Origin of the sequence: Parabacteroides caecihominis (assembly GCF_023656785.1) — a bacterium.
Taxonomy (GTDB): domain Bacteria; phylum Bacteroidota; class Bacteroidia; order Bacteroidales; family Tannerellaceae; genus Parabacteroides; species Parabacteroides segnis.
The window spans coordinates 1-89,022 of record NZ_JAMOKS010000028.1; the positions used below are offsets into that span (position 1 = coordinate 1).

At 42.0% G+C, this 89,022-nt stretch carries 85 protein-coding genes and 2 pseudogenes; 54 read left to right on the plus strand and 33 right to left on the minus strand.

Going from position 1 to position 89,022, the window contains the following annotated elements:
- The coding region (locus tag NBH14_RS20240) for a flavodoxin (protein WP_284705603.1) at positions 1 to 288 on the minus strand (288 nt) is incomplete at its 3' end.
- Between the two features lie 158 nt (positions 289 to 446).
- Complete coding sequence (locus NBH14_RS28855) at positions 447 to 695, minus strand: HU family DNA-binding protein (RefSeq protein WP_436277985.1); 249 nt, start codon at positions 693 to 695, stop codon at positions 447 to 449.
- Between the two features lie 233 nt (positions 696 to 928).
- Here NBH14_RS28855 and NBH14_RS20250 point away from each other — a divergent pair, with 233 nt between their 5' ends.
- From NBH14_RS20250 to NBH14_RS20270, 5 genes are all read left to right on the plus strand, one after another.
- Complete coding sequence (locus NBH14_RS20250) at positions 929 to 1,570, plus strand: hypothetical protein (RefSeq protein WP_128134254.1); 642 nt, start codon at positions 929 to 931, stop codon at positions 1,568 to 1,570.
- A gap of 5 nt (positions 1,571 to 1,575) precedes the next feature.
- Complete coding sequence (locus NBH14_RS20255; protein ID WP_186961009.1) at positions 1,576 to 2,310, plus strand: DUF3307 domain-containing protein; 735 nt, start codon at positions 1,576 to 1,578, stop codon at positions 2,308 to 2,310.
- A gap of 66 nt (positions 2,311 to 2,376) precedes the next feature.
- Positions 2,377 to 3,828, plus strand: coding sequence for a sensor histidine kinase (locus NBH14_RS20260; protein ID WP_186961008.1), 1,452 nt, complete (start codon positions 2,377 to 2,379; stop codon positions 3,826 to 3,828).
- 17 nt (positions 3,829 to 3,845) lie between these two features.
- The gene (locus tag NBH14_RS20265; RefSeq protein WP_186961007.1) at positions 3,846 to 4,529 is read left to right on the plus strand and encodes a response regulator transcription factor; all 684 of its coding nucleotides are present in this window, start codon (positions 3,846 to 3,848) and stop codon (positions 4,527 to 4,529) included.
- 131 nt (positions 4,530 to 4,660) lie between these two features.
- On the plus strand, positions 4,661 to 6,403 hold the full coding sequence (locus NBH14_RS20270; protein ID WP_186961006.1) for an SUMF1/EgtB/PvdO family nonheme iron enzyme: 1,743 nt from the start codon (positions 4,661 to 4,663) through the stop codon (positions 6,401 to 6,403).
- 30 nt (positions 6,404 to 6,433) lie between these two features.
- Here the strand turns inward: NBH14_RS20270 and NBH14_RS20275 are convergent, their stop codons facing one another.
- The gene (locus NBH14_RS20275; RefSeq protein ID WP_128134250.1) at positions 6,434 to 6,688 is read right to left on the minus strand and encodes a TIGR03905 family TSCPD domain-containing protein; all 255 of its coding nucleotides are present in this window, start codon (positions 6,686 to 6,688) and stop codon (positions 6,434 to 6,436) included.
- Positions 6,689 to 6,768: 80 nt separating this feature from the next.
- On the opposite strand from NBH14_RS20275, the gene NBH14_RS20280 reads away from it, so the two are divergent.
- The 6 genes from NBH14_RS20280 (at position 6,769) to NBH14_RS20305 (ending at position 14,599) form a co-directional block, all read left to right on the plus strand.
- Positions 6,769 to 8,076: a bifunctional folylpolyglutamate synthase/dihydrofolate synthase gene (locus tag NBH14_RS20280; protein ID WP_186961005.1), complete on the plus strand. Its 1,308-nt coding sequence runs from the start codon at positions 6,769 to 6,771 to the stop codon at positions 8,074 to 8,076.
- Between the two features lie 24 nt (positions 8,077 to 8,100).
- Complete coding sequence (locus tag NBH14_RS20285; protein ID WP_186961004.1) at positions 8,101 to 9,537, plus strand: MFS transporter; 1,437 nt, start codon at positions 8,101 to 8,103, stop codon at positions 9,535 to 9,537.
- A gap of 418 nt (positions 9,538 to 9,955) precedes the next feature.
- Positions 9,956 to 10,465, plus strand: a complete 510-nt coding sequence (locus tag NBH14_RS20290) for an RNA polymerase sigma factor (protein ID WP_007656255.1) — start codon at positions 9,956 to 9,958, stop codon at positions 10,463 to 10,465.
- A gap of 244 nt (positions 10,466 to 10,709) precedes the next feature.
- Positions 10,710 to 11,519, plus strand: a complete 810-nt coding sequence (ispE, locus tag NBH14_RS20295) for a 4-(cytidine 5'-diphospho)-2-C-methyl-D-erythritol kinase (protein WP_128134248.1) — start codon at positions 10,710 to 10,712, stop codon at positions 11,517 to 11,519.
- Positions 11,516 to 12,091 (plus strand): class I SAM-dependent methyltransferase, encoded by a 576-nt coding sequence (locus NBH14_RS20300; protein ID WP_186961011.1) that lies wholly within the window; start codon positions 11,516 to 11,518, stop codon positions 12,089 to 12,091. Before ispE ends, NBH14_RS20300 begins: the two co-directional genes overlap by 4 nt.
- 15 nt (positions 12,092 to 12,106) lie before the next feature.
- Entirely contained in the window at positions 12,107 to 14,599 is a 2,493-nt protein-coding gene (locus NBH14_RS20305) for a S9 family peptidase (RefSeq protein WP_186961003.1), read from the plus strand.
- 76 nt (positions 14,600 to 14,675) lie between these two features.
- Here the strand turns inward: NBH14_RS20305 and NBH14_RS20310 are convergent, their stop codons facing one another.
- Entirely contained in the window at positions 14,676 to 15,677 is a 1,002-nt protein-coding gene (locus NBH14_RS20310) for a malate dehydrogenase (RefSeq protein WP_128134246.1), read from the minus strand.
- A 182-nt stretch (positions 15,678 to 15,859) separates the two neighbouring features.
- On the opposite strand from NBH14_RS20310, the gene NBH14_RS20315 reads away from it, so the two are divergent.
- Positions 15,860 to 17,674 (plus strand): YgiQ family radical SAM protein, encoded by a 1,815-nt coding sequence (locus NBH14_RS20315; protein ID WP_186961002.1) that lies wholly within the window; start codon positions 15,860 to 15,862, stop codon positions 17,672 to 17,674.
- A gap of 75 nt (positions 17,675 to 17,749) precedes the next feature.
- Complete coding sequence (locus NBH14_RS20320; RefSeq protein WP_186961001.1) at positions 17,750 to 19,312, plus strand: redoxin domain-containing protein; 1,563 nt, start codon at positions 17,750 to 17,752, stop codon at positions 19,310 to 19,312.
- A 116-nt stretch (positions 19,313 to 19,428) separates the two neighbouring features.
- Here NBH14_RS20320 and NBH14_RS20325 read toward each other — a convergent pair whose 3' ends face one another.
- From NBH14_RS20325 to rpmB, 15 genes are all read right to left on the minus strand, one after another.
- The gene (locus NBH14_RS20325) at positions 19,429 to 19,809 is read right to left on the minus strand and encodes a RidA family protein (protein WP_122327662.1); all 381 of its coding nucleotides are present in this window, start codon (positions 19,807 to 19,809) and stop codon (positions 19,429 to 19,431) included.
- Positions 19,810 to 19,822: 13 nt separating this feature from the next.
- The gene (rlmB, locus tag NBH14_RS20330; protein WP_007656237.1) at positions 19,823 to 20,575 is read right to left on the minus strand and encodes a 23S rRNA (guanosine(2251)-2'-O)-methyltransferase RlmB; all 753 of its coding nucleotides are present in this window, start codon (positions 20,573 to 20,575) and stop codon (positions 19,823 to 19,825) included.
- Between the two features lie 142 nt (positions 20,576 to 20,717).
- On the minus strand, positions 20,718 to 22,658 hold the full coding sequence (locus tag NBH14_RS20335) for a hypothetical protein (protein ID WP_186961000.1): 1,941 nt from the start codon (positions 22,656 to 22,658) through the stop codon (positions 20,718 to 20,720).
- A 123-nt stretch (positions 22,659 to 22,781) separates the two neighbouring features.
- Positions 22,782 to 23,195, minus strand: a complete 414-nt coding sequence (locus NBH14_RS20340) for a hypothetical protein (RefSeq protein WP_186960999.1) — start codon at positions 23,193 to 23,195, stop codon at positions 22,782 to 22,784.
- A 62-nt stretch (positions 23,196 to 23,257) separates the two neighbouring features.
- Entirely contained in the window at positions 23,258 to 23,605 is a 348-nt protein-coding gene (locus tag NBH14_RS20345) for a DUF1622 domain-containing protein (protein ID WP_007657176.1), read from the minus strand.
- Positions 23,606 to 23,663: 58 nt separating this feature from the next.
- A complete protein-coding gene (locus NBH14_RS20350) occupies positions 23,664 to 24,425 on the minus strand; it encodes a hypothetical protein (protein WP_250817727.1) in 762 nt (253 codons plus the stop codon).
- Positions 24,426 to 24,493: 68 nt separating this feature from the next.
- The gene (gene recN, locus NBH14_RS20355; protein ID WP_186960997.1) at positions 24,494 to 26,158 is read right to left on the minus strand and encodes a DNA repair protein RecN; all 1,665 of its coding nucleotides are present in this window, start codon (positions 26,156 to 26,158) and stop codon (positions 24,494 to 24,496) included.
- Positions 26,159 to 26,167: 9 nt separating this feature from the next.
- Positions 26,168 to 27,082, minus strand: coding sequence for a type IX secretion system protein PorD (porD, locus tag NBH14_RS20360; protein ID WP_046147001.1), 915 nt, complete (start codon positions 27,080 to 27,082; stop codon positions 26,168 to 26,170).
- Positions 27,079 to 28,281, minus strand: a complete 1,203-nt coding sequence (gene coaBC / locus NBH14_RS20365; RefSeq protein ID WP_186961010.1) for a bifunctional phosphopantothenoylcysteine decarboxylase/phosphopantothenate--cysteine ligase CoaBC — start codon at positions 28,279 to 28,281, stop codon at positions 27,079 to 27,081. Before coaBC ends, porD begins: the two co-directional genes overlap by 4 nt.
- 113 nt (positions 28,282 to 28,394) lie before the next feature.
- Complete coding sequence (locus NBH14_RS20370) at positions 28,395 to 29,546, minus strand: iron-containing alcohol dehydrogenase (protein WP_186960996.1); 1,152 nt, start codon at positions 29,544 to 29,546, stop codon at positions 28,395 to 28,397.
- Between the two features lie 4 nt (positions 29,547 to 29,550).
- On the minus strand, positions 29,551 to 30,324 hold the full coding sequence (locus NBH14_RS20375) for a 3'-5' exonuclease (RefSeq protein WP_007657182.1): 774 nt from the start codon (positions 30,322 to 30,324) through the stop codon (positions 29,551 to 29,553).
- Positions 30,325 to 30,334: 10 nt separating this feature from the next.
- Positions 30,335 to 31,459 (minus strand): DNA polymerase III subunit beta, encoded by a 1,125-nt coding sequence (dnaN, locus tag NBH14_RS20380; RefSeq protein ID WP_007657184.1) that lies wholly within the window; start codon positions 31,457 to 31,459, stop codon positions 30,335 to 30,337.
- Positions 31,460 to 31,655: 196 nt separating this feature from the next.
- Positions 31,656 to 31,808: a DUF4295 domain-containing protein gene (locus NBH14_RS20385; RefSeq protein ID WP_005638125.1), complete on the minus strand. Its 153-nt coding sequence runs from the start codon at positions 31,806 to 31,808 to the stop codon at positions 31,656 to 31,658.
- 16 nt (positions 31,809 to 31,824) lie between these two features.
- A complete protein-coding gene (gene rpmG / locus NBH14_RS20390; protein ID WP_007657199.1) occupies positions 31,825 to 32,013 on the minus strand; it encodes a 50S ribosomal protein L33 in 189 nt (62 codons plus the stop codon).
- 18 nt (positions 32,014 to 32,031) lie between these two features.
- Positions 32,032 to 32,271 (minus strand): 50S ribosomal protein L28, encoded by a 240-nt coding sequence (rpmB, locus tag NBH14_RS20395; RefSeq protein ID WP_005638129.1) that lies wholly within the window; start codon positions 32,269 to 32,271, stop codon positions 32,032 to 32,034.
- A gap of 265 nt (positions 32,272 to 32,536) precedes the next feature.
- Here rpmB and NBH14_RS20400 point away from each other — a divergent pair, with 265 nt between their 5' ends.
- The 6 genes from NBH14_RS20400 to NBH14_RS20425 all read left to right on the plus strand — a co-directional run bounded on the left by NBH14_RS20400 (position 32,537) and on the right by NBH14_RS20425 (position 39,339).
- The gene (locus NBH14_RS20400) at positions 32,537 to 33,139 is read left to right on the plus strand and encodes a nitroreductase family protein (RefSeq protein ID WP_186960995.1); all 603 of its coding nucleotides are present in this window, start codon (positions 32,537 to 32,539) and stop codon (positions 33,137 to 33,139) included.
- Positions 33,140 to 33,154: 15 nt separating this feature from the next.
- Entirely contained in the window at positions 33,155 to 34,504 is a 1,350-nt protein-coding gene (gene lpdA, locus NBH14_RS20405; RefSeq protein WP_186960994.1) for a dihydrolipoyl dehydrogenase, read from the plus strand.
- Positions 34,504 to 35,244, plus strand: a complete 741-nt coding sequence (locus NBH14_RS20410) for a lipoate--protein ligase family protein (protein WP_186960993.1) — start codon at positions 34,504 to 34,506, stop codon at positions 35,242 to 35,244. Before lpdA ends, NBH14_RS20410 begins: the two co-directional genes overlap by 1 nt.
- A gap of 114 nt (positions 35,245 to 35,358) precedes the next feature.
- Positions 35,359 to 36,729: a dihydrolipoamide acetyltransferase family protein gene (locus NBH14_RS20415; RefSeq protein WP_186960992.1), complete on the plus strand. Its 1,371-nt coding sequence runs from the start codon at positions 35,359 to 35,361 to the stop codon at positions 36,727 to 36,729.
- Between the two features lie 18 nt (positions 36,730 to 36,747).
- Positions 36,748 to 38,781: an alpha-ketoacid dehydrogenase subunit alpha/beta gene (locus NBH14_RS20420; RefSeq protein WP_186960991.1), complete on the plus strand. Its 2,034-nt coding sequence runs from the start codon at positions 36,748 to 36,750 to the stop codon at positions 38,779 to 38,781.
- 15 nt (positions 38,782 to 38,796) lie between these two features.
- Entirely contained in the window at positions 38,797 to 39,339 is a 543-nt protein-coding gene (locus tag NBH14_RS20425) for a flavodoxin (RefSeq protein WP_186960990.1), read from the plus strand.
- Between the two features lie 10 nt (positions 39,340 to 39,349).
- Here the strand turns inward: NBH14_RS20425 and NBH14_RS20430 are convergent, their stop codons facing one another.
- From NBH14_RS20430 to NBH14_RS20450, 5 genes are all read right to left on the minus strand, one after another.
- Entirely contained in the window at positions 39,350 to 39,790 is a 441-nt protein-coding gene (locus tag NBH14_RS20430; RefSeq protein WP_186960989.1) for a helix-turn-helix domain-containing protein, read from the minus strand.
- A gap of 234 nt (positions 39,791 to 40,024) precedes the next feature.
- Positions 40,025 to 41,581 carry an alpha-L-fucosidase gene (locus NBH14_RS20435; RefSeq protein ID WP_186960988.1) on the minus strand — a complete coding sequence of 519 codons (1,557 nt, stop codon included), beginning with the start codon at positions 41,579 to 41,581 and terminating at the stop codon, positions 40,025 to 40,027.
- Positions 41,582 to 41,757: 176 nt separating this feature from the next.
- Positions 41,758 to 43,119, minus strand: coding sequence for a TolC family protein (locus NBH14_RS20440; RefSeq protein ID WP_186960987.1), 1,362 nt, complete (start codon positions 43,117 to 43,119; stop codon positions 41,758 to 41,760).
- A gap of 18 nt (positions 43,120 to 43,137) precedes the next feature.
- A complete protein-coding gene (locus NBH14_RS20445; RefSeq protein WP_186960986.1) occupies positions 43,138 to 46,320 on the minus strand; it encodes an efflux RND transporter permease subunit in 3,183 nt (1,060 codons plus the stop codon).
- Positions 46,321 to 46,338: 18 nt separating this feature from the next.
- Entirely contained in the window at positions 46,339 to 47,442 is a 1,104-nt protein-coding gene (locus NBH14_RS20450; protein ID WP_186960985.1) for an efflux RND transporter periplasmic adaptor subunit, read from the minus strand.
- Positions 47,443 to 47,653: 211 nt separating this feature from the next.
- Between NBH14_RS20450 and NBH14_RS20455 the strand changes: the two genes are divergently transcribed.
- The 4 genes from NBH14_RS20455 (at position 47,654) to NBH14_RS20470 (ending at position 49,743) form a co-directional block, all read left to right on the plus strand.
- Positions 47,654 to 48,562 carry a helix-turn-helix domain-containing protein gene (locus NBH14_RS20455; protein ID WP_186960984.1) on the plus strand — a complete coding sequence of 303 codons (909 nt, stop codon included), beginning with the start codon at positions 47,654 to 47,656 and terminating at the stop codon, positions 48,560 to 48,562.
- An 88-nt stretch (positions 48,563 to 48,650) separates the two neighbouring features.
- Entirely contained in the window at positions 48,651 to 48,857 is a 207-nt protein-coding gene (locus NBH14_RS20460) for a hypothetical protein (RefSeq protein WP_186960983.1), read from the plus strand.
- On the plus strand, positions 48,847 to 49,143 hold the full coding sequence (locus NBH14_RS20465) for a type II toxin-antitoxin system RelE/ParE family toxin (protein WP_186960982.1): 297 nt from the start codon (positions 48,847 to 48,849) through the stop codon (positions 49,141 to 49,143). Before NBH14_RS20460 ends, NBH14_RS20465 begins: the two co-directional genes overlap by 11 nt.
- 93 nt (positions 49,144 to 49,236) lie before the next feature.
- Entirely contained in the window at positions 49,237 to 49,743 is a 507-nt protein-coding gene (locus tag NBH14_RS20470; RefSeq protein WP_186960981.1) for a hypothetical protein, read from the plus strand.
- A gap of 84 nt (positions 49,744 to 49,827) precedes the next feature.
- On the opposite strand, the gene NBH14_RS20475 is transcribed toward NBH14_RS20470, so the two are convergent.
- Both NBH14_RS20475 and NBH14_RS20480 read right to left on the minus strand, forming a co-directional pair.
- Complete coding sequence (locus NBH14_RS20475) at positions 49,828 to 50,724, minus strand: helix-turn-helix domain-containing protein (protein WP_128134235.1); 897 nt, start codon at positions 50,722 to 50,724, stop codon at positions 49,828 to 49,830.
- A gap of 65 nt (positions 50,725 to 50,789) precedes the next feature.
- On the minus strand, positions 50,790 to 51,302 hold the full coding sequence (locus NBH14_RS20480; protein WP_186960980.1) for a cupin domain-containing protein: 513 nt from the start codon (positions 51,300 to 51,302) through the stop codon (positions 50,790 to 50,792).
- 299 nt (positions 51,303 to 51,601) lie between these two features.
- Here NBH14_RS20480 and NBH14_RS20485 point away from each other — a divergent pair, with 299 nt between their 5' ends.
- The 3 genes and pseudogenes from NBH14_RS20485 (at position 51,602) to NBH14_RS20495 (ending at position 53,834) form a co-directional block, all read left to right on the plus strand.
- Positions 51,602 to 52,024: a hypothetical protein gene (locus NBH14_RS20485; protein ID WP_186960979.1), complete on the plus strand. Its 423-nt coding sequence runs from the start codon at positions 51,602 to 51,604 to the stop codon at positions 52,022 to 52,024.
- A pseudogene (locus NBH14_RS20490) lies at positions 52,002 to 52,217 on the plus strand (flavodoxin family protein); the annotation flags it as partial. The gene NBH14_RS20485 and the pseudogene NBH14_RS20490, both read left to right, overlap by 23 nt.
- Before the next feature lie 420 nt (positions 52,218 to 52,637).
- Positions 52,638 to 53,834, plus strand: coding sequence for an aminotransferase-like domain-containing protein (locus NBH14_RS20495; RefSeq protein ID WP_186960977.1), 1,197 nt, complete (start codon positions 52,638 to 52,640; stop codon positions 53,832 to 53,834).
- Here the strand turns inward: NBH14_RS20495 and NBH14_RS28865 are convergent.
- From NBH14_RS28865 to NBH14_RS20520, 4 genes and pseudogenes are all read right to left on the minus strand, one after another.
- A pseudogene (locus tag NBH14_RS28865) lies at positions 53,826 to 55,026 on the minus strand (aminotransferase-like domain-containing protein). The gene NBH14_RS20495 and the pseudogene NBH14_RS28865 overlap by 9 nt on opposite strands.
- Positions 55,027 to 55,058: 32 nt before the next feature.
- On the minus strand, positions 55,059 to 59,306 hold the full coding sequence (locus NBH14_RS20510; RefSeq protein ID WP_186960976.1) for an acyl-CoA dehydratase activase-related protein: 4,248 nt from the start codon (positions 59,304 to 59,306) through the stop codon (positions 55,059 to 55,061).
- A 90-nt stretch (positions 59,307 to 59,396) separates the two neighbouring features.
- On the minus strand, positions 59,397 to 60,014 hold the full coding sequence (locus tag NBH14_RS20515; RefSeq protein WP_186960975.1) for a TetR/AcrR family transcriptional regulator: 618 nt from the start codon (positions 60,012 to 60,014) through the stop codon (positions 59,397 to 59,399).
- Positions 60,015 to 60,096: 82 nt separating this feature from the next.
- Complete coding sequence (locus NBH14_RS20520; protein WP_128134233.1) at positions 60,097 to 61,014, minus strand: cation diffusion facilitator family transporter; 918 nt, start codon at positions 61,012 to 61,014, stop codon at positions 60,097 to 60,099.
- 557 nt (positions 61,015 to 61,571) lie between these two features.
- Between NBH14_RS20520 and NBH14_RS20525 the strand changes: the two genes are divergently transcribed.
- From NBH14_RS20525 to NBH14_RS20620, 21 genes are all read left to right on the plus strand, one after another.
- Positions 61,572 to 62,663: an MraY family glycosyltransferase gene (locus NBH14_RS20525; RefSeq protein ID WP_186960974.1), complete on the plus strand. Its 1,092-nt coding sequence runs from the start codon at positions 61,572 to 61,574 to the stop codon at positions 62,661 to 62,663.
- Positions 62,664 to 62,677: 14 nt separating this feature from the next.
- Positions 62,678 to 63,964 (plus strand): DUF5690 family protein, encoded by a 1,287-nt coding sequence (locus NBH14_RS20530; protein WP_250817730.1) that lies wholly within the window; start codon positions 62,678 to 62,680, stop codon positions 63,962 to 63,964.
- A complete protein-coding gene (locus NBH14_RS20535) occupies positions 63,957 to 64,679 on the plus strand; it encodes a phosphocholine cytidylyltransferase family protein (protein ID WP_186960972.1) in 723 nt (240 codons plus the stop codon). The genes NBH14_RS20530 and NBH14_RS20535 overlap by 8 nt, the downstream gene beginning before the upstream one ends.
- A gap of 16 nt (positions 64,680 to 64,695) precedes the next feature.
- Entirely contained in the window at positions 64,696 to 65,997 is a 1,302-nt protein-coding gene (gene aepX, locus NBH14_RS20540) for a phosphoenolpyruvate mutase (protein ID WP_186960971.1), read from the plus strand.
- An 8-nt stretch (positions 65,998 to 66,005) separates the two neighbouring features.
- Positions 66,006 to 67,136, plus strand: a complete 1,131-nt coding sequence (gene aepY, locus NBH14_RS20545; protein ID WP_186960970.1) for a phosphonopyruvate decarboxylase — start codon at positions 66,006 to 66,008, stop codon at positions 67,134 to 67,136.
- A gap of 2 nt (positions 67,137 to 67,138) precedes the next feature.
- Complete coding sequence (locus NBH14_RS20550) at positions 67,139 to 68,263, plus strand: 2-aminoethylphosphonate aminotransferase (RefSeq protein WP_186960969.1); 1,125 nt, start codon at positions 67,139 to 67,141, stop codon at positions 68,261 to 68,263.
- Between the two features lie 254 nt (positions 68,264 to 68,517).
- Positions 68,518 to 69,969 (plus strand): lipopolysaccharide biosynthesis protein, encoded by a 1,452-nt coding sequence (locus NBH14_RS20555; RefSeq protein WP_186960968.1) that lies wholly within the window; start codon positions 68,518 to 68,520, stop codon positions 69,967 to 69,969.
- A gap of 511 nt (positions 69,970 to 70,480) precedes the next feature.
- Complete coding sequence (locus NBH14_RS20560; RefSeq protein ID WP_186960967.1) at positions 70,481 to 71,203, plus strand: LicD family protein; 723 nt, start codon at positions 70,481 to 70,483, stop codon at positions 71,201 to 71,203.
- A 13-nt stretch (positions 71,204 to 71,216) separates the two neighbouring features.
- Entirely contained in the window at positions 71,217 to 72,011 is a 795-nt protein-coding gene (locus tag NBH14_RS20565; protein WP_186960966.1) for a LicD family protein, read from the plus strand.
- Between the two features lie 6 nt (positions 72,012 to 72,017).
- Positions 72,018 to 72,761: a glycosyltransferase family 25 protein gene (locus NBH14_RS20570; RefSeq protein WP_186960965.1), complete on the plus strand. Its 744-nt coding sequence runs from the start codon at positions 72,018 to 72,020 to the stop codon at positions 72,759 to 72,761.
- A 45-nt stretch (positions 72,762 to 72,806) separates the two neighbouring features.
- Positions 72,807 to 73,889 carry an EpsG family protein gene (locus tag NBH14_RS20575; protein WP_186960964.1) on the plus strand — a complete coding sequence of 361 codons (1,083 nt, stop codon included), beginning with the start codon at positions 72,807 to 72,809 and terminating at the stop codon, positions 73,887 to 73,889.
- Positions 73,890 to 73,966: 77 nt separating this feature from the next.
- Positions 73,967 to 74,938, plus strand: coding sequence for a glycosyltransferase family 2 protein (locus tag NBH14_RS20580; RefSeq protein WP_186960963.1), 972 nt, complete (start codon positions 73,967 to 73,969; stop codon positions 74,936 to 74,938).
- Positions 74,939 to 74,942: 4 nt separating this feature from the next.
- Positions 74,943 to 75,767: a LicD family protein gene (locus NBH14_RS20585; RefSeq protein ID WP_186960962.1), complete on the plus strand. Its 825-nt coding sequence runs from the start codon at positions 74,943 to 74,945 to the stop codon at positions 75,765 to 75,767.
- Positions 75,768 to 75,770: 3 nt separating this feature from the next.
- Positions 75,771 to 76,247 carry an acyltransferase gene (locus NBH14_RS28705; RefSeq protein WP_186960961.1) on the plus strand — a complete coding sequence of 159 codons (477 nt, stop codon included), beginning with the start codon at positions 75,771 to 75,773 and terminating at the stop codon, positions 76,245 to 76,247.
- Positions 76,248 to 76,367: 120 nt separating this feature from the next.
- A complete protein-coding gene (locus tag NBH14_RS20595; protein ID WP_186960960.1) occupies positions 76,368 to 77,174 on the plus strand; it encodes a glycosyltransferase family 2 protein in 807 nt (268 codons plus the stop codon).
- Positions 77,175 to 77,176: 2 nt separating this feature from the next.
- Positions 77,177 to 77,446: an NAD-dependent epimerase/dehydratase family protein gene (locus tag NBH14_RS28710; RefSeq protein WP_284705601.1), complete on the plus strand. Its 270-nt coding sequence runs from the start codon at positions 77,177 to 77,179 to the stop codon at positions 77,444 to 77,446.
- Complete coding sequence (locus NBH14_RS20600; protein ID WP_284705602.1) at positions 77,394 to 77,891, plus strand: Rossmann-fold NAD(P)-binding domain-containing protein; 498 nt, start codon at positions 77,394 to 77,396, stop codon at positions 77,889 to 77,891. The genes NBH14_RS28710 and NBH14_RS20600 overlap by 53 nt, the downstream gene beginning before the upstream one ends.
- A gap of 107 nt (positions 77,892 to 77,998) precedes the next feature.
- A complete protein-coding gene (locus tag NBH14_RS20605; RefSeq protein ID WP_186960959.1) occupies positions 77,999 to 78,292 on the plus strand; it encodes a nucleotidyltransferase family protein in 294 nt (97 codons plus the stop codon).
- Entirely contained in the window at positions 78,285 to 78,473 is a 189-nt protein-coding gene (locus NBH14_RS20610; protein WP_250817731.1) for a hypothetical protein, read from the plus strand. The genes NBH14_RS20605 and NBH14_RS20610 overlap by 8 nt, the downstream gene beginning before the upstream one ends.
- A gap of 55 nt (positions 78,474 to 78,528) precedes the next feature.
- Positions 78,529 to 78,657: a HepT-like ribonuclease domain-containing protein gene (locus tag NBH14_RS20615; protein WP_350464052.1), complete on the plus strand. Its 129-nt coding sequence runs from the start codon at positions 78,529 to 78,531 to the stop codon at positions 78,655 to 78,657.
- 283 nt (positions 78,658 to 78,940) lie between these two features.
- Positions 78,941 to 80,692, plus strand: a complete 1,752-nt coding sequence (locus NBH14_RS20620) for a PD-(D/E)XK nuclease domain-containing ATP-binding protein (RefSeq protein WP_186960958.1) — start codon at positions 78,941 to 78,943, stop codon at positions 80,690 to 80,692.
- 101 nt (positions 80,693 to 80,793) lie between these two features.
- Here the strand turns inward: NBH14_RS20620 and NBH14_RS20625 are convergent, their stop codons facing one another.
- From NBH14_RS20625 to NBH14_RS20635, 3 genes are all read right to left on the minus strand, one after another.
- Entirely contained in the window at positions 80,794 to 81,108 is a 315-nt protein-coding gene (locus NBH14_RS20625) for a hypothetical protein (RefSeq protein WP_186960957.1), read from the minus strand.
- 280 nt (positions 81,109 to 81,388) lie between these two features.
- Entirely contained in the window at positions 81,389 to 81,850 is a 462-nt protein-coding gene (locus NBH14_RS20630; RefSeq protein WP_186960956.1) for a glucosaminidase domain-containing protein, read from the minus strand.
- A 20-nt stretch (positions 81,851 to 81,870) separates the two neighbouring features.
- Positions 81,871 to 82,314: an HU family DNA-binding protein gene (locus NBH14_RS20635; protein WP_129698129.1), complete on the minus strand. Its 444-nt coding sequence runs from the start codon at positions 82,312 to 82,314 to the stop codon at positions 81,871 to 81,873.
- 259 nt (positions 82,315 to 82,573) lie between these two features.
- Here NBH14_RS20635 and NBH14_RS20640 point away from each other — a divergent pair, with 259 nt between their 5' ends.
- The 7 genes from NBH14_RS20640 (at position 82,574) to NBH14_RS20670 (ending at position 88,850) form a co-directional block, all read left to right on the plus strand.
- On the plus strand, positions 82,574 to 82,798 hold the full coding sequence (locus NBH14_RS20640; RefSeq protein ID WP_128135353.1) for a DUF4248 domain-containing protein: 225 nt from the start codon (positions 82,574 to 82,576) through the stop codon (positions 82,796 to 82,798).
- A 223-nt stretch (positions 82,799 to 83,021) separates the two neighbouring features.
- Positions 83,022 to 83,243, plus strand: a complete 222-nt coding sequence (locus NBH14_RS20645) for a hypothetical protein (protein WP_129698127.1) — start codon at positions 83,022 to 83,024, stop codon at positions 83,241 to 83,243.
- Between the two features lie 316 nt (positions 83,244 to 83,559).
- Positions 83,560 to 84,084 (plus strand): hypothetical protein, encoded by a 525-nt coding sequence (locus NBH14_RS20650; RefSeq protein WP_186960955.1) that lies wholly within the window; start codon positions 83,560 to 83,562, stop codon positions 84,082 to 84,084.
- Between the two features lie 8 nt (positions 84,085 to 84,092).
- Entirely contained in the window at positions 84,093 to 85,448 is a 1,356-nt protein-coding gene (locus NBH14_RS20655) for a replicative DNA helicase (RefSeq protein WP_186960954.1), read from the plus strand.
- Positions 85,445 to 86,947, plus strand: coding sequence for a DNA primase (locus NBH14_RS20660; RefSeq protein WP_186960953.1), 1,503 nt, complete (start codon positions 85,445 to 85,447; stop codon positions 86,945 to 86,947). The genes NBH14_RS20655 and NBH14_RS20660 overlap by 4 nt, the downstream gene beginning before the upstream one ends.
- Before the next feature lie 35 nt (positions 86,948 to 86,982).
- Complete coding sequence (locus NBH14_RS20665) at positions 86,983 to 88,446, plus strand: capsule assembly Wzi family protein (protein WP_186960952.1); 1,464 nt, start codon at positions 86,983 to 86,985, stop codon at positions 88,444 to 88,446.
- Positions 88,443 to 88,850, plus strand: coding sequence for a lipocalin-like domain-containing protein (locus NBH14_RS20670; protein WP_186960951.1), 408 nt, complete (start codon positions 88,443 to 88,445; stop codon positions 88,848 to 88,850). The genes NBH14_RS20665 and NBH14_RS20670 overlap by 4 nt, the downstream gene beginning before the upstream one ends.
- Positions 88,851 to 89,022 lie beyond the last annotated feature (172 nt).

Here is an 89,022-nt window from a genome sequence, read left to right on the forward strand (position 1 = left end):
AAGATTTTCCGGTTTAGATTTTAATGCAGGACGTGATTTAGCATCTGACATCTCTACACTGCTACGTGAAGACTTATCATGCCAATCCAAATCAGCAGTGACGTATTCTTTTTCTGGTTGTATTTCGTAGAGCGTTCCACCTGTAACTTCTACAATCAACTTCGCTGCTTTCTCCGTCGTTCCTGTTGCCGAAAAATAAGCAACCAATGTCTTATCACTTTGCGTCTGTGCATTTATGGGGATACATAACATCATGATCACTACCATAATCATACCTTTAACCTTCATTGCTGTCATATGTAATTCTTATTTTTATTGTTATGACACAAAATTACAGAATAGTATTCAATATAAAAGTATATAAATCACTGATTATCTAACCCAAATTACTGATCGTAAACCGCCAGCATATACGATTGTATTATTATTTATTTTTCAATAGCTCTTCACCCTCCGCAAAACTCCACCACCGTCATCTTCCCTGCCAACACCAGCACCTCTTCATAGGCAATCTCCCCTTTGCCGATATGCCCGGCCAACGTACCGATCTTTCCGCAAATCTGAAAACAAAACTTTCCGGGTTTGAACTTGACACTTGTACGTGCCGGTATTGCACAAGCGATACCGGTACGGGGATTACGGCCGATACGCTCTTTTTGCAACCACGGAATAAAAGTACCGAAAACTTGAAGCAAACAGGATTATTCTGTTTCATTGCAATCCGCAAAGGATCAGTTAGAAAGTAATTGAAAAGAGTATTTCCGCCTGGAACTTTCCATAATCGATCGTTTCAACAAGAATCAACCTATTCCGGTTGTTTTTCCCAAATCAACCCAAACAGGTTGTTTTTATTAAATCAACCCAAATAGGTTGTTCTTTTAATAAATATCAGTATATTTGCTTCCGGATAAAACCTTTCCATAAATATATGAAAATAAAAGGAGTAATTACAGGAGATATCATTCAGTCTACTCACATAAATCCAGCAGACAGAAATCTATTGCTGGACACTATTCAGGGTATTATACAATGCACCCGAAAATGGGGAGAGAACCGACTGGATATCTATCGCGGCGACAGCTTTCAAATACTAGTGGACAACCCCATACAAGCATTAAGGATTACTCTGTTGATACGAGCTGGATTGCAGGCTAAGTCACCCACCGCTTTCCGATGGGACGCACGGGTTGCATTAGGTCTGGGAACAATTGATTTTGAAAGAGAACAAAGTGTAATCGAATCCGATGGAGAAGCTTTCCGTAACTCCGGTTGGGAGTTTGATAAATTAGGCCGTTCAAAAAAGCTGGCAATCAGAACTCCCTGGGAAAACTTCAATGAAGAATTTATAGTCAGCACCGCTTTGGTTGACGATATTGTTTCGAATTGGACGATCACACAGGCTCAGGCAATATTTTTGTTTCTATCAACCGGTAAAACACAAAAAGAGATTGCCGATGATTTACAAAAATCATCACAAGCAATCAGTAAACTATTAATTGGGGGAAAAGTAAACTTAATAGAACTTTACCTGAATCGCTATGAACAATTGACAACAACCTTAATACAATAATAATTATGGAATTAACAGACCTGAATCTTTTACTAAAACTATTATTCTCCCATTTGATTGTAGATTTCATTTTACAAACAAATAAAATTGTAAGAAAAAAACGGGAAGGTAAATACCAATATCATATCATCCACAGCCTGACACAAGCCTTGGTTACTTATATTGTTGCAGGACTATGGAATTGTTGGTTCATCATTCCTGTTATTTTCATAACACATTTCGCCATCGACTTATGGAAAATCACTCAGAAAGAGAAACTATATTCATTTATCATAGATCAGGTCTTACACATCCTGGTACTTTGTACGTTATGGGTGGTAATAACCAAACAATATGCAGCTGTCGGAGATATACTTCAAAACATTATGAAATGTGACAAATGTTGGATATATCTGATCGGTTATCTGCTTATACTAAAACCTGCATCTATATTCCTCGGACTGTTCACCAAAAGATGGAGAGATAAAGGTAACGTATCTGAAAGTCTTCAAAATGCAGGTCAATGGATTGGCTATCTCGAACGAATATTGATTATAACTTTTATATTGATTGGAAAAATTGAAGCAATAGGATTTCTTCTAGCGGCCAAATCTATTTTTCGATTTGGAGAATTGAGTAAAAGTAAAGAAATCAAAACTACTGAGTATGTTCTGATCGGGACACTTGCCAGTTTCACCATTGCCATAATTATAGGGCTTATTATGAATTGGCTTTCTACTCATCCGGGAAGTGTTATTTAGTCTTATCATACCCCCGAAACTCCCGAACTTATCCATTACTTTTGTCTGAAAGAAGAGGTTTTAGACATGAAAACAAAATTAAGCTTCAAGATTATAGCCGCATTGATCAGTATATCACTGGCGGCACTGTTGTTCTCGCAGGGATACTGGCTGAAAGGATTGTATGACTCGACCTGGATACAAATCAATGGTAACATAGAGGAAGCTATGCGTATGGCTGATTATAAGGAAATATTTATCCGCATCGACGAATTGACCCAAGGAGAAACCCATGGAGAGATAAGTCAAAGTTTTACCTTTTCAAAAGAAGAGAATGAAGAAACTGAAAAAGCAGGAATGATGGATACTTTTGCCGTCCATACGGATAAGAATCCATTCAAAAATAAGGATATATCTAAATCGCTGAATGAATATCTTAGTTTGCTTACCGACCTGGAAGGGCAAATACAACAAGCCCTCCACATGAAAATAGATTCACTCATGCCAGTCAACTATAATAAATACGACAGCCTCCTTTCCATAGAACTCAAACAGCTTGATATTTTTGTACCTCACAAGCTGGAAGTCGTACAATTGGTCGACAGCTTGCCGAAGGTAGTAATGAGCATCCAGTCCACCGACTCTGTTATTGCGACAGAGAACTGGGATAAAGCCTCCCAATTCAACTATCCGATCTCTACACAATCGGAGCAATATTACCGATTAACATTAAAAACTCCTTTTCAACTGGTATTCAAACAAATGGCAGGAATACTCATCTCCTCCCTCCTGCTCGTGATCCTGATCCTGATAGCATTTATCTATCTGATCCATACTATTCTCCGGCAAAAAACCGTAGAAGAATTGAAAACGGACTTCACCAACAATATGACACACGAACTGAAAACACCGATCTCCGTTGCTTATGCGGCCAACGACGTATTACTCAATTACGACAACAACGCCAACGAGAAACAAAAGAAATACCTCGGAATTATCCGTGAACAACTGACCCAGCTAAGCGGCCTGGTCGAACAGATCCTTACGCTTTCGGTAGAGAATCGCAATACATTCCGTCTGAAACAGGAATCGATTCCTATCACGGATATCATTCCCCCGCTCATTGAACAACATAAGTTAAAGGCCGGTAAGCCTGTCAACTTCACCGTAAATATCCCGAACAACATTGCAGTATTTGCAGACCGCACGCATTTCTATAATATGTTGGGAAACCTGATCGATAATGCCGTGAAATATTCGGGAGACAAACCTTATTGTAATATCTCCATACAGGCAGAGACACAGACAAACGGGATCCGTATCTCCGTTACCGACAACGGAATCGGTATCAGTGAAGCCAGCCTGCCACATATATTCGATAAGTTCTACCGGGTACCCAGTGGTAACCTGCATAATGTAAAAGGATTCGGCCTGGGACTTTATTACGTAAAGGACATGATGAGCAAACACGGAGGATCGGTATCTGTAAAAAGCCAACCGGGCAAAGGAACCACATTTACCCTCCATTTTAAAAACTGAAAAAGAAAAGAAAGACTATGGCAAAGATAAAAGTATTACTGGTTGAAGACGAACCGACCCTTGCAATGATCATCAAAGATACATTGGATGGCGAAGAGTTCGACATCGTGTTGGCAGCCGACGGCGAAGAAGGCCTGGCTCTTTACAAAGAAGTAAAACCGGATATCATTGTAACAGATATCATGATGCCGAAGATAGACGGCTTCACCCTGATACGCCATATCCGCAAGACCGACAGCCAGATCCCTGTCCTTTTCCTTTCGGCCCGTTCAGCAGCGAATGATGTGGTCGAAGGCTTCGAACTGGGCGGTAACGATTACCTCAAAAAGCCCTTCGGCATGGCCGAGTTGATCATCCGTATCAAAGCCCTGCTGAATAAGATCACCGTCCGTAAAGAAGAAAAGTCGACCTTCAACCTCGGACAATATACATTCGATTCCATCACGCAAACCCTGCAATACTGTGGAAAAAAGCAACTGTTAAGCAACCGCGAGTCGGAAATACTCAAACGTCTTTGCGAAAACAAGGATCATGTATTACCGATGAAAGATGTCTTACTCGACCTTTGGGGCGACGACTCTTTCTTTAATGCCCGCAGCCTTCATGTTTTCATTACAAAGCTGCGTCATAAACTATCGGACGATCCCAGTATAAAGATACTGAATGTACGGGGAATCGGTTACAAACTTATTATTGACTAAAAGTGCATTACCTATGGCACAAAAGTGCTACTACATGCGCACAATTGTGCCACAGGCAATGCACAACTATGCCAAGGCAGTGGCATAAGTAAGGAATAACTATAAATGAACCATAGAATATACTGATAAATATGAAAATACTGATAAGCTTGTTACTTCTCTGCTGTACCTCATGGCTAACAGCAAACGACCGGTACGTAATACAAGCGCATATAACAGGCATAAAAGACGGTACTGTCTTCTTTCTGAAACAATTCGATAACCAGCGGATCATCAACTCCATGCGGATCGAAAAAGATGCTTTCCAAATGAGAGGGACCTTATCGGATATTCCCCAGCATTTATGGTTATGTACAACTATTGAAGATGAATTTTATTACTGTGACCTCCTAATCGATAAAGACACTCTATACATCGAAGGTAACCTCTCCGACTTCCCGCACAATCTCAAATACAGGGGAGCTGAAACACATATGGGATATACAAATTATTTAAATAAGACCAGCCAGGTTAACCAAAGAATAGATAGCCTCAACATTATTTCCATGTATTTACATGATTTGAGAGCAAAAAAAGACAAACGTCTTGGTAATAAGAAAATGGCAAAAGCTGCCTTGGAATCTATCAAGAAAGAAATGGCTGCCAAAACTTTCGAACCCCAGACTGACTTGAAGTTACGTATAGCCCAGCAAGAACGGGATTCCATCCGTATTTCATTTATTGAGCATAATATGGACAAATATGCCGGCCAGTTTCTCCTTACCCGTATCATGAAAAAATTATCGCCGGACTCATTACGTCAGTTCTATCGCCTGATCCCGGTAGAGATGAAAAAGACGAAATTCGCCCGCCTCATCAGTAACCAGATCAATCCCTATGCAGATGACTGCATCCGGCAGGCAGACAACCTGCTGTCATTAAGCGGCAGTGCTATTCAAATCAATAAATACACGGAAGAAGCATATAAACTATATGAACAGGGAGTGCGCCTGGACCCGGAACGAACCGACGGATATATTGCCCTGTCAACGATGTACGAACGCCTGCTTCCGCTAAAAGGGGATGAAGCATACGACATATCCATCTCTTACCTCAACAAATTCATCGAAAGTGATGTCAGGGAGGAAGATCGCGAAGAAGCCCGGAAACGGATAAAAGATATAGAATTTCGCAAATGGCTGTCGACCAATATCAATCCGGAAATGATTGAAGTGAAAGGCAGTACATTTACAATGGGATCAACCTATAAAGAAGACAATAATCCACCCCATAAAGTAACGGTTAAAAGTTTTTCCATCAGTAAATACGAAATAACCAATTTCCAGTTTGCCGCTTTTTTAAAAGCTTACGGAAGTCAGGTGGTAAAAGAAGGGCCGGATGCAGGACAACCCTTATATTATGAATGTAACTGGGGAATCGGACAAGGGAAACCGATCCCCGGGTATGAAGCACATCCGGCCATTTATATTACCTGGTACGGAGCACAGGCTTATTGCCAATGGGCGGGCGGACGTCTGCCGACAGAAGAAGAATGGGAATATGCTGCCCGCGGCGGATTATACGGTAAACGCGATCATCTGTACAGCGGAGGGATGGAACTCGACAGCCTGGGATGGTATGCCGGAAACTCGGAAGGCAAACCGCATCCGGTCGGCATGAAGAAACCGAATGAACTGGGCATCCATGATATGAGCGGAAATGTATGGGAATGGTGTTCCGACAGTTTTGAAAAGGATGGCAAACTATATGCTGTCGTACGTGGAGGTACCTGGTTCAACGAACGGGCGAGCTGCCGTCCTACCTGTCATTATTATATTTACCCGGGAAGTAAACATTTCAACAACGGATTCAGGATCGTGAAAGATATCCCTTAATCCGTCGGAAATAAAACCTGGCAACAGGGTTCAACTCAATTTCTTTAGAGCCTGTGCCAGTTGGTCCGGGCAAGAGGTACCCCGTTCACGGCAATCGATGCCCTCCAATCGTTGTATGGCGTCCTGTACTTCCATGCCGACCAGTAATTTTGATAAACCTTGTGTGTTTCCCTGGCATCCGCCTACAATCTGAACTCCGGTAATCACATTGTCTTCAGCGTCAACAATCATCATTTTAGAACATACCCCTCCTGTAGGAGTGTAAGCTATACGTTGTTTACTCATCTCTTTGTACTTTTATATTCACGGGGTGCAAAGGTATAAATAAAATTAAGTACTTTTGCCAATTATAAAAAACTAACAGCATGACTTACGAAGAAACGCTTCACTATCTATATACAAGCATTCCGGTATTTCAGCACAGCGGAGCATCCGCTTACAAGCCGGGACTGGACACCAGTATTGCACTGGACAATTATCTGGAGAATCCCCATAAAGCCTATAAGACAATCCACGTAGCAGGGACAAACGGAAAAGGTTCCGTCAGCCATTTACTGGCAGCGATCCTTCATCAGGCGGGATATAAAGTCGGACTTTTCACATCTCCCCACCTGATCGATTTCCGCGAACGCATCCGTGTCAACGGTAAAATGATACCCAAAGAATATGTAATAGATTTTGTAGAGCGCCATCGTACCACTTTCGAACCACTCAATCCCTCCTTCTTCGAACTGACTTCTACCATGGCTTTCGATTATTTCCGTGCTGAAGAAGTTGATTTTGCCATTATCGAAGTAGGCATGGGCGGACGGTTGGACAGTACCAACATTATCACTCCTATCCTGAGTATTATCACGAATATCAGTCTCGACCATACCCAGTTCCTGGGCGATACGGTAGAAAAGATCGCCTTTGAAAAAGCAGGGATCATCAAACCCAAAGTTCCGGCACTGGTAGGTGAAATATATACCCAAAGCGTTGCACAGGTATTTGCCGATGCAGCTCACAGGAATGAGACACTGGTTTATTTTGCTTCACAGGAAGACCTGCTAAACGAATCATATCTGATGGATACCGGCGAATGGTATTTTGATTCCGTCGAGTACGGACAACTATTCGGTGAATTGGGCGGAGTGGCGCAAGTAAGAAATGCCAAAACTGTACTGGCTGCTCTCAATCTGCTTTACACTCAGGGAATCGATATACCTCAGGAAGCTGTACGCGAAGGATTCGAGCATGTAGTTGAATTCACCGGACTAATGGGACGCTGGCAGGTTTTGCAGGAAAAACCAAAAGTGATATGCGATACAGGCCACAACACCGGCGGATGGCAATATCTGAACATGCAGCTGAAAGAAGTAATGAAGCGTTCCCGTCATACTTATATGATCGTCGGCATGGTAAACGACAAAGATATTAACGGTGTGCTGGACCTGATGCCCCAGGATGCTTTCTACTTTTTTACACAGGCATCCGTTCCACGGGCAATGCCGGCAGCCGAAATTGCCGCCATGGGTATGATGCACGGTCTTAGCGGCGTCACATGCGACTCTGTCGCCATTGCTGTTGAACGGGCGTTAGCCAGAGCCGGCGAAGAAGATACGATCTTTATCGGAGGAAGCACGTTCATCGTAGCCGATGCCCTCCCCCTTTTCATGAAAGAAGACAAATAATACAACTTAATAAAAACAAATATCATGGTAAAACAAATTCAAATGAAATTGAGCGAATCCAAAACGGCACGATGGTCGGTTTTGGCACTCGTTGCATTTACAATGCTTTGCGGTTACTTCATTACAGATATGATGGCTCCGCTTCAGGATTTATTACAAACCCCCGTCATGAGCGGTGGCCTTGGGTGGAGTGGCGATGACTACGGTAAATTTACAAGTGCATACGGCTGGTTCAATGTTTTCCTGTTAATGCTTATTTTCGGCGGTATGATCCTTGATAAGATGGGAGTACGTTTCACCGGTTTAATGGCCACCGGTATCATGCTGGTCGGTGTTTTCATTAAATGGTTCGGTATCTCTCATGATTTCGGTGGTGAAACAGTTTCAGTTTTCGGAACCGAATGGGGTTATCCTCTACTCATTGCCTCTTTAGGCTATGCACTCTTTGGCGTAGGCATCGAGATTGCCGGTATAACCGTATCGAAAATCATTGTCAAATGGTTTAAAGGTAAGGAAATGGCATTAGCAATGGGACTTGAAATGGCGTGTGCCCGTATCGGAACAGGTTTGGCTATCGGTATAACGCCTATTCTGAGCCGGGCTTTCAATAATTCTATCAGTATACCTATCTTTATCGGACTAATCTTATTATGCATCGGATTCCTGTCATTCATCGTATTCGTTGTAATGGATAAAAAACGGGATCAGGAAATTCTCGACGAAGGTGAAGAAGAGGAAGAAGCTCCTTTCCGTGCCAAAGATATCCTGGATATTATTACCCTTAAAGGTTTTTGGTATGTCGCCCTTTTATGCGTATTGTTCTATTCCGCCGTATTCCCGTTTCTGAAATACGCCCCCAGCCTGATGATTAACAAATTCGGTATTGAACCTACTCTTTCCGGAATCATCCCCTCGATCCTGCCGTTTGGTACTATCCTGCTGACTCCGTTCTTCGGCAACCTGTACGATCGGAAAGGGAAAGGTGCCACCATCATGATGATCGGTGCAATCATGCTTGTATGCATCCATTTCACATTCTCTTTACCATTCCTGGATAATTGGTTGGTAGCACTTGTACTGGTTATCCTGTTAGGAATTGCTTTCTCGCTTGTACCTTCAGCCATGTGGCCTTCTGTTCCAAAAATTATTCCGGAAAATAAGTTAGGAACAGCATATGCCCTTATTTTTTGGGTACAAAACTGGGGATTAATGGGTGTGCCTTACCTCATAGGTAAAGTACTCGATAAATACTGTATAACCGGTTATGTCAATGAAAAACCGACTTACGATTATACCATTCCAATGATTATCTTTACCTGTTTTGGTATACTTGCACTTCTCATTTCATATCTCCTAAAAAGAGAAGACCGTATAAAAGGTTACGGTTTGGAATTACCTAATATCCAAAAAGATGCAGATAAATATCTGGCTGAAGAGATGATCGGTGAAGGTCAGAGATAAATTCATTATATAAAAAAGACAATCATAAAGAGAGCGATGTCGGTAAATTACATAAATTACTGACATCGCTCTCTTTATTTATAAAAACCCGCATTCGATTTACTCTTGTTTCTTTTAATGATAATTACTATTCTTATCCGATAATTTTCTATATTTGTATTGATTGCTCAAGATTCATTTTATGCCTTGTTGAATAAATCAACACCGAACTTGTAAATGTTAGACATATACAAGCTGCAAACTTGTAAATCCTACTCAGTATCAGACGTTTTTAGCCTATAAATATTAAGATTGAGCGTTAAGTATTAATATTATGCAAAGAATTAGTTTCATTGATTTAAATTACATATTTTTGTATTGTGCTTCAGTATTGAAACACAGCACATAACCGACAATAAACATTCAAAAAGTTAGTAATATGAATGGGATACAATTTCAACAAAAATTATTGAGCTTGCAAGAAAACATGATGAATTTTGCACTTATGCTCACTGCGAACCGGGACGATGCTCAGGATTTGCTACAGGATACTACATTAAAGGTACTAGATAATCAGGATAAATTCGTTGACAATGTTAATTTCAAAGGATGGGTTTTAACTGTCATGCGTAATATTTTCATAAACAATTACCATAAGATTGTGCGTGTACAGACAGTTGTTGACTCAAGTGCAGATTTATATAATCTGGATGTTGTCAATGATTCCGGATTTGATTCACCGGATAAAGCGTATCAAATCAAGGAGATCACCAAAGCGATCAACGGATTGAACGATGATCTGAAGGTTCCCTTCTCCATGTTTTTAAGTGGCTATAAGTATAACGAAATAGCAGAAAAACTTAATGTGCCCTTAGGAACAGTGAAGAGTCGTATCTTCTTTGCTCGTCAAGAATTACAGAAAAGGTTAAAGGACTTCCAAAATATGTAATCCCTCTTCCCTTTCCCAGTATAACATAAAAGCGACTACTATTCATTTGGTAGTCGCTTTTGCTATTTTCAAACAAATGTTTAGCGACCGATAAATTACATGACAACTATTTAATTGAAAAATAAATAAGTTCTTTTCTTTAGATTTATGACAGCTTCGATTATACAAGCTATACGTTACGTTTGTTTATCCTAATTATTTTGCCTACGTTTGTCTAAAAAACAGAATTTAAAGGATCTATTCTATGATTTGTTTTCCTAATGCCAAAATAAACCTGGGACTAAACGTTGTTAGTAAACGGACAGACGGTTATCATAACATCGAGACTGTATTCTATCCTATCCCTGTGAAAGATGCACTTGAAATAGTGAATGCTGAAAAACTATCTTTCACCCAGACAGGAATACAGGTGGATGCTCCCATGGAAAAAAACCTTGTGATAAAAGCACTGAACCTGCTGAAAACACAATATGAAATACCGCCTCTGGAAATCCATCTCCTTAAAGCGATCCCTTTCGGAGCCGGACTGGGTGGCGGATCGGCTGATGCCGCTTTCATGCTTAAATTGCTGAATGATTTCTGCAAACTGGATATCCATGCAGACGAACTGGAAAAAATTGCAGCTTCCATCGGTGCTGACTGTCCGTTCTTTATCCGCAATACACCGGTATTCGCTACCGGAACAGGAAATATATTCGAACCAGTCGAATTATCATTAAAAGGCTATCATTTCTGCCTGATAAAACCGGATGTTGCCGTTTCCACTCCGGAGGCCTATTCATTAGTCACCCCAAAAGTTCCGGCAATCTCACTAAAAGATATTATAAACAAACCGGTTTCCGAATGGAAAAACTTAATGGTAAATGATTTCGAAAAGAGCGTCTTCAGCAAACATCCGGTTATCGGTCGGATCAAAGAAACACTCTACCAGGCTGGGGCCATCTACGCTTCTATGTCTGGGTCAGGTTCCTCCGTATTCGGATTGTTCGAAGCACCGACTCAGTTCAAAGAGCAATTCACCGATTGTTTTGTATGGGAGGGACAATTACCATGAATGTTATAGCCGGTTTCTTTGATGCATTAGCAGATCGCTGGGACGAACTTTGCTATCATGCACCAGAAAAAATCAATCAGATACTGGAACAGACCACTCTGCATAAAGGACTCCGCATATTGGATGTCGGATGTGGAACCGGTGTACTCGAACAGTATCTGTTAACTTATTCGCCAGCCCATATTACAGGAATAGACATTTCGCCGCGGATGATTGAAGCAGCACAAAACAAATATGCTACCCCGATAGTCGATTTCCGTTGCATGGATGTTATGGAACTGAAAGACGAACAGTTCGATTTTATTATTGCCTATAGTGTTTTTCCTCATTTCGAACATCCGGATGAGGTAATCGGCCATCTGGCAGAATTACTTGTCCCGGGAGGTGAACTTGTGATCTGCCACAGCGAAGGGAGGGAAAACATAAACGGACATCACAATAAACAAGCAAACAGAATATCGTTCGGCCTGCCTACGGCTAGGGAAGTTGCCGCCTTGATGGAACCTTATTTTCATATCGAGGCAATGGAAGATACCCACGAACTTTATATGGTCAGCGGAATTCGCTATTAATTAATACAAGATAACATGAATAAATGTACCTATTTACTTTCTGCATTACTTCTCTCCGCCTTTACTCTACAGGCAGCAGAAGATATAAAAGTGATGCAATTTCTGCATACCGGTCCTGTTCCGGTTAATAAACCGATCATGGCAGACAGCCTGAATGTAAACGGAAAACCTTTCGAGATCAAAAATCTGTTGAAATCGACAGTCCCTTTCGACAAAGCATTCGCCAACGCGACCATTCTGGATGCAGATACAGCTGGAATAATCAGTTTCCAGGCTCCGGAAAAAGGATATGCCCTGCATCTTTTCTCCTTTTATCTGAACAGTGACCGTTATACCAAAGGAACTTTAGAAGTTTCCGGCCCCGGTTCTTTCGATGTGTATATAAATAACAAACCGGTGAGTGCAACTTCTGAACTGACAATGGAACCGCACCGGTATGAAGTGGTTGTGAAATACCTGACAGCCGACAACGATACCTGTCCGCCTACATTAAAGGCAATCTATAAAAGTAAGGAAGAAGCGAAAGTCGTTGCTTCACTTAATCCGGATAAAAGATATACCTCACGGGATATTCTGGAAGGAACAAACTTTCGTGGCGTTAGCCTGTCTCCCAACGGCAAATATGTATTAGTGAAATATTATACACGCCTGGAAGGTGGAAAAAGCGAATCATACGCTCAATTGCGTGAAGCCGCCAGCGGACGTATCCTTTTGCAGGATAAAGGATTTATCATGAGTGCCAGCTGGATGCCGACCAGTAATAAAATGTATTTCACCCGTACCGGCATGAATGGAAAGGAACTGGTGACAGTCGATCCGGCCAACATGCAGGAAGAGATACTGGCAGATAACCTGCCGGAAGGTAGCTTCAACTTTACCCCGGATGAAAAGACACTCCTCTTCACCATACAGGAGGAAGGTCCGAAGGATGGCCCCGACATGCTCCGTATCCTCGAACCGAACGACCGTCTGCCGGGATTCCGTAACCGTTATTTCATTTGGCGCTACGATCTGCAATCCGGACTATACGAACAACTGACATTCGGACATAACAGTACATATATTAATGATGTCAGCCCGGACAGCCGTTACCTGTTGTTCAGTACCAGTGAAACGGATTATACATCTCTACCTCATTCCAGCAACTCGTTATACAAACTCGACTTGCAAACGATGGCAGTCGATACCCTTTGGGAACATGCCAAATATGTGAACGGCGGAACTTTCTCTCCCGACGGAAAACAATTACTGGTTAGCGGATCGGGAAATGCTTTCGGTGGAATAGGTTTAAATATCAGGGAAGGACAAATCTCAAATACATACGACGGCCAGTTGTTCTTGTATGATCCGGCTACCCGGAAAGCAACGGCACTAACCAAGGATTTCAATCCGAATGTAACTGGTGCACTCTGGAACAAATACGACGGTCAGATTTATATGATGACGGAAGACCAGGACTATCTGCGTATCTATACCTGTAATCCGGCAAACGGGAAAATCAAACAGATCAATACTTCTGAAGACGTCGTTTATAATTACTCATTGGCAGAAACAGCTCCGGTAATGTATTATTACGGACAAAGTACTTCAAACGCAAACCGTTTATATGCTTACGACCTGAAAAGTGGAAAGAACCGTCTGATCTACGACCTGTCTGCTGAAAAACTGAAAAATGTTAAACTTGGAGAAGTTCATGACTGGAACTTCACGGCAGAAGACGGAACAACCATACAGGGACGTTATTATCTGCCACCAAATTTCGATCCGGACAAAAAATACCCGATGATCGTCTATTACTATGGAGGAACTTCGCCGACGAACCGTGCTTTGGAATTCAGTTACTCCATGCATATGTATGCTGCCCTGGGATATGTAGTCTATACGCTCAATCCCAGCGGAACAACCGGATTCGGACAAGAATTTGCTGCCCGCCACGTAAATGCCTGGGGAGAACCGACTGCCGATGAAATTATCCGCGGCACAGAATTGTTCTGTAAAGAACATTCCTTTGTAAACCCTAAAAAGATCGGTTGTGCAGGCGCCAGCTACGGAGGGTTTATGACACAATATCTGCAAACCCGCACCGATTTATTTGCTGCTGCTGTCAGCCATGCCGGTATCAGTGCATTGAGCAGTTATTGGGGAGAAGGATATTGGGGATATGGTTACTGTTCGGTAGCCAATACCGGAACTTATCCTTGGAATAACCCCGAGTTCTTCACTAAACACAGTCCGTTGTTCAACGCTGACAAGATCAAAACTCCGTTATTGCTGTTGCATGGCAATGCCGATACAAATGTCCCGGTTGGCGAAAGTATCCAGATGTTCCTGGCATTGAAACTACTCGGCAAGACAGTGGAATTTATCCAGGTTGACGGAGAAAACCACGGTGTAGCTGATTACAAAAAACGCCTGGAATGGCAGAATACGATCTTTGCCTGGTTTGCCAAATGGCTAAAAGATGAACCGGAATGGTGGGATGCCCTGTACCCGGAAAGAACATTATAAATAAAATTACAAAGAAAGAAAGGGAGTGCCGATTAACGGTCGCTCCCTTCTTCGTATATAACATATAAGAAACGGCTTATTTCATGTGCGGATTCAATGTATGCCACAGATGGATTTCAGGAATAATACCCATGCTGATCACTTCATCACGCAGTTTGCTCAGGTGAACATAACTTTCTGCCAGTTCTGCATTTTCTTTCGGTGTTCCTTCTACTTCTTTATAGAAAATACCGTCTTTAGTGATTTCTGTTTCCATAGCCATCATAATATGGTCGAATTTACCGGAGTGAACATATGTTCCGGCAGGCCAGCGGAATGCTTCGCCACCCATAGCGGCACGGATCATTTCGATTGACAGGTAAGACGGACTCTGGAAAGAAGAACGGCCGCGAAGTTCGATGATACGTTTTCCACCCTGTATAACTTTCACTTTCAAGTCTTCCCATTGTTCGTCTGTCAGTTCCGGAGTACCAATCAAATCCAATAACGGTTTACCGTCGACAGTTGCAGTAGAAGCAAAAACAGCCATCTGTTCGCCATGACCTCCATAAGTACGGCAACCTTTTACCAGGTTCTGACGGATTCCGAAGTGCTGTGCCAAAGCTGTTTGCAGACGGGTGCTGTCAAGTGCAGCCAAAGTACTTACCTGGGAAGGTTTCAATCCGGAATACAGCAATGTGATCAATCCGGTAATATCGGCCGGATTAAAAATAACTACCACATGTTTTACGTCCGGACAATAAGCACGGAGATCCTTTCCGAACTGAGCAGCAATTTCAGCATTACCTTTCAATAAGTCCTCACGGGTCATACCGGCTTTACGGGCTGCACCACCGGATGAAACAACATATTTGGCACCTCTCAGCGCTTCGCTGATATCGGATGTATAAGTTATGTTTGCATATTCAAATCCGGACTGGAACATTTCTTCTGCAACACCTTCCAAAGCCGGAGCAAAAGGGTCGTAAAGACAAATATTAGAAGTTAACCCCATCATTAAAGCTGTCTGGGCCATGTTTGAACCGATCATACCTGCTGCACCTACGATCGTGAGCTTTTCGTCTGTTAATGCTTTCATACTGTATTATTTTTTAATAATTATGTTTATTAAGAGAACACATATCTCATTGATAATGTTTGCCGTTTCGCCTATATTTTTCTTTTCGGTTACAAAGGTAAAACATCCTTTCCTAATATGCCAATCATTAAATTCTATCCCCTATAAGCTAAAGTTATAGCTCAAATTCCTACCTTTGCAACATGAAAACATTCAGACCGGAAGCATGGTTGCCCACCACCAAGAAAGAAGTTGAAGCGCGTGGATGGGATTATATAGATGTAATTCTTTTCAGTGGGGATGCCTATGTGGATCATCCTTCGTTTGGTGCTGCCGTTATCGGACGTACCTTGGAAGCCTTGGGACTTCGGGTGGCTATTGTTCCGCAGCCGGACTGGCGCGGAGATTATCGTGATTTTAAGAAACTGGGCATTCCCCGCCTCTTCTTCGGAGTCTCACCCGGAGCAATGGATTCGATGATCAATCATTATACGGCCAATAAACGGTTACGTAGCGATGATGCCTATACTCCGGATCGCCGAGCAGGAATGCGCCCGGATTATCCCAGCATTGTCTATACCAAAATACTGAAAGAGCTTTATCCCGACGTACCGGTCGTACTCGGTGGAATCGAGGCTTCTTTACGCAGGCTGTCTCATTATGATTACTGGCAGGACAGGTTACGACCAGGTATCCTGATCGACAGTCCGGCAGATCTCCTGATCTATGGAATGGGAGAACTACCCATGAATGAATTAGTTACCCGCCTGAAGGCCGGAGAATCTTTTAATTCATTAAAAGATATTCGCCAAACAGTTTATCTGACAGGAAAGGAAGAGATAAAGCCCGATGACATCGTGCTTTTCTCACATGAAGAGTGCCTTCGCGATAAATTAAAACAGGCTAAAAACTTCCGTCATATCGAAGAAGAATCGAACAAATATAATGCATCGCGTATTCTCCAGCAGGTTGGAAAGCAGACTATTGTAGTGAATCCTCCTTTCCCTCCTATGACGGAAGCCGAAGTCGATGCTTCGTTCGATCTGCCTTACACCCGCTTGCCGCATCCCAAATATAAGGGAAAAATCATACCGGCATTCGAGATGATCAAGTTTTCAGTAAATATGCACCGGGGATGCTTTGGTGGCTGTGCATTCTGTACAATCTCCGCCCACCAGGGAAAGTTCATCGCTTCCCGGAGCAAAGAGTCTATCCTGAAAGAAGTAAAGGCTATCACGGAAATGCCAGATTTCAAAGGATACCTGAGTGATTTGGGAGGTCCTTCCGCCAATATGTACCGGATGAAAGGTAAAGATCAGAGTATTTGTGCCAAATGTAAAAAACCGTCCTGCATCTCTCCTGCCATCTGTAAGAATCTGAATGCGGACCATACTCCGTTGCTGGACATTTATAAAGCAGTGGACAGTATGCCACAGATCAAACGCTCATTTATCGGTAGCGGCGTACGTTATGATCTGCTGTTACACCGTTACGACGATGAAATCGTAAATAAGTCGGCTCAGAACTACACGGAAGAGTTGATCGCCCGACATGTATCGGGCCGTCTGAAAGTGGCTCCCGAACATACGGAAGACAATGTTCTGAAAATGATGCGCAAACCTTCTTTCGATCAATTCGGACAATTCAAAAGAATATTCGACCGTATCAACAAGCAGCAGGGACTTAACCAACAATTAATTCCATACTTCATTTCCAGCCATCCCGGCTGTACGGAAGAAGATATGGCAAAACTGGCTATCGAGACCAAGAAACTGCATTTCCAACTGGAACAGGTACAGGACTTCACTCCTACACCCATGACGCTGGCTACGGAGATATATTACACAGGTTATCATCCTTATACATTAGAAAAAGTATATACAGCCCGTACAAAAGAACAGAAACTGGCACAACGGCAATTCTTCTTCTGGTATAAACCGGAATTTCGCAGGCAGATAACCCAGGCATTACAAAAAATAGGAAAAAAAGATCTGCTTACTAAATTATTCGGCCGGTAAACAATAATATTTCACCTATCCTGCTTGTTAATTACGAAAAAATCGTAATATTGCATTTACTTAATTCATATAAATATGGTAAAAGCACTTTTAGCAGGTGTATCGCTTATATTCGCTATATCTGCACAAGCACAAAACGAATTCACGATAAAAGGCAAAATCTCCGGACTGGAGGACAGTACCCAGATTGTCCTTTATCGTAGTGACGGACAAGTCATGAGCCAGATCGCTCAGGATACGGTCATTAATGAATGTTTTACCTTCAAAGGTGAAACCGTCGACAATGCTCCCGAAGCATTAATGGTCTCCAGCCATGACAAAGGATTTCCAAACACCTGGCTGGATGTGTGGGTGGCTCCCGGCAAAGAGACAACCGTTACCGGTAATAATAAACTTATCAGAACATGGAATGTATCGGCCGATATCCAGGAACAGCAGGATTTAAACCGGTATGCCGACGCTTGCCGGGAAGAATGCAATAAAGAACAGGAAATCTATATACAGTTAATGGATTTGTTCTCCAAAGGAAGGACGGGCAATCCTTCCGAAGAAGAAAAGAATGCGATCAGGAATGAAATGAAAGAACTTCAGGAAAAAACGGATTCATTACGACTGATCTCCTCCCAAAAAGAAATCGAAATAATGCAGCAAACTCCTAAAGGAACAGTCTGGATGGATAAATTGCTAGGCCAATGCAAGCAAAGTAAATACATGGAGAACTATCCTTATAAGGAAGATTTGATTGCTTTATACAACAAGTTATCCGATAATGAGAAAAACTCTCAGGCTGGTAAGGAAATCACGGTATGTCTTTATCCTCCCGTTACAGTGAAAGAAGGCGATGAAATGGCGGATACCGACCTCTACGACCTGCAAGGCAATATTCATCATCTGGCCGACTATAAAGGTAAATATCTCCTGGTCGATTTTTGGAGCCGCGGTTGTGGTCCTTGTATGATGGCTTTGCCGGAAATGAAAGAAATATCCGAAACATGGAAAGACAAAGTAACTGTCATAAGTCTGAGCACAGACACAGAAAAAGGATGGAAAGAGATTTCTAAAACGAAAGATATGTCATGGGTAAACCTGAATGATTTTGGAGGAATGAGCGGACTGGCAGCTAAATATAATGTAAGAGGAATACCTCACTACGTCATTATCTCACCGGAAGGGATCATCCTGCATAGCTGGAGCGGATACGGAAAAGGATTACTTAAACGTAAGCTAAACAAATGGGTAAACAAATCAGACCGTATTATGTCTGTGAAAAAGGAAGGAAACACGACCATTGTTGATTTTCCTATCGAAAAATCAAGCAATACGGAAACTGTAGAGATCAACAGAATAGAGTTGACCGGTTCTGAAACGATTTTCCATATGAAAGCCTTTAACTCTCCCGGATACTGGGTAAGTATCGGTAAGGACACTTTCCTGAAAACAGAAGACGGTACTCATTATCCGCTAACATCAGCAGACGGCATCACACCGGACGAACGCTTCACAATGCCGGAATCAGGTGAGTACTCTTTTAAGTTGCACTTCCCCGCTTTGCCGGCCGGAACAAAAACAGTCGATTTCATCGAAGGTGATTGCGATTCCTGTTTCAAAATAGTAGGTTTGTCACTGACTCAAGAATAAAGATACGGGCTTGTCTGAAAAAAATAAGGGACTTTTGAAATGTTAAGACAGGACTTTTAAAAACGAAAGTCCTGACTTTTAACTTCAAAAGTCCCTTATTTTTTTGACAGTGATTATCAAGCCTTTACAGCGATCACTTCAATCTCTACCAAACCATTCTTCGGCAAAGTCTTTACAGCAACAGCCGAACGTGCCGGAAAAGCACCTTCAAACTGAGAGGCGTATACTTCGTTCATCGCTCCGAAATCACCCATATCAGCAAGAAATACAGTCGTTTTGACTACGTCGCTGATATCAAGACCGGCTTCTGCCAGGATAGCCTTCACATTCTTGAAAGCCTGAGCTGTCTGTTCCTTTACAGCTCCTTCTACGAAATTACCGGTTGCCGGATCGATACCCAGCTGTCCGGAAGCGAAAAGCATATTTCCTACTTGTATGGCCTGGCTGTAAGGACCGATGGCGGCCGGTGCATTTGTTGTTGCAATAACTTTTTTCATTGTGTTTATCTTTTTAGTTGTTTTGTTCTTCATTCATACGCTGGCGGACAACCTCATAAATCAGGATGGAGCTGGCTACCGAGACGTTCAGGGAACCGATCGTTCCGAACTGCGGTATTTTCACCATGCTGTCGCAGATTCGCAGGTTATCCATAGAAACTCCTTTATCCTCTGCTCCCATTACGATAGCAACCGGACCGTCATATTTGATAGAAGTATAGTTCTCGTAAGCTTTTTCGCTGGCTGCATATACCTTGACACCGCTTGCCTGTAAAAAGCGGATGGATTCTTCAATACTTTTCTCTTTACAAACAGGCAATACATGCAACGCTCCGGCAGATGTTTTGATGGCATCCGCATTCACCGTCACGCTTCCTTTTGCCGGAATAACAATGGCATCCACACCGGCACATTCGCAGGTACGGGCAATTGCCCCGAAATTACGGACATCGGTTATACCGTCCAAAAGTACGATGAAAGGATTCTTTCCCTGTTCATAAACGAAAGGAATAATATCTTCCAGACGCTGATAAGTAACAGCTGGAATAAAGGCGATCACTCCCTGATGATTCTTCCGGGTCAGGCGGTCAAGACGTTCGGCCGGTACACGCTGTACAGGAATATCACGTCCTTTCAGCACCTCGAACAATTCACGGGAAAGTTCTCCCTGCAACTCGCGCTTAACAAGTATTTTATCTATTTCCTTATCGGCCTGGATAGCCTCGATTACGGCACGTATGCCGAATACCATTTCGTTTTCCTTCATATTCCTTATTATCAGCAGTTTATTATATAAATTGCAAATATATAACCACTATACAACTACAATCTATGCTTATTTTACTGCAAAGATAAGAATATTATATCAACCAGCAGTCATCTGATTATGGCAAGCGGATAAAAACAAGCTATATATCAGACAACCCACCCGGGGCATATATCACCCCTTTAGACTTTGGCTCTACTTTATCATTGCCTTTTGTTCGAATAAGAATCGCTCCGGTAAAGCCTAAAGAGGTATACCGTAATGCCTGTGCCGGCGTAAGTCTTTCGATAGAACGAATATCCGCAGGATGCAGAGATTCCAAAGCCCAGGTTGTATCGACTACGTATCCGTCAAGCAAAACAACCAACGTATTCCCATTTCGGGTAATTGAATTACCAATTAAAGCCGCTCCCCGCGTCGTTCGTATCTCATATTTCTCATTTACAGACATTTTTTCATCTTCTCCCTGCTGAATCTCACATATTTCAAATCCGATCATTCGTTCCAGGTAAGGGATTATGTTGGGATACGACGGATTTTCAAATTCTTTTTCACCCAAATAATTTACGCCATAAAACTCTTTTGTAGAGGGAATGTCTTCCTTTATACGAGCCGTAACAGTGATAGAAGGCAGATGGTAGATTGAAAAAGAATCAATATAGGCAGAAGAAGCAGGCTCCTTTATGCCCATAGAAAATTCTTTATACAAATTTACCACACCCGGAAAAGTATCATTATCCATTATTATCTTATAATCATAACTTTTCCCTTTCTCATTATAGGCTTGCAAAAAGAAACTCTCTCCTTCCTTAAAATCATCAACACCGATAACAAAACGTCCATTTAGAATATCTGCATCATAAGTAAAGCCTTTATCATTATTAATGGCAATCAGATGTCCTTTTTTAAGAGGGCGACCGGATTCTGTTTCAACATATCCCGATAAAGCCAATACATCTTCCGGTTTATAAAGATAATCATAAGAATCCTGCAATATATCCTGCCACATAAAGCGTCCCCATTTTCTGGTTAGCAAATATGTCCTCAATTTATTCGTTGAGTCCATACAAAGTGCCAGATCAGGAATGGGTCGGGACAAATCACTGTTAAGTAATGCTGCCTTTTCTTCTGTTGTAAATTGATTGGCAAAACTGCGCCAGGAATCATAATAAATTAATGTTTCTGAAACCACCCGGTTCTTTTTGTCCAATAAGATACCGGCTATCAACCCCGACGTATAATCTGTAAACGGAATAACACCACTTCTATGTGCTGTATCGATCTTTTGTTGCAAACAGACCGCTCCCCTGTGGAAAAGCATAAAAGAGTAGGTATCGGCATCATCATCGGAGAAAAGTATATTATAACAAATTCGTTCCCTGTTCTGATTTAATTGCAACACAGGCACTGAGGTTACAGGCGGACAAGGAAAACGATGTGACCCTATCCGAATATAATATAAAGACGAAGAATCAGGAATAAAAGAAAAAGAACCGATCCCATAGCTATCTGTAACCAAATTGGAATAAACCGTATCAGACGAACCTTTGCACAGAGAAGCAGTTGTTTGTACCGGCAATCCATTTTCATCTTTTACTTCAAAAGCTACATTTTGCAAACTGCCGGATAACAAATGACCTCCTTCAGGGTAAAAATAAACATGGCTGGGAATGCTACCGCTATACCGGGTAGTCGATAGGTTATTGACCGGTATTGTTATTAGAGTAAAAGCCGTTGGAGAAAAATTTTGCATCAAACGAGTATAAGCACGCAGATAATAATTACCGGAAGACAAATCTGTTTCCAGAAATAACTCTCCCTTAAAACAAGCGGAATCACACTTATATTTCTGTCGGCACAAAACAGAATCTTCCCTGTTTATTAATTCTATATAAACATATTTACTATAAGTTGAGGGTTCTAAAGTAGTCGCTTCCAGTAAGGCTCCGGAAAAAGAAATAGTATCTCCCTGTCTGTAATCAGAATGATCGGTATGCAATAAAATCTTTTCACTTCGCAAAAAAGTAAACGAAGCAAAAATATTTGTTATACAGGCCAATAATAAAAAACAGAAAGTTTTCATATTTCTATCCGACAAAAGTTTAGTAACAAATATAATAATAAAATCGGCAATAAACTATTGAAAAACATATTTTACATTACTTTTATCACAGATTCCTATTAATTTGAAACAAAACAGTTTTCTTTATTGCTGTTTTTTCCCTTGAATAAGAAATAATACTCCTGTTATAATCAGTGCAGATGACAAACCTGTATAAAAAACGGAAATAAAAGAGTCCGGCAATATACGGGAATGACGGATTCCCACTCCTAAAGTGATCATAAAAAACATTACAATCCAACCTTTGGCATCAAAGAAAGAAAAAGGACAATTCTTTTCTCCTTTTTGGGCAATACGACGGCTATGCTTTCTGAACAAACGTAAAAACACAAAATTAAGGAATAACAGAAACACAATAACTGCTTCTCCCACCTTTAACACCGAGTAATGGGCATCATGCATCCACGTAAGAATTCCGATCCGGAGAATATTGACTCCGGCTATAATCCATACGCAACCTGCTATAAATAATAATATCCGCTTATTGACTCTGAACATCCGTCTACTTTTACTGAAATGCAAAAGTACGATTTTTAACGACATATCCTAATCCTGACAGTTCATGAGGCCTCCTTTTCACTATCCAACTCCTTGATCTCCTTATTCAGAAAAACGGAAAGGATGGTCCTTAAAACAACAATACCGCCAAGGATAGCCAGTTCGTCCAAACTGGGCTCCAAGACGGTTTTAAGAATATCTGAAGCGATCAACAACTCCAATCCCAATAATAAATAAGTACCTAATTCCGCTCGCAGCCGACGGATATTGACTGTTGAATATTGTCCGGTAAATCTCTTGAGTTCGTTTCCGAGAAAAGAGATAAAAGCGACCAGTGCCCCGTAAGTAACGATCAGCAGGCTTACCACGCTGATAACCGTAGCCAGAATATTTAGAAAATGCGTGAACATGAGTTTATTCTTTATATTAGGAACAAACTCATGTTCCGGAAAGTTCAATCAGTAATTTTCAGCTTCTGCGGTAAACTTCAGAGCGTTTACTTTCCTGCCGTTTATTGTCTTTTTCCTTTTTATCCTTTTCTTTTCTGTCTTTGTCTTTCCTGTCTCTATCATGGTCGCGGTCTCTCCGGTTGTCCGGTCTTTTGTCCTTATCGTAACGATCATTTCCCGGTCTGGACGGTTTATTGAAATGCTGGTTATTATTGGGACGATTATGATTGTCCGGACGCCACTGTCCGTTATCATGATGACCGGGACGATCATATTTACCCCGATACCACTTGCCGTCATCAAAACGCCCATTCCATCGTCCGTTTGAATATTCCCATTGATTATGCCAGTAATGATCTTCATAACGCCAGCAAATATCGGAGGGACGATAATTCGGATAGTGGGGGTTATTATACCATCCCTGATAATCATGGATACGCTGCGGACGTTCGCGAACAAAATGAACATACAGACGGAACTGCGAAGGGGAAAGAACTCGTTGTAACTTACGGTCACGTTCCATACGCAGATTAAAAATCTTCTTGGCAGACTGATCCCAATAGCGGTAATGCTTACGGGCTTCCTTTTCTATTCTCTGACCGTACTTATGTACGATATTATGATAATCGGCAGCTTGTCTTCCATTCAGACGCATGGCCTGTTCCATCCAGAGACAACTCTGGCAATGTGGCTCATTCCAACCAAAACTGATCCAAAACTGAGCTTGTCCCGGCAAACTGCACAATAAAATCAACAAACATATAAAGCTAATCCGTTTCATGACTGTTCATTTTTAGTTAGTAATTACATCTATGACCGTTCTGAGAAGAAAAGGTTTAACAGACATAATCAACGTTTGGTTTTCAATAACTCTTTTGCATTGGCTATTGAAGCACCGGTTAGTGACGCACCGCTCAACATGCGGGCAACCTCTTTAACACGTTCTTCTTTATTCAATTTCTTAATGCGGGTTATCGTACGTTCCGTTGTATCTTCCTTATAGACAAAGAAATGATCTTTACCTTTCGCAGCAATCTGTGGCAAATGGGTAATGGTTATCACTTGCATCTTTGTACCCAGATCCTGCATAATATCCCCCATTTTATCGGCGATATCACCGGAAACTCCTGTATCCACTTCATCAAAAATAATAGCGGGAAGAGCTGTGAAGCCGGCAATCATTGCCTTGATGCATAACATAAGACGGGATATTTCACCACCGGAAGCAGTTTGGGCAACCGGTTGCAGTTCGCCACTCTTATTGGCAGAGAAAAGGAAACGAATATCGTCCATTCCATCGCTTTCCGGCTCCGGACGAGCCACAAAGTCTACGGCAAACCTCACATTCGGCATCCCCAGCGGAATAACCATTTTTACCAGTTGAGAGGCAATAGCTTTGGAAGCGATCTTACGTTGCTCACTCAAAACAGCAGCCTGCTGAAGTAACTCCTGATATGATATTTCCAACTGGGCTTTTATCCCCTCGATCTGCTCGTCGAAAGAGTCTATATCATGTAGCTGTTCCGTATATTTATCCTGAATGGCAATCAATTCTTCCACAGTCGGAACCCGGTGTTTCTGTTCCAATGTGTACAAAGTGTTCAGGCGTTCGTTCACCCATTCGAGACGTTCAGGATTGAACTCGACATCTTCTTTGAGAACATCGGTTTCTGAGGCCAGATCGTTCAGATCAATATAGGCAGAACGCAGACGTTCGGCAATCTCCCTGGCTTTCGGATAAAACCTTTCCAACGAATCGGCGGTCGAAAGGGCCTCTTTGATAAGCTGCACGCTTCCCTGTTCTTCACCGTTCAGCAATTCGGTTATTTTATATAAGGATCCTTTAATATCTTCGGCATGCGACAATGTCTCCAACTCCTGCTCCAGTTCTTCCTGTTCACCGGCAACCAGATGAGCATCCGTCAGTTGCTCCAGTTGGAAACGGATATAATCCTCTTCCTGCCGGTTCTGATCAGCCTTCTCCGTCAAATCTTTCAACTCCCGTTTCAAAGAGAGATAACGCTGGTATTCTTTTCGATACAGGATCAGAAGGATTTCGTTTTCCGCCATTACATCGATTACCTTCATCTGGAAACGGTTATCTCCGAGCAACAGGTTCTGATGTTGCGAATGTATATCGATCAGTCGGCTTCCCAGTTCCTTCATGACGATAAGCGGCACAGGTGAATCGTTGACGAAAGCACGCGACTTGCCGGATGCAAACAGTTCCCTGCGAAGAATACATATTTCCGGATCATACTCCAGATCATTCACATGAAAAAATTCTTCCAGTTGATATTTGGAAACATCAAATGTTGCTTCGATCACACATTTATCCGAACCGTTCTTGATACTTTTCCCGTCGGCCCGTTGGCCCAATACCAACGACAAAGCCCCTAAAATAATAGACTTCCCGGCTCCCGTTTCACCAGTTATCACCGAAAAGCCGTTATCAAACTGAATATCCAGACTATCTATTAAGACAAAATTCTGTATGAATAAAGATCTCAGCATAATTCTCTTTTACTTTTTAAGTGGCTCCAAACGAGTTGTCATTGCCGGATACAGGTTGGAAAGCATTTTGTATCCTTCCTGCTTTTCGGTCGTTGTCGCTTTGGAATATATGGCAACAACTTCATCCAATTTGGAATCGGCAAACATTTGTAACAGGACAGATGTCGGACGGGTTTTCTTCAATTCCTCCAATGTCGGCAATAAAGACAAGATCGTAGTACGTCCGCGATCCACATTAGCAGCCATTTCATCGAGTCCTTTCCGATGGTAATTGTACCACATGTCACGATATCCTTCCGAAGCATTTTCATTCAATGCTGTTGCTATTGCATGTCGGTTACGGTCACTGTCAAAGGCTTTCCAACCGTTCCACGACATTTGAGACTGTGCCAAAGTGACAACCTGTTGCGCTTGTTGGAAAAAAGCTGTTCCGCCTCTAGGTGAAAAGCTATCGAAATCGAGTCCCAGAATCGTATATAAATAGAAAACAACAGTAGCGATCAGGTTACTGTTTAACGTATTCTCCGTATATTCCAACTGTTCGAACTCTGTGTAATCAAAGTCTAATTGTGTATCACGGAAATTCAGCAAAGTCGTTACATAACTTGAGTTGTACACCGGACGACTGGCCTGAATCTGCAATTCAGCCTTATAACTGTTATCGGTAGCCTCGTTGATAATGATATTAAAAGTACAGTCAATCCGTTCGTTGATGCCAAAGGTTGCATCCGTCCATTTCCGGGTATTGATAAACTGCGTCAAAGCGTCCTGCAAAGTAGTATATACCTGCTTATTAGTCCCCTGGATCTTATCACTGTTGATTTTGACCTGGGCATTAAACTCGTTTGCTCTATCTTGCGCATAACCGATAAAGGATGTAGTTCCCAACAGGAACAGGAATAACAGTCTTTTAATCATTTTCATTTCAATAATGTTGCCAACTTGTTTACGATATCAACAGCTACCCCTTGTTTTGATTTCAACGGATAACCGGTTGTTTCTCCCTGACGGTCGATAATGGATATCTTATTGGTATCGCAACGGAAACCAGCGCCTGCGTCACGAAGCGAATTCAACACGATGAAATCGAGATTTTTCCGCTTCAGTTTACTTTCGGCATTCGTTGCTTCGTTGTTTGTCTCCAAAGCAAAACCGACCAAAACCTGTCCTTCCCGTTTGATTGCCCCTAAAGAGGCAGCAATATCTTTGTTCGGAATCAGGTGAAGCATCATTTCCCCTTTGCTTTCGCGTTTGATCTTTTCGCCTGCCTGTATCTCCGGACGATAATCGGCTACAGCCGCACATAATATACCGGCATCCGCTCCGGGAAAAGCCGTCATGGCCGCCTGATACATTTCTTCGGCAGATTCCACATCAATCCGTTGTATATTCGGATGCGTGGTCGTCAACGATACCGGGCCGGCTATCAATGTAACTTCGGCCCCTTGCTGTGCAGAGACCTCTGCCAGTGCAAATCCCATCTTCCCGGAAGAATAGTTACCTATAAAACGTACGGGATCAATCTTTTCGTACGTCGGACCGGCTGTTATTACAATCTTTTTTTTTTCAAGGACGGTGCGGGAAGCGAAAAACTCTTCCAGAACTGCTATAATCTTGTCCGGTTCCTCCATCCTGCCTTTACCTACCAGATGGCTCGCCAATTCACCTTCAGCTGGTTCGATGATATGGTTTCCGAATGAACGGAGACGGTCCAGATTCTGTTGTGTAGAAGGATGGGCAAACATATCCAGGTCCATTGCCGGAGCGATGAAAACGGGCGCTTTGCAAGACAGGTAAGTTGTCACCAACATGTTATCGGCTATTCCGTTAGCCATCTTGCCGATTGTCGACGCTGTTGCCGGAGCAATCAGCATGGCATCTGCCCACAGCCCCAAATCGACATGACTGTGCCATGAACCGTCGCGGTTAGAGAAAAACTCACTGATAACGGGATTACTACTTAAGGCAGAGAGTGTTATCGGTGTAATAAATTCTTTCCCAGCAGGTGTTATTACAACCTGTACCTCGGCACCTTTCTTTACCAATGCACGGATAATATAAGCAGCTTTGTAAGCAGCTATACTTCCTGTAATTCCTAATATGATATGTTTACCTTTCAGCATCATTCTTATTCATTCAAATAAATATTCATCTGAAAGGGATTTTAGTTTCATCCGGAAGAAATTTGGTTTTCTCCCGGATGGAATTAATTTTCCTCCCGGATGTATCTTTTTCCTTATAAACGCAACAACAGGATATCGCGCGTTACTTTACTGTCAATATTGTGATGTTCACCCAGATGCCAGCCTTGTCTATCCACCGGAGCAGCCAATGCATCCAGGTCGTTTTCTGTAATGCCACATTCACTCAAACGGGTCTTCAACCCCATCCGGCGGAAGAAATCTTCGCAGGCCGTGATTGTTCGACGGGCACGTTCTTCTTCCGTTCCGCCGGTTATACCGAAAACAACTTCACCCATACGGGCCAGTTTTACCTGTTTCTCCTTAAACATATATGTCATAACGCCCGGCAAAAGTATTGCCAACGTCTGTGCATGGTCCAGGCCGAATTGGGCAGTCAGTGCATATCCCATACGGTGAGACGACCAATCCTGAGGAACCCCTTGTCCGATCCATACGTTCAAAGCATTGGTAGCTGCCCACATCAGATTGGCACGGATATCATAATCATGCGGATTATCCAACACCTTGAGCCCCTCCTCATAAATCACTTTCATCAGTCCCTCGGAGAAAGCATCCTGTACCTTGGCATTAACCGGATAAGTAAGATATTGTTCTACGACATGAATAAATGAGTCGACAACACCATTGGCAACCTGTCTCGCCGGTAATGAATAAGTTACTTCCGGATCAAGTATTGCAAACTGCGGAAATACCAACGGAGATGCAAAATTCAGTTTCTCACGGGTTTCGGCGCGTGAAATAACAGAACGCTCGTTCATTTCGGAACCGGTAGCCGATAATGTCAATACGACACCCAGTGGCAATGCCTTCTTAATCACACCACCTTTGGATAAAATATCCCAGGGTTCGCCTTCATAATAATAAGCTGCGGCAATGAACTTGGTGGCATCTATAACCGAACCGCCTCCTACTGCCAGCAGAAAATCAATATTTTTCTTTTTAACGACATCAACGGCCTTCATGCAGGTTTCATAATGCGGATTGGCTTCGATTCCTGAAAATTCAGTTACTTCAAAACCATTCAATGCATTTGTCACCTGGTCATAGATTCCGTTTTTCTTAATACTTCCGCCTCCATAGACCATTAACACTCTACTTCCGGCAGGAATCAAGGCGGATAAACGTGCAATTGTACCTTTCCCGAATACAACTTTTACAGGATTAGCAAACTCAAAATTATTCATTGCGTTATTTCGAATTAAAACCTCTCAATTTGATTTCGGTAAGAATCTTCTTCGTATTCAGCGGGAAGTCTCCATTCATAATCCAGGAATAATATCCGGGGTCTGTTTTCAGAACTTCTTCCACCAACTTTCCTTTGTATTTACCAAAGTTAATGACTTCTTTGCCATCTTCATTGTAGATCATGCGGCCGGCAAAATCAACATTGTTGGTAAAACTGGAATATTTGGATAAGAAGTCAATATCATTCTGCAAATCGTCCGGATAACGGTCTAACTGAGCTTTCAGAATCTCATAAGTCGCCATTGTATCGGCCTCTGCCGTGTGAGCATTTTCGAGGCTTTTGTCACAATAAAACTTATAGGCTGCAGATAATGTACGTTGCTCCATCTTATGAAAAATGGTCTGCACATCGACAAATTTACGTTTGTTCAAATCAATATCTACTCCGGCACGAAGGAATTCTTCTGCCAGTAGAGGGATATCAAAACGGTTGGAGTTATATCCGGCCAGGTCACAGCCTTCAATCTGTGCTGCCAGCGATTTGGCTATTTCTTTAAAGGTCGGGCAATCTTTTACATCTTCGTCCGTAATACCATGAATCGCTGTCGACTCCGGTGGAATGGGCATTTCCGGATTGATCCGTCTCGTCTTTGATTCTTCCTTGCCGTTAGGGTGAACTTTTACAAAAGAAATTTCAACGATACGGTCTTTTACTATATTTATACCCGTAGTCTCCAAGTCGAAAAAGACTATCGGGTTTTTCAGGTTTAATTGCATTTCTTATTTATTAGTCATTCAACATCATTGGCATAAGCAGCATCAGCTGGTCCTCATTCTCTTCGTTTTCAGCAGGAACAATTAAGCCGGCACGTGAGGGATCTGCCAATTCGAGAATTACTTCTTCCGAATTGATGTTACTTAATATTTCAATAAGGTAAGTTGCCTTGAAACCGATGTTCAATTCTGTTCCGTCAAACTGGCAAACAATCTTTTCTTCAGCAGAAGTGGAGAAGTCGATATCCTGTGCGGAAACCACCATTTCACTTTCCTTCAACTGCAATTTAACCAGGCTGCTTGCCGGATTAGAGAAAACAGATACACGTTTCAATGCATTCAGGAAAGAGATGCGGTCGATAGTAACCTTAAACGGATTTTCCTGTGGGATAACGCTGTTATAATTCGGATAACGACCTTCGATCAGACGACAAACCATTTCAAAGTTCGCACAGTTCACATAAGCATTGTTATCGTCAAACTTGATATTAACCATTTCTGTTTCCTTACCCAGCAGGTTCTTCAGTAGGTTAGCCGGCTTTTTAGGCAAAATGAAAGAAGCCCTTTCCGGTGATTTCACTGAAAGGTTACGCAAACGAACCAGCTTATGTCCGTCTGATGCGACAAACGTCAAATCGTCTGTATGGATATCAAAATAGATACCGTTCATCACCGGACGAAGTTCGTCGTCGGCAGTTGCAAAAAGCGAGCGGCTGATGCCGTTCAGCAACATTTGTGAATCCACAATGATTGCAATTGCATTATCATTCAACGGCTTTTGGAGCGGATAAGTATCCCCTTTCTGTCCGATAAAATTATATTTACCGTTCTGGAAATGGATAAAGATTTCCAGGTTTTCGTCATTGATATCAAAAGTAAGCGGTTGTTCCGGCAGTTCCTTCAACGGATCGAGCAGGATCTTGGCAGAAACAGCGAAAAGTCCGGTACCTTTTGAATTCATCACCTCAACAGAAGTAACCAGACGTGTTTCAGCATCCGAAGCTGTTATAGTCAGTTTATTACCATCAAGGTCGAACAGGAAGCTGTCGAGGATCGGTAAAGAGTTCTTAGACGCAATAACTTTGCTGATAGACTGCAAACGGGATAACAGCGCAGTGCTGGATACATCAAATCTCATGGTTCTTAATTGTTTATATTATTAATTTTATTATTTGACAATATAGTCAGGGCATATCGCAAACGCCCATACAAAAGTAAAAAAATATTTGATTAGTGAGGCAATCTTTATATGTTCTTTTCAGCAGAAAGGAAAGAACAAAAAAAGAGGCCCTTCATATCGAAGAACCTCTTTTCTATATCTTTATTAGGAAAGATTATTTCGCGAAATAATCTTTTACAGCTTCATTAGGAATCATTTCTTCCTGGAAGATGTAAGCACCAGTCTTCGGAGACTTAACCATCTTAATTACTTTTGAGTAAGTACGACCGTCACCTTTCTTAAATGTTGCAACTGCTTTTTTTGCCATCGTTTAAAATCTCCTATTACTTAATTTCTTTGTGTAAAGTCATCTTCTTCAGGATCGGGTTGTATTTCATCAATTCCAATCTCTGAGTAGTATTTTTTCTATTCTTAGTAGTGATGTATCTGGATGTACCCGGCATACCACTTTCTTTGTGTTCAGTACATTCCATGATTACCTGAACTCTGTTACCTTTTGCTTTCTTTGCCATTTCTTATTTTCCTCCAAATTAAGCGTTTAAATAACCTTTTTCAGCTGCTTTTTTAATTGCTGCATCTAAGCCCAGCTTATTGATAGTACGCAAGCCTGCGGCTGAAATATTCAGGCTAACCCAACAATCCTGTTCTACCCAGTAGAACTTTTTAGTAAACAGGTTAACATCAAACTTACGTTTCGTTCTTCTCTTAGAGTGAGAAACGTTGTTGCCAACCATTGCTTTCTTTCCGGTAATTTGACAAATTTTAGACATTGCTATCTTCTTTTTTTATTAACGCAATAAATTAATTACAACTCCTGCTATCTGTCTTCCCTTTCCGAACTAGCATCATGATCAGAACGAAGATTCTAATAGAGTTTCTCTCTTTACAGGGCGCAAAGGTAAAAATTATTTTTGATTATTCCACACAAAACGCCAATAAATTTCACTTATAAATACATACAGACTTCCGTACAACAAAAATACAACTTTATTGGTTTTAGTAATAATAATAAACATAAATACTTACGTAAAAATTATGACTAGAAACTTTAAGGAAGCAGTAGAACACAGGAGAACCTACTATAACATCACCAACAGCTCTCCTATTTCGGACCATGAGATTAAAGAACTCATCGCATTCGCAGTGAAAAACGTACCTTCTGCCTTCAACTCGCAGTCGACACGAATCGTTCTTCTTTTGGGCAAAAATCATAAGAAGTTCTGGGACATCACCAAAGAAGCATTGAAAGCTATCGTTCCGGCAGAAGCTTTTGAAAAGACACTTGCCAAAATAAATACCAGTTTCGATTGTGGATATGGCACCGTCTTGTTCTTTGAAGATATGGAAGTGGTTGAAAATTTGCAGAAAGCATTTCCCAGCTACAAGGATAATTTCCCTGTCTGGTCGCAACAGACTTCTGCCATGCACCAGTTCGCTATCTGGACGATGCTGGAAGATGCCGGTTTAGGTGCTTCCCTTCAACATTACAATCCTTTAATCGATGAAAAGGTGCAAAATGAATGGAAACTCAATCCGAACTGGAAGCTTATCGCACAAATGCCGTTCGGAACGCCGACCAAAGAACCGGGAGAAAAAGAATTCAATCCCATCCAGGAACGTTTCTTTACTTTTGAATAATTTAATTTGCAGGTTATGAAATATGACATAGCCATTATCGGAGGAGGACCGGCCGGCTATACAGCCGGTGAACGGGCCGCCGAAAATGGATTAAAAACAATCCTCTTTGAGAAGAATGCCATTGGCGGGGTTTGCCTGAACGAAGGGTGTATTCCGACTAAGACATTATTATATTCAGCCAAAATACTGGATAATATAAAGAGCGCCGCCAAATACGGAATCCAGGCAGACAATGCCCCAGGCTTCGACTTGGGCAAAATTATCGCACGTAAAAACAAGACCGTCAAAAAACTGACACTGGGTGTCAAAGCCAAGCTGAACGGCAACGGCGTGACAATCATACAGGGAGAAGCTGTAATCCGGGGAGAGGAAGACGGATATATATTGATTCAGTGCGGCGAGGAAGTTTTTGCGGTAAAGAATATTTTGCTCTGTACCGGTTCGGAAACCGTCATTCCACCGATAAAAGGATTGTCGGAGATTGCTTACTGGACTTCGAAAGAAGCACTGGATGTGAAAGAACTTCCCCGGTCGATTGCTATTATCGGCGGCGGAGTAATCGGAATCGAATTCGCCTCTTTCTTCAACAGCATGGGAGTTAAAGTGAAGATTATCGAGATGATGCCCGAGATACTCGGTGCGATGGATAAGGAGATATCTGCAATGCTGCGGTCCGAATATACCAAAAAGGGCGTCGAATTCTTTCTTGAAACTAAAGTCATCGAAGTCACACCCGACAGCGTGATTGTGGAAAAGGACGGAAAGACTGAGACAATCGAAGCCGACAAGATACTGGTCAGTGTCGGACGAAAAGCCAACACGAAAAACCTGGGCATCGAAACGCTGGGCATCGAACTTCTCCGAAACGGCATAAAGGTAAACGAATACATGCAAACCTCCCACCCCAACGTCTATGCCTGTGGGGACATCACCGGCTTTTCCATGCTGGCCCATACAGCATACCGGGAAGCGGAAGTTGCCATCAACCACTTACTGGGACACGATGACCGGATGAGCTATAAGGCTGTCCCGGCCGTGGTCTACACCAACCCGGAAGTTGCCGGCGTAGGAAAGACGGAAGAGGAATTACAGGCTGCCGGTATTATATATAATGTAGTAAAGATACCGATGACCTACTCCGGACGCTTTATGGCCGAAAACGAATCGTTCGCCGGACTGTGCAAACTAATAACGGATACCGACGACCGTATTATCGGTTGCCATCTTCTGGGAAATCCGGCTTCCGAAATCATTATTGCCGCCGGCATAGCCATCGGGAACGACTTTACCACCGAAGAATTCAAAAAGAACATCTTCCCCCACCCGACAGTCGGGGAAGTCATCCACGAAAGCTTATATTTATAATGCTTTGCATTCATAACACCCATACAGACGCCTGGTTCAATCTTGCCGCAGAAGAATACCTTTTAAAGAATTTCTCAGAAGATATCTTCATGTTGTGGCAGAATGAACCGGCTGTCGTTATCGGCAAATACCAGAATATCCGGGCAGAAACGGATATCGAATATGCCCGGCAAAAACGAATCAGGTTGGCACGCCGTTATTCCGGTGGTGGTGCCGTTTATCACGATATGGGAAACCTGAATCTTACTTTCATCGAAAACAGCAATCAGATACGTTCTTCCGTATTCACCGAAAGTATTATCCGCTTTCTGGAACATTACGGACTACATGCCCGTTCCGACGAAAGGCAGGGGCTGACAATCGACGGCCTGAAAATTTCCGGCAGCGCGCAAGCTATCCACAAACGGAGAATGCTGCATCATGCCACGCTCCTTTTCTCCACAGACCTGGAGATACTCAACCGGGCACTCCAGCCTTCTCCCGAATATACCGGCGGGGAAGTTACGGCACATCCTTATTACGTTCCATCAGTAAAAAGTCCGGTAACCAACCTGTCAGACAAGCTGCCTGTTTCCGTTTCTATCGACGCATTCAAACAATCTTTATCCGATTATTTCTCCAACGAAAACACCTCCAGCGCCCCATACGAATTCACCTGCCACGACCTGGAAGAAATCCGGTTGTTAAGGAATAAAAAATATGCTGACGTAAACTGGATTTTCAATACTTACACCCTGTAATATAGAACTTTCACCCTCCCTTCCTTGTTCCATTAAAACAATAGAATAAACCCGGACACGTCCGTTTGATTTATTCATCCGGCGGTAAACAAAAAGATAAAAGTTAATTATATTATGGCTACATTTGAAATAAAAATGCCCAAACTGGGCGAAAGCATTACAGAAGGAACGATTATCTCCTGGTCTGTAAAAACCGGCGACTCTATCAATGAGGACGACGTACTCTTTGAAGTAAGTACAGCCAAAGTCAGCGCGGAAATCCCCTCTCCCGTTGCCGGGAAAGTCCTTGATATATTATTCCAGGAAGGCGATACCGTTGCGGTAGGCACAACCGTTGCCATCATCGGACTCGAAGGCTCGGAAGATGATACGGATAATGATACAGCTGGTCATACGACCATTCCCGAAAAAGAATCTGCTGAAACACCGGCAAACGACAAGAACATTCCCTCTACCGCTCCCGTCCCTAAAGCACAGGCCGCTAAAGAAGACGAAAGATGGTATTCACCCGTCGTACTTCAGATGGCCCGCGACGCTAATCTGTCGCAGGATGAACTGGACCGGATTCCCGGAACCGGCTATATGGGGCGCCTGAGTAAAAAAGACATGAAAGATTATCTCTCGGGAAAGAAAGATGCGACAACGAAAACGCAATCCCAACCAGCTTCACAGACTGTAACTGAAAGCAAACCGGCTCCGGCTTCACAGGCCAAACCGGCACAGACAAGTCCGGCATCTTCCACTCCCGCTTCACAAGTAATATCTTACGCCCCGGTATCAGCCGGCAGCGAAGACAAGGTGATGGAAATGGACCGTGTAGGCAAGATTATCGCCGACCATATGGTTATGTCGAAGAACGTATCGCCCCATGTGACAACTGTCGTGGAAGTGGATGTTACCAAACTGGTTCAATGGCGCTCACGCAACAAGGAGGCATTCCGGAAACGGGAAGGCATCAGCCTGACCTATATGCCGGCCATTACGGAGGCAACAGCAAAAGCCTTGTCCGAATTTCCCCAGGTAAACGCCTCCGTCAACGGCTACCAAATCATTCTGAAGAAACATATCAATGTAGGAATCGCAGTCTCGCTGGATGACGGGAATCTGATTGTCCCGGTTGTTCGCGACGCCGACAAGCTGAACCTGAACGGCCTGGCTGTCGCCATAGACACTCTGGCAAACAAGGCACGCGACAACAAACTCGCGCCGGACGACATTCAGGGAGGCACTTTCACAATCACGAACTTCGGAACATTCAAGAACCTGTTCGCTACACCAATCATCAACCAGCCCCAGGTTGCTATCCTGGGAGTCGGTTATATAGAGAAAAAGCCGGCGGTCATCGAAACACCGGAAGGCGACACCATCGGAATCCGGCATAAAATGTACCTGTCCCTGTCATACGACCACCGTCTTATCAACGGTGCCCTGGGAGGTGCTTTCCTCCGCCGCATTGCCGATTATCTGGAAAACTGGAGTCTTTAATAATTAAATCAATTAAACATGAAAAAGTACGATATAAAAAATACGGATAAAGAAACACTGCAAAAGTGGTTCTATCTGATGACACTCGGCCGGGCTCTCGACGAAAAGGCCCCTGCCTACCTGCTGCAATCGCTAGGCTGGTCGTATCATGCTCCCTACGCCGGACATGATGGGATTCAGCTTGCGGTCGGGCAGGTTTTCAAAAAGGGAGAAGATTTCCTGTTCCCTTATTACCGTGACATGCTCACCGTTCTATCGGCAGGAATGACTCCCGAAGAAATTATACTCAACGGCATCTCCAAGGCGACCGACCTGACTGGCGGAGGCCGCCACATGTCCAACCATTTTGCAAAAACAGAATGGAACATCGAAAATATATCCTCCGCAACCGGCACACATGATTTGCATGCTGCCGGCGTCGGGCGTGCCATGGTTTACTACGGGCACAAGGGGGTTGCTATCACTTCCCACGGTGAATCGGCCACTTCCGAAGGCTTCGTCTACGAAGCAATCAACGGTGCCAGCACTGAACGCTTGCCTGTCATCTTCGTCATCCAGGATAACGGATATGGCATTTCCGTCCCGAAAGAAGACCAGACCGCCAACCGCAAGGTTGCCGACAACTTCTCGGGGTTCAAGAACCTGAAGATTATCCATTGCAACGGCAAAGACGTCTTCGACTCCATGAACGCCATGACGGAGGCCAAAGAGTATGCCCTCAACCGTACGCCGGTCATCGTACAGGCTAACTGCGTACGTATCGGTTCGCATTCGAACTCGGACAAACATACTTTATACCGCGATGAAAACGAGCTGAATTATGTAAAGGCGGCAGACCCTCTGTATAAATTCCGCCGCATGCTTCTCCGATATAAACGTTTTACCGAAGAAGAGCTGAAGGAGATAGAAGACAAAGCAAAGAAAGACCTGTCCGCAGCCAACCGGAAAGCGCTTGCCGCTCCCGACCCTGACCCTGCCACAGTTACCGATTTTGTCTTGCCCGAACCTTATATTCCCCGGAAGTATACAGACGGCATACCACACGATGAAAAGGGAGAAAAAGAAACATTGGTCACCGCCATCAACAAGACGCTGAAAGCGGAGTTCCGGTACAATCCGGACACGTTCATCTGGGGGCAGGATATTGCCAATAAAGAAAAAGGCGGCGTCTTCAACATCTCGAAAGGGATGCAGCAGGAGTTTGGCGACGCCCGTGTCTTCAACGCTCCGATTGCCGAAGACTATATCGTCGGTACGGCCAACGGCATGTGCCGTTTTGACCCCAAAATACATGTCGTGATAGAAGGTGCCGAATTTGCCGATTATTTCTGGCCGGCAGTCGAACAGTATGTGGAATGTACCCATGAATACTGGAGAAGCTACGGACAGTTCACGCCCAACATCACGCTCCGTCTGGCTTCGGGCGGATACATCGGCGGCGGCCTGTATCATTCGCAAACGATAGAAGGGGCACTGACGACCTTGCCCGGTGCACGAATCGTTTACCCTTCATTTGCCGATGATGCCGCCGGCCTACTCCGGACAAGCATGCGTTCGAAAGGGTTTACCCTCTTCCTCGAACCGAAGGCTTTATATAATGCGGTGGAAGCCTCGGCCGTGGTTCCCGATGATTTCGAGGTTCCTTTCGGCAAAGCACGCATCCGCCGCCCGGGAGACGACATGAGCATTATCACTTACGGCAATACCACGCATCTCTGCCTGAACGTTGCCGAACGGTTACAACGGGAACATAACCGGAATGTCGAAGTTATCGACCTCCGCTCCCTGATACCGTTGGACAAAGAGACTATTTTCGAATCTGTTAAGAAGACAAGCAAAGTCCTGATCGTGCATGAAGACAAGGTCTTCTCCGGTTTCGGGGCGGAAATTGCCAGTATGATTGGCGCCGAACTGTTCCAATATCTGGACGCTCCGATACAGCGCGTCGGCTCCCTCTTCACCCCCGTCGGATTCAACCCGATACTCGAAAAGGCAATCCTGCCGAATGAAGAGAAGATTTATAAGGCGGCAAAAGAATTGTTGGATTACTAAAAAAGCAAACGAATAATGAAAAAAATAGGATTATTTTACGGAACTGCGACAGCTAAGACTGCTGCTGTCGCCCAAAAGATAAAGAAAACGTTCGGAGGAGATATCGTCGATATCATTCCTGTCGAACAATCCGATGAAAAGGAGTTTAATGCATATGATTATATTATCGCAGGCTCTTCCACCTGGTTCGACGGCGAACTGCCGACCTACTGGGACGAGACGCTCCCCGAACTTACCGGTCTCGACCTGACCGGCAAGAAAGTCGCCCTCTTCGGATTAGGAGACCAGAAGAAGTATCCGGATAATTTCGCCGATGGAATCGGCATTTTAGCAAAAGCCTTCACCGACCGGGGAGCCACCCTAGTTGGAAGGACGTCGCCGGAAGGATACCATTTCAACCGATCCGGTGCACTGCAAAACGGGCAATTCCTCGGATTGATACTGGACATAGAGAACCAGTCCGATAAAACCGATGAAAGAGTCCGGAAATGGGTCGGACAGCTAAAAACCGAGTTTGAGAAGGGTGCCCCTTCTTCCGACGAAGAATTTAACTGCTGATCGTTCCTCGTCAAGAAATACGATAGTTCCACCGCCAATCTTCCGGCGACATCTTAAAGCGTCGCCGGAAAACCCGGAACAGGCCGCTGGGACTATAACCACAACGTTGTGCTACCGCCCGTATTTCACATTTACTATGCGTCAGCATGTATTTGGCCATCTCCAGCGAATAGTCTTCAATGAATTGTGCGACCGACGTACCGGCCAGCACTTTTATCGCACCATTCAAATCAGAGACGCTCACTTCAAGTTCCCTGGCATAATACCCCACAGGAAGCGCCCCTCCGGCATGGAGCAACGGCATAAAATGATCTATAAACGTATTGCCGCTCGGACGATAACCGGGAATAATAGCAGGAAGGCCCATCCAGCGCTCTTCTTCGGTTGCCGGACGAGGGTCGATGCTTACAAACAGTTTGGTGACTGATATGGTAGGAAATTTATGGCTCATGCGTTGCTCTTTTAAAGTTACGCCGGTAAAGATAAAGGATAAAAAGCGGAGAAACAAGTCCGGACAAATAAAAATATTGCCAAGCTGATTAGCGCGGCAATTTCGAAGTCCTACAACAGTGCCGACTTATTCAAAAAGGCATTTTCCGCCAACTTCAAAAATGCCAAACTACTTAACGAGACACTGTCGTGGATCTTCAATATTGCCGCGCTAATCAGCCTGGCAATATATACATTATATTTCTTCTTCTGAAGCCTTATAAAAGCCTATCTCCGATAGTTGCGGAACATCCCTAGCCCCATTTATAATAATCCGGGCTTTGTTGCAACGTACGGGAGCAAAGCGGAGAATCCGTTTATATCCGACCGTAGTCCCTTCTGCCACCGTTTGCCATCCGTCACTTGTCAGGCATTCCAGCGCAAAATGTTCGATACGTTGTCCTTCCGTGATATTCTCCTGCAAAAGGAGCCGGTCGAATATCTGTTCGTCCTTAAAAGAGATTTCGAGCGTATTGGCTTCTCCGGAACCCTGCCAGTAAGTTTCCAGGTCGTTATCCGTCAGTTCGGTAGTTTTACCAGAAGACAGGACGGCGTTCTCCAGCAGGTTCTTTTCAAACGTCTTTCCCAATATCCGTTGCATGTTCATCAGGGAGGAAATATCGTTTTCGTGGATCAGGCCGCGTTTGTCGGGAGGCAGGTTCAGGAGTAGCAGCGAGTTCTTCCCGACCGAACTATAATAAATATCTATCAGCTTCTGAGGCGTTTTCACCGAAGAATCTTCCGAGGCATGGTAATACCAGCCCGGGCGGATGGAGACATCGACTTCCGAAGGATACCAAATCGCTCCTTTCGCATCCGTCAGTAAAGAACGGCTTCCCAAATCCTGCGCCATTTTATTTCCTTCCGGTAAGAATGTACCGCTACCCGCCTCTTGCTGCGAAGATTCGGCAATGGAAGCTAAACTGGATGCTGCGGCAGGCAAAACGCTCCATTCGGTATCGCGACCGTAACCGCTTTCCGTCCCGACCCATCTCACGTCAGGCCCCATAACGGCAATGACAGCCTGCGGCTGCAAGCGTCGAATCTCTGTATAATAGCGCATAAAATCATACTCCTGCTTTTTCCCGTTCGGGCCTTCACCACAGGCACCGTCGAACCAGACTTCGTCTACACGGCCATATTGCGTCAGCAATTCCGTCAGTTGGTTGACAAAATAATAATTATATTTTTCCGTGCCATAATCGGGATGATTCATATCCCAGGGAGACAGATAGACGGCAAACTTCAAGCCGTATTCCTTGCAGGCATCCGCCACATCGCGGACAAGGTCTCCTTTCCCCTCTTTCCAGGGAGTGGAGGCCACCGAAAAATCGGTATAGGCCGAAGGCCACAAGCAGAATCCGTCATGATGTTTACAGGTCAGCAAAATCATTTTCATTCCGGCCTCTTTCGCCGTCCGTGCCCACTGTCGGGCATCCAGTTCGGTCGGGTTGAAGACGGAAGGGTCTTCTTTCCCCGTCCCCCATTCCACATCGGTAAAGGTATTCACGCCGTAACAGATAAAACAGGTAAATTCCATCTTCTGCCATTCCAATTGCCGTTCGGAAGGTACGACATGGGCTGCCAGACGTGCCTTTTCATCTGCGGAAGCATTTTCCGGAAATAAACAGGAGGTTATATATATTTCTTTTTGCCCGTCGGTATTGTTCCCGCTCTGCTGTCGTCCGCAACCGACAAACAACAAAGATAGTATCACGCATCCGGCACATAGATTTCCTACTATTGTTTTCATGATATTACAATTAGATTAAGTGAAGGCAAAAATAGATATTCTTTTTTACACGCTAATTGTACAATCAGAGACTATTATTGTATAATCTTATCACTGAAAGGCATAAAAACGGGCTGCCCTAAAATCACTTTCCAGGCAGCCCCTCCTTTGTTGTACGAAAAATAAAAAACAGTGGGCTATTCTCTTCCGCCCCCCAAAGCCCTGTAGAGATTAATCACGCTTTGTATCTCAGTAAAACGGTTGGCGGTACGGGTTAGTTGTGCGCTGAGCAGACTCTGCCTGGCTGTCAACACTTCCAGATAAGTGGTCGTGCCGTGCTCCATCAACAGAGAAGTGCTTTTTAATGCTGCTTCCAGGGACGTGATTTGTTTGTCCAGCAAGAAACTCTTTTCACGGCTGGTTTGACAAGCAGTCAGGGCGTCATTTACCTCGCTTCCGGCATTCAGCAACGATTGCTGGAAGGCAAGGGCCGCCTCTTCCTGTTGCAGCTTGGTAATCTTGTACTGGGCGATAATCTCCCCACGGGCAAACAATGGCTGTGTCAGCGAACCTACTGCCGAAGCCAGGAACTTGCCCGGGTTTACAATCATCGAACCGGCATTGTTCGTCCATCCCGCGCTACCGCTCAATGTTATCGAGGGATAGAAAGCGGAACGCGCCTGGTTGGTTCCGTAGAAAGCGGCTTCCAGCGTCCTTTCAGCCGAACGGACATCGGGACGGTTTGCCAGCATCTGCATGGGAACACCGAGGGAGAAGTTGTCGGAGAACTGTTGCACTCCCAACTCTCCCCGTTCATAATATCGCGGAGTCTCAGCCAACAAAAGGGCGAGACTGTTTTCCACCTGGTTTATCTGCTCCTTCAGGTCTAGCACGGAGGCCTGTACCTGGTAATAAGCCGCCTCCATCTGCGATACGGCTGATTCGTTGGACAAGCCGGCTTTCATCAGGGCACGGGTGGAAGCAACGGTTTCTTTCCATGCTTCCTCCGTCTGGCGCGTGATGTAAAGCTGCTCGTCCAACATCAGCAAAGTATAGTAGGTGTTGGCTATACCGGCTATCAGCTGAGTGCGGACTGCCTGCTGATAGTCACGGCTTTGGGCAAATAGTGCTTTAGCTTGTTCTTTCGCATTACGCATACGTCCGAAGATATCGAGTTCCCAGCTGGCGGTGATAGGCAACGAGTAAGTCTGCGTTGCCTTACGACCGTCGAAACTACTCACAGATCCCTGCGGAGTAAAGGCGAAAGAAGGGAGGAATGCCAGTTTTGCAGACATCAAAGTCGCTTCGGCCTGCTCCACACGGAGTTGGGCCGACTGGTAATCGGTGTTATTCTGCAAACCTTGTTCGATAAGTTGTTGCAGCTGCGGGTCGGTGAAGAGTTCACGCCACTCCATGTTACCGAAGCTGGCGGTGTCTTCTGCCACCACTTCCTCGCCATAGAGATGGTCGGGGACGGTGGTAGCGGGTTTATATTTGCTGTATATGCCGCAACTGCTTAGCAAGGCAGATACAGTCGTTAACAGAATTATCTTTTTCATATTCCTTTTATTTATTGATTATTCAACGCCGCCACGTTCGGTTGCACTTCTCTCCTGTTCCAGCATAACCTGTACGTCGGCTTCTTCTTCCATCGGTTTACGTATCTTTTCCTGTAGATATTCAAAGATGATATAGAATACCGGAACTACAAACAGCAACGCCAGTGTTCCGACAGCCATACCGCCAACGACACCTGTACCCAACGAACTGTTACCGTTGGCACCTGCACCGCTGGAGAACATCAACGGAAGCATACCGAAAATCATCGTCAACACCGTCATCAGGATAGGACGCAGACGAACCTGTGCGGCTGAATAAGCCGATTCGACGATACCCATTCCTTTGCGGCGGCGTTCGATGGCGTACTCCGTAATCAGGATAGCCGTCTTTGCCAGCAAACCAATCAACATAATCACACCTGTCTGCAAATAGATGTTGTTCTCCAATCCGAATATCTTGGCGAACAGGAAGCTACCCATCAACCCGAACGGTACGGAGAAGATAACGGCAAACGGAACCAGGAAGCTCTCATAAAGACAAGCCAGAATCAGATAAATAAGGAATATACAAATAGCATAAATGAAAACCGTCTGTGCACCGCTGCTGCTGGCCTCTTCGCGGGCCATGCCGCCGTATTCGTATCCATATCCTGCCGGCAGGCTCTGTGCTGCCACCTCTTCGATAGCCTTCTGCACCTCACCGGATGAATATCCTTCGGCCGGGTTCACATTCGCTGTAATGGTGCTATACAGATTGAAACGGTTGGATGTTTCCGGTCCGAGCACTTCCGTCAATGTCACGAACTGGCTGATAGGAGCCATTTCCGCTCCGTTACGCACGAACATATTATCCAAAGACTGCTGGTCCAGGCGATACTCGGGCGAAGCCTGCATCATTACGCGGTATACTTTACCGAACTGGTTGAAGTTCGAGATATAAGCGCCACCGCAATAACTGCCCAAGGCATCGAGTACGGTGCTCGGTGAGATACCTGCACGTTTACATTTTGCCGCATCGACATCTACCGATATCTGCGGGAAGTTCATCGCATAAGAAGTATAGGCCATCGTTATTTCCGGACGCTGGTTGAGCGCACCGAGGAACTGCATCGACGAATTATAGAATGTAGCCATATCGCCACCAGTCCGGTCCTGAAGGTTCAGCTCAAGGGAGTTACCCATACCGTACCCCGGAATCATGGCGGGCTGGAAACTGAATATCTGTGCTTCCTTTATACCGTAGAACTGTGCATTGAGGCGTGCAGCCACGGCATCGGAGTTATGCTCCTTCCCTTTTCGCTCGCTCCAGTCTTTCAGGCGAACGATAATTGTACCATAGGATGTTCCCTGCCCGGACATAAGTCCATATCCGGCAACACGGGCATAGTGTTCTATTTCAGGAGTATTATTCAAAATATCTTCCAGCTTGTTCATTACCTTGTTTGTCTCTTCCAGCGTGCTTCCCGGCGAAGTACTTACGTTCACCATGATAACGCCCTGGTCTTCCTGCGGTACGAGTCCCGTCTTAGTGGTATTCATCAGATAAACCAACAGAACGATGGCAGCCACCAGCGAAGTCCATACCATCCAGCGATGATGGATAAAGAACATTACACCTTTCTTATATTTACCCAGCACAGCATTAAATGAAGCATTATAAGCTGCACGTACCCGTCCGTTGATACTCGTTGCACTCTTCGTTCCATCCGACGGACGCATCATGATGGCACACAGAGCTGGACAAAGGGTCAACGCTGAAATCATGGAGATACCTACCGCAGTAGCCATCGTGATACCGAACTGTGTATAGAACACACCCGATGTTCCGCCCATAAATGTTACGGGGATAAACACTGCCATAAATACACAGGTACAGGAAACGATAGCCATCGTCACGTCGCCCATCGCATCTTTCGTAGCGAGATAAGACGACTTATATCCGGCATCGAACTTTGACTGCACCGCCTCGACCACCACAATGGCATCATCCACCACCGTTCCGATGGCAAGTACCAACGCAAACAAGGTCAAGATATTCAAACTGAATCCGACAGCCACAAGGCAGGCAAATGTTCCGACCAGCGACACTATAATAGAAATAGACGGGATAAGCGTACTCTTCAAGTCCTGTAGGAAGAAGTACACCACCAGGATAACCAGGATGATGGCAATAACAAGCGTCTCCACCACATTATGTATGGAAGCGAAAAGGAAGTCGTTCGAACTCATCATCGTGACGAACTCCGTCCCTTCCGGTAAGCTCTGCTCCATCTGCTCCATCTGGGCAGTTATTTGTTTATTGACAGCCGTTGCATTGGAACCTGCTGTCTGGAACATCATAAAAAGAACAGCCGGTTTACCGTCCATCTCGCTACGGAAACTGTACGTCAACGTACCCAGTTCCACATTAGCCACATCTTTCAGGCGAAGTACGGAACCGTCGCTCTGCGAACGGATAACGGTGTTCTGAAACTCTTCCACGCTTTTCAAACGTCCGCGATACTTCATCGTGAACTGGAAAACATTCTCCGAATTTTCTCCCAGCGAACCGGTAGGCGCTTCGATATTCTGTTCGCCCAGCACTGCCGTCACGTCCGAAGGGACAAGGCCGTACTGCGCCATCCGTTCCGGACGCAGCCAGATACGCATACTGTATGTATCACCCAATTCCATTACATCACCCACACCTTCAATACGTTTGATTTGGGGAATAACATTGATGTCCAGGTAATTGGCGAGGAAAGTCTGGTCGTAACGACCGTCGGTACAGACCATTGCACCGATTTGTAGGAAGCTGGTCTGGCGTTTCTGTGTAGTCACACCAATCCTTGTTACCTCTGCCGGTAAAAGTCCCTGTGCCTTGGATACACGGTTCTGTACATTGACAGCTGCCATGTCCGGGTCTGTCCCCTGCTTGAAATATACCTGTATAGTTGCCGAACCGGCATTGGTGGCAGTGGAAGTAATATACATCATATTCTCCACCCCGTTTATACTCTCTTCCAACGGCATGACAACACTATTCATCACAGCATCAGCATCGGCCCCCGTGTAAGAAGCGGTCACATAAACCGTAGGCGGCGCAATGTCGGGATACTGTTCCACCGGCAGCGTAAAGAGCGAAATAAGCCCTATCACCAAAATCAGCACGGAGATACAGATAGCCATCACCGGCCGTTTTATAAATATGTTTCCTTTCATATTCTTTTTCTCCTTGTTTTATTTTACGACAGTACCTTCGCGTACCAACCCGGCACCTTCCGATACAATTTCATCACCGGCTTTCAACCCGTCGAGCACGACATACTCGCGCCCGTCGTTAATGCCGGCTACGGTTATCAGGGTGGAGACAGCCTTGCCGTCCACGACCTTATAGACAACAGTCTTATCCTGCAACCGGACAGTCGCCCCCTGCGGGACAACGATACAGTCTTTATAAACGCTCGGTATCACTACCGTGCCCGATGCTCCGCTATGAAGCAATCGCGATTCGTTGGGGAATACCACACGTGCCACCACCGTACCTGTCTGACGGTCGATGACTCCACTGATGGATTCTATGATTCCTTTTTTGTCGTAAACCGAATTATCGTTCAGTTTCAGTTCCACTTCCGGCATGTTCTTCAATGCGTCGTCCATGCTTCCGTGCTCGCGGGTCAGGGCTAGCAACTGGTTTTCAGTCATGGAGAAATAAACATACATATCGGAATTGTCGCTTACTGTCGTCAACGGCTGCGGTATACTCGCGCTCACCAATGCACCTGCACGGTAAGGCAATGCGCCCACAACACCATCGCACGGACTTTTCACTTCCGTATAAGAGAGATTATTGCGTGCATTCAGTTCCTGCGCTTCGGCCTGTGCCAATTGTGCTTTGGCAGAGAGGAAAGTGTTCTCAGCCGTTTGCAGGCTGAAGTCCGAAACGACCTTCTGAGCATTCAGTTCCTTATTACTGTTATAGGTCAATTCTGCTGTTGCCAGTGCGGCACGTGCCGCTTCCACGTTAGCAGTAGCCGTTTTGAGAGCTGCCCTGTAAGGCACCTGGTCAATAACGAAAAGCACTTGTCCATGACGTACTTTTTGCCCTTCAGTTACGTAAAGTTTCTCGATAGTTCCTGATACCTGAGGATAAATGTCGATATCCTGCCGCCCACGTATCGTCGCCGAATAAGAAGAAGTAAGCTCTTTGTCCGCCGGAGCCACTTTCATAATTGAATAAGAAGATTTCATCTGTGCATCCGGAGCTTGTTTACAGGATACCATCCACATCGTACAACCGACAATCCCTATCAGCCGTATCCATTTTTTACTTGTTTTATTCATACTATTGCTATTAAAAACTGGGACAAATGTAGACGAAAGGAACATAGCCATAGTGCCCCATTTCTCTCCAAGGATGTCTTATTTTCCCCCACCATCGCTTTTTTATGCTAATTTTTTATACCCATGTGAAATACAGGACATCAAAGTAGTGAAATAGAACATCTTAGTTGTCCGGTTATTCGCCAAATTTGCAAAAACAAAAATAGAGTATATGGAAAATGAAGAAATCAAAACTGTCAGTATAGAAGACTTTAAGACCAACGAGAATATCATCGATTATATAGATGACGATTTTGCAATAGTGAACAGCCTGGAAGGAGCTCCAACCGGTAATGATACGGTACGATTAGATTGTTTTCTCCTGGCTATTTGTGTGGAAGGTTGCATTCAACTGGATATAAACCGTAAAACTTATCAATTGGAAGATGGCGACCTGCTACTTGGCCTTCCCAACACCATCATCAGCCATATTATGTTAAGTCCCAGGAATAAAATCAGGCTTGCCGGTTTCTCCACCCGCTTCTTGCAACGTGTCCTCAAAATGGAGAAAGTGACATGGAATACAGCCATCTATATACATAATAATCCGATAAAGCGCGTTGGTGAAAACAAAAATGAAATCTTCTTTTATTACAAGGATTTAATCGTTGCAAAGATAAATGACGATCCTCATCATTATCATAAAGAAGTAATACAGCATCTGTTTTCCGCACTTTTCTGTGAGATGCTCGGGGCCCTCCACAAAGAAGCTATCGAACTGGGAGAGGTCGGACATGCGAGAGAAGGGATTAAACAGGCCGATTATATTTTCCGGAAATTCGCTGAAAAGTTATCGGCAGACAATGGCATGCACCGTTCGGTATCTTATTTTGCCGATGCGCTCTTTTACAGTCCCAAATATCTGTCGAAAGTCATCAAGAAAACATGCGGAAGGACACCATTGGAACTAATCAACGAAACAGCCATCGAGCATATCAAACACCGCCTGAAACACTCCGACAAATCCATCAAAGAGATAGCAGAAGAGTTCAACTTCCCCAACCAATCCTTCTTCGGCAAGTTTGTAAAAGCTCACACCGGCATGTCCCCCGCACGTTATCGTGATGCGAGGGTAGAATAGTTTGTTGTTTTTTTATCTACCGACCCGCTTTTTTCAAGAATAGTTCCTACATTTGTTGCCGTACTCTAATAATAAATAATATACGACTATGAAGAAAAAGAACATAGAATATCAATATCCGGAAAGTGAGCCATCCTCACTCCAAGAACTTGCTATGTCATATCAACAAGATATATCATCAAGAGAAATACCTGAACATATTTTGAAAGATATACAAATCAGCCGGGAAGAATACAAAAAGGGTTTGGCAATTCCAGTCTCAGACTTCATGAAGAAATACAGGGATGGATTGTAATCTCGTAATTACCCCTAAAGCCCAGCAGGCTATTGACGAGATATGTGATAAGGTTCTGAATGCCTGGGGAACCAGATGCTACAATAATCTGATTGACGAATTGGAGCACTGCTTTAAAATAATACAATGTTACCCGTTGGCCTTTCAGGAGAGCATTCACTATCCGGGAATCAGACAATGTGTTGTTACCCCTTTGAATATTATTTATTATATGATTGAAGGAAACGACATTATCATCCTTGCATTTGAAGATACCCGAATGAACCCCGACAAAATAACTTTTTAACTCATCTGTTAAGAAAAAAATATAATTTATTTATCTTTGCCTGCAAACATTACAGAACGTGAATAACCTTTGAACACTATTAAACAGAAAATCATGAAAGAATTTGAAGAAGCACTAGTTTGCAAATGTAAGAATGAGAGAATACCAGAAGAGTTCAATTACTTTGAGAAAGTGATTGGCGAATGGGACCTCGACTGGAATGACCGCCTCAATACCTCCACCCCACGCCGTGTGAAAGGCGAATGGATATTTTCCTGGGTACTTGACGGTATGGCCGTACAAGACGTTTTCATTGTCCCTTCAAGAGCCGAGCGGCTCATTGATATTCAGCCCGACGCCGCCTACGGAACCACCATCCGCTTGTTCAACACCGAAAGACAAGTCTGGGAAATATTCTACGGATGCCCCGAAGAATGTGCACGTCTCGAAGCATGCAAGGAAGGTGACGAAATCATCCTCACTGAAATAACCTCAAAAGCTATGAAATGGATTTTCTCCGATATCACCGACAACTCTTTCACCTGGCGCAGCATCGCTAAAAGCCCTGCAGGAGATTGGATTACACTCGCAAGAGTCTACGCTACCCGCAAAAAGAAATAAAAACAGCAATCTTTCATAATAACGAATGGCATGCAAATTAAAATTATTTATTCAATCTGCATGCCATCTATTATTTCTCATACTTTAGTTCTGCGCCCGGTACTCGTTCGGAGAAGTTCCTACGCACTTCTTGAAAAGACGGGTAAAATGCTGCGGATACTTAAATCCCAGTTCATAAGCTATTTCGCTGATAGAACGGCTGGTGTCGAGCACCTTTTCCTTCGCCATGTCAATCAACATCAACTGTATATGTTCCTGAGCCGATTTGCCTGTTTCCTTTTTAATCAGGTCGCCCAGGTAATTTGCGGAAAGATGTAACTGGTCTGCACAATACTGCACGGACGGCAACCCAATCTCTTGTGGCTTATCCGACAGGAAATAGTCGTTCAATATCTTCTCAAACTTCGACAATGTATCTTTATTTACGTTCTCGCGGGTAATGAACTGGCGGTCATAGAAACGCAAGCAGTAGTTGAGCAACAGTTCGATATTAGAAACAATCAGCATCCGGCTATGTTTATCGATCCCCCGAGAAAGTTCCAGTTCTATATTCTTCAGGCAATCGATTACGATTTGCCGCTCCTGTTCCGACAAGTGGAGAGCCTCATATACTTCATAGGAGAAGAAATTATAATTCTTTATATTGCGTCCGAGTGTCGTCCCCCGAATCAAATCCGGATGAAACAACAACGCCCATCCTTTCGGCTTTATCACCTCTCCGTCATTCGACACACCGACCACCTGGCCTGGCCCGGTAAAAACCATCGTGCCTTCCTGGTAATCATAATAATTACGTCCGTACTGCAAGTCGCCGCATTTTACCTCTTTCAGGAAGACTGCATAAAAGCCGTAACTCATCCGGGCACGTTTTATACCCGCTACTTTCGAGAAGTCGATCACGCTAACCAGCGGGTGCAACGTTTCCTGCCCTATCCGGTCATTATACTGGCAGATATGATCCATTTTTTCTATTTCAGCCATAGTCTTTCCTTTTAAATGTTTCAGTACAAAGTTAATAGATTTTTGTTATATCAGTCAAACTTCGACTATTTTACAGCTTCCGTATATTCCTCATCAGTCACTTCGCCAAGCCATTCCGCACTGTTTTCGCTTACCTTCGGAGTGATACCGATATGCGTAAAACGGCTGTCGGGTGCAGCACCATGCCAGTGGACGGTATTGGCCGGAATATTTACCACATCACCCGGTTGCAGACGTTGGGCCGGTTTGCCTCTTTCCTGGTAATAGCCGACTCCTTCAGTACAAAGCAGGATTTGTCCTACTGCGTGGGAATGCCAGTTGTTGCGGATGCCGGGAGCGAAAGTTACATTATAAATGTTACAATCATATTCCGGTTGTGTGGAAAGCATCTTCAGCCAAGCATCGCCGCTGAAGTTAGCGGTAATAGGATTGCCCAGTCCCAATACCGGTTCTTTTACCTGAGTTTTATCTTCCATTGTTTCTACTGTTTGATTATTTCCGTTATTGTTTTTACTGTTGCACACATTCACTGCAAAGAGTGCCATGCAAATCAGGATAATTACTGAATTCTTTTTCATACGCTTCCTTATTTAATGGTGTTCTGTCAATTATCTTCTTTCGATACTGCAAAAATAAGGGAACCGGAACGACCGGATTGTAGACGGATTACAGATATTTATACCAAAATTACGGATAGCATCCTATTTATGAGCCGGCTGCATGTACATTACTAATTACCAGTCGGCACGGGCAGGGTGCTTTCGGTAATATTGGTAAGTATATCAGTAATTTGTATTACTTCCCGCTTCCTGTTATCTATTACATTTGTATCGGTGAATTTATCATCTTTACATGACACCCATTTAGCACGAAGGATATGATAGAAAGTATTTCGGATTTTTACAAAAGTATTCAGATTCGGCAAAACATCATTCAGCTACAGGGACTTCTACAAGGTTGGTCTTGTGAATGTCTTAAAAGTATTCAGGATATATTCAAGAAAATGCAGATCGAATTGGACAGCGGTTATTCGCAGAAACTCGATATTATGCGTTGTTACCTGCATCTACTGATTCATGAAACAATGAAAATGCAACAAACAAGCCGATACGTTCCCCATAAAAATGCGGCGCAACGCATCGTCGAACTTTTCCTTACCCTACTCGACCGTCAGTTCCCGGTCGAAATACCTCAAAGGAACCTGGTATTGAAAACGGCTACCGATTATGCTAACCGCCTCTCTGTACATGTCAACCATTTAAACAGGGTGGTAAAATGTATTCAAAGACAAATTGTATGAAGAGATACGTGAAAACTTGCAGGATATTGACGGATTGATAGTAGGTTCCCCTGTATATTATGCAGGCCCTAACGGTTCGCTCTGTGCTATCCTTGACAGGGTATTCTATTCCTGTTCCGACCTGCTCAAATATAAACCGGCAGCTTCGGTAGCTGTTTGCCGTCGTGGCGGAGCAAGTAGCACATTCGACCGCTATACCCCTGTCGACGAACAACGGACAAATGAAGAACATGATATCATTTTTGATGAGTCTAAAGCCTTCAGCAAACAATTTACTCCTGTGTTGAACGGTGATATCTCTGTAAATTACAGAATAAACAAACGAAAGCTATCCCACGAATTCTCATTGAAAATGCTCAATGTCGGAATACGTACCGGAATGCACTTCTATCAATACAACGAGAAAACGAACAAGATAAAAAAGGAAGAAGGCACAGGGATCATTCCTAATGTGAGCTATAAATTGTATTTCTAGTTCCAAGATAATACAGATTCAAATAAATATATATTAATTTGAATCTGTATCCCCTCATATATCGAAATTTATATCTGTTTCCGTCTTCTTTTTTGAAGTTACTTTGCGGCATTACTAATCTCAAATATATTAATGATCATGAAGTTGAATTTTGCAAAAAGAATGTCTCATATAAAAGCCTCGGAAATAAGGGAGATATTGAAAGTGACAGAACAGGAAGACGTAATTTCATTTGCCGGCGGATTGCCTGCCCCCGAACTCTTTCCGATAGATGAAATTAATCAGATAAATCAGATCGTCTTAAAAGAAATGGGGACTAAAGCACTTCAATATACTACAACAGAAGGTTATCCCCCTTTAAGGGAATGGATTGCACAACGGATGAACGAACGCCTGGGCACTACCTTCGATAAAGATAATATTCTGATAACTCATGGTTCACAACAAGGACTGGACTTGTCAGGAAAAGTCTTTCTGGACGAGGGCGATATAGTCCTGTGCGAGAGTCCTACTTATCTAGCAGCTATCAGTGCATTCAAAGCATACGGTTGTCGTTTTATTGAAATACCTACAGATGAGGAGGGGATGGTCATGAACGTTCTGGAAGATGTTTTAAGCAGAAACTCTCATATAAAATTGATTTATGTAATACCGACTTTCCAGAATCCGACAGGAAAAACATGGAGTTTGGAAAGACGTAAGAAACTGGCTGAACTATCATCCCGGTACAACGTCGCTGTTATCGAAGATAATCCGTATGGAGAATTAAGATTTGAAGGAGAATCGCTACCCTCTATAAAATCGTTTGATACAGCCGGGAATATTTTGTGTACGGGCAGCTTCTCTAAAATATTCTGTCCCGGTTTCCGAATCGGTTGGATTGCAGGAGATAAAGACATTATCCGTAAATATGTACTGGTTAAACAAGGCACGGATTTACAATGTAACACCATTGCCCAAATGACTATTGCCGAATATCTGAAACATTATGATATTGACAAGCATATCGGAAAAATAGTTGAAGTATACAAAAAACGCAGGGATATCGCCATTGAATGTATCAGGCGTTACTTTCCTGAAACCATAAAATTCACTCATCCTGAAGGCGGATTATTTACCTGGATAGAGCTTCCCGAAGAAATCTCAGCACGCGAAATCTTAGAGAAGTCACTTGAGAAGAAAATAGCTTTCGTTCCGGGCGGTTCCTTCTTCCCTACGGAAAACAAGGAAAATACATTCAGAATAAACTATTCCAACATGCCGGAAGATAGAATAGAAAAAGGACTTAAAATTCTTGGAGAGGTTATAAAGGAATATATCAGCCAATCAGAATGATTTCCTGATAATATTCCCTAGCAGCATCAAGCGTTCTTCGATAAAAGGACTCCATCGCTGACCGTAACTCAAACGCATACAGTTTTTATACTGATCCTGCAAAGTGAACATGCGTCCGGGAGCAATACTTATTTTTTGCTGCATAGCCTTATAATAGAGTGTTGTCGTATCGATCCTTTTATCCAATTCAACCCAAAGCATAAACCCTCCCTGTGGAGTTATAATTTTTGTATCCTCGGGAAAATAATCTATGATAGACTGTGCAAAATGAAGACTGTTGGCATGTAACTCATGGCGTAGTTTACGTAAATGATTTTCGTATCTGTCATTTTCCATGAATCTGGCGACAACCTCCTGATTCAGGGTTGGGGTGGATATTAAATGAATATGTTTTTGGCGAATAATAGCATCCTTAAATTTACCGGGGGCAATCCAGCCTACCCGGTAACCGGGAGCTAATGTCTTCGACACGGAGCCACACCATAACACAAGCCCTCTTTCATCGAATGCCTTACATGGCCTGGGACGTGAATTACCAAAGAACACATCACCATTCAATCAAAGGAATATCACGCTCAGCCAACATATTCACAATCGCCTTTTTATGTTCATCGAGCATACAGCTTCCCAAAGGGTTACTGAAATTACTGATAAGCAGGCATAGATTTATTTGTGGCAATACCTTTCGCAAAGCATCAGGATCGATACCTGTAACAGGATTTGTCGGTAATTCCAGCACACGAAGTCCCAGGCTGTTCGCCAATTGCAATATCCCGAAATAAACAGGACTCTCGACAGCTATCGTATCCCCTTTCCGGGCAATAGGTAGCAGCACATCTTCCGGTATTCCCAACGAAAAACGGGTGATCGACGTATCTTCTATGGAATGATATACTTCATCGATCAAACCTTCGTCTTCTTTTCCCGGAAATTTAATCGAAGGCTGTGTAGTCGCCGGAGCTGATAAACGCTGTGGTTTATAATTCACTACATATCCCGATTTCGGACGTGAGGCAATAAATCCATCCTTTTCCAATTCATAGTATGCCTGGATGGCAGTATTTAAACTTACCCCATTCTCATTGCTGATAGTACGTAAGGAAGGCAGTTTCTCCCCTACTTTCCATACTCCGTTTTTTATCTGCCAGGCAATAGTCCTTGCTATTTTTTGATATAAGATTTCCTTTTTCATATTTAAATATATAGATTAATCCTGCTACACTATTAAGTATCAATCAGGAAATGAAGCCTGTTTTGCAGATTCACTTCCGCCATTCCTCCGTCAACGTCCAGGTACAACAGATTCATCTCCGGATAGAATTTCTTTAGCCGCTTTTCAATGCCCTTTGCCACAATATGATTGGCAATGCAACCGAACGGCTGAATACAAACGATCCTTTTTATCCCCTGCCGTGCATAACCGGCTACCTCTCCGGCAATCAGCCAGCCTTCACCGAACTGGTTGGATAGATCGAGTATTTCCGATGCATATTTCGCTTTCACAAATATAGACTTCGACGACACATGGAAACGGTAACTTTTTACGATCTTCTCCACCCTGTTCATCTTATCGTTTATATATTTCCAGAAGATAGGATTCAAGCAATGTGTAAAAAGATTATCCTTACTCAAACCATTCTTTATATTAGCTTCGGAATTTACGAAATATTGCATGACAAAGTCAATGATCGGAGGTGTTACCACTTCCATACCCCTTGAACGGAGCCATTCTGTGATATAAGCCTGTCCGTAATTATTATATTTCACATAAATCTCCCCGATCAGTCCGATCTTTGTAAACTCGCGGTCATCGATCGAAATACCGTTAAAGTCGGCCACAGCCTGTTCCAATAAAGAAAGCAGCGTCTTATGATCGTTCATCCTGACTGCCTCCACTCCCCTGTCGATATAAAAATCAAACAGATGCTGCGTCTCTCCTTTCTTCTTTTCCCGGATAATGGTAGAACTATACATTTGCTGTAACGCATCTGCATAGAGAAGCATATAAACAAGTATATCCATTAATTTAAGGACAGGCAGCCTGAACGCCTTCTGCTCATTCTGGAAAACCTCTCCGGCAGCAAAGACCAGGACCGGTATATGGGAAAATCCTGCACTTTGCAATCCTGATTTGATCTGTGCCAGATAATTTGTCGCCCTGCATTGCCCTCCGGTCTGTGTAATAGCGACAACGATATTATCCAGGTCATAGTTACCCGATTGCAACGCAGTGATAATATCCCCCAGAATCAATGTGGACGGATAACAGACTTCATTATGCCCGTAAATCAATCCTGCTTCGGCTGAAACATTGTTTGTTTTAGGCAGATTGACAATTTTATATCCCGCCAACTCTCCGAGAGCCGGTATAAAAGGCGAAATAAAATCGGCAAACCAGGGAGCAAGGATTGTCTTTTTCCTGTCTTCCTTCCTGTAAGAGGCCTCATACCCCTGAAATGTCTTCATACCTGCAACAGGTTCCTGTATGATCACTTTCAATGATTCGATAAGCGAACGCATACGCAACCGGACTGCTCCCGGACTGGCTATCTCGTCGATACGTAATATCGTATGATTCTTACCGGCCTGTTTCATAATCTCCCCGGTTTCATCCATAAAGAATGAATCAGGGCCGCACCCGAAAGAGTTGAGTTGCACCAATTGCACATTCTGGGGGAGCTTCGCCACTTCCATTGCAGCCTGCACAACCCGGTTGGGATATGACCACTGGGATACGATATTCAATTTACCGAATCCCTTGCTCTCCTTATGACGGAAAATATCGTCGGTAAAGACATAGACACCCATGTCCGAAAGGATTTGCCCCACTTTCTGATGGATCAGAGGGTCGGCATGATAAGGTCTGCCCACTACCACAAAGACCAGCTTATTCTCAGCCACGGCCTGTTCGAACAGACTTTTCTGCTTATCCCGCAAAAGCTCTTTTGCTTCTTCACGTTCCTTCAACGCCTTATGATAGGCTTGCCTGAAGACAGGCTCAGATACTCCCAACGAAGAAAGGTATGCCAGACAGGCTTTCTCCAATGCTTTGTTATTACAAAATGTAATGACAGGCTTATCAAACGGAATGCCGAATTTATCCTCCGGTTCCATAGAGCTCCGGATAACGTCCGGATAACCACTTACGACCGGACAGTTGAATGAGTTGACAGATGAATCGAATTCCTTTTCCTCCTTAATAACCATCGGATAAAAAATACGGTCGACCTTCTGTTCCGCCAACGCCAGCATATGCCCGTGTACCAATTTGGCTGGGAAGCAAATATTATCGGACATGACACTTCCTACTCCTTTTTGATAGAGTGCCGTAGTGGATTCGGGAGAAAGAACCACCTCTATATTGCACGCTGTAAATAAAGTATGCCAAAAAGGATAGTTCTCAAACATATTCAAAACCCGCGGAATACCGATTCTCATCCGGCATGCCGATTTTTTCTCACTATTGCCGCGGTCAAACAGGATTTCGTTCTTTATATCAAACGCATTATAACCTTTTTCCGCCGGTGTATTCTTGCTATAGAACACTTTCTCACATTTATTTCCTGCATAGCAGATGTTCCCGTTGTCAAATCTGAAACGTAGGATCGAACATTTGTTCGTACATCCCTTACACTGAAGTTCTTTCGTATCCACGGCAGCTACATCCGGCAATACCTCTTTTCCGGAAAACAAAGTCGTTTTTTCATCTGCCTGCCACATCTTTTGAGCATACAACGTAGCCCCTAACGCTCCCATCAGTTCCGGATAATCAGTGGAACTGACAGACTTGCCCGACAACAATTCAAGCGCACGGTAAACGGCATCGTTACGAAACGTACCACCCTGCACAACAATATGTTCTCCCAGAAGATTCAGATTAGCAATCTTCAGCACTTTAAACAAACAGTTCTTAATAACCGAATAAGCCAACCCGGCCGCAATATCTCCCAATGCTGCATTTTCACGCAACGACTGTTTAACCTTCGAATTCATGAACACCGTACAACGGGAGCCCAGATCACTGGGATACCTGGCAAGGCAAGCCGCCCTTGTAAATTCAGGAAGTCCCATATTCATCGTTGCCGCAAAATTTTGCAGGAAAGAACCGCAACCGGACGAACAGGCTTCGTTCAACTCGATATTCGAAATAACGCCGTTTCGTATGAATATGGATTTCATATCCTGTCCGCCGATATCCAGCACAAAAGAGACTTCCGGGTCCACATATTGTGCGCCCGATAAATGGGCCATCGTTTCCACAATACCATAATCCAGGTTCAAAGCAGACTTAATCAGGTCCTCTCCATACCCCGTTGCAGCCGACGAAAGGAAACGGAAAGTCACCCCCTTCTCCCGGGCCTCCTCATAAAAGCGGCTCAATCCTTCAATTACTTTCTTCAAAGAATTACCCTGGTTCGTACCATAGAATGTATAAACGATATCGCCATCCGCGTCCATAATCAGAATCTTGGTGGTTGTCGAGCCGGAATCAATCCCCAGAAAACATTCGATATTTTTCTTTGAACCCAATTCAGCACGTTTTAACGGCTTTATTTTCCGGTTACTTTTCCATAATCGATACTCCTCTTCGCTCCGGAATAAAGCGGGCAATACGTCCTTCCGTTTACTCTCTTTGATTTCCAACTTATGTATAAGCAAAGGCAAATCTTCTGTAACCTCCCCTTCCCGGTTATAAAGTGCCGTTCCCCAAGCCGGGAAATATTCACTGTTTGCCGGAATGATCAAGTCTGAAGGAATCAGATTCAGTAACTCGATAAAGGAATCTCTGAGTGCCGGAATAAACGTTAACGGACCGCCTATGCAAAGTATCTTCGGCTGGATGTCGCATCCCCGGGCAAGGGTAGTTATGCTTTGTATGGCAACTGTCCGCAAAATCGACATGGAGATATCAGGTATAGGTATATTACGTGAAATAAGATTCTGCACATCCGTCTTCGCAAATACCCCGCAACGTGATGCCACCGGATATAGCTTTTCGTATCTCAGCGCCTGACTTCCAAGCTCCGAAACAGATATATTCATCAGGTCGGCCATCTGGTCGATGAAAGCACCCGTTCCACCGGCACAGCTTCCGTTCATCCGTATGTCCGGCTGTTTCCCGTCTTCAAAAAATACCATCTTGGCATCTTCCCCACCCAAGTCTATCATCGTGTGCGTTTCAGGAAACTCTTTCTTTATCACCTCAATAGAGGCAACAACTTCCTGGACAAACGGTATTCCTGTACGTTCCGATATTCCCATTCCAGCCGATCCTGTAATCGCGATCGTAAAGCGGGAATCCGGAAACCGAGATATAATATTATTCAGTTCTTCAACAAACAAGGTATTAAAATCAGCCTTATGACGTCTGTAAACTTTGTAAATTATTTCATTCAGGCAATTCAATACAATAACTTTCAGCGTAGTGGAACCGACATCGATCCCTATCCTACATACGTTATCTGGTTTCATAACAAATGGTTAAAATAAAATCTAAACAACTAATAAAGCGAGGGTATAGAAATTAGTGGTTTACCCTGATATTTAGGTCATGGATTAAAGTTACGGTTTCAACCCATTTAAGATCAATTCAATTACATATTTCTTGTGTTCCGCCAGCACATTGTTATATTCTGTGACTGACTTTTTCGCAACCTTGACAGCCAATCCCCTGAACATAAAAGGAAAGACACAGAGGGACAATACATTCAACCCCAAATCGATAACAGGAATATCCTTAATCGTTCCTTTCTTCACCTCTTCTTCAACTCTTTGGGATAAGCGTGTAAATATTGCCTGTGGATTACGTTTCAGTACCCTTTTTATGAGTGCATCAGGATTTTGATTCACCTCATTCAAGATAAAAATAGGTATCTGAGGATATTCGGGCAATATTTCATAATACGTACTTATCCATGATTCTACCATCTCAAAAAATGGCATATCTGAATTAAGCGTTGCAAAAACGCGGTTGATGAGAATATCGAATGCTTCATCAAATATTATTTCGAAAAGATTGTACTTCGATTCAAAATAATAATTCACATAGGCAATATTGGTCCCGGAAGCTTTTGCTATATCACGGATGCTGGTCCCTGTATAACCATTTTTTATAAACAATTTACGGGCAGTATGCAATATCCGTTCACTTGCATCTGATTTTGAATTCTTTTTCACCATATCTGTTTAAACGTTTGTTTAAGCAAACTTAAACGTTCGTTTAAATATGGCAAAACATTTAGTGTTAATAATAATCAAATCATTATTCTACCATCCCCTTGTCGATACCAAACTTCTCATCCGTCTGACATTTTCCGGCAGGTTCCACATGTACTAGAATATCATATACATTATCTATCGAGTTTTCAATACTTTTCTCTACGGCATCGGCAATTTCATGGGCTTGCATAAGTGTCATCTGTGGATCCACTTCTATGTCGAGGGTAATATTATACAGGTTTCCTATCATCCTCGACCTAACCCGGTGTGGATTACCTGCACCAGGCACCTTCTCTACAGCTTCAAATATCTTATTATATACATTGACATCTTTCACGCCATCCATCAGTTCGACATTCGAATCCATAAAGATGCTGACAGATGATTTAATAATGAAGAGACTTATTATCAACCCAGTAATTGAATCGAGTATCGGCAGTTTAAATATAAAAGTAAATATCAACCCCAATAAAACCCCGGATGAAATAACAACATCATTACGCATATTGATAGCATTTGCCGTCAGCATGGAACTATTGATTTTCTTTCCTTGCTTATACTGATATAACGCCAGCAGAAGTTTGCCGGCAATAGAAAAAACAGTAACATATATAGCAATAGCAGACGGTATCTCTTTTGCCTCGTCCGAAAAAATACTTTCAACAGACGACAACAGCATCTGCACACCGGCATAAAATATCACGAGCGACAGAATCTTCGTCGCAATACTCTCCGCTTTCTCATAACCGAACACATACTTTTTAGATGGTGGCCGACTCATAATACGCGCCGTAAAAATCATCACAACAGAAATAATTACATCTGTCGCCGAGTCGATGCCGTCCCCCAATACGGCTAAACTGCCAGCCAATAAACCTACAATAATTTTCGATACGGAAAGTACAGCGTTACCAATCGTGCTTATCCATGATGTTCTTATCAATATTTTCTCCCGTGACATATCTTAGCCTTATTAAGTAAATAGATTTCACAAACAGGGGATAAATATAAGCATAATATATCTGTCCGCACAGCCAAACGAAACAACTATTTTCCCTTATTGGTTTTAATTTACCTCAATTTTTCAACACGTCCTGTTTCCCAGCTACTTATCAGGTATAAAACCTTATGAAAGCCCATTCCTGCATTCTTTACTTTTACATAGTTATTGTATTTTTTATATCATTACACAAGACAAAAGATTCAAACAAAATCAGTCATAAAACAAATCGGTAAATACTATATAAACAAATAGCTATCAATATATTACAATAAAAACGAATGACTAAAATAATCGATCGTTTATTTTAGTCTGCGCAAAGGTATGAATAATTTTTATATCCACAAGACATATATATTTTTTAAATTTTGATTTTCAAAGCACTAAATATTTATTAACACAATGTTAAAAAGCACAGAATGATGACTAGAAAAAACGATCGTTTTTTCTAGTCATTTTTCGTTAGCTCACATATGTGACTGACGAACTTTGTCATGTCAATAACTAGTATTAATGTAATGGCTTACCTACTTATAATTTTATCCTTACTTATATCAATAATTCTCTCAGCGCTTATTATTCCGAGGATTCTCGTAGTAGCTTTCCGAAAAAGGCTATTCGACATCCCCGATGAACGAAAAGTCCATAGTGGAATAATACCTCGCCTGGGTGGCATATCTTTTGTCCCCACCATCCTCTTTTCATTAGCTTTCACCACCGGATTAAGGTATCTAATCGGCTATGAAATCCCTGCAAACAGGCTTCATTTTATAATTCCCGAATTTTATTTTCTAATCTGTGGTTTAACGTTATTGTATTTATCAGGAATAAAAGACGACTTAGTCGGATTGCGTTACCGAAGCAAATTCGTTATACAGATTATTGCAGCCTCTCTTATCCCTCTGTCCGGTCTATGGATCAATAATCTGTATGGTCTTTTCGGAATTGATGAACTCACCCCCTGGCTGGGAATCCCCTTTACCATTTTACTAACAGTATTCATTGTCAATGCAATCAATCTGATAGATGGCATCGATGGGTTGGCGTCCGGGTTAAGCAGCATATCGCTTTTAACTCTCGGAAGCCTGTACATCTATTACGATCAATGGATTTATGCTATGCTCGCTTTTTCGACATTGGGGGTATTACTCCCCTTCTTCTATTATAATGTATTTGGCAAAGTAAATCGTTGCAAAAAGATATTTATGGGAGATACCGGTAGCCTGACATTAGGTTACATACTGGCTTTCTTGGCCATTGCCTATGCCAATAATAATCCCGAAAGAGCACCATACTCAGAAGGTGCTATAGTTGTTGCTTTCTCTACATTGATCGTACCGATGTTTGATGTAATCCGGGTCATATTGGTACGTGCCCGGAATCATAAAAGCTTATTTAACGCAGATAGAAACCATATACATCATAAATTTTTGGATATGGGTTTCAGTTCTCGTAAGGCAATGATTTACATTTTAGCTATAGCACTGTTTTTTAGCAGTCTTAATATCATACTGATATATGTTATGGATAACAATATTTTACTCTTGTCTGATATAGTTGCCTGGATAAGCCTAAATATCTGGTTTGATAGAATTAGAGACAAACAGTAAAGGAAAACCATATCATGATCAAACAACGCTTAGAAAAAGCACCGTTATATGTATTGGCCGTTTATGCCAGCGTCTTCATTTTTCTGACTTACACTTGTGCATATGCTTTTCGGAAACCTTTTACGGCAGCTATATATGAAGGAGAGACCTTTGGTGGTTTTGATGTAAAAATATTGTATGTTTTATCGGAAGTTATAGGATATGCCCTGTCTAAATTTATTGGAATCAGGCTATTATCCTCAATGAAGCCAAATCAGCGTAGCTACTACATAATAGGTTTGATGAGCATTTCTGAACTCGCATTGCTAGGGTTCGCCTCATTTCCTGTTCCCTTGAAAATTGTTGCTATTTTTCTATCCGGCTTACCTTTAGGAATGATATGGGGAATATTGATTAGCTATATAGAGGGAAGGCGGGTTAGCGAGGTTCTGAATGTAGGACTAAGTGTTGCTCTTATTATATCCTCTGGCCTGGTTAAAACATTAGGATGCTTCATCATGGAAACATTCCATGTCTCGGAATATAGGATGCCTGTCATTACAGGAGCAGTGTGTTTCCCTCTCATGCTCATATGTACCTATATGCTAAATCAGGTACCGGCACCAAATAGACAGGATATAGTAGCCCGGACGAAACGTTCTCCAATGAATAAAGCAGAACGAAAGAAGTTTCTACATCAATTCTTCTTGGGCATTTGCATGTTGATATTATTTTACGGCTCCCTTACGGTTTTCCGTGAATTACGAGATTCTTTTGCCGCAAATATTTGGAAAGAATTGAACATCAGCGGCGTATTTGTGTTTACACAGACGGAAATACCAATCGCCTTTTTTGTCCTTATATTGATGTTTTTAATTGTTTTCATCCGAAACAATCGGTTGGCCTTAAACATCATCTATATTATAGCTATCATCGGCAGTACATTGATGATAATTTCAACCCTGTTGTACATTAATGGCAACATCTCTGCCATCTGGTGGATGGTCTCTTCCGGTCTTGGCATGTATATGGGATATATCCCTTTCACTTATCTGATAGAACGACTGATAGCCTCTTTGAAAGTTGTCAGCACTGCTGTATTTATACTTTATCTGGCAGATTCTTTCGGATATCTCGGAACGACAGTCGTATTCCTTATAAAGAATTTCACATCAATCGAAGCATCATGGACCACAATGCTGATATATACAGCTTTCGGTTCTGGATTGATCTCGATTGTAACAGTCATATTGATTTATTCCTATTTCAGGAAGCAATTAAATACATTAACAATCGTACAAAACTTTACCTCCAATGATTAAAACAGCAATGATAATGGCTGCCGGTATGGGAACCCGCTTTGGTCATTATACAGAATTAGTACCTAAAGGCTTTGTTGAAGTACAAGGTTGCCCCATGATAATCCGTTCAATAGAGACCTTGGTTTCTTGCGGTATAAAACGTATTGTAATCGGGACCGGATATAAAAAAGAAGTGTATGAAGCATTAAAAGCTAAATACCCTCAGATAGAATGCTGCTATAGTCCCCGCTATGCGGAAACAAACAGCATGTATACGCTCTACAATAGCCGTCAGGCTATTGGTCAGGATGATTTTCTTCTGTTGGAATCAGACCTGATTTTTGAAAAGAAGGCTATCCTTTCTCTTTTAGCATGTAAACAGCCGGATGTAATGCTGATTTCCTCACTGACGAAATTTCAGGATCAATATTTCGTAGAATATGATACGAACCATGTATTGACAAATTGCTCCGTGAAAAAAGAAGAACTGGATATCAAAGGAGAACTGGTTGGTATACACAAAATATCAAATTCCTTCTATCAGCAAATGTGCATAGACTATCAGCAAATTGTTGAAGAGAAACCCAAGTTAGGATATGAATACGAACTACTACATATGTCCCAATCAGTACTTCCGGTTCACGTATTAAAAGTAGAAAACCTGAAATGGTACGAGATTGACGACGAACAGGATCTGGACTACGCAGAAAAACATATGGCTCAATATTGTATATAAATATAAACAACGAATTATGGACAAAACTGTTTACATAGGAATGACCGCTGATATCATGCATCCCGGTCTTATCCACATCATCCACGAAGCAACTAAGTATGGAAATGTGATGATTGGTTTACTGACGGATAAAGCTATCGCATATCATAAACGCCTACCTTATCTGACTTACGAACAACGGAAAGAGATTGTCGAAAATATAAAAGGAGTATCCATCGTTGTTCCGCAAGAAGAATGGAGTTATGTGGATAATCTGAAAAAATATAAACCGGATTTTATTATTCACGGAGATGACTGGCAAGATGGGCCATTAAAGGAAATCAGGGAGCAAGTATACGAAATAATGAATGAACAAGGGGGTAAAGTAATAGAGATTCCTTATACAAAAGGGATCAATTCATCCTCTCTGGATAAAGAAATCAAATCCATAGGAACAACTCCTGACATACGTTTAAAATCACTGCGCCGCTTGATAGACGCAAAACCTATCGTTCGTATTCTGGAAGCCCATGACGGTCTTTGTGGCCTGATAATCGAAAATATCGAAGTCCAGAAAGGGGACAAACGCGAAGTATTCGACGGGATGTGGTCCAGTAGCCTTACCGACTCTACCAGCAAAGGTAAACCGGATATCGAAGCCGTAGATTTAACGACCCGTCTTCAGGATTTGAATAATATCCTGGAGTGTACAACCAAACCGATCATCTTTGACGGAGATACAGGTGGTAAAATAGAACATTTCGTATTTACGGTAAGGACATTGGAACGCCATGGCATATCGGCTGTAATAATAGAGGATAAAGTCGGTCTGAAGAAAAATTCTCTTTTCGGAACGGATGCCATCCAAACGCAGGATACAATAGAAAACTTCTGTAACAAAATCAAAGCCGGCAAAGAAGCTCGGGTAACGGATGATTTTATGATAATAGCCCGTATAGAAAGCCTGATTGCCGGAAAACCGGTCGGTGATGCGCTGGAAAGGGCTTATGCCTATGTACAGGCCGGTGCTGACGGCATTATGATCCATAGTAAAGACAAATCCGGAGAAGATATCAAAGAATTTTGCCGGATATTCCGTAAGACATACACCCATACTCCGATAGTTGTTGTCCCAACAACCTATGATCACGTATATGAATCGGAACTCCAATCCTGGGGTGCCAATATCATAATCTATGCGAATCATTTACTGCGTGCCGCTTATCCGGCGATGATGAATGTGGCAAAAACAATCCTGGAAAATGAGCGTGCCGAAGAAGTCCGCACCTATTGCATGCCAATCAAAGAAATATTGGAATTAATACCCGGTACAAAATAAAACAAAACATGGTCAGTGTCGATAAAATCTATTCAACATTCCTGTCAAACGGAGTTGATTTCTTTACGGGAGTCCCGGATTCTTTATTAAAAAATATCTGTGCCTATATCACAGACAATACTCCCGTGGAAAAGAACATTATTGCAGCAAACGAAGGAGCTGCTTTAGGGATTGCAGCCGGTTACCATATGGCATCGGGAAAACTTCCCCTTGTCTATATGCAAAACTCCGGATTGGGCAATACCGTAAACCCATTGCTATCCCTTGCAGATGAGAAGGTTTACAGTCTTCCCATTCTCTTAATGATCGGCTGGCGTGGTGAACCCGGTGTAAAAGATGAACCGCAGCACGTCAAACAGGGGGAAGTGACGTTAGCCTTACTGGATGCGATGCAGGTACCGTATATCATACTCGATGCGGATGAAGACAAAGCTCTCGTTCAAATCAATGATATCATAAAGTCTGCCCGCTCCCGGAATATCCCTCACGCCATAGTTATACGAAAGGATACTTTTGGAAAATATAAACTAAAAACCGTACCCTCCAATAACTTTACAGTTTCACGGGAAGAGGCTCTGAAATTGGTGGTAGACAGTTTACAGGATAACGATATCGTAGTGTCGACTACCGGAAAATTATCCCGTGAACTGTTTGAATATCGCGAAAGCAAATCACAAGGTCATGAGAAAGATTTTCTGACTGTAGGCTCGATGGGCCACAGTTCTTCTATAGCTTTAGGAATAGCTATAGAAAACAGAGACAGGAACGTTTTCTGCCTAGACGGGGACGGTGCATTCATCATGCATATGGGCGCTATCAGCAATATCGGAAATCTGTCCTTGAAAAACTACAAACACATTCTGTTCAATAACGGCTCACATGAATCCGTCGGAGGTCAGCCAACTTTAGGTTTCCAGCTGGATATACCATTGATAGCCAAGGCCTGTAGTTACAAAAAAGCCATAGTAGCAACCAGCCGTGAAGAAATCCGGGAAGCGATGGCTATCCTACAGAAAACAGACGGCCCGGTATTACTTGAAATAAAAGTAAAAATAGAATCAAGGGAGAATCTGGGACGGCCAACAACTACTCCACAAGAGAATAAGAATGATTTCATGAACTTCCTAAATAAGAAATAACAATGGAAATAGAGAGAAAGATATTATTAAACCCCGGTCCTGCAACGACAACCGATACGGTAAAACTGGCACAGGTAGTTCCGGATATCTGTCCGCGTGAAAAGGAATTTGCCGATATATTAAAACAAATGCGGAAGGATCTGGTAAAGGTTGTTCATGGTGATTCAGATAAATATACCTCTGTTTTGTTCTGTGGTTCCGGTACAATCAATATAGACATCTGCCTGAACTCTCTTTTACCGGCAGATAAAAAAGTGCTGGTAATTAACAATGGTGCATATAGCTCCCGTGCCGTAGAAGTTTGTGAATACTATGGTCTTCCCCATATCGATTTGTCTTCTTCAGTCTACGAGTTACCTGACTTGAACAGAGTAGAAGAAACATTAAAAGAAAATCCCGATATAGCAATGGTCTACACCACCCATCATGAAACCGGGACCGGCCTTTTAAATCCTATCCGTGCAATAGGGGCATTGGCGCATGAATATGGCTCTATATTTGTCGTAGACACGACTTCGTCACTAGGAATGATCCCATTGGATATAGAGCAGGACAACATCGATTTCTGTATGGCCTCCGCCCAAAAAGGTTTAATGTCAATGACAGGACTGTCATTTATTATCGGAAATACGGAACTGATAAAAAAATCCAAAGAATACCCCAAACGTTCTTATTATTGTAATTTGTATTTGCAGTACAACTACTTCGAGAAAACAGGAGAAATGCATTTTACACCTCCTGTCCAGACCGTTTACGCAACCCAACAGGCATTGAAAGAATATTTTGAAGAGGGAGAAGAAGCCAAATTTGCCCGTCACCGCCGGGTATTTGATGCAATACATGCCGGATTGGACTCTTTGGGATTCAGAGACGTGATCAAGCGGGAATGGCAATCGGGATTGGTTGTTTCTGTTCTCTATCCAAACGATCCTAACTGGGATTTTGAGAAAGTTCATGATTATTGTTATGAGCATGGATTCACTATTTATCCGGGTAAGATATCGACAACAAATACATTTAGGTTGTGTGCTTTGGGCAATATTGATGAAAAAGATATTGAACACTTTTTTGAAATATTACAAATAGGACTCAAATCCAATAATATCCATATTCCAGTGAATTATTGAGTGTTTTATTAATATGAAAAGATTAATAATAGGTTTACTTTTTTTATTAGAAAAAGCTATTTCAAAATGATGGGGATGCATTTTTCTTATAAAAGCCGTATTCCATTGCGCTCATATCTATACTTCCAGACATAAAGATTAGAAATATGAGTATTGTTGCAGCTGGTTCTGTTATTACAAAAGATGTTCTTTTTTGGGGTTTTAGTCGTAGATGTTCCCCCTGTTGTGAAAAAATATTTTTCAATTGACACTGAATGAATCAGACATCTTCTTTTAAAAATAAAGCTATTAGCGGAATACTGTGGAGTGCTGTGGAGCGCTTTTCACTACAAGCAGTACAGTTCACTATCAATATAGTTATGGCACGTTTATTATTACCTTCTGACTATGGTATGGTAGGTATGCTTACTATATTTCTCCAAATTTCGCAAGCCTTTATTGACGGTGGTTTTACAAATGCATTAATTCAACGTAGAAATAGGACAGAAACAGATTTTTCTACAGTATTTTATTTTAATATAGTTACTGCAGTTGTATTCTATTTATTATTATTTATTTTCGCTCCGTTAATTGCTGATTTTTATCATTTACCAACACTAACTACTATAATTCGTGTTATAGGTTTAAATTTAATTATATCGTCTCTATCAATAGTTCATAAAGCAAAGCTAACGATTCAAATAAATTTTAAGATACAGTCTAAGATCTCTTTATCATCAGCACTGATATCAGGAATTATTGGTCTAATAATGGCTTATAAAGGATACGGCGTTTGGTCTTTAGTATGCCAGTCTTTAATAAATGCATTGTTATTAACGATTTTATTTTACTCTTTTTTGAAATGGAAGCCTTTAAATCGTTTTTCATTGAAATCTTTTAATAATTTGTATTCATTTGGATCAAAACTATTTTTATCAAATTTGATACATACAGTTTATTATAATCTATATGCAATTGTAATTGGTCGCAAATTTTCGGCTGTGGATCTAGGGTATTATACACGTGCAGAACAGTTTGCATGTTTTCCTTCATCAAATTTAAACGCAGTAATATCTCGCGTAACGTTCCCAATGTTAAGTAGCATTCAAGATGATGATGAACGTTTGTTGATTGCTTATCGTAAATATATTCAATTATCATCTTTTATCATATTTCCATTGATGATTGGGTTGTCGGTGTTAGCTGAACCATTAATAAAAATACTTTTAACAGACAAATGGTCTGGAATAATCATTCTATTACAAATACTATGTTTTGATTGGATGTTCGATCACTTAAGTGCTATAAATCTTAATTTATTATGGGTCAAAGGAAGATCTGATCTGTCTTTAAAATTAGAAATAATAAAGAAAACAATAGCTACATCAATATTATTTATCTCTATACCTTTTGGAATTGTAGGTATGTGTTGTGGTAGAGTTCTTTACTCTCTAATAGCAACATATCTGAATACATATTACACAAAATCATTAATGGGATTAAGTTTATGGATACAATTAAAAGATATTTCACCTTGTTTTTTTCTTGCTTTACTGATGGGAGGAATAATTTATAGTGTCAATTATTTTTGTTTTAATAACATATGGTATGTTGTGATAATATCTCCCATACTAGGATGTCTTATATATATAGGTAGTGCTTATTTATTAAAATTAAATGTATTACACAATTTAGTTTTAATTTATAAAAATGGCAAAAACATATAGATTAGGAACTGTTTGGCATAGTGGTTTTGTTCCATGGGTGATGATGTAGATATTCATATGTTACAACATGATTACGATCGACTTATTAATTTATCAAAGAGAAATTTACCCAAGGATTCATAAAGTATATTTCACCTTATGAAGTATCGTATCTAAAGATGCATCGTTGTACTTTTTGATCCGACATTTTTTTTTTGCAAACTTTAATATACAATTATCCTTTTAGAGAGATAGTTTATATATCAAGAAAAAAACAAGTGTAATCTTGTATACAATTGATAAATCACCAAGATTAAATGTACAATAAACGGTCTATCAATCCAAGTGATTTTGAGATGGCAGACAAGGAGATGGTTCTAGAGTCGAACAGACTATTTGCCCGAAAATTCAGTGATAAACATAGAGATATAGTAGATTTATTTGTAAGACTTTTAAATAAATATATCTTATCATCTTTTGTATTAGTGATGCTTTTTTTAGAATTCCATAATATTATTAATAATTTAATTTGATGATAGAATTTAGTTTTATTTATCGTTTAGCCGATAAATTCCACAATAATAAAGTGCTACGCTATTTGTTTCTGGATACTTATAGAAAATATAAATCTCGAGTATCTCAATACAAGAAAAAAAGTTTCCATAAAAATGGCCGTGATGTACTGGCTCGTTTTTGCACAGCATTGGATAAAACCCGTTGTATGTACTGGCTTGAATTCGGAACTTTGATTGGAGCCATTCGGGAAAAGGGATTTATTGCGCATGATGATGATATTGATGTGGGAATGTTCCTGAAAAACCGCCCGGATCAATTGGAGAAAATTCTGAAAAAACATGGGTTCAAAAGGACACGCTATATTATGGTGGATGATGGCAAAGAAGCTTTTGAAGAGACGTATGTATCTCAAGGTATTTCGATTGATATCTTTTATTTTCATATAGCGGAAGATAAAAATACAATGTATTGTTATGAATTCATAACAGATCCCGAAAGAATGTCCCGCGAATTTATAGATGAGATAGGCGGTTATTGGACGATGCAGGATATATTCCCCTATAAAGGTTTTTGTGACTATGATTTTTTAGATATTCGTGTGAAAATACCTTCCAATTACGACGAACATCTGAGAAGCTTTTACGGGAACTATATACAACCAGATCCCAACTGGAATATATACAAAGCGCAGGGGAGTAAAGTGCTGAAGGATAAAATTGGGAAAGTATTCTTTTCATAAAAGTAAAAATAGGATGAAACGCAAAGAATTGGAAGATAAAGAGCTGAAAAATATAGAACTGGAAATATTGAAGCATATACGTAACGTTTGTGAGGAATATGGGCTGCGCTACTATTTAGCTTATGGTACACTTTTAGGTGCGGTAAGACACAAAGGATTTATTCCTTGGGATGATGATATTGATATTTGGATGCCTCGGGAGGATTATGAAAAATTTCTTCAAATTCAGCATGACAGTAAGGGGAAATATCAAGTATTCTCTACCAGGAATCGGAAAGACTATTATTACGAATTTGCTAAAGTTGTGGATACGGATACTACCTTGGAAGAAATTGGATTTCGCCCCATCAAAGATTATGGAGTCTATGTAGATGTATTTCCGTTGGATGGAGTGCCCTGTAAATTAGAGCGATTTCTGTTAAAGTATATGTTTATTCTGAAAACAGCAACTATCAATATTCATCCGGAACTGAACTTAACACATAAGGAACTTGCAAAATTATTTCGGTGTATAGGTAAATTGGGGGAATGTCTTGGAGCTTTCCATTATCCGAAACAGATAGATAAGATTGCACGAAAGTATTCTCTAGCGTCTTCTGACTTTATGGGATACAGTTTGGATAAGCAAATGATGCATAAAAGTTATTTTGAACAGTCTGTGAAAATTGAGTTTGAACACGACTTCTTTGATGCCCCTATTGGTTATCATGAGTGTTTGACTCGCATTTATGGGGCTACTTATATGGAACTGCCTCCCATAGAAATGAGGCATTCGGTACATAATTTCATTGCAACCTTAAAAGAATAATGTGTGATGAGAATAAAGACTTATATAATCAATTTACCAAAAGACCGGGAAAGAAAAGAATATATGCAACACTTGTTGCAACCTTACACTTCTCTTTTGGATAGCGAATTTATAGAAGCTGTCTATGGCAAAACATTGACATCGGAAGAATTGGAAGCTAGATTTGACAACCATTCCGCTTTTAAGAGATATGGTCGTAATGTACAGCCTAATGAAATAGGGTGTACGTTAAGTCATCGAGAAGTTTTTAAGAAAATAGTGGATGAGGACTTACCCTATGGAGTTATTTTGGAAGACGATATTGACTTAAAACCCAATTTCAGCGAACTTTTGCCTCAAGCCAAAATTTTGATGCAAACGGAAAAACCTACAATCTTATTGCTTTCCGGGGGGTATGTCTATTACAAAACTCAAAAGATAAAGAATCTACCCATTGCTTGGATATATGATGCTTATTATACTCATAGCTATATGATTAATGCAGCGGCAGCAAAACACCTTTTGCAGTATAAAGCAGATTATGTTGCTGATGATTGGATTTATCTAAGAAAACGAGGAATGCAGATTATGGCTTTGCAACCTCATTGTGTGAATCAAAAGAGAGATGGAGTATTTATCAGTAATATCTGGGATGATTCACACGCAATCAATAAGTCTAAAATGGGAGTTACGACATTATGCAATTATATTAAAGACAGGTTGATATATAAAGGATTGCAGAAAATAGGTAATTGGGAACCATTTGAGTGATTATGATAATTGCCTGTATTCACTGAAATAACAAAATAGCTGAATATGCTTCCTTATATTGGTAATATTGTATTATATCTATTTATTCTTATTTCTCTCTTATATATAACTTATAAAGTTAATCAGGGGAAATACTATCCGCGCCTGTTATATAAATGCTATTTCCTGCTATTTATATATTTGGGCACATACGCTTATTTTACAGGCGATTATGCTCATTATCAACATGAAATAAGTAGATTAAGTACGAATCCACTTAATCCCACTCACATGGAATTTGTATATATATTTTTAGCAAAGTGGGTAAATGGAGATTATACGTTGTGGAGATTGCATGTGTTTGTTACAATGTTTCTTTTGTTAGGGTATCTTTTAAAGTTGACACGCACAAATAATTTTCATACGCTTTTTTGGTATTCTTTATTTATATTGCCGGATGCAGTAGGAGGCCGTTGTCCGATAGCTATTACCGCTTATTTCATTGCAGTTGTTTATCTGAGTAGAAGAAAATATCTGCAAGGATTTTTCTTTGCAATTTTAGGCGCATTTATGCATAAAACAATTTTACCAATACTGTTATTTCTTCCCTTTTCACGAATTAAAATCAATAGTAAGTTATTTGTATTGTCATATCCGCTATTTTTAATAGTTGGTATTACTTTTAATCGATACTTAATAGATTACTTGGCAGCTTATGGTTTTATCTCAAAAGAATCGTTTGAAGGATATTTGCAATATGATAAACATTTATTTGCTTCCATTGGTGGAACAATTGGATTTTTTATTATGTTCCTTCCCTATAATTTTGCTGTGATAGCTTATATCAAAGCATTGTTGGGTTATAAAATAAAAATCAAAGATATTTCTATAGTTCGATTACGCTCATTTACCAATGTGTTTGTTCTATTTCTGTTACTGGGTTTATTCTTATTTGGAACTACGAGTCCAATGTTTTATCGGTACTATGAGATGTTGAAATATCCGTTGTTATTGTTATTGCCGTATATGTATCCCAAGTTATATCAATTGCGTCTTACTAAGAATAATTTTAATTTATTAATGTTGTTCATGTTTTCTCAGCTTTATTCAGTTTCGTTATCGGCTTACTATGAATATTGTGCTAATTAAATGGATTTCCGGAATAAAAAATATTTCACATGAGTTAGTGGTTGGCTTTGATGAAATATTAAATAAATGTTGTTAAAATGAGGTCTTATTTAATCTCTATTATTATCCCCTGCTACAATGCAGAACCTTATCTTGCCAAATGTCTGTCATCCGTGTTGCAGCAAACCTATCCTTATTGGGAAGCCATTTGTGTGAACGATGGCAGTAAAGACAATACAGAAAGTATTTTACAACAATTTGCGCAAAAAGATTCTCGCTTTAAAGTCATTTCACAATCAAATGCCGGCGTATCTGCTGCCCGTAACAAAGCCTTGAGTGTGTGTGAAGGCGAATATATTTGTTTTGTAGACAGCGATGATACGATACAGGCTAATTTCTTGGAAGCTTTATTGTCGTTAATGACAAACGAGGTGGAACTTACTATCTGTAATTTCACGAGAAAGATATCCACCCCTTCAGCGGTAGAAACCGTAAAAACAACCTGGGTGAACAATGCTTCAGATTGTGCGAAGAAGATTCTTTTGGACAAGACTTTTCATCCGCAAATTTGTTGTATGCTTTTCAAAAGGGAGGTCATTGTGCAACATCAACTGTTATTCTTCCTGGGTTGTGCTCGAGGGGAAGATTGGGAGTTCTTTATGAAATATCTGTTGCACATCTCCAAGGTGGCATACACTTCGGTTGTTCTTTATCATTATCGGGTAAACGATGCTTCCGCTATGGCCTCTTTAAATGAAAAGAGTCTGACCAGTATCGGGGCATCCCAAAGGGTGGCAGCGTATTATGAGCAGTATAACAGTCCTGTAAAAGATACGATCAAGCAATATGCTGTATCACGGACGCTTTGGAAGTTCTTGATTTTATCTTTGTTAAGACACAACACAATTATTTATAAACAGCTTACCCAAAATTACAATACTCAAGAAGAACTACGTAAATTAATATCTTATCCTGGAAAAGCAGAGCGAATTTCATCACGCCTCTTTTTGATTTCGGAAGTTACTTTTCGATGGAGTTTTTACTTATTGGGGTATTTTCATAAACATTGAACGAATGGAAAGAAAGAAATTAGAGATTGAGGAAATTAAACATATTGAAGTTGATATTCTGAAACATGTCGTAAAGATTTGTAATCGTCATAAACTTCGTTATTTTTTAGCTTATGGCACTTTATTAGGTGCTGTGAGGCATCAAGGATTTATTCCTTGGGATGATGACATTGATATTTGTATGCCAAGGCCGGATTATGATAAATTCATAGAGATATGGCAAAAAGAGAAGACTCTAAACGAATCTTTGAATTTTGGATTATTGTTTCCTTCACCGGGAAATAACTATTTTTATGAATTTGCAAAGGTGACTGCCACTGATACGGTTTGTGAGGTAAATTTACCTATTTTAGACATAAAAGGTCTGGGAATTTGGATAGATATTTTTCCTTTAGATGGCATGCCCGCCAAGAAAAGTCTTCACATGAGGAAAGTCTGCCTTTGGCGACAGATGCGTTCTTTATCTGTGTATACGGAAGTCCCTATTAAAAAGATAACGGATGCATTCATATATGTAGCATGGAAATGTTGCCAATTGGTCGGATGGAGATTTTTTCAAAATAAAGTTCTAAAATTGGCAAAGAAATATCCTTATGAACATTCTGAACGAACAGCTTGTGTAGCACTTGCGGAAGATTACCACCAAATTTATCCTCGTCAGATATTTAATCAGACTGTATCTGTTCCTTTTGAAGGAGAATATTTCAATAGCCCTAAAGATTTTGATTTTTATCTAAAGCGTACTTATGGAGATTATATGAAATTGCCTCCAATAGAGCAACAAGTATCTTTACATCAGTTTGATGCGTATAAAATTTTAAAGCAATAATCTATGCTAGCAACTCTATTAAGTAAATTTCGCAAATGGTATTTTAGCTTGTGCGGAATGCATTTTCATCCACAGAGCGTAGTTTGCCCTGTGCCTATTCGTCCATTTTATGTGGTGGGCAGTTATAAAAATATTTATTTGGATAAAAATGCGGAAGTACGTTCGGGGTGTGTATTAATAGCTAGGGATAAAATCATTATAGGAGAGAATTCTACGTTAGCTTATTGCGCAAAGATTTTGACTTCTGCAGATCCGAATGGACCATACAATGCTTTATCAAAGTTGTATCCTTATAAAAAAGCTCCTGTAACAATTGGTAAAAATGTATGGATAGGAGCCAATTCAACAATACTTCCAGGAGTTACAATTGGTGATTTTGTAGTGGTTGCTGCCGGTTCGGTAGTAACCCGTGATGTTCCTTCAGGATGTATGGTTGCGGGAGTTCCTGCGGTAATCAAGAAAAAGCTACCAGTTTCTTAATCTATTATTTAAGCTAAGAAACTATTCAAATTTTATTTGTAAAAGATAATAATATTCTTTGTAACCATAAGACTATAATAAAATCATCAAATAATTTAAAACATCTTCTAAGATATTACCATGTTTTCTGTTCTTTTATCTCTTTACATAAAAGAGCAATCTTCTCACCTTAAGCAAAGTCTGGATAGTTTATTGGCGCAAAGCCAGCTACCTGATGAAATAGTATTGGTTAAAGACGGGCCATTGACTTTGGAGTTGGATGCTGTGGTGTCCGACTATGCAACTCGTTATAGGTCTTTGAAGGTTGTGACTCTACCAAAAAATCAAGGATTAGGCAGAGCTTTGAATGAGGGTTTAAAGTATTGTTCTTATGATCTCGTGGCCCGAATGGACACTGACGATATAGCAAAACCTAATCGCTTTGAGAAACAATTGGAAATCTTTAAGAATCATCCGGAAATTGACATTGTCAGTTCCTGGATTGACGAATTTCAAGGAGATACTAATCACATATTATCAATAAGAAAATTACCTGAATATCATAAAAAAATATATCAGTTTGCTAAAAAAAGAAGTCCGATAAATCATCCTGCAGTCATGTTCAGAAAATCCTCTGTTCTTGCTGCTGGTGGATATAAGCATTTCCCTTTATTTGAGGATTACTATTTATGGGTTAGAATGCTTATAAATGGTGCTAAATTTTATAACATTCAAGAAAGTTTACTTTATTTCAGATCTTCCTCTGAAATGTTTAAACGACGTGGAGGTATTAATTATGCATTAATAGAATTGAAATTTGAACGGGAATTACTTAGAATTAAATTTATAGATAAAAGTATTTTCATCAAAAATATTCTCATTCGATTTATCTCTCGTTTAATTCCTAATAAATTGAGAACTATAATATATAAACATTTACTTAGGTGAACATGAAAATAACAATCATAGGTGCCTCCGGTTTCGTCGGTACTCGTCTTATTAATCTACTAAAAGATTGTACTTCTTTTGATGTTGCAAACATCGACAAACAACAAAGTCATTTCCATCCAGGAATAACAACGATAGCAAATGTATTAGATAAAAACAAGCTAACAGAACTCTTGGTCGGAACAGATTTAGTTGTTTTACTTGCTGCCGAACACCGTGATGACGTCTCCCCTACTTCACTTTACTCTGCTGCGGCAAATCTCCGGAGGTAAGTTCCTGATGGTAGGAAAAGGGAATAATAAAAAGTCAATGGCCTACGTGGGAAACATTGTCGCTTTTATCAAGTTCCTGATTGAGAATAAAACGGAAGGTTACAATGTATATAATTACATCGATAAACCTGATTTCACGATGAATGAACTGGTAGACCATGTAAGTAAAGTTTTAAAGAAACATATTCCTGCCACTCATTTTCCGCTTTGGTTGGGAATGATGGGAGGATATTGCTTTGATGTACTGGCTTTCCTGACCCGGAAGAAATTGACCGTAAGCTCTGTCCGCGTAAAAAAATTCTGTGCCACAACACAGTTTGATGCAACCAAAGTACAGGAGTCCGGATTCAAAGCACCTTATACCTTGGGAGAAGGGCTGGCCCGGACGTTAGAGTTTGAATTTGTACATGATGCATCGGAAGGAATTACCTTTAAAAGCGAATAGTATTTTATTCGTAGGTAAAAATTAGTTTTATTTTCTTTTTTACGTAATATATAGAAGAAAAGTATATATTTGTGATATATAATACAGTAGTTCCTAAAAATCGGATAATGAGAACAACACAAGAAATAATTAATCTATTAAAGGATTTCAAAGCGAAGCAGGCTTCAAAATATGGAATCCGAAGGATGGGTGTGTTTGGCTCCGTAGCCCGTGGGGAACAACATGAAAACAGCGATGTGGATGTTTACATTGAAGGTGAACTCCAAGGGCTCTTTGCACTAGCTGGTATAAAAAACGAGTTGGAAGAATTGTTGGGATGCCAGGTGGATATTGTACGTCTCAGAGATCGGATGGATACTTTTCTCAAAAAAAGAATACAGAAGGAGGGCGTCTATGTTTGATCAAGAAGAAACATTGCATTTACTGGAATTAATAGAGTCAACTCTTTCAATCATAGAAGAACGTTGTAAAGAGATTGTTACCGTTGATGATTTTTTACTTTCCGACCAAGGTATGATTTTAATGGATAGTGTTTGTATGAAGGTTATAGCAGTGGGCGAAAGCGTTAAAAACGCTGGATAAACATACTGGTAAATCATTACTTATTAATTATCCGGAAATCCCGTGGAAAAATGTAATGGGAACACGTGATATTATTGTACATCATTATTTTGATATTGATGCAGATGAACTCTTTAGAATCGTAAAAGTAGATGTTCCTATATTACGAGCCACGATTCATCGAATAATAAAGGATTTAAATTAATTATATACACAAAAAGTCTGTTACCCCTCCATATCAGAGAAGATAACAGACTTCAAACAATCAAACATCCGTCTCTTCATCCTCCCATTCCTCTTCCGGATATCAGGTACAGACTGCCAATCAGTCCCCCAGCCTTCAAGACAACGACACTAATCTATTCCAGGGAGAGCTTTAGGAAATAGAAAATGAAGAATTGAAAATTAGACAGTGCATTCGGTTTAATTATTTATCTTTGTATGTTTACTGCCCAAGAGAATGGGTGGAAATATAAAATAAAGATGATATGGCAAAGAAAATACCTTACGGATTGACGGATTATGTATTAGTAATGACCGATAATTATTACTATGTAGATAAGACACAGTATATTAATATGTTGGAGCAGACAGCTCGTTTCCTGTTTCTGATCCGTCCGCGTCGTTTTGGAAAGTCTTTATTCCTGAGTATGCTTTACTGTTACTATGATGTGAGATATGCCGATAAATTTAATGAGTTGTTTGGCAATCAGTACATCAGTAAACATCCTACCGGTGAGCAAGGAAAATATCTGGTACTCTATTTCAATTTTAGTGCCGTTCGTGGTACGGGACAAGCGTTGGAAGATACCTTCAATAGCTATGCTAAAATTCAGATGGAGGCTTTTGCCGATCAATATGCTTCGTATTTTGAACCCAGTTTTCCAAAAGAAATCCGGGAACTGAAGACAGCAGCCAGTCAGTTAAACTTTATCGGTAAACGTGCCGCTATGCTAGGGTTGCCTATTTACCTGTTAATCGACGAATATGATAATTTCACCAACACGATATTATCCAGTGAGGGTAATAATGTGTATCGTGCCCTGACACATGATTCAGGCTTTTATCGCGGATTTTTCAATATTGTCAAAGCCATTACCACTGGTCCGGATGCACCTGTTAAGCGAATGTTCATTACCGGTGTGTCGCCTGTTACGTTGGACGATGTGACGAGTGGGTTCAATATCGGGACGAATATAACGACTGATGAGCAATTTAATTCGATGGTAGGTTTCAGCGAATCAGAACTATTCGATATGTTATCTTATTACCAATCGGAAGGAATGCTAGCCGATCCTATCGATGATATTGTCCGGATGATGAAGCCTTGGTATGACAATTATTGTTTTGCCAAAGAATGTATTGGTCAGACAATGTATAATTCGGACATGGTTCTTTATTTCCTGAACAATTATCTGCAAAAAAAACGTCCGCCTTCCGATATGCTGGATCGTAATATTCGTACGGACTATAGTAAATTGCGGCATTTTATCCGTATCGACAAGATGCAGGAGGAAGGGCGTTCGGTCATAACCCGTTTGATCGATACCGATGAAGTAAACGGGAATGTGATTAAAGATAGTTTTCCGGCAGAGAATCTGGCTGATCCGGGTAATTTTATTTCATTATTATACTATTTCGGTTTACTGACTTACGACCGGGTTGAGTATGGTGAAACAATTATGAAAGTCCCTAACCTGGCTGTTCGCGAACAGATTTACGGCTACCTTGTAGAAGCGATGAAAGAACGCGAATCGGTCGTTTTTCCGTTTATGGAGTTATCCGATAGTATGCGCCGTATGGCCTATTTTGGAGAATGGGAGGCTGCATTGGAATTTTTTGCCAAACAGGTAGATCAGAAAGCAGTCCTTCGTGATGCGATCTATCAGGAAACAACCATTAAAACATTAATGGTTGCTTATATGGGATTGACGGATTATTTTATCATCTGGCCGGAATTTGAAGCAGGTCGCGGTTTCTCAGATCTTTATTTAATGCCTAATCTGGCTAATTATCCGGATATGCAGTATTCGTACTTGATAGAGTTGAAGTTTTTGAAACGGGATGATACGACAACAAAAGTAGAGTCGTTGACACAAGAGGCTGAAAAGCAATTACGTAAATATGCTTCTGATGAAAAGGTATTAGCCAGTACCGGTAATACCCGTCTACGTCTGCTTGCAGCAGTTTACAGAGGTTGGCAGCCGGAGGCTTTATGTGAATTTGAGATTTTGTCCTGAAGGGACTAACAGTGAATAGTCCCCGTGTCAAGCACGGGGAGTAGATTCAAAACAATAAGATATGACGTATCCAGCATTCGCTCACCAATTTTCTTCGTAACTCATGCAGTGAATAATTTGTACAGACCGCCGATCAGTCCCCCAGCCATCAGGCTGTAACCGGCAATATCTATGGGTTCGACATGTTGTTTGGTTCCCCAGTCGCCCTGGTGGAGAGCGAGAGTATCGCTCCGATAGCAGTCAGCGTCACTTCCGTCTGCTCCATCAGGAGAGACAGCAGGGTGATCGCCATCAGGAAGAGGACGAGGATAGGGATGGGAACAAGGGCAGTCACCGGCTGCCGGCTTTTGCTTGCGGGGAAAGATGATCCGGGCAAGGCTGGTGAGGAAGGCAAGGATTGTTTCAAGAGTTTTCATTTTGTATAAATTAAAATTTAGAAAGATTTGAGTCATTTAGCGACATTGTGGACCCGAAGGGTTCAATTGTGAATAGCCCCCGGTGAAGCCGGGGGATCCCGATATATGCCGGATGGTGCGTCCCTGAAGGGGGCGAATAATACATTGTGATTGAACCCTTTCAGGGCTCATCGGCCGGATGCCATTCCCAATCCCCCGGCTTCACCGGGGGCTATTCACAGTTAGTCCTTTCAGGACAAGCAACAACACTTAACTAGTTCAATTCTGATAAAAGGTGAACTCAGCAAACTATTATCCTTTCGATCGTCCGGCAAATCGACACCAGCATCCTTTGATAAGCAGCACGGTTGTCACCATTCACTTCGCTGATGTATTTGCTGTAAGCGATCTCTTTGGCATAAGCCGAAGGGTGGGCACTGAGTGAGGCAGCTACCGGATAAGCGGTGTGGATCAGACGGGCGAAGTCCATAAAACTGTCTTCCGCCAATTCGTAGGTGCGGAACCATAAGGAAGTATGGCCGCTGTTTTCAGAAAGATCAGTCTTTTTGCCTTTCCAGAAAGCATTAGGACGTCCGTAAGCGGTGATACCGAAGAAGTTGTTATGCTCCTTTGCCAGGGTACTTTCCCCCCACCCTGTTTCGATGGCCGATTGGGCGAGGATGACGATCGGATTGATTCCGAAACATTCCCCCGCCTTTTGAGCGGGGAAAAGATATTGTTTGATAAATTCCTGTTTTAACATAACGGATAATTGATACGTTACTACTCGATTTCCGGACGGTCCGAACCTCCCCCTGTAGGCGGAGTAACGGTTTCGATATCCATCTTTTCATATTTGGCATTCTTGCGGATCTCGTTGAGCATGGTGCCCGGTGAGAAGACGATACGAGCCTTGTTGAAGAGGGATACATTGAAGTCCTTTTCGTTTTCAGTACCCTTGCTGCCGGCAACCATACGGAAGTTACCCAGGCGGCCCATCTGGATCACATCGCCTTCTTCCAGGCGTTCTTCCATGACGGAAAGAAGACCTTCGATGACAAGCATCACATCACCGATAAAAGCGGTGCTTCGAACAGCGATCAGATCGCAGAGCTTGTTGAAATCGAGTTTCTTCAATGAACGGACCTGTGCATAAAATAATTTGGAACCTTCGGCAGCGTCTTTGCGCATGTCGGGACGTTTTACTAAGTGGAAACTTAAAGCCATGGGAAATAATTTTTTAATTTGACAATGTGCCAATATGCCAATGGAAATACTCCGAAAGCTATTGACGGTTAACTGGTTGGTTATCGATAACATGACAAAGATAGGGTGCTGGAAAACGGCTGTGACATGAAATGTCATTATCGGAGACGAAGGGTTCATTAAGTCCCGATAAATATATAAATAGTGCGTATAAACATTGAATTTCATTTCTTTATATGGATTTAATTTCTTATCTTAGAGGTAATTAATACATAAGGAAATGGACGAAGAAAAATTTAAAATCCGTAGTTACGGATGGACGGAACTGGCACTTTGCTATAATCCGGATCTGCATCCGAACTCAGCATCACGTTTGCTGCATCGCTGGGTGGTAAGAAACGAAAAACTGGTCAAAACATTAAAAGCCGCCGGATTCTGCGAACGACAGCGAAAACTGACTCCGAAACAGGTCGGAGTGATTGTCGATTTTTTAGGGGAACCTTGAGAATTGAAAAGTCCCTTATTTCGAAGATGAAAGATATATGTTTTGAAGATGAAATAAGGGACTTTTGAATGCAAAAGATATATCTTTTTGGAGAAAAGGAGATCGGTTTAGTTTGCATAGGAATGTTGTTTTGCAGCATAATACCAAATGATTATGCGTAAACCGATTAACAATAATAAAAAAAAAGGATGATAAACATGTTCCTGAAGAATATGTAGTTTTTATGATTGCACTCTTTGCTGCACTGAAACAGAACGGTCTGTTGGGAGGTTATTCATACAAGAAAGTTGCTGAATTTATAAATCCATTTTTCAAATTTAAGTATGCAGCGAGTACCGTTTGCAAAGACATGAAACTATTCGACAAATATTCAGACTATTATACTGAAATACAAGAGTTTATAACAGAGTTAAAAAACAAAGCCAAATCAACTGATAAGAAGTAATATTTATTAACCCGCTGTAAGACAACATTCTAAGAAACGCAGAACGGGTTAAAACGGTACTACATCCGGAGAAGTTCATATTTACCTTTGCAGAGAGATTAAAAGAAGTCAGTTCTTTATTTTTTGTAATCTGAAAAAATGCCGGAGGCTTATATATCTTTATAAAGAAGTTCTTTCTATATTTATATAGTCTTGCAGACCTTCGGACAAAACGATTTCAGCACATGGCTTATAGCATTCATTTTCAGACAACTAAGAATAACCAATTAATTTCATTTTCTCTTTCAGTAATTTTTCACTTTTAAATTGTATTGTTATGAGAAAGAAAAAGATTGAAAATGAACCGCTTGCAAAGGAATTATCTATCACGGAACTCCTCGGACAAACATTCATCAAGACACCCCGCTCTATATTCAAACGGATGCAGAGTGATGACATTATCGACCGCCAGATGGCTCATTTACATCTGCTGTTGTTTGGCATTTGTTACCATACGGATGGGTATTGTATCGTAAATAAAAGAGCCTATACCTGCCGTAGAGGAGAATTTATCGGGAAACAATCTACCCTAGCCAAATGGATGGATGTAAGTGGCAGCACATTGAGCCGCCTATTGAAGAGAATGAAATATCTTAAACTGATATCCATTCAACGTATTATCGGTGGAAGCCGTATATATTTGACCGGTTACGATGAATTTACTTTTGTACCTACCGAACCGGAAACCGGAGGAAATAAAAAGACCGATGTCTCAAAAAGTTCAGCCGCCACCCAAATGGCAGCAGCCGAAAGAAACATGGGCGGACGAAGCATGCAGAATCCAACAAATCAACCTAATTAATGACGCTTATGGAAACTATAGAATCTGTACGCCAGGTGGAAGAGGCTGTGATCTGTGCACTTTTGTCTTCCGAATCTGCCATATGGCAGGTTGCTCCGGTTCTGAAGCCGGAAATGTTCAGCGACCCGTTTTTCGCTTTTGTCTACAAAGCCATCTGTTCCCTGAACAACCGGGGCGAAAAAGCGGATCTGGTAACCACCGATATCGAGATGCGCTGTCTGGATGAAAAACGCTGGAAAGAAATGAACGGGATTGCCATCGTCAACGCTGCCATGACGCAGATACGCCATACCGGCAACCTGATGCAATATACCGAAGAGGTGAAACGGCAGTATATGCTTCGCCTGCTGGGTGCTTTGTTCACTACCTTGCAAGCAAAGGCAAACCGCTTCGATTCCTCCTACACGGCTCTGATCGAAAAGGCGGAATCGTCATTGATGGAACTGCGGGAAACCTGTATTGTCGGCAAACAAGTCAGCCGGATCGGAAAAACAGCCAACGAGGTATTGAATATGCACCGTGAACGTCTGGAAAACGGAGTGGATACGATGTGCATCAAGACAGGACTGGAAGAGTTCGACTATGTGACCGGAGGACTTTACAATGGCGAACTCACCGTTGGGGCCGGACGTCCCGGCGACGGCAAGACAGCCATAGCCATGCAGATTGCCATGAATGTAGCCCTGTCGGGAAAACATGTCTGTTTCTTCAGCATGGAAATGACCGGTTTACAAACGATGAACCGCCTGTTTGCCGGATTCGGAGGGGTAGATGCCAACCGTTTGCGTATCACAGGTGCTAACCCGGAGGATTTGTTGAAGATGGAAAAAATGGCGGGTGAGTTCCAGGACCTTCCGTTGTATTTTGACTATACTCCGGCAAACACGCTGGAAAATATCCGTGCCCAAGTGATGCTCCAAAAGCGCAAGAAGCAATGCGACCTGGTGATTGTGGATTATCTACAGGTGATGAAAATGGAAAAACAGGGGTGGGAAAATGCGAATCAGACGGTCGGATACAATATACAGGGATTCAAGCAAATGGCACAGGATGCCAATATCCCGGTTCTTGTCCTTTCGCAAATGAACCGTAACAGTATGAACTCAGGCGATAAGGCGCATATCCCGAATTTGCACGATTTACGTGATTCGGGCGTGATCGAACAGGTGGCGGACTGTGTTTATTTCGTTTATATCCCCGAACGTTACGGGATCACCCAGGATGAAGTCACCGGGGAGAGCCTGAAACAGGTCGGAAAACTATACATAAGAAAAACGCGTAACGGATCGACCGGGATTGCCCGTTACCGCTATAATGAGAGTTATACCCGCATCACGAACTATAATATCCGGAGAAGATCATGATAAAGATAGAAATAGAACAACTGAAAGCTTCATACCCTATCGAAGAGGTGATCGGAAAGACGGTAAAACTGGAACGAAAAGGGATAAACTATGTAGGACATTGCCCGTTCCACGAGGATCATCATCCGTCGCTGGTGGTGAATCCTCAAAAACAGACTTTTAGATGTTTTGCCTGCGGGGAACATGGGGATGTGATCGAATTTATAGAGAAGACGGAACATTGTAATTTCATGGAGGCGGTGGGGAAATTAAAAATTGAAAATGGAGAATTGAAAATTAATAAGAAAAACGCGAATCCTGTCGACAGAGATAGCGACGCGAAGCAATTTTCAATTTCCAATTCTCAATTTTCAATTAAAAAGAACTTACAGTTCTTTTCCTCCCTTCTCCCCTACGCTTGCGGTTATACGGAGTTAACGCCTGCTTATCTTGATTTTGAGGTCGGACAATCTCCTGTGAATGTCCCGAAAGAATGGTATGCGATGCGCAACCGGGTGATCTTTCCGATCCGCAACGAAGCCGGTGAGTTGATAGCTTTTGCCGCCCGCAGGCTAACGGACAATAATTCGGAAGAACCGAAATATATCAATACATCTACAGCCAACGGATATAAAAAGAGCGAAAATCTCTATGCCCTTCACCGGGCGAAAGAGGCAATTGCGGGGAAAGACTTTGTGTTTGTAGTGGAAGGATATAAAGATGCGATCGCGATGCATGCGGCCGGATTTTCCAATACAGTAGCATTATGCGGAACGGCCCTGACAGCCGGACAGATTGCATTGCTGAAAAAGTACACGAACCGGATCTGTCTGTTACTGGATGGCGACAAGCCGGGACGGGAGGCTGCCCGCAAAATATCTTTATTGCTCAATCCGCATTCGGTAGAGGTACAGACGATCTTTTTACCGGAAGGGGAAGATCCGGATTCTTTATTTCGGCGGTCGGGCAAAGAGGCTTTTGTTTCCCTGATCGATAAGTTTCTGTCGAAACCTCATTTGTCGGAAGAAATGCTGCTGACGGCTTGCCTGTTGTTTCCGGAGACTCTTTATATGTTCAAAGGTTCTTCTTGTCTTTTTACGGAATTAGTGAAAAGTATCCTGCAAACGGATGATTTGCTTTTTGAAAATAAGGAGAACCGGATGATACTGGAGCATCTGGGAACAGGGAATCCGGAGCCGGAGTTAACACCTGCGCTAAAAAGCATCGTAAATGAATTGCATACCGAATACGACCAGTTGGTTTACAATGAAAAGGAACAATTCGGGTTACTTTATCCGGAGGCATCCAATATCCTGAATATCTATCTGACCCGGTTATTATTTCTGTATTTGGAAAACCGTATCCTACAGGAAATACAAAAAAGCGTACACCGGTTATTGGAAACCGATCCTAAAAAGAAAGAAATACGTCTCGATATCCTTGTCAATATAGCCAAACGGCGGGAACAGTTGCGACACGTTTCGGAAAATCTGGACAGACCGGGGGCAGTTTGGGGATGATGGGGACTGATTCAAATCTTTCTAATCAATAACAAATGAAATTAATATCAAACTTACTTCTTTGGGGAGGCATTCTACTGCTTCCCCTAAACTCTTATGCTCAGTTTACGAAAGGGCTGAGTTATCGGGCGGAGACCGGTGTCAGCTTCAGCGGAGGAGAGCATACTCCTTTCTGGCTGACGGCAAACAAGCAGGGATTGTCATCAATCGAAAAAAATAACGGGTATCTGCGTGCCGGGGTCTTCCGGGAGTTGGAAAGCGATAAACGCTTCTCGTATGCTTTCGGGGCGGACCTGGCTGTGGCTTATAATTTTACATCGACTTTTGTGGTGCAACAATTGTATGCGGATCTGAAATACCGTTGCCTGGGATTGAGTATCGGAAGTAAGGAGCGGCATAGCGAGTTCAATAATTCGTTACTGAGTAGCGGTGGCTTGACATTCTCGGGAAATGCGCGTCCGATTCCGCAGGTTCGTATCGGTATTCCAGAATATACGCTTGTTCCGGGAACAAAAGGTTGGTTGGCTTTTAAAGGGCATATTGCCTATGGAATGTTTACGGATGACGGCTGGCAGAAGGACTTTATCGCTCCGGGCAGTAAACATACGGAACATGTGCTATATCATTCCAAAGATTTGTATGTGAAGATCGGTAACCGGGAGAAGTTTCCGTTGATTTTAGAAGGAGGTCTTGAGATGGCCGCCCAGTTCGGAGGAAATGCTTTTGTTGGGGACAAGAAGATCGATATGCCAAACGGGATAAAGGATTTCTTTAAAGTGTTTATTCCGAGCGGGGGAGATAGTAGCACACCAACAGGAGAACAGACAAATGTCTATGGAAACCATTTAGGCAGCTGGAACTTTTCACTAACCTGGTATGCACCAAAAGATTGGACAATCCGTCCCTATTACGAACATTATTTTGAAGACCATTCGCAGATGTTTGGTGAATATGGCTGGAAAGATTGCCTGGCAGGAATAGAAATAACGTTTCCCAAGAATCGGGTGATCGGTAGTTTCGTTTACGAATATATTTCAACGAAAGACCAAACGGGACCTGTTTATTGGGATCATACATCGGAGATACCGGAACAAGTGAGTGGTACAGATAATTATTACAACCACTACATCTATGCCGGTTGGCAGCATTGGGGAATGGGAATTGGTAATCCGCTAGTCATTTCTCCAATTTATAATGATGATGGAGAAATAGTCTTTAAAAGCAATCGCTTGCAGGGACATCATTTCGGGGTTATGGGAAATCCAATTTGCGATTTGCGGTATCGAATTTTATTGTCGCTTACCCGTAACTGGGGAACTTATGGTTTGCCATTTTATGAAATCAAAAAGAATGGAAATGCATTGGTAGAATTAACTTATACGCCCCATCAGTTAAAAGGCTGGGATTTTACAGGATCGCTAGGTGTTGACAGAGGCGGGATGTTGGGTAAAAGTGCTGGTGGCATGTTAACAATCAGGAAAACAGGATGGATACGATGAATACAAGGAATACAATAAATACGATGAAAAGATACATAATAGCGGTGTTATTGACCCTGATAGTCAGTGCCTGCGGAAAAACGCCGATTAACGGAGACCTGGATGGTCGCTGGCAGATCATGAAAATAGCATATGCGTCGGGAGAGGAAGAGACGCCGGAACGGGCATACTACAGTGTTGCTTTGCATACAATCAATCTGATGAAGGTTGATGTAACCAGTCAGACCGGCAATATGGAATATACCGGAGATTCATTGTTTGTAGTCATGCCGGTCAGTAAAGTTGAAGATTTATTGCCATTTGGCATGAACGGAACGGAGCAACGCTTCGGCGTCAAAGAATTAACATCAAAGCATCTAGTATTACAATCGGATTATGCCCGATTGGAGTTTAGGAAGTTTTGATTCATAATTTATCAAATATGAGCTATTTGTGTCTCTTTAATGGGGCAAAGCCCCATGCCGCAGGCTCTCTTTTGCCGTCAGTTTCAACTGACGGATAGATAAACCTTCCGGTTTTGCCGGATTCCTCTGTGGGTTTCAACCCCTTTTCCAGATATTTATAAGAATATGAAAG

Excerpts from the sequence above, each read along its gene's own strand:
- NBH14_RS20250 (WP_128134254.1), top strand. The coding sequence starts at position 929 with ATGAAAATAAAAGGAGTAATTACAGGAGATATCATTCAGTCTACTCAC.
- NBH14_RS20255 (WP_186961009.1), top strand. The coding sequence starts at position 1,576 with ATGGAATTAACAGACCTGAATCTTTTACTAAAACTATTATTCTCCCAT.
- NBH14_RS20260 (WP_186961008.1), top strand. The coding sequence starts at position 2,377 with ATGAAAACAAAATTAAGCTTCAAGATTATAGCCGCATTGATCAGTATA.
- NBH14_RS20265 (WP_186961007.1), top strand. The coding sequence starts at position 3,846 with ATGGCAAAGATAAAAGTATTACTGGTTGAAGACGAACCGACCCTTGCA.
- NBH14_RS20270 (WP_186961006.1), top strand. The coding sequence starts at position 4,661 with ATGAAAATACTGATAAGCTTGTTACTTCTCTGCTGTACCTCATGGCTA.
- NBH14_RS20275 (WP_128134250.1), bottom strand. The coding sequence starts at position 6,688 with ATGAGTAAACAACGTATAGCTTACACTCCTACAGGAGGGGTATGTTCT.
- NBH14_RS20280 (WP_186961005.1), top strand. The coding sequence starts at position 6,769 with ATGACTTACGAAGAAACGCTTCACTATCTATATACAAGCATTCCGGTA.
- NBH14_RS20285 (WP_186961004.1), top strand. The coding sequence starts at position 8,101 with ATGGTAAAACAAATTCAAATGAAATTGAGCGAATCCAAAACGGCACGA.
- NBH14_RS20290 (WP_007656255.1), top strand. The coding sequence starts at position 9,956 with ATGAATGGGATACAATTTCAACAAAAATTATTGAGCTTGCAAGAAAAC.
- ispE (WP_128134248.1), top strand. The coding sequence starts at position 10,710 with ATGATTTGTTTTCCTAATGCCAAAATAAACCTGGGACTAAACGTTGTT.
- NBH14_RS20300 (WP_186961011.1), top strand. The coding sequence starts at position 11,516 with ATGAATGTTATAGCCGGTTTCTTTGATGCATTAGCAGATCGCTGGGAC.
- NBH14_RS20305 (WP_186961003.1), top strand. The coding sequence starts at position 12,107 with ATGAATAAATGTACCTATTTACTTTCTGCATTACTTCTCTCCGCCTTT.
- NBH14_RS20310 (WP_128134246.1), bottom strand. The coding sequence starts at position 15,677 with ATGAAAGCATTAACAGACGAAAAGCTCACGATCGTAGGTGCAGCAGGT.
- NBH14_RS20315 (WP_186961002.1), top strand. The coding sequence starts at position 15,860 with ATGAAAACATTCAGACCGGAAGCATGGTTGCCCACCACCAAGAAAGAA.
- NBH14_RS20320 (WP_186961001.1), top strand. The coding sequence starts at position 17,750 with ATGGTAAAAGCACTTTTAGCAGGTGTATCGCTTATATTCGCTATATCT.
- NBH14_RS20325 (WP_122327662.1), bottom strand. The coding sequence starts at position 19,809 with ATGAAAAAAGTTATTGCAACAACAAATGCACCGGCCGCCATCGGTCCT.
- rlmB (WP_007656237.1), bottom strand. The coding sequence starts at position 20,575 with ATGAAGGAAAACGAAATGGTATTCGGCATACGTGCCGTAATCGAGGCT.
- NBH14_RS20335 (WP_186961000.1), bottom strand. The coding sequence starts at position 22,658 with ATGAAAACTTTCTGTTTTTTATTATTGGCCTGTATAACAAATATTTTT.
- NBH14_RS20340 (WP_186960999.1), bottom strand. The coding sequence starts at position 23,195 with ATGTTCAGAGTCAATAAGCGGATATTATTATTTATAGCAGGTTGCGTA.
- NBH14_RS20345 (WP_007657176.1), bottom strand. The coding sequence starts at position 23,605 with ATGTTCACGCATTTTCTAAATATTCTGGCTACGGTTATCAGCGTGGTA.
- NBH14_RS20350 (WP_250817727.1), bottom strand. The coding sequence starts at position 24,425 with ATGAAACGGATTAGCTTTATATGTTTGTTGATTTTATTGTGCAGTTTG.
- recN (WP_186960997.1), bottom strand. The coding sequence starts at position 26,158 with ATGCTGAGATCTTTATTCATACAGAATTTTGTCTTAATAGATAGTCTG.
- porD (WP_046147001.1), bottom strand. The coding sequence starts at position 27,082 with ATGAAAATGATTAAAAGACTGTTATTCCTGTTCCTGTTGGGAACTACA.
- coaBC (WP_186961010.1), bottom strand. The coding sequence starts at position 28,281 with ATGCTGAAAGGTAAACATATCATATTAGGAATTACAGGAAGTATAGCT.
- NBH14_RS20370 (WP_186960996.1), bottom strand. The coding sequence starts at position 29,546 with ATGAATAATTTTGAGTTTGCTAATCCTGTAAAAGTTGTATTCGGGAAA.
- NBH14_RS20375 (WP_007657182.1), bottom strand. The coding sequence starts at position 30,324 with ATGCAATTAAACCTGAAAAACCCGATAGTCTTTTTCGACTTGGAGACT.
- dnaN (WP_007657184.1), bottom strand. The coding sequence starts at position 31,459 with ATGAGATTTGATGTATCCAGCACTGCGCTGTTATCCCGTTTGCAGTCT.
- NBH14_RS20385 (WP_005638125.1), bottom strand. The coding sequence starts at position 31,808 with ATGGCAAAAAAAGCAGTTGCAACATTTAAGAAAGGTGACGGTCGTACT.
- rpmG (WP_007657199.1), bottom strand. The coding sequence starts at position 32,013 with ATGGCAAAGAAAGCAAAAGGTAACAGAGTTCAGGTAATCATGGAATGT.
- rpmB (WP_005638129.1), bottom strand. The coding sequence starts at position 32,271 with ATGTCTAAAATTTGTCAAATTACCGGAAAGAAAGCAATGGTTGGCAAC.
- NBH14_RS20400 (WP_186960995.1), top strand. The coding sequence starts at position 32,537 with ATGACTAGAAACTTTAAGGAAGCAGTAGAACACAGGAGAACCTACTAT.
- lpdA (WP_186960994.1), top strand. The coding sequence starts at position 33,155 with ATGAAATATGACATAGCCATTATCGGAGGAGGACCGGCCGGCTATACA.
- NBH14_RS20410 (WP_186960993.1), top strand. The coding sequence starts at position 34,504 with ATGCTTTGCATTCATAACACCCATACAGACGCCTGGTTCAATCTTGCC.
- NBH14_RS20415 (WP_186960992.1), top strand. The coding sequence starts at position 35,359 with ATGGCTACATTTGAAATAAAAATGCCCAAACTGGGCGAAAGCATTACA.
- NBH14_RS20420 (WP_186960991.1), top strand. The coding sequence starts at position 36,748 with ATGAAAAAGTACGATATAAAAAATACGGATAAAGAAACACTGCAAAAG.
- NBH14_RS20425 (WP_186960990.1), top strand. The coding sequence starts at position 38,797 with ATGAAAAAAATAGGATTATTTTACGGAACTGCGACAGCTAAGACTGCT.
- NBH14_RS20430 (WP_186960989.1), bottom strand. The coding sequence starts at position 39,790 with ATGAGCCATAAATTTCCTACCATATCAGTCACCAAACTGTTTGTAAGC.
- NBH14_RS20435 (WP_186960988.1), bottom strand. The coding sequence starts at position 41,581 with ATGAAAACAATAGTAGGAAATCTATGTGCCGGATGCGTGATACTATCT.
- NBH14_RS20440 (WP_186960987.1), bottom strand. The coding sequence starts at position 43,119 with ATGAAAAAGATAATTCTGTTAACGACTGTATCTGCCTTGCTAAGCAGT.
- NBH14_RS20445 (WP_186960986.1), bottom strand. The coding sequence starts at position 46,320 with ATGAAAGGAAACATATTTATAAAACGGCCGGTGATGGCTATCTGTATC.
- NBH14_RS20450 (WP_186960985.1), bottom strand. The coding sequence starts at position 47,442 with ATGAATAAAACAAGTAAAAAATGGATACGGCTGATAGGGATTGTCGGT.
- NBH14_RS20455 (WP_186960984.1), top strand. The coding sequence starts at position 47,654 with ATGGAAAATGAAGAAATCAAAACTGTCAGTATAGAAGACTTTAAGACC.
- NBH14_RS20460 (WP_186960983.1), top strand. The coding sequence starts at position 48,651 with ATGAAGAAAAAGAACATAGAATATCAATATCCGGAAAGTGAGCCATCC.
- NBH14_RS20465 (WP_186960982.1), top strand. The coding sequence starts at position 48,847 with ATGGATTGTAATCTCGTAATTACCCCTAAAGCCCAGCAGGCTATTGAC.
- NBH14_RS20470 (WP_186960981.1), top strand. The coding sequence starts at position 49,237 with ATGAAAGAATTTGAAGAAGCACTAGTTTGCAAATGTAAGAATGAGAGA.
- NBH14_RS20475 (WP_128134235.1), bottom strand. The coding sequence starts at position 50,724 with ATGGCTGAAATAGAAAAAATGGATCATATCTGCCAGTATAATGACCGG.
- NBH14_RS20480 (WP_186960980.1), bottom strand. The coding sequence starts at position 51,302 with ATGAAAAAGAATTCAGTAATTATCCTGATTTGCATGGCACTCTTTGCA.
- NBH14_RS20485 (WP_186960979.1), top strand. The coding sequence starts at position 51,602 with ATGATAGAAAGTATTTCGGATTTTTACAAAAGTATTCAGATTCGGCAA.
- NBH14_RS20495 (WP_186960977.1), top strand. The coding sequence starts at position 52,638 with ATGAAGTTGAATTTTGCAAAAAGAATGTCTCATATAAAAGCCTCGGAA.
- NBH14_RS20510 (WP_186960976.1), bottom strand. The coding sequence starts at position 59,306 with ATGAAACCAGATAACGTATGTAGGATAGGGATCGATGTCGGTTCCACT.
- NBH14_RS20515 (WP_186960975.1), bottom strand. The coding sequence starts at position 60,014 with ATGGTGAAAAAGAATTCAAAATCAGATGCAAGTGAACGGATATTGCAT.
- NBH14_RS20520 (WP_128134233.1), bottom strand. The coding sequence starts at position 61,014 with ATGTCACGGGAGAAAATATTGATAAGAACATCATGGATAAGCACGATT.
- NBH14_RS20525 (WP_186960974.1), top strand. The coding sequence starts at position 61,572 with ATGGCTTACCTACTTATAATTTTATCCTTACTTATATCAATAATTCTC.
- NBH14_RS20530 (WP_250817730.1), top strand. The coding sequence starts at position 62,678 with ATGATCAAACAACGCTTAGAAAAAGCACCGTTATATGTATTGGCCGTT.
- NBH14_RS20535 (WP_186960972.1), top strand. The coding sequence starts at position 63,957 with ATGATTAAAACAGCAATGATAATGGCTGCCGGTATGGGAACCCGCTTT.
- aepX (WP_186960971.1), top strand. The coding sequence starts at position 64,696 with ATGGACAAAACTGTTTACATAGGAATGACCGCTGATATCATGCATCCC.
- aepY (WP_186960970.1), top strand. The coding sequence starts at position 66,006 with ATGGTCAGTGTCGATAAAATCTATTCAACATTCCTGTCAAACGGAGTT.
- NBH14_RS20550 (WP_186960969.1), top strand. The coding sequence starts at position 67,139 with ATGGAAATAGAGAGAAAGATATTATTAAACCCCGGTCCTGCAACGACA.
- NBH14_RS20555 (WP_186960968.1), top strand. The coding sequence starts at position 68,518 with ATGAATCAGACATCTTCTTTTAAAAATAAAGCTATTAGCGGAATACTG.
- NBH14_RS20560 (WP_186960967.1), top strand. The coding sequence starts at position 70,481 with ATGATAGAATTTAGTTTTATTTATCGTTTAGCCGATAAATTCCACAAT.
- NBH14_RS20565 (WP_186960966.1), top strand. The coding sequence starts at position 71,217 with ATGAAACGCAAAGAATTGGAAGATAAAGAGCTGAAAAATATAGAACTG.
- NBH14_RS20570 (WP_186960965.1), top strand. The coding sequence starts at position 72,018 with ATGAGAATAAAGACTTATATAATCAATTTACCAAAAGACCGGGAAAGA.
- NBH14_RS20575 (WP_186960964.1), top strand. The coding sequence starts at position 72,807 with ATGCTTCCTTATATTGGTAATATTGTATTATATCTATTTATTCTTATT.
- NBH14_RS20580 (WP_186960963.1), top strand. The coding sequence starts at position 73,967 with ATGAGGTCTTATTTAATCTCTATTATTATCCCCTGCTACAATGCAGAA.
- NBH14_RS20585 (WP_186960962.1), top strand. The coding sequence starts at position 74,943 with ATGGAAAGAAAGAAATTAGAGATTGAGGAAATTAAACATATTGAAGTT.
- NBH14_RS28705 (WP_186960961.1), top strand. The coding sequence starts at position 75,771 with ATGCTAGCAACTCTATTAAGTAAATTTCGCAAATGGTATTTTAGCTTG.
- NBH14_RS20595 (WP_186960960.1), top strand. The coding sequence starts at position 76,368 with ATGTTTTCTGTTCTTTTATCTCTTTACATAAAAGAGCAATCTTCTCAC.
- NBH14_RS28710 (WP_284705601.1), top strand. The coding sequence starts at position 77,177 with ATGAAAATAACAATCATAGGTGCCTCCGGTTTCGTCGGTACTCGTCTT.
- NBH14_RS20600 (WP_284705602.1), top strand. The coding sequence starts at position 77,394 with ATGACGTCTCCCCTACTTCACTTTACTCTGCTGCGGCAAATCTCCGGA.
- NBH14_RS20605 (WP_186960959.1), top strand. The coding sequence starts at position 77,999 with ATGAGAACAACACAAGAAATAATTAATCTATTAAAGGATTTCAAAGCG.
- NBH14_RS20610 (WP_250817731.1), top strand. The coding sequence starts at position 78,285 with ATGTTTGATCAAGAAGAAACATTGCATTTACTGGAATTAATAGAGTCA.
- NBH14_RS20615 (WP_350464052.1), top strand. The coding sequence starts at position 78,529 with ATGGGAACACGTGATATTATTGTACATCATTATTTTGATATTGATGCA.
- NBH14_RS20620 (WP_186960958.1), top strand. The coding sequence starts at position 78,941 with ATGGCAAAGAAAATACCTTACGGATTGACGGATTATGTATTAGTAATG.
- NBH14_RS20625 (WP_186960957.1), bottom strand. The coding sequence starts at position 81,108 with ATGAAAACTCTTGAAACAATCCTTGCCTTCCTCACCAGCCTTGCCCGG.
- NBH14_RS20630 (WP_186960956.1), bottom strand. The coding sequence starts at position 81,850 with ATGTTAAAACAGGAATTTATCAAACAATATCTTTTCCCCGCTCAAAAG.
- NBH14_RS20635 (WP_129698129.1), bottom strand. The coding sequence starts at position 82,314 with ATGGCTTTAAGTTTCCACTTAGTAAAACGTCCCGACATGCGCAAAGAC.
- NBH14_RS20640 (WP_128135353.1), top strand. The coding sequence starts at position 82,574 with ATGGACGAAGAAAAATTTAAAATCCGTAGTTACGGATGGACGGAACTG.
- NBH14_RS20645 (WP_129698127.1), top strand. The coding sequence starts at position 83,022 with ATGATTGCACTCTTTGCTGCACTGAAACAGAACGGTCTGTTGGGAGGT.
- NBH14_RS20650 (WP_186960955.1), top strand. The coding sequence starts at position 83,560 with ATGAGAAAGAAAAAGATTGAAAATGAACCGCTTGCAAAGGAATTATCT.
- NBH14_RS20655 (WP_186960954.1), top strand. The coding sequence starts at position 84,093 with ATGGAAACTATAGAATCTGTACGCCAGGTGGAAGAGGCTGTGATCTGT.
- NBH14_RS20660 (WP_186960953.1), top strand. The coding sequence starts at position 85,445 with ATGATAAAGATAGAAATAGAACAACTGAAAGCTTCATACCCTATCGAA.
- NBH14_RS20665 (WP_186960952.1), top strand. The coding sequence starts at position 86,983 with ATGAAATTAATATCAAACTTACTTCTTTGGGGAGGCATTCTACTGCTT.
- NBH14_RS20670 (WP_186960951.1), top strand. The coding sequence starts at position 88,443 with ATGAATACAAGGAATACAATAAATACGATGAAAAGATACATAATAGCG.